The 113,010-nt window shown below is 71.7% G+C and carries 101 protein-coding genes, 4 tRNA genes and 3 pseudogenes (1 of these 108 only partly in view); 34 read left to right on the plus strand and 74 right to left on the minus strand.

Translation table 11 applies throughout. The features are described 5' to 3' along the window. Positions 1-192 precede the first annotated feature (192 nt). Together ACLJQE_RS40500 and ACLJQE_RS40505 are read right to left on the minus strand one after the other, a co-directional pair. Positions 193-513, minus strand: coding sequence for an AzlD domain-containing protein (locus ACLJQE_RS40500; protein WP_410644999.1), 321 nt, complete (start codon positions 511-513; stop codon positions 193-195). Next, a complete protein-coding gene (locus ACLJQE_RS40505) occupies positions 513-1,205 on the minus strand; it encodes an AzlC family ABC transporter permease (protein ID WP_410645000.1) in 693 nt (230 codons plus the stop codon). Before ACLJQE_RS40505 ends, ACLJQE_RS40500 begins: the two co-directional genes overlap by 1 nt. A gap of 68 nt (positions 1,206-1,273) precedes the next feature. Here ACLJQE_RS40505 and ACLJQE_RS40510 point away from each other — a divergent pair, with 68 nt between their 5' ends. Next, positions 1,274-1,837 (plus strand): helix-turn-helix domain-containing protein, encoded by a 564-nt coding sequence (locus ACLJQE_RS40510; protein ID WP_410645001.1) that lies wholly within the window; start codon positions 1,274-1,276, stop codon positions 1,835-1,837. Here ACLJQE_RS40510 and ACLJQE_RS40515 read toward each other — a convergent pair. From ACLJQE_RS40515 to ACLJQE_RS40530, 4 genes are all read right to left on the minus strand, one after another. Next, complete coding sequence (locus tag ACLJQE_RS40515) at positions 1,834-4,464, minus strand: RICIN domain-containing protein (RefSeq protein WP_410645002.1); 2,631 nt, start codon at positions 4,462-4,464, stop codon at positions 1,834-1,836. The two genes, ACLJQE_RS40510 and ACLJQE_RS40515, sit on opposite strands and share 4 nt — an antisense overlap. Positions 4,465-4,722: 258 nt before the next feature. Beyond that, the gene (gene pdxS / locus ACLJQE_RS40520) at positions 4,723-5,646 is read right to left on the minus strand and encodes a pyridoxal 5'-phosphate synthase lyase subunit PdxS (RefSeq protein WP_308674853.1); all 924 of its coding nucleotides are present in this window, start codon (positions 5,644-5,646) and stop codon (positions 4,723-4,725) included. Between the two features lie 88 nt (positions 5,647-5,734). After that, positions 5,735-6,718 carry a DUF5937 family protein gene (locus tag ACLJQE_RS40525; RefSeq protein ID WP_410645003.1) on the minus strand — a complete coding sequence of 328 codons (984 nt, stop codon included), beginning with the start codon at positions 6,716-6,718 and terminating at the stop codon, positions 5,735-5,737. Positions 6,719-6,750: 32 nt separating this feature from the next. Beyond that, positions 6,751-8,193, minus strand: a complete 1,443-nt coding sequence (locus ACLJQE_RS40530; RefSeq protein WP_410645004.1) for an FAD-binding oxidoreductase — start codon at positions 8,191-8,193, stop codon at positions 6,751-6,753. Between the two features lie 129 nt (positions 8,194-8,322). Here ACLJQE_RS40530 and ACLJQE_RS40535 point away from each other — a divergent pair, with 129 nt between their 5' ends. Then, on the plus strand, positions 8,323-10,431 hold the full coding sequence (locus ACLJQE_RS40535) for an elongation factor G-like protein EF-G2 (protein ID WP_410645005.1): 2,109 nt from the start codon (positions 8,323-8,325) through the stop codon (positions 10,429-10,431). A 160-nt stretch (positions 10,432-10,591) separates the two neighbouring features. On the opposite strand, the gene ACLJQE_RS40540 is transcribed toward ACLJQE_RS40535, so the two are convergent. The 12 genes from ACLJQE_RS40540 to ACLJQE_RS40595 form a co-directional block, all read right to left on the minus strand. Then, on the minus strand, positions 10,592-11,101 hold the full coding sequence (locus tag ACLJQE_RS40540; RefSeq protein WP_410645006.1) for an XdhC family protein: 510 nt from the start codon (positions 11,099-11,101) through the stop codon (positions 10,592-10,594). Between the two features lie 18 nt (positions 11,102-11,119). Next, positions 11,120-11,368, minus strand: a complete 249-nt coding sequence (locus tag ACLJQE_RS40545) for a hypothetical protein (RefSeq protein ID WP_410645007.1) — start codon at positions 11,366-11,368, stop codon at positions 11,120-11,122. A 1-nt stretch (position 11,369) separates the two neighbouring features. Then, positions 11,370-11,852, minus strand: a complete 483-nt coding sequence (locus ACLJQE_RS40550; protein ID WP_410645008.1) for an NUDIX hydrolase — start codon at positions 11,850-11,852, stop codon at positions 11,370-11,372. After that, positions 11,849-12,994: a glycosyltransferase family 4 protein gene (locus tag ACLJQE_RS40555; protein ID WP_410645122.1), complete on the minus strand. Its 1,146-nt coding sequence runs from the start codon at positions 12,992-12,994 to the stop codon at positions 11,849-11,851. The genes ACLJQE_RS40550 and ACLJQE_RS40555 overlap by 4 nt, the downstream gene beginning before the upstream one ends. Positions 12,995-13,012: 18 nt before the next feature. After that, complete coding sequence (locus ACLJQE_RS40560; protein WP_410645009.1) at positions 13,013-13,930, minus strand: phosphatidylinositol mannoside acyltransferase; 918 nt, start codon at positions 13,928-13,930, stop codon at positions 13,013-13,015. Further along, complete coding sequence (pgsA, locus tag ACLJQE_RS40565) at positions 13,927-14,553, minus strand: phosphatidylinositol phosphate synthase (RefSeq protein WP_410645010.1); 627 nt, start codon at positions 14,551-14,553, stop codon at positions 13,927-13,929. The genes ACLJQE_RS40560 and pgsA overlap by 4 nt, the downstream gene beginning before the upstream one ends. 87 nt (positions 14,554-14,640) lie before the next feature. Further along, positions 14,641-15,171 carry a MarR family winged helix-turn-helix transcriptional regulator gene (locus tag ACLJQE_RS40570; protein WP_410645011.1) on the minus strand — a complete coding sequence of 177 codons (531 nt, stop codon included), beginning with the start codon at positions 15,169-15,171 and terminating at the stop codon, positions 14,641-14,643. 86 nt (positions 15,172-15,257) lie between these two features. After that, positions 15,258-15,800, minus strand: a complete 543-nt coding sequence (locus tag ACLJQE_RS40575) for an HIT family protein (protein WP_410645012.1) — start codon at positions 15,798-15,800, stop codon at positions 15,258-15,260. Next, complete coding sequence (thrS, locus tag ACLJQE_RS40580; RefSeq protein WP_410645014.1) at positions 15,797-17,824, minus strand: threonine--tRNA ligase; 2,028 nt, start codon at positions 17,822-17,824, stop codon at positions 15,797-15,799. Before thrS ends, ACLJQE_RS40575 begins: the two co-directional genes overlap by 4 nt. A gap of 133 nt (positions 17,825-17,957) precedes the next feature. Beyond that, on the minus strand, positions 17,958-18,572 hold the full coding sequence (locus ACLJQE_RS40585) for a malonic semialdehyde reductase (RefSeq protein WP_410645015.1): 615 nt from the start codon (positions 18,570-18,572) through the stop codon (positions 17,958-17,960). Positions 18,573-19,096: 524 nt separating this feature from the next. Next, positions 19,097-20,617 carry a sugar transferase gene (locus ACLJQE_RS40590; protein WP_410645016.1) on the minus strand — a complete coding sequence of 507 codons (1,521 nt, stop codon included), beginning with the start codon at positions 20,615-20,617 and terminating at the stop codon, positions 19,097-19,099. An 826-nt stretch (positions 20,618-21,443) separates the two neighbouring features. Then, positions 21,444-21,515: transfer RNA gene (locus tag ACLJQE_RS40595), tRNA-Val, on the minus strand. Between the two features lie 391 nt (positions 21,516-21,906). Between ACLJQE_RS40595 and ACLJQE_RS40600 the strand changes: the two genes are divergently transcribed. The 4 genes from ACLJQE_RS40600 to ACLJQE_RS40615 all read left to right on the plus strand — a co-directional run bounded on the left by ACLJQE_RS40600 (position 21,907) and on the right by ACLJQE_RS40615 (position 22,702). Next, entirely contained in the window at positions 21,907-22,332 is a 426-nt protein-coding gene (locus ACLJQE_RS40600; RefSeq protein ID WP_013227152.1) for an SsgA family sporulation/cell division regulator, read from the plus strand. A gap of 127 nt (positions 22,333-22,459) precedes the next feature. After that, a tRNA-Gly gene (locus ACLJQE_RS40605) sits at positions 22,460-22,532 on the plus strand. A gap of 23 nt (positions 22,533-22,555) precedes the next feature. Then, positions 22,556-22,626 (plus strand) — tRNA-Cys (locus ACLJQE_RS40610). Position 22,627: 1 nt separating this feature from the next. After that, positions 22,628-22,702: transfer RNA gene (locus tag ACLJQE_RS40615), tRNA-Val, on the plus strand. A gap of 50 nt (positions 22,703-22,752) precedes the next feature. Here the strand turns inward: ACLJQE_RS40615 and ACLJQE_RS40620 are convergent. Both ACLJQE_RS40620 and ACLJQE_RS40625 read right to left on the minus strand, forming a co-directional pair. After that, positions 22,753-23,964, minus strand: a complete 1,212-nt coding sequence (locus ACLJQE_RS40620) for a tyrosine-type recombinase/integrase (protein WP_410645123.1) — start codon at positions 23,962-23,964, stop codon at positions 22,753-22,755. 157 nt (positions 23,965-24,121) lie between these two features. Then, positions 24,122-24,454, minus strand: a complete 333-nt coding sequence (locus tag ACLJQE_RS40625) for a helix-turn-helix domain-containing protein (RefSeq protein ID WP_410645017.1) — start codon at positions 24,452-24,454, stop codon at positions 24,122-24,124. 228 nt (positions 24,455-24,682) lie between these two features. On the opposite strand from ACLJQE_RS40625, the gene ACLJQE_RS40630 reads away from it, so the two are divergent. From ACLJQE_RS40630 to ACLJQE_RS40640, 3 genes are all read left to right on the plus strand, one after another. Beyond that, complete coding sequence (locus tag ACLJQE_RS40630; RefSeq protein ID WP_410645018.1) at positions 24,683-25,111, plus strand: histone-like nucleoid-structuring protein Lsr2; 429 nt, start codon at positions 24,683-24,685, stop codon at positions 25,109-25,111. A 177-nt stretch (positions 25,112-25,288) separates the two neighbouring features. Next, a complete protein-coding gene (locus ACLJQE_RS40635; protein ID WP_410645019.1) occupies positions 25,289-26,269 on the plus strand; it encodes a hypothetical protein in 981 nt (326 codons plus the stop codon). Positions 26,270-26,478: 209 nt separating this feature from the next. Further along, positions 26,479-27,939, plus strand: a complete 1,461-nt coding sequence (locus tag ACLJQE_RS40640) for an ATP-dependent nuclease (RefSeq protein ID WP_410645020.1) — start codon at positions 26,479-26,481, stop codon at positions 27,937-27,939. A 261-nt stretch (positions 27,940-28,200) separates the two neighbouring features. On the opposite strand, the gene ACLJQE_RS40645 is transcribed toward ACLJQE_RS40640, so the two are convergent. Continuing rightward, complete coding sequence (locus ACLJQE_RS40645; RefSeq protein ID WP_410645021.1) at positions 28,201-28,428, minus strand: hypothetical protein; 228 nt, start codon at positions 28,426-28,428, stop codon at positions 28,201-28,203. A gap of 227 nt (positions 28,429-28,655) precedes the next feature. After that, positions 28,656-30,404, minus strand: coding sequence for a TIGR04141 family sporadically distributed protein (locus ACLJQE_RS40650; RefSeq protein WP_410645022.1), 1,749 nt, complete (start codon positions 30,402-30,404; stop codon positions 28,656-28,658). Between the two features lie 514 nt (positions 30,405-30,918). Between ACLJQE_RS40650 and ACLJQE_RS40655 the strand changes: the two genes are divergently transcribed. After that, on the plus strand, positions 30,919-31,368 hold the full coding sequence (locus ACLJQE_RS40655; protein ID WP_410645023.1) for a hypothetical protein: 450 nt from the start codon (positions 30,919-30,921) through the stop codon (positions 31,366-31,368). A 379-nt stretch (positions 31,369-31,747) separates the two neighbouring features. On the opposite strand, the gene adhP is transcribed toward ACLJQE_RS40655, so the two are convergent. Further along, positions 31,748-32,758, minus strand: coding sequence for an alcohol dehydrogenase AdhP (adhP, locus tag ACLJQE_RS40660; RefSeq protein WP_410645024.1), 1,011 nt, complete (start codon positions 32,756-32,758; stop codon positions 31,748-31,750). Positions 32,759-32,827: 69 nt separating this feature from the next. Continuing rightward, positions 32,828-33,448: a hypothetical protein gene (locus tag ACLJQE_RS40665; RefSeq protein WP_410645025.1), complete on the minus strand. Its 621-nt coding sequence runs from the start codon at positions 33,446-33,448 to the stop codon at positions 32,828-32,830. Positions 33,449-33,641: 193 nt separating this feature from the next. Here ACLJQE_RS40665 and ACLJQE_RS40670 point away from each other — a divergent pair, with 193 nt between their 5' ends. Next, entirely contained in the window at positions 33,642-35,972 is a 2,331-nt protein-coding gene (locus ACLJQE_RS40670) for a glycosyltransferase (RefSeq protein ID WP_410645026.1), read from the plus strand. A gap of 297 nt (positions 35,973-36,269) precedes the next feature. Here the strand turns inward: ACLJQE_RS40670 and ACLJQE_RS40675 are convergent, their stop codons facing one another. The 5 genes from ACLJQE_RS40675 to ACLJQE_RS40695 all read right to left on the minus strand — a co-directional run bounded on the left by ACLJQE_RS40675 (position 36,270) and on the right by ACLJQE_RS40695 (position 39,931). Continuing rightward, positions 36,270-36,698, minus strand: coding sequence for a hypothetical protein (locus tag ACLJQE_RS40675; protein ID WP_410645027.1), 429 nt, complete (start codon positions 36,696-36,698; stop codon positions 36,270-36,272). Between the two features lie 146 nt (positions 36,699-36,844). After that, a complete protein-coding gene (locus ACLJQE_RS40680) occupies positions 36,845-37,858 on the minus strand; it encodes an Acg family FMN-binding oxidoreductase (RefSeq protein WP_410645028.1) in 1,014 nt (337 codons plus the stop codon). Positions 37,859-37,871: 13 nt separating this feature from the next. Next, positions 37,872-38,357, minus strand: coding sequence for a DUF6292 family protein (locus tag ACLJQE_RS40685; protein ID WP_410645029.1), 486 nt, complete (start codon positions 38,355-38,357; stop codon positions 37,872-37,874). Positions 38,358-38,474: 117 nt separating this feature from the next. Further along, positions 38,475-39,209: an ABC transporter permease gene (locus tag ACLJQE_RS40690; protein ID WP_410645030.1), complete on the minus strand. Its 735-nt coding sequence runs from the start codon at positions 39,207-39,209 to the stop codon at positions 38,475-38,477. Next, positions 39,206-39,931, minus strand: a complete 726-nt coding sequence (locus tag ACLJQE_RS40695; protein ID WP_410645031.1) for an ABC transporter ATP-binding protein — start codon at positions 39,929-39,931, stop codon at positions 39,206-39,208. Before ACLJQE_RS40695 ends, ACLJQE_RS40690 begins: the two co-directional genes overlap by 4 nt. A gap of 166 nt (positions 39,932-40,097) precedes the next feature. Here ACLJQE_RS40695 and ACLJQE_RS40700 point away from each other — a divergent pair, with 166 nt between their 5' ends. The 5 genes from ACLJQE_RS40700 to ACLJQE_RS40720 are packed head-to-tail and all read left to right on the plus strand — an operon-like array spanning position 40,098 to position 44,978. After that, entirely contained in the window at positions 40,098-41,648 is a 1,551-nt protein-coding gene (locus ACLJQE_RS40700) for an AAA family ATPase (protein WP_410645032.1), read from the plus strand. Beyond that, positions 41,648-42,658 (plus strand): Acg family FMN-binding oxidoreductase, encoded by a 1,011-nt coding sequence (locus ACLJQE_RS40705; RefSeq protein ID WP_410645124.1) that lies wholly within the window; start codon positions 41,648-41,650, stop codon positions 42,656-42,658. Before ACLJQE_RS40700 ends, ACLJQE_RS40705 begins: the two co-directional genes overlap by 1 nt. Before the next feature lie 14 nt (positions 42,659-42,672). After that, entirely contained in the window at positions 42,673-42,915 is a 243-nt protein-coding gene (locus ACLJQE_RS40710; RefSeq protein WP_285450480.1) for an SHOCT domain-containing protein, read from the plus strand. Between the two features lie 2 nt (positions 42,916-42,917). Beyond that, entirely contained in the window at positions 42,918-43,586 is a 669-nt protein-coding gene (locus ACLJQE_RS40715; protein ID WP_410645033.1) for a hypothetical protein, read from the plus strand. 9 nt (positions 43,587-43,595) lie between these two features. Beyond that, positions 43,596-44,978: a wax ester/triacylglycerol synthase family O-acyltransferase gene (locus ACLJQE_RS40720; RefSeq protein WP_410645035.1), complete on the plus strand. Its 1,383-nt coding sequence runs from the start codon at positions 43,596-43,598 to the stop codon at positions 44,976-44,978. Between the two features lie 9 nt (positions 44,979-44,987). On the opposite strand, the gene ACLJQE_RS40725 is transcribed toward ACLJQE_RS40720, so the two are convergent. After that, positions 44,988-46,505: a WS/DGAT domain-containing protein gene (locus tag ACLJQE_RS40725; protein ID WP_410645037.1), complete on the minus strand. Its 1,518-nt coding sequence runs from the start codon at positions 46,503-46,505 to the stop codon at positions 44,988-44,990. A gap of 150 nt (positions 46,506-46,655) precedes the next feature. On the opposite strand from ACLJQE_RS40725, the gene gap reads away from it, so the two are divergent. Beyond that, positions 46,656-47,669 (plus strand): type I glyceraldehyde-3-phosphate dehydrogenase, encoded by a 1,014-nt coding sequence (gap, locus tag ACLJQE_RS40730; protein WP_410645039.1) that lies wholly within the window; start codon positions 46,656-46,658, stop codon positions 47,667-47,669. A 46-nt stretch (positions 47,670-47,715) separates the two neighbouring features. Here the strand turns inward: gap and ACLJQE_RS40735 are convergent, their stop codons facing one another. After that, on the minus strand, positions 47,716-48,075 hold the full coding sequence (locus tag ACLJQE_RS40735) for a group I truncated hemoglobin (protein ID WP_410645041.1): 360 nt from the start codon (positions 48,073-48,075) through the stop codon (positions 47,716-47,718). A gap of 144 nt (positions 48,076-48,219) precedes the next feature. After that, positions 48,220-48,768 carry an HPP family protein gene (locus ACLJQE_RS40740; RefSeq protein WP_410645042.1) on the minus strand — a complete coding sequence of 183 codons (549 nt, stop codon included), beginning with the start codon at positions 48,766-48,768 and terminating at the stop codon, positions 48,220-48,222. Between the two features lie 150 nt (positions 48,769-48,918). Here ACLJQE_RS40740 and ACLJQE_RS40745 point away from each other — a divergent pair, with 150 nt between their 5' ends. Then, positions 48,919-49,155, plus strand: a complete 237-nt coding sequence (locus ACLJQE_RS40745; RefSeq protein ID WP_410645044.1) for a PLD nuclease N-terminal domain-containing protein — start codon at positions 48,919-48,921, stop codon at positions 49,153-49,155. Here ACLJQE_RS40745 and ACLJQE_RS40750 read toward each other — a convergent pair. Together ACLJQE_RS40750 and ACLJQE_RS40755 are read right to left on the minus strand one after the other, a co-directional pair. Next, entirely contained in the window at positions 49,110-49,640 is a 531-nt protein-coding gene (locus ACLJQE_RS40750; protein WP_410645045.1) for a universal stress protein, read from the minus strand. The genes ACLJQE_RS40745 and ACLJQE_RS40750 overlap by 46 nt on opposite strands. A gap of 85 nt (positions 49,641-49,725) precedes the next feature. Next, positions 49,726-49,947, minus strand: a pseudogene (locus ACLJQE_RS40755) (universal stress protein); the annotation flags it as partial. 210 nt (positions 49,948-50,157) lie between these two features. Here ACLJQE_RS40755 and ACLJQE_RS40760 point away from each other — a divergent pair. Further along, complete coding sequence (locus ACLJQE_RS40760; protein WP_285450458.1) at positions 50,158-50,754, plus strand: DoxX family membrane protein; 597 nt, start codon at positions 50,158-50,160, stop codon at positions 50,752-50,754. Positions 50,755-50,827: 73 nt separating this feature from the next. Beyond that, positions 50,828-51,865 carry a zinc-dependent alcohol dehydrogenase family protein gene (locus ACLJQE_RS40765; RefSeq protein ID WP_410645046.1) on the plus strand — a complete coding sequence of 346 codons (1,038 nt, stop codon included), beginning with the start codon at positions 50,828-50,830 and terminating at the stop codon, positions 51,863-51,865. 54 nt (positions 51,866-51,919) lie between these two features. On the opposite strand, the gene ACLJQE_RS40770 is transcribed toward ACLJQE_RS40765, so the two are convergent. Genes ACLJQE_RS40770 through ACLJQE_RS40780 form a run of 3 tightly spaced genes read right to left on the minus strand, consistent with a single transcriptional unit; the run spans position 51,920 to position 53,764 of the window. Then, the gene (locus tag ACLJQE_RS40770) at positions 51,920-52,588 is read right to left on the minus strand and encodes a CBS domain-containing protein (RefSeq protein WP_410645047.1); all 669 of its coding nucleotides are present in this window, start codon (positions 52,586-52,588) and stop codon (positions 51,920-51,922) included. A gap of 41 nt (positions 52,589-52,629) precedes the next feature. After that, complete coding sequence (locus ACLJQE_RS40775; RefSeq protein ID WP_410645048.1) at positions 52,630-53,142, minus strand: universal stress protein; 513 nt, start codon at positions 53,140-53,142, stop codon at positions 52,630-52,632. Positions 53,143-53,164: 22 nt separating this feature from the next. Then, positions 53,165-53,764, minus strand: a complete 600-nt coding sequence (locus tag ACLJQE_RS40780) for a hypothetical protein (RefSeq protein WP_410645049.1) — start codon at positions 53,762-53,764, stop codon at positions 53,165-53,167. Between the two features lie 207 nt (positions 53,765-53,971). On the opposite strand from ACLJQE_RS40780, the gene ACLJQE_RS40785 reads away from it, so the two are divergent. Then, positions 53,972-54,373: an HPP family protein gene (locus ACLJQE_RS40785; protein WP_410645050.1), complete on the plus strand. Its 402-nt coding sequence runs from the start codon at positions 53,972-53,974 to the stop codon at positions 54,371-54,373. Positions 54,374-54,376: 3 nt separating this feature from the next. Here ACLJQE_RS40785 and ACLJQE_RS40790 read toward each other — a convergent pair whose 3' ends face one another. Continuing rightward, on the minus strand, positions 54,377-55,363 hold the full coding sequence (locus tag ACLJQE_RS40790) for an Acg family FMN-binding oxidoreductase (RefSeq protein ID WP_410645051.1): 987 nt from the start codon (positions 55,361-55,363) through the stop codon (positions 54,377-54,379). 176 nt (positions 55,364-55,539) lie between these two features. Here ACLJQE_RS40790 and ACLJQE_RS40795 point away from each other — a divergent pair, with 176 nt between their 5' ends. After that, positions 55,540-56,052, plus strand: coding sequence for a DinB family protein (locus tag ACLJQE_RS40795; RefSeq protein WP_410645052.1), 513 nt, complete (start codon positions 55,540-55,542; stop codon positions 56,050-56,052). Between the two features lie 4 nt (positions 56,053-56,056). On the opposite strand, the gene ACLJQE_RS40800 is transcribed toward ACLJQE_RS40795, so the two are convergent. Genes ACLJQE_RS40800 through ACLJQE_RS40820 form a run of 5 tightly spaced genes read right to left on the minus strand, consistent with a single transcriptional unit; the run spans position 56,057 to position 63,224 of the window. Continuing rightward, positions 56,057-57,493: an MBL fold metallo-hydrolase gene (locus ACLJQE_RS40800; protein WP_410645053.1), complete on the minus strand. Its 1,437-nt coding sequence runs from the start codon at positions 57,491-57,493 to the stop codon at positions 56,057-56,059. 16 nt (positions 57,494-57,509) lie between these two features. After that, positions 57,510-59,102, minus strand: coding sequence for an ABC transporter permease (locus tag ACLJQE_RS40805; RefSeq protein WP_410645054.1), 1,593 nt, complete (start codon positions 59,100-59,102; stop codon positions 57,510-57,512). Beyond that, on the minus strand, positions 59,099-60,001 hold the full coding sequence (locus ACLJQE_RS40810) for an ATP-binding cassette domain-containing protein (RefSeq protein ID WP_410645055.1): 903 nt from the start codon (positions 59,999-60,001) through the stop codon (positions 59,099-59,101). Before ACLJQE_RS40810 ends, ACLJQE_RS40805 begins: the two co-directional genes overlap by 4 nt. Continuing rightward, the gene (gene ppsA / locus ACLJQE_RS40815) at positions 59,998-62,241 is read right to left on the minus strand and encodes a phosphoenolpyruvate synthase (RefSeq protein WP_410645056.1); all 2,244 of its coding nucleotides are present in this window, start codon (positions 62,239-62,241) and stop codon (positions 59,998-60,000) included. Before ppsA ends, ACLJQE_RS40810 begins: the two co-directional genes overlap by 4 nt. Next, positions 62,238-63,224: an Acg family FMN-binding oxidoreductase gene (locus ACLJQE_RS40820; RefSeq protein ID WP_410645057.1), complete on the minus strand. Its 987-nt coding sequence runs from the start codon at positions 63,222-63,224 to the stop codon at positions 62,238-62,240. Before ACLJQE_RS40820 ends, ppsA begins: the two co-directional genes overlap by 4 nt. A gap of 170 nt (positions 63,225-63,394) precedes the next feature. On the opposite strand from ACLJQE_RS40820, the gene ACLJQE_RS40825 reads away from it, so the two are divergent. Further along, positions 63,395-63,850, plus strand: coding sequence for a universal stress protein (locus ACLJQE_RS40825; protein ID WP_410645058.1), 456 nt, complete (start codon positions 63,395-63,397; stop codon positions 63,848-63,850). A gap of 78 nt (positions 63,851-63,928) precedes the next feature. Here the strand turns inward: ACLJQE_RS40825 and ACLJQE_RS40830 are convergent. The 6 genes and pseudogenes from ACLJQE_RS40830 to ACLJQE_RS40855 all read right to left on the minus strand — a co-directional run bounded on the left by ACLJQE_RS40830 (position 63,929) and on the right by ACLJQE_RS40855 (position 71,930). Next, positions 63,929-66,602: pseudogene (locus ACLJQE_RS40830) on the minus strand (cation-translocating P-type ATPase). Positions 66,603-66,604: 2 nt separating this feature from the next. After that, positions 66,605-67,339, minus strand: coding sequence for a hypothetical protein (locus ACLJQE_RS40835; RefSeq protein WP_410645059.1), 735 nt, complete (start codon positions 67,337-67,339; stop codon positions 66,605-66,607). Beyond that, entirely contained in the window at positions 67,336-67,719 is a 384-nt protein-coding gene (locus tag ACLJQE_RS40840; protein ID WP_410645061.1) for a hypothetical protein, read from the minus strand. The genes ACLJQE_RS40835 and ACLJQE_RS40840 overlap by 4 nt, the downstream gene beginning before the upstream one ends. A 4-nt stretch (positions 67,720-67,723) precedes the next feature. Then, complete coding sequence (locus ACLJQE_RS40845; protein ID WP_410645062.1) at positions 67,724-68,809, minus strand: acetate/propionate family kinase; 1,086 nt, start codon at positions 68,807-68,809, stop codon at positions 67,724-67,726. Between the two features lie 10 nt (positions 68,810-68,819). After that, positions 68,820-71,453, minus strand: coding sequence for a GNAT family N-acetyltransferase (locus ACLJQE_RS40850; protein WP_410645063.1), 2,634 nt, complete (start codon positions 71,451-71,453; stop codon positions 68,820-68,822). Positions 71,454-71,522: 69 nt separating this feature from the next. Next, a complete protein-coding gene (locus tag ACLJQE_RS40855; RefSeq protein WP_410645064.1) occupies positions 71,523-71,930 on the minus strand; it encodes an Hsp20/alpha crystallin family protein in 408 nt (135 codons plus the stop codon). Positions 71,931-72,120: 190 nt separating this feature from the next. On the opposite strand from ACLJQE_RS40855, the pseudogene ACLJQE_RS40860 reads away from it, so the two are divergent. After that, positions 72,121-72,351, plus strand: a pseudogene (locus tag ACLJQE_RS40860) (dsRBD fold-containing protein); the annotation flags it as partial. A 192-nt stretch (positions 72,352-72,543) separates the two neighbouring features. Here ACLJQE_RS40860 and ACLJQE_RS40865 read toward each other — a convergent pair. Beyond that, positions 72,544-74,238 carry a GAF domain-containing protein gene (locus ACLJQE_RS40865; protein ID WP_410645066.1) on the minus strand — a complete coding sequence of 565 codons (1,695 nt, stop codon included), beginning with the start codon at positions 74,236-74,238 and terminating at the stop codon, positions 72,544-72,546. Positions 74,239-74,425: 187 nt separating this feature from the next. Here ACLJQE_RS40865 and ACLJQE_RS40870 point away from each other — a divergent pair, with 187 nt between their 5' ends. Continuing rightward, the gene (locus tag ACLJQE_RS40870; RefSeq protein ID WP_410645067.1) at positions 74,426-75,415 is read left to right on the plus strand and encodes an Acg family FMN-binding oxidoreductase; all 990 of its coding nucleotides are present in this window, start codon (positions 74,426-74,428) and stop codon (positions 75,413-75,415) included. 52 nt (positions 75,416-75,467) lie between these two features. Here ACLJQE_RS40870 and ACLJQE_RS40875 read toward each other — a convergent pair whose 3' ends face one another. Both ACLJQE_RS40875 and ACLJQE_RS40880 read right to left on the minus strand, forming a co-directional pair. Then, on the minus strand, positions 75,468-76,610 hold the full coding sequence (locus ACLJQE_RS40875; protein ID WP_410645068.1) for a DUF3644 domain-containing protein: 1,143 nt from the start codon (positions 76,608-76,610) through the stop codon (positions 75,468-75,470). Positions 76,611-76,847: 237 nt separating this feature from the next. Further along, complete coding sequence (locus ACLJQE_RS40880) at positions 76,848-77,486, minus strand: response regulator transcription factor (protein ID WP_410645069.1); 639 nt, start codon at positions 77,484-77,486, stop codon at positions 76,848-76,850. A gap of 171 nt (positions 77,487-77,657) precedes the next feature. Between ACLJQE_RS40880 and ACLJQE_RS40885 the strand changes: the two genes are divergently transcribed. Genes ACLJQE_RS40885 through cydD form a run of 3 tightly spaced genes read left to right on the plus strand, consistent with a single transcriptional unit; the run spans position 77,658 to position 83,446 of the window. Then, the gene (locus ACLJQE_RS40885; protein ID WP_410645070.1) at positions 77,658-79,058 is read left to right on the plus strand and encodes a cytochrome ubiquinol oxidase subunit I; all 1,401 of its coding nucleotides are present in this window, start codon (positions 77,658-77,660) and stop codon (positions 79,056-79,058) included. A gap of 12 nt (positions 79,059-79,070) precedes the next feature. Beyond that, on the plus strand, positions 79,071-80,090 hold the full coding sequence (gene cydB / locus ACLJQE_RS40890; RefSeq protein WP_410645072.1) for a cytochrome d ubiquinol oxidase subunit II: 1,020 nt from the start codon (positions 79,071-79,073) through the stop codon (positions 80,088-80,090). Then, positions 80,087-83,446, plus strand: coding sequence for a thiol reductant ABC exporter subunit CydD (gene cydD, locus ACLJQE_RS40895; RefSeq protein WP_410645073.1), 3,360 nt, complete (start codon positions 80,087-80,089; stop codon positions 83,444-83,446). The genes cydB and cydD overlap by 4 nt, the downstream gene beginning before the upstream one ends. 531 nt (positions 83,447-83,977) lie before the next feature. Here cydD and ACLJQE_RS40900 read toward each other — a convergent pair. From ACLJQE_RS40900 to ACLJQE_RS40950, 11 genes are all read right to left on the minus strand, one after another. Further along, the gene (locus tag ACLJQE_RS40900) at positions 83,978-85,624 is read right to left on the minus strand and encodes a GAF domain-containing protein (protein ID WP_410645074.1); all 1,647 of its coding nucleotides are present in this window, start codon (positions 85,622-85,624) and stop codon (positions 83,978-83,980) included. Between the two features lie 304 nt (positions 85,625-85,928). Beyond that, a complete protein-coding gene (locus tag ACLJQE_RS40905; protein ID WP_410645075.1) occupies positions 85,929-88,289 on the minus strand; it encodes a phosphoketolase in 2,361 nt (786 codons plus the stop codon). After that, positions 88,286-89,191 (minus strand): universal stress protein, encoded by a 906-nt coding sequence (locus tag ACLJQE_RS40910; RefSeq protein ID WP_285450409.1) that lies wholly within the window; start codon positions 89,189-89,191, stop codon positions 88,286-88,288. Before ACLJQE_RS40910 ends, ACLJQE_RS40905 begins: the two co-directional genes overlap by 4 nt. After that, positions 89,188-89,799, minus strand: coding sequence for an HPP family protein (locus ACLJQE_RS40915; protein ID WP_410645076.1), 612 nt, complete (start codon positions 89,797-89,799; stop codon positions 89,188-89,190). The genes ACLJQE_RS40910 and ACLJQE_RS40915 overlap by 4 nt, the downstream gene beginning before the upstream one ends. A 149-nt stretch (positions 89,800-89,948) precedes the next feature. Beyond that, positions 89,949-90,356: a hypothetical protein gene (locus tag ACLJQE_RS40920; protein ID WP_410645077.1), complete on the minus strand. Its 408-nt coding sequence runs from the start codon at positions 90,354-90,356 to the stop codon at positions 89,949-89,951. Next, positions 90,353-91,264, minus strand: a complete 912-nt coding sequence (locus ACLJQE_RS40925; RefSeq protein WP_410645078.1) for a universal stress protein — start codon at positions 91,262-91,264, stop codon at positions 90,353-90,355. The genes ACLJQE_RS40920 and ACLJQE_RS40925 overlap by 4 nt, the downstream gene beginning before the upstream one ends. After that, positions 91,248-91,526, minus strand: coding sequence for a DUF1918 domain-containing protein (locus ACLJQE_RS40930; RefSeq protein ID WP_410645079.1), 279 nt, complete (start codon positions 91,524-91,526; stop codon positions 91,248-91,250). Before ACLJQE_RS40930 ends, ACLJQE_RS40925 begins: the two co-directional genes overlap by 17 nt. 14 nt (positions 91,527-91,540) lie before the next feature. Continuing rightward, positions 91,541-92,929, minus strand: coding sequence for a DUF4389 domain-containing protein (locus tag ACLJQE_RS40935; protein ID WP_410645080.1), 1,389 nt, complete (start codon positions 92,927-92,929; stop codon positions 91,541-91,543). Next, positions 92,926-93,450, minus strand: coding sequence for a flavodoxin domain-containing protein (locus tag ACLJQE_RS40940; RefSeq protein WP_410645081.1), 525 nt, complete (start codon positions 93,448-93,450; stop codon positions 92,926-92,928). The genes ACLJQE_RS40935 and ACLJQE_RS40940 overlap by 4 nt, the downstream gene beginning before the upstream one ends. Further along, entirely contained in the window at positions 93,447-94,031 is a 585-nt protein-coding gene (locus tag ACLJQE_RS40945) for a CBS domain-containing protein (protein ID WP_410645082.1), read from the minus strand. The genes ACLJQE_RS40940 and ACLJQE_RS40945 overlap by 4 nt, the downstream gene beginning before the upstream one ends. Positions 94,032-94,051: 20 nt before the next feature. Beyond that, on the minus strand, positions 94,052-94,888 hold the full coding sequence (locus ACLJQE_RS40950; protein ID WP_410645083.1) for a universal stress protein: 837 nt from the start codon (positions 94,886-94,888) through the stop codon (positions 94,052-94,054). Positions 94,889-94,996: 108 nt separating this feature from the next. Between ACLJQE_RS40950 and ACLJQE_RS40955 the strand changes: the two genes are divergently transcribed. Continuing rightward, on the plus strand, positions 94,997-95,614 hold the full coding sequence (locus tag ACLJQE_RS40955; RefSeq protein ID WP_410645085.1) for a hypothetical protein: 618 nt from the start codon (positions 94,997-94,999) through the stop codon (positions 95,612-95,614). Here ACLJQE_RS40955 and ACLJQE_RS40960 read toward each other — a convergent pair. The 3 genes from ACLJQE_RS40960 to ACLJQE_RS40970 all read right to left on the minus strand — a co-directional run bounded on the left by ACLJQE_RS40960 (position 95,605) and on the right by ACLJQE_RS40970 (position 99,055). Then, positions 95,605-95,796 (minus strand): hypothetical protein, encoded by a 192-nt coding sequence (locus ACLJQE_RS40960; RefSeq protein WP_410645086.1) that lies wholly within the window; start codon positions 95,794-95,796, stop codon positions 95,605-95,607. The two genes, ACLJQE_RS40955 and ACLJQE_RS40960, sit on opposite strands and share 10 nt — an antisense overlap. Positions 95,797-95,816: 20 nt before the next feature. After that, positions 95,817-96,629 (minus strand): polyphosphate kinase 2, encoded by an 813-nt coding sequence (gene ppk2 / locus ACLJQE_RS40965; protein ID WP_410645087.1) that lies wholly within the window; start codon positions 96,627-96,629, stop codon positions 95,817-95,819. Positions 96,630-96,775: 146 nt separating this feature from the next. Further along, the gene (locus ACLJQE_RS40970; RefSeq protein ID WP_410645088.1) at positions 96,776-99,055 is read right to left on the minus strand and encodes a heavy metal translocating P-type ATPase; all 2,280 of its coding nucleotides are present in this window, start codon (positions 99,053-99,055) and stop codon (positions 96,776-96,778) included. A 277-nt stretch (positions 99,056-99,332) separates the two neighbouring features. Between ACLJQE_RS40970 and ACLJQE_RS40975 the strand changes: the two genes are divergently transcribed. Beyond that, on the plus strand, positions 99,333-100,340 hold the full coding sequence (locus ACLJQE_RS40975; protein WP_410645089.1) for an Acg family FMN-binding oxidoreductase: 1,008 nt from the start codon (positions 99,333-99,335) through the stop codon (positions 100,338-100,340). Positions 100,341-100,452: 112 nt separating this feature from the next. Here ACLJQE_RS40975 and ACLJQE_RS40980 read toward each other — a convergent pair whose 3' ends face one another. The 4 genes from ACLJQE_RS40980 to ACLJQE_RS40995 all read right to left on the minus strand — a co-directional run bounded on the left by ACLJQE_RS40980 (position 100,453) and on the right by ACLJQE_RS40995 (position 105,027). Then, entirely contained in the window at positions 100,453-101,088 is a 636-nt protein-coding gene (locus ACLJQE_RS40980; RefSeq protein WP_410645090.1) for a CBS domain-containing protein, read from the minus strand. Between the two features lie 2 nt (positions 101,089-101,090). Continuing rightward, positions 101,091-101,975 (minus strand): universal stress protein, encoded by an 885-nt coding sequence (locus ACLJQE_RS40985; RefSeq protein WP_410645091.1) that lies wholly within the window; start codon positions 101,973-101,975, stop codon positions 101,091-101,093. Positions 101,976-102,252: 277 nt separating this feature from the next. Continuing rightward, complete coding sequence (locus ACLJQE_RS40990) at positions 102,253-103,254, minus strand: zinc-binding alcohol dehydrogenase family protein (protein WP_410645126.1); 1,002 nt, start codon at positions 103,252-103,254, stop codon at positions 102,253-102,255. Between the two features lie 105 nt (positions 103,255-103,359). After that, positions 103,360-105,027: a SulP family inorganic anion transporter gene (locus ACLJQE_RS40995; RefSeq protein WP_410645092.1), complete on the minus strand. Its 1,668-nt coding sequence runs from the start codon at positions 105,025-105,027 to the stop codon at positions 103,360-103,362. 131 nt (positions 105,028-105,158) lie between these two features. Here ACLJQE_RS40995 and ACLJQE_RS41000 point away from each other — a divergent pair, with 131 nt between their 5' ends. From ACLJQE_RS41000 to ACLJQE_RS41015, 4 genes are all read left to right on the plus strand, one after another. Next, positions 105,159-106,022: a universal stress protein gene (locus tag ACLJQE_RS41000; protein ID WP_410645093.1), complete on the plus strand. Its 864-nt coding sequence runs from the start codon at positions 105,159-105,161 to the stop codon at positions 106,020-106,022. Positions 106,023-106,161: 139 nt separating this feature from the next. Continuing rightward, positions 106,162-106,617 carry a hypothetical protein gene (locus tag ACLJQE_RS41005; protein ID WP_410645094.1) on the plus strand — a complete coding sequence of 152 codons (456 nt, stop codon included), beginning with the start codon at positions 106,162-106,164 and terminating at the stop codon, positions 106,615-106,617. Continuing rightward, a complete protein-coding gene (locus tag ACLJQE_RS41010) occupies positions 106,617-107,597 on the plus strand; it encodes a magnesium transporter CorA family protein (RefSeq protein WP_410645095.1) in 981 nt (326 codons plus the stop codon). The genes ACLJQE_RS41005 and ACLJQE_RS41010 overlap by 1 nt, the downstream gene beginning before the upstream one ends. Further along, positions 107,594-108,211 (plus strand): hypothetical protein, encoded by a 618-nt coding sequence (locus tag ACLJQE_RS41015; RefSeq protein WP_410645096.1) that lies wholly within the window; start codon positions 107,594-107,596, stop codon positions 108,209-108,211. The genes ACLJQE_RS41010 and ACLJQE_RS41015 overlap by 4 nt, the downstream gene beginning before the upstream one ends. Here ACLJQE_RS41015 and ACLJQE_RS41020 read toward each other — a convergent pair. From ACLJQE_RS41020 to ACLJQE_RS41035, 4 genes are all read right to left on the minus strand, one after another. After that, positions 108,198-110,774: a cation-translocating P-type ATPase gene (locus ACLJQE_RS41020; RefSeq protein WP_410645097.1), complete on the minus strand. Its 2,577-nt coding sequence runs from the start codon at positions 110,772-110,774 to the stop codon at positions 108,198-108,200. The genes ACLJQE_RS41015 and ACLJQE_RS41020 overlap by 14 nt on opposite strands. A gap of 138 nt (positions 110,775-110,912) precedes the next feature. Continuing rightward, entirely contained in the window at positions 110,913-111,422 is a 510-nt protein-coding gene (locus tag ACLJQE_RS41025) for a flavodoxin family protein (protein WP_410645098.1), read from the minus strand. Positions 111,423-111,424: 2 nt separating this feature from the next. After that, positions 111,425-111,691, minus strand: coding sequence for a DUF1876 domain-containing protein (locus ACLJQE_RS41030; RefSeq protein WP_410645100.1), 267 nt, complete (start codon positions 111,689-111,691; stop codon positions 111,425-111,427). 10 nt (positions 111,692-111,701) lie between these two features. After that, on the minus strand, positions 111,702-113,010 hold the 3' portion of the coding sequence (locus tag ACLJQE_RS41035) for an NAD(P)-binding protein (RefSeq protein ID WP_410645101.1). Its footprint extends 320 nt past the window's final position; only the last 1,309 of its 1,629 coding nucleotides appear in the window; the start codon falls outside the window, past its right edge — the gene reads right to left on this strand; the stop codon is at positions 111,702-111,704.

Raw genomic sequence — 113,010 nt, forward strand, 5'->3', positions numbered from 1 at the left:
GCCCGACCGGCCACCGCTTGACCGTTAACACACCGGGTCAACCCGGTCTGGCCTGCACAAACCAGGATGAAACAACCCCAATGTGGCCTTCGGTGCGTCCAACGCACCCAATGTGGCCTTCGGTGCGTTGAGCGCACCGAAGGCCACATTGGGGCGCTGGCAACCGGACAACAAGCGTCCGGCACCACCCGGTCAGGGCACTCCGGCCAGCCTGAGCAGGGCCGCCGTCGCCGCGGCGGCCACGACCACCACCACGAACGGGGCCTTCCGCCAGGCCAGCACCCCCGCCACCAGCACCCCGGCCGGCCGGGCGATGCCCGCGAACCCGTGGCCTTCCGTCAGCGCGCTGACCGCGACCAGCGCCGCCAGCAGGACCACCGCCGCCAAGGCCATCAGCCGCTCCGCCTTCGGGGTCGGCTTCACCCGGCTGCGCAGGGCCGGGCCCGCGAACCGGAACGCGAACGTCCCGAGCGCCAGCACCGCCGTGGCGATCAGCAGTTCCGTCTCGTCCATCAGCGCGCCTCCTGCGGCTCGGGTTCCTTCGCGGCCACCCCGGCCAGCACGCCGGCCAGCGCGAGCAGCACCGGCAGCCCGGCCGGCAGGAACGGCGTCGCCGCCAGGGCGACCAGTACCCCGACCAGCACCGGCAGCCGGGCCGTCCGGTCGCGCAGGGACGGCAGCACCAGGGCCAGCAGCACCGCCGGGAACGCCGCGTCCAGGCCGAAGGCGTCCGTGTCGCTGATCGCCGTCCCGGCGTACGCGCCGGCCAGTACGCCCGCGTTCCAGCAGACGAAGATCCCCAGCCCGCACGCCCAGTAGGCCGCGCGGCGGCGCGCGGCGTCGTCCTGGGCCATGGCGAACGCCACCGTCTCGTCGCTCATCAGATGACTGCCGAGTGTCCTGGTGAGCCGGCGCGTCCCCACGGCGTCGCCGATCGCGAAGCCGAACGGCAGGTGCCGGGCGTTGGCCAGCAGCCCCGCCAGCACCGCCGCGAACGGGTTGCCGCCCGCGGCCACGATGCCGAGGAACATGAACTGCGACGCCCCGGCGAAGACCAGCACGGACATCAGCATCGGCAGCCACAGCGGGAAGCCCGAGCTCACCGCGATGGCGCCGTAGGAAACCCCCACGAGACAATCGGCGAGACAGACCAGGCCGATGTCACGGGCGAGGCCCCGATCGAGTGTTCGCCATATCGAACGCATGTGTTCTAGAGTGAACGCAAGGCCCCGTGTTCGTCAAGGCGAACGAAAAGACCGATGGAGCGAACAGGATGTCTCAGGAAGCCACCGGGGCGCCGCTGGAGATCATCGCGGCCTCGCTGCGCCGCGAACGGACCCGCGCGGGGCTGTCGCTGACCGAGGTCGCGCGCCGGGCCGGCCTGGCGAAGTCGACGCTCTCCCAGCTCGAGTCGGGCGCCGGCAACCCGAGCGTCGAGACGCTGTGGGCGCTCGGCGTCGCCCTCGACGTGCCGTTCTCGCGGCTCGTCGAGCCGGACCGGCCGAAGGTCCGGGTGGTCCGCGCGGGCCGGGGGCCGACCGTGTTCGCCGAACACGCCGACTACGCGTGCACGCTCCTGTCGGCCTGCCCCTCCGGCGCCCGCCGCGACATCTACGTCGTCCGCGGCGAGCCGGGCACGCCGCGGCGCTCCGACCCGCACATGACCGGGGTGGTCGAGCACATCGTGCTCTGCGCGGGCCGGGCGCGCATCGGCGTCCTGGACGCCCCGGAGGAACTGCTGCCCGGGGACTACATCTCCTACCCCGGCGACGTCCCGCACATCTTCGAAGCCCTCGAGCCCGGCACGTACGGCGTCGAGATCTCCGAATACGTCTAGGGCGCCGGTGTCAGCTGCCACTGCTGGTTGGCGCCGTTGTTGGCCGCCCATTGCACGACCTGGGCGCCGTCGCCGGTCGACTGGCCGTACACGTCGGCGGCCAGGCTGCTGGCGCGGCTGACGATGGTGTAGTACCCGTCACCAGCGGGCCGGAGGTACCACTGCTGGTTCGTGCCGCCGTTGGCGGACCACTGCTGCAACTGCAGTCCGGCCGTGGTGGAGGAGCCGTTGACGTCGAGCATCTTGCCGCTCGCGGTGTAGCGCAGGGTGTAGGCGCCGTCCTGGGCGGAACCGATGGTCCAGGTCGCGTTCCCGGTCTGCTGGACGGCCTTGGCGCCGTCGGCCGTGGAGCCGCCGGCGATGGCGAGCGGCTTGCCGCTGTTGCGGTTGACGATGCGGTAGGTGCCCGGCGTGGGGCCGGTGCCCCCGCCGCCGCCCAGCGTGAAGTACTCGATCGCGTCGCTGAACGTTGCCGTGCCGGACTTTCCGGTCGACAGGACCAGGTACACCCGCGAGCCACTCGCCGGGGCCGTGAAGGTCACGGGCTGGTTCACCCGTGCACCCAGCGGGATCGTGAGGGTCGTGCTGCCGGACGCGATCACCGCGCCGGTGGGGCTGTCGAGCCGGGCGCTCCAGGCGAAGTCCACGGCGGTGCTGGTGAGGTCGTCGTTGAAGACGGTGATGGTTCGGTTCACCGTGGAGTTCACGGGATAGCTGGGCACGGCCTGCGGCAAGGGGAAGGTGCCGTTGTTGTCCGACACGCCGGAAGCCGACCAGTAGGGCAGGTCGATCGCGGCGACCGGGTTGAACGTGGCCTGGACCCGTTGGATCTGCGGGTTGCTCCAGGGGTCAGGCAGGTTGTCCGCGCCGTAGAGGGGGCGGCCGCCCTCCTCCGGGACGAGATCGGTGGTCCGCACCCCTGGCACGACACCGACCCAGGCCGACAGCAGGGTGTAGGGGCGCAGGTCGTTGGCGCCCTTGCCCCGCTTCGCGGCCGTTGCCGTGGCGAACCACGCGAAGCCCTGCTTGGTGTTGCACTTCGGCCAGATGTACTCGCCCTCGCCGTCAGGCCGGCCGGCCACCGTCTGCACCCGCTCGCCGTATTGGCCGGTGCCGTCCATGTAGTGAGCGAAGATGGCGAAGTTGGGGTAGTTCATGTTGGGGTAGCGGCTGGCCGCGTCGGCGCCGGGCGCGGCGTCGATGCTGATCGGCCGGGTGCCGTCGTTGCCGTTGATCGCCGCGTAGAGGTCCTGTTCGAACTGCTCGGAGTCGTTGCCGAAGCTCGGTTCGTTGATCTGGCTCCAGCGGACGACCGCGGGGTGGTTGCGGTCTCGCAGCGTCAGCGCGCGGTCGTGGTCCACCATGTTGTCGTGCCCACCGACGAGGTCTTGCGAACCACTGCGGATCGCGCTCTCATCGATGATCATCAGGCCCATCTCGTCAGCCACGTCCAGCATGTACGGGGAGGCGGGCTCCTGGTGGATCCGCACCACGTTGAAGTTCAGCCGCTGGTAGTTGTCGACGGCCTGGGGCCAGCCGGGGTTGCCCGGTGACGGCGGCAGGAACCCTGGCAGCGTGTCATAGGCGTCGCCCTTCCCGCCGTTGTTGACCCGGTCGTAGTCGGCGCCCTGGAGGCTGTCGCCGCGGTAGTTCACCCGCACGCCGTTGAGCTGGAAGTACTCGCCGTTCTGCGTGCTCTCGCGGAACCCGAACCGGTACGTGGCGTCGCTGGTGCGCCCGTCGTCGGTGTCGGCGTGCACCGACAGCCGGTGTAGCTGCGCCCGGTATCCCTGGCGATAGGGCACGTTCGGCCACCAGTACGAGGTCGTGCCCAGGTTCCACGCGATAGGGCCGACCGTCACCTTGGTCGTTGAACGGGCGGGCACGCTGACCGTACGGCCGGGCAGGGCCGGGTAGGTGAACGAGCCCCCGCTGTCCGAGGCGAGCGCCCCGGTCAGGGTCACCGACCGGGCACTGGCGGAGGTGTTCGTCACGGAGACGTCGTAGGTGAGGGTCTGGTTCGCGACCGACGTGCGGACGAACGTGTCACTGACGTACACCGCCGGGTACGCCCGCAGGAACGCCGAACGGTAGATGCCCTGCGGCACGGACTCCGACCAGTCGGCGGCGATGGGCACCAGGTACTTGCCCGCGCTGTTCTTCAACGCGCCACGGCCTTTCACCGCCACGCTGATCGTGTGCGTGGTGCCGGGGGCGGCGTACGCGGTGATGTCGAAGTTCGACGGGGTGTAGGCGGTGGTCCGGGTGGCGACCACCCGCCCGTCCACCGACAGCGTCGCCTGGTGGTTCACTGCCCCGAACTCGATCCACACCGACTGCGGCTGGCCCGTGTCCGGCACCGTGACGCTGCGCGAGTACACCGCCTCGTTGACGTCGGTGAAGCCCTGCTTATACCAGCCGCCACCGGGCACGGTGATCGACGTCGCCGGCCGGCCCGCCGGCGTGAAGTTCCACGTCCCGGCGAGATCGACCGAGCCGATCGCGGCGTTGCCCGCGGTGAACCCGTCAACGCTCGGCGCCGACGCGGCCGGAACGTCCACTGTGGACGCAGTGGCCGGATGCGTTGCCACTGCCGCGGTGAGCAGCACCGCGGTGGCCACAAGCATCGGCGTGAAGCGTCGACGACGCCCCGGCCGAATGTGGTGTCGCATGACGCGAGCCCCTTCGTCGACGGGTGGGAAGACTGCGCTGCGGTCGTTCTGCTCGCGAGGCGATCCGGCCGAGATCCACGATGTGCCGGTCGTTCTGGTCCTATGACAGCGTTCCGCCGTGCTCGGCGTCAAGGAACGCTGAAAGTTTCGGCGCCGAACCGCGAAGGCCCCGTGGACGACGTCCACGGGGCCTCTCGATCGACCGAAGCAGCTTTACCAGCCGCGCTCGGCCAAGCGGTGGGGCTCCGGCAGCTCCTCGACGTTGATGCCGACCATCGCCTCGCCCAGGCCGCGCGAGACCTTCGCCAGGACGTCCGGGTCGTCGTAGAACGTCGTCGCCTTGACGATCGCCTCGGCGCGCTGGGCCGGGTTGCCGGACTTGAAGATGCCCGAGCCGACGAACACGCCCTCGGCACCGAGCTGCATCATCATCGCCGCGTCGGCCGGGGTCGCGATGCCGCCCGCGGTGAACAGCACCACCGGCAGCTTCCCGGCCTGCGCCACCTCGCGCACGAGCTCGTACGGCGCCTGGAGCTCCTTGGCCGCGACGAACAGCTCGTCCTCGGGCAGGTTCTGCAGCCGGCGGATCTCCTGGCGGATCTTCCGCATGTGCGTGGTGGCGTTGGAGACGTCGCCGGTGCCCGCCTCGCCCTTGGACCGGATCATCGCCGCACCCTCGGTGATCCGCCGCAGGGCCTCGCCGAGGTTGGTCGCGCCGCAGACGAAGGGGACGGTGAACGCCCACTTGTCGATGTGGTTGGCGTAGTCGGCCGGGGTGAGCACCTCGGACTCGTCCACGTAGTCGACGCCGAGGGACTGCAGAACCTGGGCCTCGACGAAGTGGCCGATGCGGGCCTTGGCCATCACCGGGATCGAGACGGTCTCGATGATGCCGTCGATCAGGTCGGGGTCGCTCATCCGGGCGACGCCGCCCTGGGCCCGGATGTCGGCGGGCACGCGCTCGAGCGCCATCACCGCGACCGCGCCGGCGTCTTCGGCGATCTTGGCCTGCTCGGCGGTGACCACGTCCATGATCACGCCGCCCTTGAGCATCTCGGCCATGCCGCGCTTCACCTTGGCGGTGCCGGTGACGGACTGGACGGTGCCGCTGGAGGGGGTGGGCTGCTGCTCGGACACGACGGGGCCTTTCGACGCGGTGCGGGGGTGGACGAGTCCGAGGGTAGGTCGCGGGTGGACCCTTCAAGCAGGCCAGTGCGCGGGTATCTCAGCAGTCCACTTCGCCCGTGCCCGCGACCAGGGCTTCCGCGAGCGACGTGCGCACGTAGAGCACGTGACGTCCGGCACGATGCCGGCTGACCAGGGCCGCAGCCTTGAGCACGCCCAGGTGCTGCGACACCGCCCCGGCGCTCAGCCCGGTCCGGCGGGCCAGCTCGGCGGTGGACGCCGGCGCGGCCAGCTCGGCCAGCAGCATCGCGCGGCCGCGGCCCACCACGGCGGCCAGCGCGCCGGGCGCGGTGGCCGTGCCGGTCTCCCACAGCGTGGCGATCCCGCGCGGCGGGTAGCGCAGCACCGGCTGCCAGCGCGTGTCGGTCTTGGAGAACACCCGCGGCCAGACGAACGCCGAGGGCACCAGCACGAGACCGCGCCCGTCGAGCGGGACGGCGGCGTGCAGGTGCCGGTGCGCCACCGTGAGCGTGCCGCCCTGCCAGCGGACCAGCGGGGTGAGGTCGTTGAACAGCTCGGCGGCCCCGCCCTGGACCAGCAGCCGGGACCGGTACAGCACGTCGGCTTCGAGCAGCGCGCGGATCCGCGGCCAGTGCGGGGCCAGCACGAGGTGCCAGTACTGCTCCATCAGCGTCGCGAGCCGCTCCAGACCCGCCTCCGGCTCTCGGTGGAAGCGGTTCAGCGCGGGCGAGCGCGGCCCGGCCATCGCGTCCAGTTCGCGCCGGACGAGGCGGGCGGGCACGTCCCGCAGGTCGGCGAGCTCGTCGGCCAGTTCGGGCAGCGGCGTCGACGGCGTGCCGGCCAGGAAGCCGGGCAGGTGCCGCAGCGGGACGAGGTCGCGCAGCAGCCCGATGTCGAGGCCGGCTTCGGCCAGCGCCACGGTGGCGCGCTTGATCCACGGCAGGTGCAGGGCGTGCTGCCCCGGGGAGTTCAGGACGCGGACGCTCGCGACGATCTCCCAGGCCGGGGAGAACGCGAACCGGGTGTGCGCCAGGTCCTCTGTGGAGAATGCCAGGTCGAGCACGCGCCGCCTCCTGCCTGCCGGATCGGCGCAGTTTAGGACTCTCCCTTGTAGACAGTCGAGTGGGGCGCGGAAAGACCTTGCGGAAAGGCGAAGGTCCCGTGCGGGTCGTACTTCCGGGCGACAGCGCGCAGCCGCGGCAGGTTCACTCCGTAGTAGGCCTGCGCCCAGTCCGGCATGTCGGGGTCGAGGTAGTTGACGTACCCGGTGGTGCCGAACTCCGGCCCCAGCCCGTCGCGCACGGCGGCCAGCGCGCGCCGGGCCCCGGCTTCGCCGCCGTCCTCGGGTGCGGCGCCGTGGAGGAACTGGAAGCTCGCCAGTGCGGACCGGTGGGGAAAGGCCGTCTCGCGCGCGCCGACGCGGGCGATCGCGCCGCCCGCGGAGTCGATGAGCGTGCCGACGCGGGGCGCCCGGGTCAGCACCTCGACGACCGCGGCCGGGTCGGTGACGGGCCGCAGCAGCATCCGCGAAGTCCCGACGTAGGCCGCCCGGTCCGCGACGGCGCCGGGCCGGGACTCGTGGTCGTCGAACGTCCGCATCGCGCCGAGGTGGTCGGTCACCCGCGCTTCCCGGCCGGCGGGTGGCGTGCCGACGCGGCGGACGAGGTCGTCGAGCAGCTCCTTCAGCCGGGTTTCGGGGCCGAGGAACGTCCCGCCGGTGATCGCGTTCGCCGCGCCGATGTTCATCCCCGGCCACAGCTCGTCCGGCATCCCCGGCAGCCACTCCTGCCAGGCGGCCAGCAGCGCGGCCTGCGTGCCCGGCGGGAAGGTGAGCTCGTAGGTGACGACGTCGGCGCTGGGAACGGTCCGGAAGGTGAAGCCGGTGACGATCCCGAAGTTGCCGCCGCCCCCGCCGCGCAGCGCCCAGAACAGGTCGGGCTCGGCCGCCCTCGACACCGTGCGCACCCGGCCGTCGGCGGTGACGATCCGCGCCGCCTCCAGGTGGTCGCACGTCAGCCCGTGCTTCCGGTCGAGCACGCCGACGCCGCCGCCGAGGGCGAGCCCGGCGATGCCGACGGTGCCGCACGAACCGGCGGGCAGGACCCGGCCGTGTGCGGCCAGCGTGGTCGCGATCGGCCCCAGCCGCGCGCCCGCCCCGATCGCCGCACGGCCGTCCCGGCGCACGTCGACACCCGAAAACCGGCGCAGGTCCACCACGATGCCGCCGTCCACAGTGGAATAGCCGGGATAGCCGTGCCCGCCGCTGCGGGCGGCGACCGGCAGCCGGTGCCGGGCGGCGAACCCGACGGCGGCCTGGACGTCCTCGACGCGGGCCGCGCCGACGACCGCGGCCGGCATCCGGGCGTCGTACATCGTGAAGAAGCCCTGCTTGGCCTCCGGGTAGCCCGGGTCTCCCGGCCGGAACAGCGGCCCCGACAGCCGCGTCCGGAGCCGTTCCCAGTCGTCCGGCGGCGGCCACCCCGCCAGGCCCGCCACCGGCGCCGCCCCGGAGACCCGCAAAAACGCCCGCCTGTCCATGCCACTCCCGCGCGCCACGTGTCCCCGGGCATTCGGCTGGTCCCGGGAGCCCTGCCTTGCCGTGACCAGGGTAGCGGGTGTGTGATCGAGGACACATCCCGTACACCAGCCGTTCGCCGAGGAGTCGTCATGGCAGACAAACAAGCCAAGAACGCCGACACCGGGGCCGCCGTCGCTGTGGACGACCCCGCCAAGGTCCGCAACGTCGTGCTCGTCGGCCCGGCCGGATCCGGGAAGACCACGCTCGCCGAGGCCCTGCTCGCCGCGTCCGGCACGGTGCCGCGGGCGGGCTCGGTGGTCGACGGCACGACGGTGTGCGACCACGATCCGGCGGCGGTCCGCCAGCAGCGCTCGGTCGGCCTCTCGGTCGCGCCGGTGCTGCACCAGGGCCGCAAGATCAACCTGATCGACACGCCCGGGTACGCCGACTTCGTCGGGGAGCTGCGGGCCGGGCTGCGGGCGGCCGACGCGGCGCTGTTCGTCGTCTCCGCCGCCGAAGGCGTCGACGCGGCGACGGTCGCGGTGTGGGAGGAGTGCGCCGCGGTCGGGATGCCGCGCGCGGTCGTCGTCTCCCGGCTCGACCACCACCGGGCCGACGCGATGGCCGAGATCGCCGCCTGCCAGGCCGCGTTCGGCGCCGGGGTGCTCCCGCTGTACCTGCCGGCGGCCGACGGCCTGGTCGGGCTGATCACCCAGCGGTACTTCGACTACTCCGGCGGGCACCCGCCGAAGGTGGGCGAGCCCGCCGCGGCCGACCTGGAGCGGCTGGCCGAGGCACGCAACGAGCTGATCGAAGGGATCATCGCCGAGAGCGAGGACGAATCCCTGATGGACCGCTACCTCGCCGGCGAGGAGATCGCGGAGGCCACCCTCATCGCCGACCTGGAGACCGCGGTCGCGCGCGGGTCCTTCCACCCCGTCATCCCGGTGTGCTCGACCAGCGGGATCGGGCTGGCCGAGGTGCTCGACGGCATCGTCAGGGCGTTCCCCTCCCCGCTGGAGCACCGGCCACCCGACGTCACCACGCCGGACGGCGGCGAGCACGCCGCGATCACCGCCGACCCCGCGGGCCCCCTCGCCGCGGAGGTCGTCCGGACGGCCATCGACTCCTACGTCGGCCGGGTATCACTCGTCCGGGTGTTCTCCGGGACGCTGCGCCCCGAACGGCCGGTGCACGTGTCCGGGCACGGCCTCGCCGAACGCGGTCACGAGGACCACGACGCCGACGAGCGGGTCGCCCACCTGTATTCGCCCCTCGGCTCGGCCCTGCGGGAGGTGCCCTACTGCGTCGCGGGCGACCTCTGCGCGCTGACGAAGGTCGGCTCGGCGGAGACCGGCGACACCGTCTCCTCCCCCGACGACCCGCTGCTCATGGAGCCGTGGGCGATGCCGGAACCGCTGCTGCCGGTGGCGGTCGTCGCGAAGACCCGCAGCGACGAGGACACCCTGTCCCGCAACCTTTCCCGGCTGGTCGCCGGCGATCCGACGCTGCGGCTGGACCGCAACGCCGAGACCGGCCAGCTGGTGCTGTGGTGCATGGGCGAAGCCCACGCCGACGTCGTGCTCTCGCGGCTGCGCGCGGGCGGCGCGGACGTCGACACCGAACCGGTGAAGATCAGCCTGCGCTCGACGTTCGCCAAACCGGCCAAGGGTCACGGACGGCACGTGAAGCAGTCCGGCGGGCACGGCCAGTTCGCCGTCTGCGACATCGAGGTCGAGCCGCTGCCGCGGGGCAGCGGGTTCCAGTTCGTGGACAAGGTCGTCGGCGGCTCGGTGCCGCACCAGTTCATCCCGAGCGTGGAGAAGGGCGTGCGCGCCCAGCTGCAGCGCGGGCTGGCCGACGGCCACCCGGTGGTCGACGTCAAGGTCACCCTGGTCGACGGCAAGGCGCACAGCGTGGATTCGTCGGACGCGGCGTTCCAGACAGCGGGCGCGCTGGCCCTGCGCGAGGCCGCGGCGAACGGGCACATCACGATGCTGGAGCCGTTGGAGGAGGTGGCGATCCGGCTGCCGGACGAGCACCTGGGCACGGTGCTGGGCGACCTGTCCTCCCGGCGCGGCCGGGTGCTGGGCACCGAAGCCGGCGAAGGCGGCCGGACGGTGATCCGGGCCGAGGTCCCGGCCACGGAACTGGTCCGGTACCTCATCGACCTGCGCTCGATGACCTCCGGCACGGCGACGTTCACCCGCCGCCACGCGAGGTTCGAGCCCATGCCGGAAGGAATGGCCGTCCACTAGTCCGCCCCGAACGGTCGGTTCGCGTACCCGGACCGTCGGCTCGCGAACCCGGACCGTCGGCTCGCGTACCCGGACAGTCGGCTCGCGAACCGACCGGCTGGGTACGCGAGCCGACCCTCTGGGTACGCCGGCCGACCGCCTGGGTACGCGAGGTGACCGGTCAGGCCGTGAAGTCGAAGCCGCCGGGGCGGTTGTTGCGGTCGGCCAGCAGGCCGGCGAGGGTGGCCAGGGCGATTTCCGGCGGGGTGCGGGAGCCGATGTTCAGCCCGACCGGGCGGTGCACGCGGGCGATCTCGGCCTCCGGCACGCCGAGCCCCTGCAGGGCCGCCACGTGCGGGCCCGGGTGACGCGGGTTGCCGAGCACGCCCACCCAGCGCGGCCTGCCTTCGAGCGCGGCCTTCAGCACCGGCCCCAGCTCGGGCCGGTGGTGGTCGGTGACGACCACGTCCGCGGACGCGTCGAGCGGCGGCAGCGCGGTGTTCGCGTCGAAGCCCTCGGGGACGTCGGTGACGCGGGCCGGATCGGGCTCGAACAGCGCCACGCGGTACCCGAGGTCCTTCGCGAACTTCAGCAGGTACCGCGACACCGGCGACGCGAACACCGCCACCAGGGTTCGCAGCCCCGGATCGGCCGGAGCCGCGCCGTGTGCGACGTCGCAAGTCTCGCTCATGGGCTCAGTTTGGCAGCTTCAGAGCTCTTCGAACACGCTCAGCCGGAAGTGGAACGTCGACGTCCGGCCCTCGACGATCACCAGGTAGCCGCCCGGGCCGCGCAGCACCTTCCGCGACTTCGGCGACCACGGGTAGGCCGGCTGGTACTCGCGGGCCAGCCGCAGTGCCTCGGCCTCGGCGGTCTCCTGGTCGGCGAACGGGTACCGGTCCGACAGCGACCAGTTCCGCTCCGAGCCGCGCGGCTCTTCGACGACCACCCACCACATGTCAGACCTCCGGCTCGGCGAATTCGAAGTACTCCGGCAACGGCGCGGTGCCCGCCAGGCGGAAGTACCGCACCTTCCGCCGCCGCCGCAGCCGCAGCGTGTCGCGGACGGCGTCGTTGTGGACGCGGCGGGCGATCACCACCCGGTGCTCGGCGTCGGTCAGCTCCTCGGCCAGCTCGGCGGGCAGGCGCGCCCGGTCGACGCGGCCCAGCTGCAGCGTCAGCTCGTTTTCCGCGGCTTCGCGCTCGGCCCGCGACGCCGCTTCGGCCCGCTCGGCGCACGTGCGCAGCGCGGTGTCGCCCGAGATCGCCGCGACCGCGCGGGCCACCACCGCCCGGCGGGCCAAAGCCGCGTCGAGCGCGGCCCAGCCGGCGTCCGTGCGGATGTGCAGCCGGTCGAGCCGGTTCGCCGTCGCCACCAGGAAGAGCCCGCCCAGCACCAGAACCATGGCGAGCACGGGGAGCAGCCAGCCGAGCACGCTCACCGGGCGGGCTCCCGCTCCGGCGCCGCGACCCGCCGCGGGTCGGCGGCGACGGCCGTCTCGTAGACGCGCACCACCTGCGTGGCCACCACCGACCAGTCGTACATCGTGACGCGCTCCCCCGCCGCCGCGGCCAGCGACACCCGGCGCGCCGGGTCGCCGAGCAGCTCGCGCAGCCCGTCCGCGAGCGCCGCCGGATCACCGGTCTCGACGAGCTGCCCGGCGCGGCCGTCGTCGAGCACCCGCCGGAACGAGTCGAGGCCGCTGGCCAGCACGGGGGTGCCGGCCGCCATCGCCTCGGTGAGGATCATCCCGAAGCTCTCGCCGCCGGTGTTGGGCGCGCAGTAGACGTCGACGCTGCGCAGCGCCCGGGCCTTCACGTGGTCGTCGGCCTGGCCGAGCAGCTCCAGGTGCGGGGCCAGCTCGGGCCCGGCGTCGCGGCGCAGCTGGTCTTCGTCGCCGCGGCCGACCACGACCAGCCGCAGGTCCTCGAACTCCGGGAGGATCTGCCGCAGCGCCTCCAGCAGCACGCCCATGCCCTTGCGCGGCTCGGTGAACCGGCCGACGAACCCGACCGTGCCGCCGGCCCGCGGGTAGCCGGGCAGCGGCAGCGCGGTGGAGAAGAACTCGACGTCGACGCCGTTGGGGATCTCCACGGCGTCGCCGCCCGCGTGCTCGACCTGGACGCGCCGGGCCAGTGCGGACACCGCGATCCGCGCCGTGATCTTCTCCAGCAGCGGCCGCAGCACCGGCTGGAACGCCGACAGCGTGCGCGAGCGCGTGGTCGCGGTGTGGAACGTCGCCACGATCGGGCCGTCCGCGATGAGCAGCGCCAGCAGCGACAGGCTGGGCGCGGCCGGTTCGTGCAGGTGCAAGACGTCGAAGTCGCCTTCGCGGATCCAGCGCCGTACCCGTGCGTAGGAGACCGGGCCGAACTGCAGCCGCGCGACCGAGCCGTTGTACGGGATCCCGAGCGCCTTGCCCGCCGGGTGCACGAACTCCGGCAGCTCCGCGTCCTCGTCCGCCGGCGCCAGCACCGACACGTGGTGCCCGCGCGCGAGCAGCGCCCTCGTCAGGTCGATCACGTGCCCCTGGACCCCGCCGGGCACGTCGAAGGAGTAGGGGCACACGATCCCGACCCGCATCGGCCGCGTGGCCACCGCTCAGCTCGCTTCTTCGAGGCTGACCCGCTCGGCGGCCTCGAGATCGGCGGGCCAGAACTTCTGCACCATGTGCCAGTCGGCCGGGTGCGCGGCGATGTCGCCGGCGAAGATGTCCGCCAGTGCCTGGGTCGCGGCCGGGACCTCGGCCCGCGCGGTGACCCGGATGCGCGGGTGCAGCCGGATCTGCCAGCCGTCCTCGGTGAACCAGCAGCCGGCCGGGATCAGCGCCGCGCCGGTCGTCGCGGCCAGCCGCGCCGGGCCGCCGGGCAGCCGGGCCGGCTCGCCGAAGAACTTCACCGGGATGCCGCTGGTGGTGAGGTCGCGGTCGCCCACCAGGCAGACGGCCTTGTTCTCGCGCAGACGCTTCAGCAGCACGCGCATCGCCGAGCTGTCGCCGGTGAGCGGCACGATCTCGAAGCCGAGGGACTCGCGGTACTCGACGAACCGGCGGTAGAGCGACTCGGGCTTCAGCCGTTCCGCCACGGTCGTGAAGCCGCCGAGGTAGTCGGCCAGCCACACGCCGGCGATGTCCCAGTTGCCGCTGTGCGGCAGCGCCATCACCGCGCCGTTGCCCTCGGCCAGTGCCGCGTCGAGGTTCTCCACGCCGGTGATCGACGCGGCCACCTTGGCGCTGACCTCCTTGTGGTCCATCGACGGCAGCCGGAACGTCTCGTGCCAGTACCGGGCGTACGAACGCATGGCGCGCCGCGTCAGCTCGTCGAGCTCGACCGGGTCGGCCTGCGGCACCACGCGGGCGAGGTTCGCGCGCAGCTGCCGCACGCCCCCGCCGTCCCGGCGGACGGCGAGGTCCGCCCCGAGCGAGAAGACCGCGCCACCGAACCCGGCGGGCAGCCAGCCGGCCAGCCGCCACCCGGCCGCGTAGCCGAAGGCGCTCAGCCGCTCGCTCAGCCCGCTCATGCCCGCTGCTCCCCGGCGGCGGCCTCGCGGGCCGCCTTCGCCACGGCCGCGAAGCGCTGTGCCAGGGTGACGACCGATCCGGCGGCGAGCAGCCAGAGCGTCACGTCCACGGTGTACGGGATGCCGAAGCCGTGCAGGCCGGTGCCGACCAGCGCGATGATCAGCCGCTCGGCGCGTTCGACGAGCCCGCCGTCGACCGGCAGGCCGGAGGCGTCGGCACGGGCCTTGACGTAGGAGATGACCTGGGCGAGCACCAGGCACAGCAGGGCCGCGGCGGCCGCCGGGTGGTTGTCGTCGACGACGAAGCACCACCAGGCGATGGCGGCGAACAGGGCGCCGTCGACCAGCCTGTCGCAGGTCGCGTCGAGCACCGCGCCGAACGGGGTGCCGTAGCCGCGGGCGCGGGCCATGGCGCCGTCGAGGATGTCGAGCATGGCGAAGCCCCACACCGTGAAGGTGCCCCACAGGAGGTGGTCGTTCGGGAAGAAGACCAGTGCACAGACCACCGCGCCGGCGGTGCCGAACACGGTCATGGCGTTCGGGGTCAGCCCGGCGCGGACCAGCGCCTGGCCGATCGGATCGGTGACGCGGGAAACGGAGGCACGCGCGAAGATATTGAGCATCGGTTCGTCGAGGCACCTGGCTACGAGGGTCGGGTGGGCGATGGCAGCCTATCGACCCACGTACGCGGCCCCGACGCGCCGCCCCGGTCAGCCCGATTTCGTGAGCCGGACGACGTCGGCTTCGCGCTCCCTCGCCTCTTCGGCGGCCGCGGCGGCGGCGCACTTCGGCGAGAGCCGGCGGCGGATGGCGGCGCTGATTTCGCCGAGTGCCGTGACCTGCTCCGGCGTCAGCGGGTCGAACAGGCTTTCCCGGACCGCCTCGACGTGCCCCGGCGCGGCCGCTTCGAGCGCGGCGAAGCCGGCGTCGGTCAGCACCGCCCAGGCACCGCGCTTGTCGGTCGGGCACGCCTCGCGCCGCACCCACCCGTTCGCCTCCAGCCGCGCGACGGCGTGCGAAAGGCGGCTGCGGGACGCTTGGCGCGCGTCGGCGAGCTCGCTCATCCGCAGCCGGCGGCCGGGCGCTTCCGAGAGGGCGACGAGGACTTCGTAGTAGGTGTGCGGCATGCCCGAGTCGTGCTGCAGCTGCCCTTCGAGGTGCGCGCTGAGCATGCGGGTGGCCGCGTTGAACTCACGCCAGACGCGCTGTTCGTCGTCGCTGAGCCATCGGGTTCCGGACATAACCCCATCATACTCTCGGTTGAACACTCAATCAGGGGTTTTCCCCGGTCGGCGGCCCGTGGTCCAGACGACCGCCGTCCGGGGTGTCACCAGGCGTCGGCCAGCATGTCCCGCGTCTCCCCCAGCAGCTGCGGGAGCACCTTCGTCTGGCCGATGATCGGCATGAAGTTGGCGTCCCCGCCCCACCGCGGCACCAGGTGCTGGTGCAGGTGCGCCGCGATGCCCGCGCCCGCGATGTGGCCCTGGTTCAGGCCGATGTTGAACCCGTGGGCCCCGGACACCGCACGGATCACCCGCATCGCGTGCTGCGTGAACTCGGCGACCTCGCGCGTCTCCTCGACCGTCAGCTCGGTGTAGTCCGCGACGTGCCGGTACGGCACCACCATCAGGTGCCCCGGGTTGTAGGGGTACAGGTTCAGCACCGCGAAGACCACTTCGCCGCGGGCGACGATCAGGCCGGTTTTGTCGTCCAGCGAAGGGATCCGGCAGAACGGGCACCCGGTGTCCTCGTCGCCGTCCGGCTTGTCCTGGCCCTTGATGTAGGCCATCCGGTGCGGGGTCCAGAGGCGCTGGAACGCGTCCTGGACCCCGGTGCCCTGCTGCTCGACGAGCTCGGGACCCTCACTCACCGAACGACCGTCTCCAGCGCCTCGGCCGACGGCGACGCGTTTTCGCGGCGCCCGACCCACTCCGCGATCGCGTTCACCGCCGCGGCCACCGGCACGCCGTTGATCTGGCCGCCGTCGCGGAAGCGGAACGACACCGCACCCGCCTCGACGTCCTTGGCGCCGGCCAGCAGCATGAAGGGCACCTTCTGCGTCGTGTGCGTGCGGATCTTCTTCTGCATCCGGTCGTCGCTCGCGTCGACCTCGGCGCGGATCCCCTTGGCGCGCAACGCCTTCTCGACGTCCTGCAGGTACTCGACCTGGTCGGCGGTGATCGGGATGCCGACCACCTGCACCGGCGACAGCCACGCCGGGAACGCACCCGCGTAGTGCTCGGTCAGCACGCCGAAGAACCGCTCGATCGACCCGAACAGTGCGCGGTGGATCATCACCGGGCGCTGGCGCGAGCCGTCCGGCGCGGTGTACTCGAGCTCGAACCGCTTGTTCTGGTTGAAGTCCAGCTGGATGGTCGACATCTGCCAGGTGCGGCCGATGGCGTCCTTGGCCTGCACCGAGATCTTCGGGCCGTAGAAGGCCGCGCCACCCGGGTCCGGGACCAGCTCGAGCCCGGAGTCGACGGCGGCCTGCCGCAGCGTCTCGGTGGCCTCCTCCCACTCCCAGTCCTCGCCGATGAACTTGTCGGAGTCCCCGCGGGTGGACAGCTCGAGGTAGAAGTCGGCGAGGCCGTAGTCGGCGAGCAGGTCGAGGACGAACTTGAGCAGCGACCGCAGCTCGCCCGGCATCTGCTCCTTGGTGCAGTAGATGTGCGAGTCGTCCATGGTCAGCCCGCGCACGCGGGTGAGGCCGTGCACCACGCCCGACTTCTCGTAGCGGTAGACGGTGCCGAACTCGAACAGCCGCAGCGGCAGCTCGCGGTAGGACCGCCCGCGCGAGCGGAAGATCAGGTTGTGCATCGGGCAGTTCATGGCCTTGAGGTAGTAGTTCTCCTCGTCGAACTGCACCGGCGGGAACATGGTGTCCGCGTAGTAGGGCAGGTGGCCGGAGGTGTGGAACAGCTCGCCCTTGCTGATGTGCGGGGTGTTCACGAACTCGTAGCCGGCCTCCTCGTGGCGGCGGCGCGAGTAGTTCTCCAGCTCGCGGCGGATGATGCCGCCCTTCGGGTGGAACACCGGCAGGCCGGAGCCGATCTCCTCGGGGAAGGAGAACAGGTCCAGCTCGGCGCCGAGCTTGCGGTGGTCGCGGCGCTCGGCTTCGGCGATGCGCTCCAGGTAGGCGTCCTGCGCCTCCGCCGACTCCCACGCCGTGCCGTAGATCCGCTGCAGCTGCGGGTTCTTTTCACTACCCCGCCAGTACGCGGCGGCGACGCGGGTCAGCTTGAACGCCGGGATGAACTTCGTGGTCGGCACGTGCGGACCACGGCAGAGGTCACTCCAGACACGTTCCTTGGTCCGCGGGTCGAGATTGTCGTAGATGGTGAGTTCACCCTCACCGACCTCCATCACCTCGGAGGTGTCCACTTCGGACTTGAGGTCGACGAGTTCGAGTTTGAACGGCTCGTCCGCCAGTTCCTTCTTCGCCTCGTCGACGGAGTCGAAAACGCGCCGCGAGAACTGCTGGGCGCCCTTCACGATCTGCTTCATGCGCTTTTCGAGCGCCTGCAGGTCCTCGGGGGTGAACGGCTTGTCGACGGCGAAGTCGTAGTAGAAGCCGTCCTTGACCGGCGGGCCGATGCCCAGCTTGGCGTCCGGGAACTGCTGCTGCACGGCCTGGGCGAGCACGTGCGCCGCCGAATGGCGGATGACGCTGCGGCCGTCCTCGGTGTTCGCGGCGACCGGCTCGACCTCGGCGTCGGCTTCGGGCGCCCAGGCGAGGTCGCGCAGCTTGCCGTCGGCGTCGCGGACCACGACGACCGTGTCCGCGCCCTTGGTCGGCAGACCGGCTTCGCGGACCGCCGCGCCCGCCGTGGTGCCCGCCGGTACCACCACACGGGAGGCGGCCACGGGGGAAACGGGGGGCGACTGGGACACGATCGGCTCCTCAAGCTGGAGTGACAGAGATGACCCCGTCGATGCTAGTCGGCGGCCCTCGCGCGCCTCACGCGCGTGGCGCGAACGCCGGACGGGCCGCCCCCGGCTCCGGGGGCGGCCCGTCCGATCGTGCTCAGAGCGTCTCGACGACCTGGTCGAAGTCCAGCCGCGGCAGGCGGTCGAACCACGGGTTCTCCCCCGGCTTGCCGACGTTCACCACGACCAGCGAACGCCAGTTCTTGCCCGCGAAGAACTCGTCGTCGACGCCCTGGGCGTCGAAACCGGTCATCGGGCCGGCGGCGAGCCCGGCGGCGCGGACGCCGATGATGAAGTAGCCGATCTGCAGCAGCGAGTTCAGCTTCGAGAACTCGACGCGGCCCTGCTCGTCGGCGAAGTTGTCCTTGACCCCCGGGTTGTGCGGGAACACCTGGGGGATGTTTTCGTGGAAGTCGACGTCCGCGGCGAGCACGACGGTCAGCGGCGCGGCTTCGGTCTTGTCCCGGTTGCCCGGGGCCAGGTGCGGGAGCAGGCGGGCCTTCGCCTCGGCGGTCCGGAGCACCAGCGCGCGCAGCGGCTGGGTGTTCATCGACGTCGGGGCCCACTTGACGAGGTCGTAGATCGCGCGGACCTGCTCCTCGGTCACCGGCTCGGAGCTGAAACTGTTGGCCGTGCGGGCCTCGCGGAACAGCAGGTTCTGGACGTCCGCGGGGAGCTCGAGGGCCTTGGTCTGCTCGGCAAAGGTGGTCATGGGGCTGCGGTTCCTTCCGTTGGGTCGGTACCCGTACAACCAGGTTGAGCGTTGAACTATTTCGCGCTCAACTACTTTCTCGCGGTGAAGTGGACCACAAACCAGGCAACCGGCTGCGAGCGCCGGTCAGCCGATCGGGTCACAGGGGCCTCCTCGGGTGCCGGTAATCCGGGCAGACGGGGCATCCCGGATGGCCCGCCCGCCGCGCATCGCCGCGGCGAACAGGGGCATCGGGGCAGCCTGACGGCCCGGTGCGGGTGGATGCCCGTGGCGAGCGGGAGCAGCCGGTAGCGCGGTGCAGCCGGAACCGCGGCTCACGAGGGCGGGCCGGCACCGTCGCAACGGCCGGAAGCGGCCGATCGGCGCCGCTGCGGCGACGGGAAGGGGCCGATCGGCGCGCAGGTCCCGCCACGCGTCCCGTGCGCGCCCTCAGCCCGTTCGGCGGCGTCCCGGGAAACGAGCACGGTCGCCGGCTCCCCGCGGCGGGGAATCGGCGACCGTGTGCGCGGCGCGGCGAAGACGGGTCAGTAGGCGCCGTGCCCGCCCATCACCGCGCGGAACGTCTTCCAGAGAATCATCAGGTCCAGGGCGAGCGACCAGTCCTCGACGTAGCGCAGGTCCAGCCGGATGCTCTCCGCCCACGTGAGGTCGCTGCGCCCGCTGACCTGCCAGAGCCCGGTGAGGCCGGGCTTGACCAGCAGCCGTCGGCGGGCGTCGGGCGCGTACTGGGCGGTTTCCTCCGGCAGCGGCGGCCGCGGGCCGACGAGCGACATCCGCCCGGACAGAACGTTGAGCAGCTGCGGCACCTCGTCGAGCGAGTACCGGCGCAGGAAACCACCCACCCGGGTGATACGCGGGTCGCGCTTCATCTTGAACAGCGGGCCCGCGCCTTCGTTGCCGTCCGCCAAGGTCTGCTTGATGGCGTCGGCGTTGGTGACCATCGTCCGGAACTTGAGCATGGTGAACGTCGCGCCGTCACGGCCGACGCGGCGCTGGCGGTAGACGACCGGGCCGCGGTCGTCCACCTTGATCGCGACGGCGATCACCAGCAGCAGCGGCGACAGCAGGGTGAGCAGCAGCGCCGAGCCGCAGCGGTCGACGATCTCCTTCACCACGCGGCGGCCGCCGGTGAACATCGGCGCGGTGACCCGCAGCAGGGGCATGCCGAGCACGCCGGTGACGTTGAGCCGGGGCCCGGCGACCTCCATCAGCACGGGTGCCACGACCATCTCGGCGCCGGTGCCCTCCATGTCCCAGGCGAGCCGCTGCAGGCGCTTGGGCGTCCAGTACTGGTCCGCGGTGATCGCCACGACCCGGTAGCCGCCGCGCCGCACGTGCCGGGACAGCTCCTCGAGCCTGCCGACCACCGGGACGCCGTCGATTTCGCCGCTGTCGCGGTCCTCGCCGTGGCCGCTGAACGTGCAGGCGGCCTCGACGCGCCACCCGACGTGCACCTCCGAGCGGGTGCGGGCGATCAGGTCGGCGACGGTCTCCGGGCTGCCCGCGGCCATCACGGGCAGCAGGCAGAGTCCCTTGGCGCGCTTGCGGTGCAGCACCTGGCGCAGCAGGTACCGCTGTGGGAAGGCGACCAGCGCAATGGCCGGGACGACGACGAACACCCAGACCTGCACCTCGAGCGCACCGAACAGCAGGCCGCCGAGTGCGACCAGGACGGCGGCGGTGATGAAGCCGCGGCCGAGGGTGCGGTACTCCTCCGCGCCTTCGCCGAGCACGCGCGGGCTCCAGGCCCGGCTGGCGGGCAGCGAGACGAACACCGCGAGCATCGTGCCGAAGGCGTGCATGTCGTGCGGGGCAACGCGATCGATGACGAACGCGCTGATCGCGATCACCAGCAGCGTGATGAACACATCGCTGCCGATGACCCAGGCTCTGTATCGCGCTTCCCAGGCCGCCGGCCACGCCTTGGCGGAGGGGCCTCCGTCATCGGGGTGGCCGTCTCGCTTGACGGGACGCGGGATGGCCTGGAGGTCGATGTGCGGCGGTGGCTGGCTCACCGTGTACGAAGGCCGCACCGACTCTTCCATCTGACCTCCCGGGAACTGGATCGAGTTGAGCCGCAGGCACGCAGCGTCACCGGAGATGATTTCGGAGAGTTACGGCATCCCAGTGGTCGCGCAGCGCCGGCGGCGGCTTCACACGGCAAGTTATCGGCGACTCTCTCGCCAGTGTTACAAGGATTTCCAGCCACATGCCGCGTGCCATCCCCGGCGGAAAATCGCCGGAAGATAACAAGATGAAGACGATGCGTGATACCGCGTATCCCCGCGAAAATTACTTTCCGTAGCGAAAGAGGCGATGCCCGCACTCGGGTGGACCAAGCACCGCCAAACGGCCCACCGGGCCCTCTTGGGATCTACTGTGGACACTGCGGATCGACACCATCCACAGTGGACCAACCCGGACCGGCACCCAGCCTCACCGGACTGCGGCGGGCACCTACAGTGACATTCGTCGCCAAACCGTCACCCGCGGCGGTTCTGTCACACGTCCTCGCCGTGCGGCCACGTGACCGCGGACACCACGACGTGCCGAGGATCACACCCGACCTCCCCCGGCCCGCCATTCGACAAAAATCCGCCGCGACGGCCGGCTGCGAAGGCAGATCCGGCGGAGCCCCGGCGACAGAGGCGCGGACCGCCCTCACGAGCTGATACGGATGATCCGAACGGACCGTTCACTCCGCTTTCCCGGAGCACGGCCACCGCCCACCGGTTGCCGCCCCGAAAAGGCGACCCGACCTGGGGTCCGGGGGCTTGCCCCCGGCGGGGGCGTGGGGACTCGGCCCCCACAGGGCACAACGAAGAGAGCCCTGTTTGCGCAGTCCGCAAACAGGGCTCTCCCGCGATCGGGTGGGCGATACTGGGATCGAACCAGTGACCTCTTCGGTGTGAACGAAGCGCTCTCCCGCTGAGCTAATCGCCCGCTCGCGGTGTTGTCCGTAACTTTAGCGTACGACTTTCAGGCGCCTGCAAACGGGTGGTCCTGGCCGACCACACTCCGCTTACCGGCGAGTACGGAACGCACAACCCCGAGCTAGCCAGGGTTGTCCGGCCGGGGGGCCGCCTGGCGCCACGTTCGACATCCGTGCGACGGTGCTATCGCCCGGCGACTAAACCGCGCAGTATGGAGGCGTGGGCCCCGCGGGGCGCGCCGGTCAGTTGCGCGCCGTGGGTGGTCACGGGTGAGAGACGGGGGCCGAAGAGCCCGGACGGGTGATCTGCGGCGCACCCGCGACGGAATCGGCCTCCTGATGCGTCCCAGCAGTGACGCACTCGGCCGGGCCGGGCCGGGAAGGGAGACGAAGGGTAGGACGATGCGCAACGATCACGTGACGCTCCGCTCGACGGCGGTCTTCGACCTGCTGGCGCCGCGGACTCCCGCGGTTCCGGTGAAGGTGGAACTGCGCTACGACACACGCGACCCGTACGCGGTCGTCGCCGCCTTCCGCACCGGCCGGGCCGGCTGGGTCGAGTGGGTGTACGCACGCGACCTCCTCGCGGACGGCCTCCTGGCCGACGCGGGCGACGGGGACGTCCGCATCCGCCCGTCCGTCGAGGACCCCGAAGCGGTCCTGATCGAGCTGAACTCGCCGTCGGGGCACGCCATGTTCGAGGCGTCCGCCCAGGAGCTGGCCGACTTCCTCGACCGGACCTACGACGTGGTGCTCCCGGGCAACGAGCACCTGTGGGTCGACGTCGACGACGCCCTCACCCACCTCATCCCCCACGATCTGGCCTGATGAAGACCCCGCAACGGCGGAGTGACACCCCGGTGTCAGCCCCGTTTCCGGGGTCCGATATGGTTTTCCCACACCACGGCGACGGGGGAACGAACTTCCGGAGCTAACCCTCGCCGAGTGGTGTAGTGCGGATGTAGCGCAGCTGGTAGCGCATCACCTTGCCAAGGTGAGGGTCGCGGGTTCGAATCCCGTCATCCGCTCGGTAGGCTCTCGGGCCTGTCACGGTGGAGTGGCCGAGAGGCGAGGCAACGGCCTGCAAAGCCGTGTACACGGGTTCGAATCCCGTCTCCACCTCGCGCGATTAGCTCAGCGGGAGAGCGCTTCCCTGACACGGAAGAGGTCACTGGTTCAATCCCAGTATCGCGCACCACATGTTTTCGCAGGTCAGAAGCCCTGTCCCTCCCCGGAGGGGCAGGGCTTCTAGCTGTCAGTCGGCGACGATCCGGCGACGGCGCCCGGACCCGGCCCGATCGCCCGGCGGGACCGCAGGTGCGGGAACCACGACACCAGCTTCGCCCGCTCCCCCGGATACAGAGACGCCAGCGACCGCAGCCAGCGCTCCTCCAGGGCGTCCAAGATCTGGTTCACCATCGCCGGCGTCACGTGGTCGTAGACCCGGGCGATGCCCTTCATCTTCTGCCCCAGCCGGGCCCGGCGGGCGACCTCGGGGATGCCGTCTTCGGTCAGCCAAGTGCTGTGGGTGTGGCGGCCTTCGTGGAAGGTGAAGGTCGGCAGGATCGGCGGGCGCCGCTCCCCCGCCCCGGACTCGTCGAGCTCGACCCCGTCCCATGCCGGCCGCCAGAACCGGATCCGGAAGTTCGACCGCCGCCACGAATGCCCCTCCGGCGTACACAGCACGAAGGGATCCCGGTGGCTGTCCATCAGCTCCTCGTAGAGCACCGCGATCCCCGGCGGCAGCGCCACGAACCTCGTTCCTGCTGGCGTCTTGGTGCGGCCCTTCTTCGGCCGGGAGTTCCCCCGCCGTGTCGGCGGCCGCTGGCGGCCCTCGGAGTGGTGATCATCACTCTTCCGGCCTCCTTTGTAGACCTTCCCGGCCACCTCCTTCAGCGGCGTCCGGATCTCGATCCCCCGCCGCTCCGAGTCGTACTCGTGCCGCTGCTGCCCAACAAGTTCACCCCAACGGGCACCGGTATAGAAATCCATCAGGCACAACACGAACCCCGACATCCCCAAACCCAGCTCGTAGAGCCGCATCGCAGCCCTCAACGCCTGAGCCGGCGTCGCCACCAACCGCTCCGCGTCGAACTCACCCTTGGACACCCGGACACCACTGCACGGGTTCGCCGGGATCATCCGGGCCCGCACCGCGGCGTTGAGGATGGTGGAGAACAACGCGAAGTACGATGAGACGGACGACTCGGCGTAGTCCTCATGCAGCTCCGAGAGCCACCGCTCGATCTCGACGTACCCGTTGAAGATCGCGATCAACGGCCACGCCTTCCACTGCGGAAGCAGCTGGGTGTCGAGGAACGAGCGGTACTTCGCGACCGTGTTCAGCTCCAGCCGCGGGGCCACGGCAGCGAGCCACTCCTCGGCGAAGTCGTCGAACCTGGTCTCGCCATCACGCGGGTCCAGCCACAGGTTCCGCCGGATCAACGCTTCCTGCTCCAGCCCCCACTCCTCGGCAGCCTTCTTGGTCGGGAACCCAGACCTGCTTCCCCACGTCCCGTCGGGACGCTTGTACCGGGCACGCCACTCACCCGTGCCGGGCTCTTCCTGGCCGTGGGCCATCCTTCAACTCCTCATCTTCTCTGTTACTCCGCCCGCCTCACGCGGCACGGAAATCCTGGGCAACGTCCGCAACGGACACCCGCCGCCGCGGCGGCGTCACCGGCGCAGCGCTCAGCCGTACGATCTCGGCGACGTCGCCGCGGGTGAACCGGTAGTGCTTGCCGAACCGGTGGTGCGGCACAGCACCCGCAGCGGCCTGGTCCTTCAAGGTCCTCGGCGACAGCTGCAGCAGCTTCCCCACCTGCTCGGCGGTAAGCAATGTGTCCGGGTCAGCCGGCGGCTCCGGCGCGGCCACCCGTACTGCCTCGGCAAGTTCGCGGATCGCTGCCGCGACGCCATCAAAGTGCTCCGGACCTGTCTCGCTTTTCATCACGTTTCTCCTTTCCTCTTTCGACTGCCGCATGACTCGAATTCAAGGGAAGTGTTCGCCATCGCATACAGCCATCCATGCCGACACGGGTACGAGCAGTCAACGGTCTCTCGCAAGAAATAAGAAGAGCCTCGTCAAAGGACATACCCGCCGACCACGCGCGACCGCACGACGCTACTATTCGACCGATCCAGCAGGAACACCAACCACTCAGGAAAGACGACGACAATGGCCAAACGAATCTCCATCGAGATATCCGACGACACAGATGGCAGCCGAGCCGACCAGACCGTCCCGTTCGGACTCGACGGCGTGTCCTACGAGATTGACCTGTCCAACGCGAACGCCGGCGCGCTGCGCGCAGCGATGGAGCCATACGTGACAGCCGCTCGCCGCACGGGCGGCCGCCGCATCAAGGTTGCCGTCGGCCAGCCGACCGACCGCACGACGCGAACACCAAAGTCGAGCACGGCCTACGCAGCGGCTCATGACATACGCGAATGGGCCCAGCAGAACGGGCATGAGGTCGCCGACCACGGACGGATTTCGAAGGCAGTAGTCGAGGCCTACCACTCATCTCGCCAAGACGACGAACCGAGGGCAGCTCGGAAAGCTCGGACTGAAACGCCCAAACGACGATCTAAGACCCGAAAGTAAATCGCCGATAATTCGTCGCCGCCTCCACAAGTTGCGATTTGAGTACCCGACGCTGCAGCACTGACGCCTCTAACTCCGCCATGGAGCCCTGTTGGAGACAAGCGGCAACCCGGATTCCGTGGCAGACGGGCTGCGCGCCTCCAGTCCCCTTGGCACTATCCAGCTTATGCTCAGTACATGCCGAAGCGGTCAACGCCCTTCCAGGCGATCGTGCACCTCGTACGCCAGCAGCTTGCCAGCCCGGGAGTTACCGTTACAGAGTCCAAGCTCCTCGTTGACAAGGTGCTGGGCATCAAGCGCGAGGTCGACGTCGTCGTCGAAGGCCAGCTCGACGGGGAACCCATCGTCATCAGCATCGAGGTGATCGAACGCAGCCGACCTGCCGACGTTACATGGGTACAGGGGATGCTCCAGAAGCATCTCAACCTTCCGACCAGCCGACTGCTGCTCGTCTCGAAGTCGGGTTTCAGCCGGTCAGCCGCCATCGCCGTCGACCTCGCCGGCGACCGGGTCCAAGCGTTGACACCCAAGGTGCTCGAAGCTGACGGCGAATCCGTAGTCAAGACCTTCTATGTGGACTACGTGACCTACAACGCCAGCGGTTGCCGGGCCCACGTCCTCGACGGCGGCGGCTTGATCCCCGTTGAGGGACGGCCCGACTTAGACGTCTTCTCCGACGATCGCGACCTGCTTGGCTGCCTAGGCGTCCTAACTCACGAACTGATCCATCTGCAGCCGGTAGCGGATCACCTCAATAAGTCAGCCCACAGCCACCCGGAACGCGAAGACATCAACGGCTTCTCACTCGGTGTCGTCGTAGACACGCTCGGCTACCAGCTCCTGAACACCGAGTCGGGCACCTTCCACCTGATCAAGGCCATCGAGGTGTGGGGTTCCTTCAGTTGGAGACAAACAGAGATACCGCTGGTGCTGACAGACCTGGGCGGGCGGGTCTTCGGCGCCGCCGAGGCACCGTTCGCCGATCGTCCAGCCATCTGGGTCGGCACCACGGACCTGCACAATCAGACGACGACGCTCACGTGGCGGGTAACAGACTCAACCGGGCCGATCCGACCACCTGAACCATTCCGACCGACTTGCTTCACGAAACTGACCGAACTCCTCCCGACACTCGTCTTCCTCGAGGAATCGGCGTGAACGGACTCGCATGCGCCCCGTAGTGGCCTGCCTCAGAGCCAGTGCGGGCTGAACGCCACGTGTCCGCGCCCCGGGTCATCCTTGAAGCGCACGCTGAGGCACAGTTAAGGGCTGCCACATGGTGCGTAACGGACTCCATCCGAGTTACGACTGTCCTTAAGGACGCCGGCACCGCTGGCAACGAGAACCGTCGGCGGAGGTGGCGCCAATTGGGACACGGCGATGACATTCGGCGACTAGCAGCCAAGTTCGTCCCACGCAATCGATATGCCAACTTTGGCCCGGCATTGCACGCGATGGACGTACAAGGATTCCGCGGGATCGACAACCTGCGACTGGTCTTTGAATCACCCATCACTGCACTCTGCGGCCTGAACGGGACAGGAAAGAGCACGCTGGCCCAGCTAGCGTCGTGCGCTTACAAGCGACCTACCACTGGAACCCTGCGCAGATATTACGTCAAGGACTTCTTCCCCGTCTCCGCCGCCGACCCAAATCCGTTCACCGCAAACGCGAAAGTCATCTACGCCTACAGCATGCAAGACGCCGGCGACCCACAACAGGTGACCGTAGCGCGAGCATGCAAGGAGTGGTCCGGGTACAAGCGTCAACCGGGACGTGCTTGCTACTACATTGGCTTCACCCAGTTCATACCGAAAGTTGAAAGGCGTGACTTCTCGATATACGGCGGCCATCTCATACAGCTGGGTGCGACTCGCGATCTCACTGCCGATGTCGCAAGAAAGATTGCAGCAGTCTTGGGTTTATCATACCAGAACCTCGGTTTCACCGAAGTGATTCATCGAGCGAGGACGGCCGAACTCGCGATGGCCACACGTGCCGGACGCCGTTATTCAGAGAACAACATGGGATTCGGCGAAGGTCGAGTCGTCTACATGATCAACACAATGGAGACCGCGCCCGCCCAAAGCTTGTTCATTCTGGAGGAGCCGGAAACCTCCCTGCACGGCGAAGCACAGGAGAGGTTGGCGCGATACTTCGTAGACGTAGCCGCTCGCCGTGGCCATCAGATCGTCCTGACCACGCATAGTGCGGCAATCCTCGGGCAACTCGGCCCGGACTCCGTCGCGTACCTACGACGAAGCGCTAGCGACGGTCAGATTCAAGTCACGCCCGGCCTTGCGACATACCAAGTCGACGCCTACCTCAGGGGAGACCGAGCCCCTGGGAGCCGCGTGATCTGCACGGAAGACACCCTATCGCACCAGTTCGCCGCGGCCATCATGCGACGTTGCGATCGAGATATGTTGACGGGCTGCAGGTTCGTCGAAGCAGGCGGCGCCGACCAAGTTCGGCAGGCTGTTCGAATACTGCGAGAAGGCGGCTTGAAATCAGTCGGCCTTACCGACGGCGACATGGCCGATGCTGGCAAGAACGGCGTTCTGGCGCTTCCCGGCGGCGACGCACCCGAGCGGGTGATCTTCAATGATCCCGCCGTCATCAAGTTCTTCGCAGACGACCACGACCTGGCATTGCCAGAGCTTATGGTGACCGTAGCCGACCATCACGATATAGCGGCCGCCGTCGGGAAGCGCTTAGGCCTCGAAACTGCAGTCATTCATGCCCTAGCTTGCAACGCCTACGTCGCTGACCGGCCTATCGAGGAGTTTCGCCCTTGTATGACCTTCCTGGAGTCTGAACTGCGCTGAGTCGCGAAGGCAATCCAGCGACGACGCCATCCGCGGGCATAGGGATGCGTGCGCGCGACAAGCCAACGAGCCGCGAACCGAAGGCAGCCGGATGAAGTAGTCCACTGCGACACCGAACGATCGATGAGCGCATAGCGCAGAGCGCGGGCCCAAGGCGCCCGCAGTTCGGGCGACCACGACGAGCTTCCCCGGCACTGCCGTGTTACATGAAGCGGTGGGCCCCGTCGATCTCGTCGAGCCTGACGACGCCATCCACGCTCTCTACGCGCGCAACCGGACGTGGATGCAGACCCCGCCGCTGTGGCCGACGAGACGGTCATCGAGGAGTGCAATCGCGCCCTGGACCGTCACCGCGCCGTGCTCAAAGCCGGGGCCGACGCCCAGCTCGTTATCGGCCGGATCGCCGAGACCAGGCGTGCCGTAAGTGTCCGAGGGGGGGGGGGACTCGAACACATGTTCGTGGCATCCCTGCGCGGGATGCGTGTTCATGCGACCGACCATAGCGCTGCACCGCGGCCGGACGCCAGCCGGTTCACGTGAACGTGCGCCATCAGAACGCCCCTTCTCCATGAACCTGCGGCCGCATTCGCCGTTCAAGCCCGTGGCAGACACCGTCGGAGGCACGGCTACACAGAGCCGCTGCCGGCCCCTGGGACAACGTTCCGCGTAGGGAGTGCCGGTCGCGAAACCGGCCCTCCCCTACGTAGCACTCAACCTTAAGCCGCGTTTTCACGCATCTGCTTGGCCGTCTTCTTGTCCAGGAACGGGATCTCAGCGAACTCCAGCTTGGTGTCGAGGAAACGTGCTTCGGCGTTCAGGCGCAGCAGGCCGATCTGGGACAGCGTGAACAGCTTTTCGACCGTCCACGGTCGACCTGCCACGGCCAGCACCACCGAGGACGGTGCCTTCAACTCGCGTTCCGGGTCCGCCGCACGCACCTTGGCCCGCAGCTGTTCGAGGGCTTCCGGCTCCGCGCGAAGCGACCAGGAAGCGCTGCCGGCCTGAACGAACAGGTGGCTGGCCGCGGTGGCCTGGGAGAGCCACTTGACGTGGATCAGCTGGTCGCCAGGGCCGAGCAAGTCCCCGAGTTCCAACCTCCGGTTGAACGGGGTATTGGCCAGGTCCCGGTCGAGGCACACGAATCCGGCCTGCTCGGCGACCAATTCGCAATAGCGGTGCTCATCGTCCTGCTTGCCCGTCGGGACCCAGGTCGGGAGGTCGAGGTCGGCGCGGTGGGTCAGGAGCTCGGCGACCTGGCTGCGGATCTGATCGACGAACTGCTCGCCGATTCGGTACCACTCGCCCTGGTGGTAGCAGTAGGTGCTGTGGTCGATCTCGGTTTCGAACGAGATCCACTTACGCAGGGCGATCTGGTTGCGGAGCTGGTACTGCCCTTCGACGTCCTCGCACGGCGTCACCGAGGCATCGCGCAGCAGCCTGATCCGCTCCCGCGGGTTCAGCAGCGAGAGCCGGCCGACGATCGCCTCGAGCCCGTCCTCGCGCGTGAAGACGACCGGACTTCTACCGGCCCGGCGCAGTTTGAAGGAGTCGGCCGATTCGGCCTCTCGGATCGCGTTGTGCGGCCAGGCGAATCCCAGCGGCCCGGCGTCCGCGTCGCCGCCGAGTGCCTTCGCCAGCCGGCGCTCGAGGTCGGGCAGCAACGGGTGGCGCTTCCCGAGGGGACGCGTCTGCGCCCAGAACCTCAGCGCGGAGTGCTCGTCCGGCTCGTCGACGATTGTTGTGAGGGTCTCCAGGTCGCGGGTGAAGGCAGCGGGGCTGCTCGACATCGGCAGGTTGAGCGACCGAGCGGCCCGGATCTGGTGCTTGCGCTGGGTTTCCCGGCCGTAAGTCAGGTCGCTCAGGTCCGCGGAACCGGCGACCCGCGTGACCATCTCGCCGTAGGGCTCCAGCCCGAAAGCTCCGAGGTCGCCGCCGCCGGGGAACGACGTCTGGATCTGGCGCGCCGTTGCGTCCAGGGCGGCCCGGGCGACAGTGCCCAGGCGGTCGGCGTCGAGCCGCCGGATCGCGTACGACAGCCCGAAGGACTGGTCGACCAGTTCGTCGTTGAGCAGGTGGTGAGCGCCACCGAACGTGAGGGCGAATGTCCACTCACCGACCGGGAGGAGGACGACCGTCCACGGCTGGCGTCCCGCCAGCTCGGGGAGGGCAAGGCCGGTCAGCGACTCGACCTGATCCGCCCATGCCGGACGGTCGGTCTCCCGCGTACCGAGGACCTGACGGCCTTCAATGCCATTGATGATGACGGGGCCGTCGAAGAGGACGTCGTCCTCCACGGGGCCGAGGTAGTCGGCCAATTCACGGCCGCCTTCGAGGCGGTAGACGCTGACTGGTTTGCAGGTGGTGCTCACGGGCATCGGCGATCCTTTGTGGACATGGCCAGTGAACACCGCAAGAACTGGGGCTGGCGCATTCCGCGCTGCAGCCCTAAGCTCGCGGTGTTCCATGGTTGAGCGACTTGGACGTGGTTCGGCTATTCAGTTGGAACACTCACGCGGCCCTCTGTTCCCGCAGAGGGCCGCGTTCCGTTACCTGGGTAACACGTGGTCGAGCCAGCATGCGGCACGACACGGCGCGTACTCGCTGGTAGTTCAACCAGAGCGGCCAGCGGTCCACCCAAAGCGGTGAACGGCCCGCCTCGGATAGTTCCGCCGATCGGCGGTGCACACGGCAAGCATGTGACCGACAGTACGAGGCGACCGGGTCAGCTTCACTCGTTGTAGCGAAGTTGTCCCGTTATTGACCAGACTGCGTCGAGCGGACTTGCGACCGGGCCCGGAAGGGGCCGCACCGGAGATATCCTTTGCCCTTTCGACCCGAACGGCGCTCCGGCCGCGGCGATGGACCTCGGACACCACAGCTGATGACTTTCTTCTCTCCCTGTTCGCGCAATGCCGGACGACGATGAGCGGATACGGACGCGACAGAGGGAGGGGTATGTCCCGCCATTCAGGAGCTATCGTGCTGACGTCGACCGCGCTGCTGCTCGGCCTCGCCCCGGCGGCGACCGCCGGCTTCGACGGCAGGCTTGCCGTGCGACCGGCCAGAGGCTCCGCCGGCAGCCAGGTCGAAGTCCGGATCGAGTGCCCGGCGGAAGAGCCGTTCTTCTTCCGGCCGCTGCCGCCCGTCGAGTCGGCGGCGCTGGCCGTCTCGGGAGCCGTGGACCCTCTCCGCTCGACCGCCGACCTGCCCGCGACCGTGCGGGCCGTGCCACCGGGCCGGTATTCGGTGTCGGTGCGCTGCGAAGGCCGGGGCGGCAACGGCCTGATCGCGTACCGCACGCTCACCGCGACCTTCACCGTCGTCCCGAAAGCCGCCCCGCCGTCGACGCCGCCGCCGAAGAAGTCCCAGGTTCCGCGGGTGCCCCGAGGGGGCGTCGCGACCGGCGACGGATCGTTCCGCGACCGGTAGGCCCCCGTCTACCCGGTGAGAGGTGACTCGCCGGGTCACCCCGGCCCGTCCCGCACCGCGCGGACGATCTCGGGGCGGCCGGCTCGGTCGCGGCCTGATCCTGATGGGACTGTCCACGCCGGACACAGCGGAGCGGCGGACGGCAGCTCGGCCGTTCGGGGCAACGCGGCGGGCGGACTGGTCGGTGCCGGCACTGGGGCCGGCCGGGATCACGTCGTCGTTCCCGGGCCCGGGCCCGGCGTCACCTGGGACGCCGAGCGCATCGACGCCACCCGCCGGGCGATGGCGTCCTTGACCGTGCCCACCCCGTGAGCCGGACCTGCGGCAGGTGGGATGACCACCCGGCAGATCCGGCTCGGTGGAGCACTCTGTCACCGAGTCAGAACTCGATCACCAGACGCGCGGGGACGCGGTTGGCCAGGACCTCTTCGAACGCTTCGTTGATGTCCTCGAGCTTCCGGGTCTCGGCCGTCACGGTCGTCCGGCCCGCAGCGTGCAAGGCAAAGACCTCCGCCAGGTCCTTGCGGGTGCCGACGATCGAGCCGATCACCGAAATCCCCTTGATCACCGCCTCGAAGATCGGCACCGGAAGGACCCCGCCCGCCGGGATGCCGACGCACACCAGCCGACCGCCCCGGCGCAGGGAGCGCAGAGCCTGCTCGAACGCGCTCGGCGCGGCGGCCAGCACGATCGCCACGTCGGCGCCGCCTTCGGCCTGGATGGCTTCGGCCGGGTCGCCGGCGCTCGCGTCGACCACGCGATCGGCGCCGAGTTCGCGGGCGAGATCCAGCTTTCCGGGCTCGATGTCGACCGCCGTGACGAAGCCGCCCGCGATGCGCGCGTACTGGATCGCCAGGTGGCCGAGGCCGCCGACGCCGAAGATCGCCACCCGGTCCGCCGGGCGGACGTTGCCGACCTTGACCGCCTTGTAGGTCGTCACGCCGGCACAGGTCAGCGGAGACGCTTCGAGCGGCGCGACGCCGTCCGGCACCGGGACCGCGTAGCGCGCATCCGCCACGGCGTACTCGGCGTAGCCGCCGTCGATCGAGTAGCCGGTGTTCTGCTGTGCCTCGCACAGCGTTTCCCAGCCGGAGACGCAGAAGCCGCACTCGCCGCAGGCCGAGCCGAGCCACGGCAGCGCGACTCGCTGCCCGATCCGGGTCTCTGGCACGCCGGCACCGACACGTTCGACGATGCCGACGCCTTCGTGGCCCGGGATCAGCGGCAGCGCCGGCTTGACCGGCCAGTCCCCGTGAGCGGCGTGGATGTCGGTGTGGCAGATCCCGCAGGTCTCCAGCCGGACCAGGATCTGCTGGGGACCAGGCTCCGGGATCGGTACCTCGCGCAGCTCGAGCGGGGACGAGAAATCCGTGACGACGGCGGCCTTCATGTTCGCTCCTCTTCGGACGGTGAGAGTCCACGATCGCCGATCCACCCGCGGGCGGGCCGTGGCCGACGGTCACGAGCCGGCGGGACTTTGGTCATCCCGCCGGGTCCGGTCGGGCTGCTGGGCGAACCACTCCTGCTGCCATTGGGCGAGGCGGCGCCGGTTCAGCAGGATGACCACTCCGCCGTAGGCCAGCGCGAGCAGGAACACCACACCCACCCAAAGCCCGGTCGCGATGACCGTCGCGTCCACGGCCGCCGCGATCGGGGTGAGCGGGTGGCCGACCGGCGTGCCGGTGCTGTCGAGCCAGATCGGGACCTCGTTGCCGGCGACCGTTCCGGCCGGGGCGTCCACCTCGCCGGTGTGCCGCTGGCCGTCACGTGTCACCCAGAACGCCTTGGCCGGCCCGGATTCGCCCGGTGTGGCGGTGCGCCCGGCCGCGCCGGGGGCCGGGCCGTCGGCCAGGAGCACCGCAGTCGTCTGGTAGCGCGACGCGGTCTCTTCGCGTGACTTGGCCGCTTCTCCCGCCTGGATGCCGATCCCGAGCAGGACCGCGCCCGCCCCTGCGACGAGGGACGTCAGGACCACGAGGAGGAGCACGGCCGCCTGGACCCGGTCCGACGGGCGGGCCACGGTGTTGCGCCCGGGCGAGAGGCTGTGCCGCAACCGGGTGAACCACATCGACGTGTACATCTCGTCCTGCCTTCCGCAATAGGGGTGGGCCAAGCATCACGGCCGAGCACGGCCACGGTGCAGGGCACACGGTCCCCCGCCCGCGGGCCATGCGTCCGTTTCCGCCGCCGCGATTCCGGTGACTTTGGGCCCTGGCGGCACCGGTCTCCCGGACCGACGCTGGAAACCCGGCCGCCGAGCGAGAGGGCCTCAGATGCAGACTGTCGACGTCGGTGAACTCGCCGTTTCGGCCTATCGGAAGGTCGTCCCGGACTGGATCGTGGAACCGCTGCTGGCGATGGCGGACCGGCTCCGCGGTGCCCGGGTCATCCACCTGAGCGCCACGCCCTACGGCGGCGGCGTCTCCGAGCTGCTGCGATCCGCCGTGCCGCTCTACAACGACCTCGGTGTTCGCGCGACCTGGAAGATCATCAGCGGCGAGCCGGCCTTCTTCGCGGTGACGAAGAAGCTCCACAACGCGCTCCAAGGCGGCACCGAACCGATCACGGACGCCGAGATCCGGCTCTACGAGGAGACTTCGCGCCGCAATGCCGAACAGCTGTCGGCCGACCCGGACTTCGCGGACTGCGACTTCGTGTTCGTCCACGACCCGCAGCCGGCCGCCGTGCTGTCCTTTTCGGACACCACGGGGGCCCCGTCGGTGTGGCGGTGCCACGTCGACACCTCCCAGCCCGCCCCCGGCGCCTGGGACTACCTCGGCAAATTCGTCGAAGGCTACGACGCGACGGTGTTCACCCTGCCAGACTTCGTGCCCCCGACGCTCCCGCGCGACCGCGCCGACATCATCTGCCCGGCGATCGACCCGCTCAGCCCCAAGAACATGTCCCTGGACGACCGGACCGCGCACGCGGTGCTCAACTGGATCGGCATCGAACCCGACCGCCCGCTCGTCACGCAGGTATCCCGGTTCGACCCGTGGAAGGACCCGCTGGGCGTGATCGAGGCCTTCCGCCTGGTGCGGCCCGAGGTGCCCGGCCTGCAACTGGCGCTGGTCGGGTCCATGGCGCTCGACGACCCGGAAGGGTGGGAGGTCTACCGCAGCATCAGCGACGCAAGCCGGGACGACCCGGACATCCACGTCTTCACGAACTTGACCGGCGTCGGCAACGTCGAGGTCAACGCGTTCCAGAAGTTCTCGTCGGTGATGATCCAGAAGTCGATCCGCGAAGGGTTCGGGCTCGTCGTCTCCGAAGCGCTGTGGAAGGGCACTCCGATCGTCGCGGGACGGGCCGGCGGGATCCCGTTGCAGGTCGCCGACGACACAGGCGGCGTACTGGTCGACTCCACCGAAGACTGCGCGCGGGAACTGCTCGACCTGCTCCAGGACCCGGGCCGCGCGGCCGCGCTGGGCGCGTCCGGCCGCGAACGCGTCCGGCGGCACTTCCTGCTCCCCCGGCTCCTGCTCGACGAGCTGACGTTGCTCGACGGCCTCGCCCACGGCGACCCGCCCGGCGCGCTGATGACCCGTCCGACCACCGCGATCCCGTCTGCGGGCTGGCCGTCCCACCCGGCGGCGCGACGCCCACCGTCGTCGACGACGGCCGTACCTACTCCTTCTGCTCCGAGCGGTGCCGCACCGCGTTCCGGCCAGGGCAGGCGTCGTGACGGCCCGGCCGTGGCACGGCGGCGAGCTGCGCTGGAACGCCGAAACCGAGGACTGGACCGTGCTCGCGCCGGGCCGCCGGACGCGCCCGCACAGCGCGGCCGGGGCCGCGTGCCCGTTCTGCCCGGGCACCGAGGACACCCCGCCCGAGACCTGGCGGCTGCCCGGGGACGGATCGCCTTGGCGCGTCCGCGCGGTCCCGAACCGGTACGCGCTGTCCGACAGGCACGAGATCGTCATCGAGTCGCCACGGCACGACTGGGACCTCGCGACGGGCACCGAAGCGGAGGTCGCGGACGTGCTCAGCGCCTGGCAGCACCGGCACCGCGCGCTGCGGCCGCCCAGGTCGTCGTGTTCCGCAACCACGGCCTCGCGGCCGGCATTTCGCTGGCGCACCCGCATTCGCAGGTGGCCGGATTGCCGGTGTTGTCCGCGGGAACGCGGCGCGAGCTGGAGTCGGCGCGCGTCCACCACCGCGACCACGGCCGCCGGCTGGCCGAGGAACAGCTCGAAGCGGCGTTGAGCGAGGGCAAACGGGTCGTCTTCGCGGACGACCACGTCGTCGCCTACACGCCGTTCGCGCCGATCGCCGCCTATGAGGTCCGGATCTTCCCACACCGGGCACGACCGGACTTCGCCACCGCGAACGCCGAAGAGATCCACGCGACGGCCCGGTGCCTGCGAGCGGCCCTCGCTGCCTTGCGTGCCGAACTGGGTGATCCGGCCTACAACATCGTCGTGCGGACCGCGCCCGGTGGCTACGAGACCGCGCCGTTCCTCGCTTGGTCGCTGCAGCTCGTGCCGCGCCTCGAGATTCCCGCCGGGCTGGAGCTGGCGACGGGTGTCCCGGTGACGACCGTGGCCCCCGAACACGCCGCCGCGCGCCTGCGCACCGCGGTCGGGCCGGCCGAGGTGCGGTGACGCGCTCGGCGGTCAACCGCGACCGAAGCCATTGCCCACCACCGGACGACCCCGGGCACGGCGCGCTGGCGCCCGAATCCCAAGCCCAGGTCCGCGGCCTCGACCGCATACACCACGATTTCGCCCGGCACCCGGCCGCGTGAGAACTCGCGGTGCCGCCACCGGGCCGCATTCCGTCCACTGTGGACCACCAGAGCCGGACCGGCGTACTCGGCTCGCTCAGCACCGCGTCGATGACGACGGCGAGTCCGGCACCTGGCGGCCATGCGGAACCGCCCGGCGGGCGCGACGGTCCGGTCACCGGGCTTTCCGGGCCAGGGTCAGCAGCTGGACCAGCAGCCCGATCGCGGTCCCGGCCAGGCCGACGACCAGCACGACCCGGGCCACCCACGCCCAGTCGACCGACGCCCCCGCGAAATCGAGGGGGAAGACCTGCCAGATCCGGACCAGGGCGACCAGGCCGGCGCACGATGTCACGACGCCGTCGAGCGCGACGAGCCACTCGGGGTCGTGCCACACCTGGACGAGACCGCTGACCAGGCCGGCCACCAGGGCGAGATCGACCACACCCACCACCGAGGAGAAGCGGTCGGTCAAGAACGGCACGGCCGTCCACCCCGGGGTGCCGTTGACCAGGATCAGCAGGATGCCGTTGAGCACCACCCCGACGAGGTACCCGGTGCGCCGGGACCGGATGGGCGGGCGGGTCTTCACCGTGGTTGTCATCGTGGCCTCCGTTCTCGCCTCCAGCATCGGCCCGCGGCCCCGCCCGGGGCAGGGTCCCGAGTCCACGAGCGGAGAGCCGAAAGTCCGTCGGCGCCCGGATCCCGGCCGTCCCGCGTCGGTGCGCCGGTGGTGCCCTGATCCGCGGGTTACCGTCCCGACGGGCGCACAGTGGTCTCCGGGCTTTCGTGCAGCACCTCCTGCATCGCCCGGCGCGGCGACAGCGGGTCGGCTTCCGCGGCGTACCCGATGCGCAGGAGTGCCTGCGGGAAGCCGGTGAGCCCGAGGTCCTCGCACAGCGCGGAGCGCACCGGCTCCAGGTGCAGCGGCTGCGTCAGCACCGCGGCCGCCAAGCCGAGGTCGACCGCGGCGAGCCAGGCCCGCTCCATCGCGTACCCGGCGCGGACGTGGTCGAGCCGGGCGTCGTCCGTGGTGACGAAGACCAGCAGCGTCTCGCCCGCGAGACGCTCTTCCAGCTCGGCGGTGTCCGGCAGTTCGGTGGAACGGCGGACCAGGCCGGCCCACGGCACCGAGCCGGCCGGAACCCGGCTGGCCGGGAGGCCGGCACCGTGCCGGTGGGAACCTTCCTCCCGGATAGTCCAGAGGGACAGCTCTCGCTGGTAGCCGCTGTCGGATCGGAAGCGCTCCGCGGCGTAGTGCAGCAGCCGGGCCACCACGGCGACCTCCCGGCCGGGCCGGACGAGACGTGCTTCCACACCCGGCGCCCCGCCCGCGTCGACGAGCTTGCGCACCACCGGTGCCGGCACGGCCACCCCTTCGAACGGCTCCCGGTGGCTCGCCCGGCGGGTGATCGCCCCGTAGCGGCGGAGTTCCGCGTGGGTGGCTGCGGCCTCGGCGCCGACGTCGATCCGCGCCACCAGGTCCGGCTCCCGTTCGTCGGGCAGGAACCCGATCTCCGCGGCCCGGCCGAGGGTACGGGTCGCGAGCTCGAGGTTGGCCACGGCGGCACCACAGGACGCCGCGCGGTCGCGGCCGTGCGGCGTCCTGTGGTGCGGGAGTGCCGGTTCAGCGCGTTCGCGCACCCGCAGCTCGCCCGGCGCGACCTCCAGCAGCCACGGCTGGGTGTTGTGCACCGACGGCGCGCGCATCATCGACCGGACCAGCACCTCGGTCTCGGCGGACGTCCAGGGCTTTCCCTCCATGGCGGACATGGGATCAACCCACCCGGGACAGGAACGGGACGGTCGCGGACCACGTGCCGCGCCGGTAGCGCAGCAGGCTGTCCAGCAGTTCGCCCCGGTCGCCGCGCAGCTCCGGGGGAACCGGCGCGGTGACCGGCACCCCGCCGGCCCGGATGCCGGCCACGAAGCGGCCGACACGCAGGGGCGCGGGCACGAGCTCACCGCCGAGGTAGGCGAGCACCAGCAGATCCTCACCGGAATGGGTTTCCATGGCGAACGCCCAGCCGTGCCGCTCGTTCCACAGCAGGGCCATGTCCCGGCCCGGGTGGCGCGGCAGCCGCAGGTCCAGCGCGACGTACGCCGACGCGGGGTCGTCGAGATCCACGGTGCAGGACTCCTCGCCGACACCGACCGCGGCGCTCACCGCGGCCAGGTAGCCGGCCAGTCCGCACCGCAGGCCGTGGTCACGGTCGATACCGGTCAGCAGGGGAATCACCTTCCATCGCTTCGGGACGTCCACCGGCCACATCGGACCGGCGTCCCCCAGGCCCGACGGTACGAGTTCGCCGCCGGGACGCGATGGCGTCGTTCGGCCTCCATGGGAGGGACTTTCGTCACCAGCGCCCGCTTCGCGGCGTCACGGAGTACGGCGTCGCAGGGTGGCCGCACCGAGGAACAGCGCGAGGACCGCGCAGCCGGCGATGATCGCGATGTTGCGGACCAGCGTGCCGTCGATCGTCGCTGAGCGGGTCACGTGCGTGAGCGCGTCCACCGCGTACGACAACGGCAAGACGTCCGAGAGCGCGCTGAGCACCCACCCCATCTCGTCGCGCGGGACGAACAGCCCGCACAGCAGGAACTGGGGCAGCACGAACACCGGCAGGAACTGGATCGCCTGGAACTCGGTGCGGGCGAACGCGCTGACGAACAGCCCGAGCGCGGTCCCCAGCAGCGCGTCCAGCACGACGATGAGCAGCAGCGACCAGACCGACCCGGCGATGTCGAGGCCCAGCCACGTCAAGCTGATCCCCGCGGCCACCACCACCTGCAAGGTGGCGAGCAGGCCGAACGCCAGCGTGTAGCCGAAGAGCAGATCGAGCTTGCCGATCGGCATCGTCATCAGGCGTTCCAGCGTCCCGGTAGTGCGCTCGCGGAGGGTGGTGATCGAGGTCAGCAGGAACATGATCGTGAACGGGAAGATGCCCAGCAGCGCCGGGGCGATCGCGCTGAACCGCTGCTCCGAGTTCAGGACGTACCGCAGGAGGATCATCAGCAGGCTCGGCACGCCGATGATGAGCGCGACCGTACGCGGGTCGTGCCGCAGCTGGGTGAGGATGCGGCGGGTGGTGGCGAACGTGATCGGAGCACTCATCGCGCCGCTCCTTCCCGGCCCTTGATCAGCCGCAGGAATGCCTGTTCGAGATCGGGCGCGCCGGTGCGCTCGCGGAGCACCTCGGGGGCGGCCTGGGCCAGCAGTTTTCCCTGGTGCAGCAGGAGCAGCTCGTCGCATCGGGCGGCCTCGTCCATGACGTGACTGGAGATCAGCAGCGTCACCCCGGTCTCCGCGAGGTGGTGGAACAGCTGCCAGAGCTCGTCGCGCAGTTCGGGGTCGGAGCCGACCGTCGGCTCGTCGAACACCAGCAGTTCGGGCGTGCCCAGCAGCGCGACGGCCAGGTTGGCCCGACCGCGCTGGCCGCCGGAGAGGCGGCCGATCACTTTTCGGGCTGAGCCGGTCAGCCCGGTCTGCGCGATCACCCTGTCCACATCAGACGACGGGGCACCGAGCACGGCGGCGAAGTACCGCAGCGCCTCGGTCACGGTCAGGTCCGCGTAGATCGCCGGATCCTGGGTCGCGTACCCGATCCGCCGGCGCAGCTCCGAGCTGCCTGCCGGACGCCGGAGCACGGTCACCCGGCCCGCTTCGACGATCTGCACGCCGACGATCGAGCGCATGAGCGTGCTCTTGCCACTGCCGTTGGGGCCGAGCAGGCCCGTCACCGTGCCGCGCCGGACGGTGAGCCCGACGTCGCGCAGCACTTCCTGCCCACCGCGGCGGACCCGCAGGCCCTCGACCACGATCGCCGGTTCGTCCACGGCGTGCTCCTTCCGTCCGCGTCCATGGTGTGCGCGTCCGGTCGCGGGGGCAGGTGCCCGCGGTCCTCGCCGCCGGTGACTTTGGTCCCCGGCCCGGGACTTCCGGCGGTCGGCCGGTGACCTAACGCCCTTCGGCGGCGACGCCGGGACGCCGGATCCTCGGGGTATGAACGCGCCCTGGGCCGACGTCCACGAAACCCACATCGGCGCGGTCTTCCTCGTCGGAGACCTCGCGTACAAGCTGAAGAAGCCGGTCGATCTCGGCTTCCTCGACTTCTCCACCCGCGAAGCCAGGGAACGGGTGTGCCACCGGGAGGTGGAGCTGAACCGGCGGCTGGCTCCCGACGTCTACCTCGGCGTCGCCGACGTCACCGGGCCGGACGGCGCGGTCTGCGACCACCTGGTCGTCATGCGCCGCATGCCCGAGGACCGCCGGCTGTCCACCCTGGTCCGGCGCGGTGTGCCGCTGCACGTGACGATCCGCCGGCTGGCCCGGCAGCTCGCCGCCTTCCACGCACGCGCCGATCGCGGCCCCGGGATCGACGCCGACGAGACCCGCGACGCGGTCCGGGACCGGTGGCGCGCGAGCTTCGACCAGGTCCGGCCGTTCCACGGGGACGTGCTCGACCCGGCCACGGCGCTGGAGATCGAAGCACTCGCCGAAGACTTCCTCGCCGGCCGGACGGCGCTGTTCGACCACCGGATCGCCGAAGGCCACGTCGTCGACGGCCACGGCGACCTGCTCGCCGACGACGTCTTCTGCCTCGACGACGGCCCGCGCGTGCTGGACTGCCTCGAGTTCGACGACCACCTCCGGCACGTCGACGTGCTCGACGACGTCGCCTTCCTCGCGATGGACCTCGAACGGCTCGACGCCCCCGAACTGGGCGGGCAGCTGATCGCGGACTACCGCGAGTTCGCCGGCGACCCCGCTCCCCCGGCGCTGCTGCACCACTACCTCGCCTACCGCGCGTTCGTCCGGGCCAAGGTCGCCTGCCTGCGGCACGCCCAAGGCGATCCCGAAGCCGCTGCGCTCGCGCGCGAGTACGCCGATCTCACGCTGCGGCACCTGCGGCTGGGGCAGGTGCGGCTGATCCTCGTCGGGGGCGAACCGGGCACCGGCAAGTCGACGATCGCCGGCGGGCTGGCCGACTGGCTCGGCGCGACGCTCCTGCAGTCGGACCGGCTGCGCAAGGAGCTGGCCGGGCTCGAACCCGTGCGGCGGCCCGCCGAGGGGTACCGGGAGGGCCTCTACGACAGCCGCCACACCGACGCGACGTACGCCGAACTCGCGCGCCGCGCCGGGGAGCTGCTCGCTCTCGGCGAGACCGTCGTGCTGGACGCGTCCTGGACCGCCGCGCGGCACCGCAAACTCGCCGTCGCGGCCGCCGAGCGGACGAGCAGCCCGCTGACCGCCGTGCAGTGCCGGGCACCGGAAGAGACGGCGGCGCAGCGGATCACCGCCCGGACCGGCACCCTGTCCGACGCCACACCGGAAATCGCCCACCGGATGGCCGCGGACGCCGACCCGTGGCCCGAGGCCCACCCGCTCACCACCAGCAGCACGCCGGCCGAGTCGCTCGTCCACGCGCTGGCGTGCCTGGCGCCGGAGCACCCAAAGTCCCCCGCCCAGAGGCATTCCGACCCTGCTGCCGGCCGGCTGAGCGGTGCGAGGCTCGAATCAACAGAACACCCCGACCACGAGGAAGGCCGATGATGGAGCGAGCATTTCCGGACGACTTCACCGTCAAGACCGCGGTGGCCATGGCCGTCCGCGCGCCGTCGGTGCACAACTCCCAGCCGTGGAACTGGCGGATCGGGCACAGCTCGCTGCACCTCTACGCCGATCAGGACCGCCGGCTGCGGGAAACCGACCCGGACGGCCGCGACCTCATCCTCAGCTGCGGCGCGGCCCTGCACCACCTCCGCATCGCCTTCGCCGCCCTCGGCTGGACCGCCGAAGTGCACCGGCTGCCCAACCCCGACGAGCCCGACCACCTCGCGGCCGTCACGCTGCGCCAGCACGAGCCGACGCAGGACGAGGTCGCGATGGCCGCGGCGATCCCCCGCCGCCGCACCGACCGGCGCCGCCACAGCTCCTGGGTCGTCCCCCGCGGGCACGTCGAAGCCATGGCCAAGGCCGCGGCGGTGGAAGGCACCGTGCTACAGGCCGCCGACAACTCGGCGCGCTACTACCTGGCGACGGCGATCGAAGAGGCGTCGGAGCGGCACGCCGGCGATCCGGCCTACCGCACCGAGCTGGCGGCCTGGAGCGGCCGGCACGTCTCTCCCGACGGTGTCCCGGCCCGCAACACCCCGGCGCCGGACGACACCCCGGGTGCGCTGCGCGCCCGGCCGTTCGCCGACCCTCAGCTCACCCAGCCGCCCGACGCCAAAGCCGAGGACGACGAGACCGTTCTGCTGGTGCTGAGCACCGCCTCCGACGACCGGATGTCGCGGCTGCGGGCCGGGGAAGCGACGAGCGCCGTGCTGCTCACGGCCAACGCCTTCGGCCTGTCATCGTGCCCGCTGACCGAACCGCTGGAGCTGCCCGACGTCCGCGACACCGTGACCGAACGGGTGACCGGCGGCTCATTCCCCCAGATGGTGCTGCGCATCGGCTGGGCGCCCGCCAACGCCGAGCCGCTGCCCGCGACCCCACGCCGGGACCTCGCCGACGTGCTGCAACCGCTCGAAGCTCCCCCGAAACACTTCCAGGCTCACTAGGAAAGGAGCCGGTCATGCCGTACTGGCACTACCCCACCACGACCATGGGCTGGGCGGGCGGCATCGGCATGCTCGTGCTGATGGCGCTCGTGCTGGCCGCGCTGGTCGCCCTCGTCGTCGTCCTCGCTCGCCGGGGACCACAGCCACCGCGGCCCGGCGACACCGCCCGGCGGATCCTCGACGAGCGGTTCGCCCGCGGCGAGATCGACCAGGAGGAGTACGAACGCCGCCGTGACGCGCTGACGCGGACGAGCTGACCGTGCGCCCGGCGACCATCCTCGCGGCCCTGGTGTGCGGGCTGGCCCTCGCCGGCTGCGGGGGCGACCAGGGCGCGGCACCGGCCACGAGCAGCACCGCCCTCCCTTCGACGACGCCGAGCACCACGACGACGGCCACCCCGGGCACCACCGCGGCTCCCCCGCGCCCGACGTCGCAGCCACCGGCCGTGCCGTCCTGCCCGGCGACCTCGGGCTGGAGCACCGAGCCGCGCGGCTCCGACACCATGAGCCGGGACGCGCTCCACCTCGTCCGGGCCGGTCGGCACGGCTGCTTCGACCGGATCGTCTTCGACGTCAACGGCCCGGCAGACGCCGGGTATGCGGTCCGCTACGTCCCGGTCGTGACCTCCGATCCGAAGGGCGACCCGCTACCGGTGCCCGGCGGAGCGGCACTGGAGGTCGTCGTGCGGGCACCCGCGCTCGGCGCCGACGACGCCGGGCACCAGCCCGGCCGGGTGCTCGCCTCGACCGGGGACACCCTGGTGACCACGCCGGGCTGGCCGTCGCTGCGGGCCGTGCGCTTCGCCGGATCTTTCGAAGGCCTGAGCACGTTCGCCGTCGGCGTGCGCGCGAGGCTGCCCTTCCGCGTGTTCACCCAGGCCGGGCCGCGGGACCAGGTCCGCAGGGTGGTCGTCGACATCGCCCACTGAGAGGACGTCATGGACCGGCTCAGCCCGCTCGACGCGGCCTTCCTCGAAATCGAGGACGAAGACCCCGGCTCGTCGCTGGCCATCGCCTCGATCGCGATCGCCGAAGGCCCCGCACCGGGCCAGGACGAGTTCACCGCCGCCGTGCTGGCCCGGCTGTCCGGTGTTCCGCGCTACCACCAAAAGGTCCGCACGGTGCCGTTCGACCTCGGGCCACCGGCCTGGGTCGACGACCCCGCGTTCGACGGGAGCGCGCACTTCGGCCGGGTGGCGTTGCCCGCGCCGCACGACGAGTCCGCGCTCTGCGAGCTGGTGGCCCTGCTGATGAGCGAACGGCTCGAGCGCGACCGGCCGCTGTGGGAGTTCTGGGTGATCGAAGGGCTGCCCGCCGGCCGGTGGGCGATCCTGGCCAAGCTGCACCACGCGCTGGCCGACGGCCTCGCCGCCACCCATCTGCAGACGATCCTCTTCGGCGACACCCCGGCCGGCGCGCCGGCCCGCGTCGAAGCGGCGCCCGATCCCGGCGGGACGCAGCTGCTGCTCGAGGCGGTCGGCACCCTGCTGCGCAACCCGTGGGACCAGACCCGCCTGCTGGCTCGGGAAGTGCTGCACCCGAACCGGCTGGCCCGCCGCGTCAGTGATGCCGCGCGCGGCCTCGCCGCGCTGACGTCGGCGCTGCTCCCCGCATCGCCGACCCGGTTGACCGGGCCGCTCGGACGGGACCGGCGGTACTCGACCGCCTCGGTCGCGCTGGCCGACGTCAAGGCCGTGGCCCGGGCGTTCGACGTCACGGTGAACGACGTCCTGCTGGCCGCGGTCTCCGGCGGCTTCCGCGAGTTGCTGCAGCACCGCGGTGAGACGCCCGCCGCCGACAGCGTGCGGTCCCTGGTCCCTGTCTCGGTGCGCACCGGAACCGCCTTGGACAACGAGGTTTCTCTCCTGCTGCCGCTGCTGCCGGTCGATCTGACCGACCCGGTACAGCGCCTGATCCGGGTGCATCACCGCCTGCGCGCGCTCAAGGCGGGCAAGGAGGCCGACGCCGGCGCGCTGGTGACCGCGACCGCCACGCACGAGCCGTTCGCGCCGATCGCCTGGGCGATCCGGGCGGCCGCGCACCTGCCACAGCGCAACATCGTCACCGTGACGACCAACGTGCCCGGCCCGGCCGAACCGCTGTCCGCACTCGGCCGCCGGATCGTCGAGATCTACCCGTACGTCCCGATCGCGCTGCGGGTGCGCACCGGTGTGGCGATGCTGAGCTACGCCGGAAGGATGACGTTCGGGATCACTTCCGACGCCGACACCGTCCCCGAGACCGGCGTGCTGGCCAAGGCGATCGAGCGGGAGATCTTGGCCCTGCGCGACGCGGCTCGCCGGGCGCCCGCCCAGCGCTGAAGGCGTGGGTCAGGAGGCCGCCGCGAACTCCGCGGCCAGCGCCGCGACCAGTGCTTCCGGGTCCGGGATCAGCTTGCGGTCCGTGCCGAACCCGAACCGCACCTGCCCGGCGTAGCTGAAGACGCAGATCGTGATCGCCTGCCGCCCGCTGCACGGCGCCCAGCCGACGATCCCCTCGACCTCCGCGCCGGCCAACGTCATCGGCACTCGGGGGCCGGGCACGTTCGTCAGGACCCCGACGGCCTTGCCGGCGAAGAACCGGCTCAGGGCCAGTCCCAGCGGCGCCGGGCTTTGCGCGATGGCGTACTGCACCCCGAAGGTCAGCACGGGCTCGACCGAGTCGCGGATGCGGGCGACCCGGCGGTGCACCTCGGCGAGGCGCTCGGCGAACGTCCGGAGGCCGAGCGGGAGCTGGGCCAGCACCAGCGAAAAGTGGTTGCCCAGGGTGGCCGGCAGCTCGTCGTCGAACGAGGAGAGGCTCACCGGGATCATCCAGCCGAGGTCGGACGGACCAGGCCGGGCGGTGCCGTGCGCGGTGAAGTACCGGTCGAGCGCGCCGGCGACGAGCGCCGTGCAGACGTCGTTGATCGTCGTGCCGGTCTCGTGCCCGATCCGGGCGAGCGTGATGAGCGGAACCGGATCGCCCCAGGCGGCAGTCTTTTCGACCTCCGGTTCGCCCTCCCACAACCCGGTGGTCGTGGACGGACCGAGCAGGTCGGCCACCCCGGCGGCGCTGTGCCAGGCCGTCGTCACCGCGCCGGCGGCCGCGTCGACCGCGTGCCGGGGCCCGCCGTCCAGTGCCGAAGCCAGGACCCCGGCGACGGCTCCCGTGGCGCCCACGGCCACCGTCGCGCCGCACACCGGCAACGCCACCGCGGTCTCCAGCACCGGGTGCACGCGGGCCGCCCGCTGCTGCACCTTCGCGCCGGTGTCCCCGATCGCGCGCAGCACGGCCGCACCGAGGCGGACCACCGGCTGCGCGACGGGTTCCCGGTGCGGTCCGGCGCTGCCGACCTTCGCGTGCGGCGCGGTTTCGCCGCCGGCCGGATCCAGCAGGCTGAACAGCACCTGCGTCAGCCGGATCCCGTCGGCCATCGCGTGGTGGGTGCAGGAGACCAGCGCGCTGCCCCCGCGGTAGCCCTGCAGCAGATCGATGGTCCACAAAGGATGCTTCGGGTCGAGCGGCCGGCTCCGCCGGGCGGCGACGAACTCCTCCAGCGCCGCCTGGTCGGCGGGTGCCGGCAGGTCCTGCACCAGGACGTGGTCGCCGAGGTCGAAGCCGGTGTCGGTCTCCCAGGCGAGGGCGCGACCGTGGCGCACGGCCCGCTGCGAGTACACCGGATAGCGCGCGATCAGCCGGTCGGACACGAGCGACCGCAGCCGCGCCGGATCCACCAGGGTCTTCGTCCACAGCACGGACGTGACGAGCATCAGGTTCTCCGGCCGGTCGAGGTGCAGCCACAGGCTGTCCTGCGCGGGCATCCGCCGATGCGGCCCGGCCGGTTTCCGCGTGTTCCGCACGGTCATCGTCAATCTCCTCTTTCTTTACCAGATAACCCTTTCCGCTCGTACACCGAAGCTGCCGTTCTGCCCGACCCTCGGGGACCAAGGGCCCTACGAGGAGCGTCCATGCACCGCCGACCATCGACGATAAGCAGACGAAGACAGGAGAAGCAGATGACGGTGCGGCTCGGAATCAACGGCTTCGGCAGGATCGGGCGCGACATTTTGCGCTGTGTGCTGGAGACGCCGGACAGTCCGGTCGAAGTGGTCGCGGTCAACGACATCACCTCGCCGGAGATGCTGGCGCACCTGCTGGTCCATGATTCCACTTATGGCAGGCTGCGCACTCCGGTCGAGGTCGTCGAAGGCGAGGCGCTGCGTGTCGGCGACCACCTGATTCAGGTGAGCGCGCAGGCCGACCCCACGAAGCTGCCGTGGGGTGAGTACGGCGTGGACGTCGTCGTCGAGTCGACCGGCAAGTTCCGCACTCGCGAAGCCGCCGGTGTGCACCTGGCTGCGGGCGCGAAGAAGGTCGTGATCTCCGCACCGGGCAAGGACGTCGACGCGACGATCGTGCTCGGGGTCAACGAGGGCGATTACGATCCCGCTGCGCACCACGTGATTTCGAATGCCTCCTGCACGACGAACTGCGTTGCGCCGATGGTGAAGGTGCTGCACTCGGCGTTCGGCATCCGGCGCGGCCTGCTCACCACCATCCACAGCTACACCGGCGACCAGGCGCTGCTCGACCGCCCGCACAAGGACCCGCGCCGCGCCCGCTCGGCCGCGGTCAACGTGGTGCCCACCAGCACGGGCGCCGCCAAGGCAATCGGCCTGGTGCTGCCGGAGCTGGCCGGCAAGCTCGACGGCGTCGCCGTGCGGGTGCCGGTCGAGGACGGCTCGCTGACCGACCTGACGGTGGAACTCGAGCGTCCGGTGACCGCGGAGCAGGTCAACCACGCGTTCGCCGAGGCCGCCGACGGCGACCTCAAGGGCATCCTGCGCTACACCGAAGCACCCATCGTTTCCCGCGACATCATCGGCGACCCGGCCTCCTGCGTGTTCGACGCTCAGCTGACGAAGGCCGACTCGCACCTGGCGAAGGTGTTCGGCTGGTACGACAACGAATGGGGCTACGCGACGCGCACGGTCGAACTGGTGGAGCTGATCGGGCGATCGCTGGGCTAGGTACTCCGGGTGCCCGCCGGTGATGCGGCCCGGCGGGCACTCGCCCTCACGCGGGAGAAACGATGTCGGCCGACAAGGGCGCGACGGCACCGATGATGGTCTGCGTAGTCTCCTCGGGTACCCCGGCGGCGAGCAGGGAGTCAGCGAGGTACTTCGCCACGAGGTCGAAGTGGTGCTGGGCGATACCCCGGCCCCGGTGCACGTCCTTCATGGACCGGCCGCGGTACTCGTCGGGCCCGCCGAGGGCAGCGGTGAAGAATTCGACCTGCATCCCCTTCAGCCGCGGCAGGTTCGTCCCCTTGAAGAACCCGGCCAGTTCCGCATCGGCCAGGACGCGTTCGTAGAAGTCGTCGACCACGGCCACCAGCGCTTCCTGGCCGCCGATCCCCTCGTAGATGCTCGTCACTTCGCCTCCCGGTCGTGGTGGTCACCGTGGTGACCAGGGAACCGCCGGGAGGTTTCTCGCGCGTAAGATCACGATCAACCACGCGTTAGGTGATTCTCACCGCGGGACGCAGGCCATTCCGATCTTCGTGCGAGGAAAGGGTCGTCAGCGCACTCCCGCGGCCGTGCCGTCGTCCTGGGTGTACTTCAAGCGGTTGCGCACCGCGATCACGCCTGGCACCGCCTCGGTGAGCCACTCCGCGCGCTCCACGGCCTCCTTGATCTCCTCGTCCGGCCGCAGGAACGCGCGCAGCACGTCGCGCCGGGCGAGGACGCCCACCAGGTGGCCCGCGCTGTTCACGACGTAGAGGCAGCGCAGGTTCGCCTCCACCAGCCGCCGGGCCGCGCTCGCCACGGGCTCGTCCTTGGCCACGGTGGGTACGCGCCGGGTCATCAGCTCGCGCGCGGTCAGCCCCTGGGCCTTGGTCCACACGCGCAGCCGCCGGAGCCCGCGCTCGCGCCGGGCGTCCCGGCCGTGGCGGGCCAGCAGGTCGGCCTCGCCGACCACCCCGATCGGCCGCCGGTGCTCGTCGACGACCGGGATCGCCGCGATGGCGCGCACGGCCAGCAGACTGACCAGCTCCTTGAACGACGTGCCGGGGCCGGCGGTCACGACCGGCCGGCTCATCAGGTCGGACACCAGCGGACCGCGCATCACGCCACCTCCGTCGAGAACGCTTCTCCACTCAAGTTAGGAGCCGGCAGGGTTTCGCGCGGCGGTCGGCGGTCCCCGGGCAAAGGGCCTTTCGCCCCTTTGCCCGGGGTCGGCGATGCTCTTGCCTGGACCGGACGGAAGGAGAACGGCATGGGAGACCACAAGCGGTGGCGCGACCTGACGGGCCCGCAGCGCACGGCGATCGGTACCGCGGCGAGCGTGCAGCTGCTGCTCGCCGCGGCCGCGTGGTGGGACCTCGCGCACCGGCCTGTCACGCAGGTCCGGGGCCCGAAGTGGATGTGGGCCCTCGTGATCGGGGTGAACTTCGTCGGCCCGGTGCTCTACTTCGCGCGCGGACGTGCCACCACCACCGGGCAGAGGGCGTAGGACATCAGCGCCTGGCTCGTCGACCCGAGAGCCAGGCCGCTGAATCCACCCCGGCCTCGGCTGCCGACGACCAGCAGCTGTGCCCGGTCGGCGAAGTCCAGCAGCCGCTCGGGCGCCCGGCCGGCCACGACCTCGCGGTCCACCGCCACGTCCGGGTACTTCTCCTGCCAGCCGGCCAGGCGCTGGGCGAGCAGTTCCCGCCCGTATTCGTCCGCAGCCCACCAACCGTCGTGGCGGCAGTGCACCGCGATCAGCCGGGCACCGCGCCAGGACGCCTCCTCGAACGCGGTCGCGATGGCCTCCTCGCTCGCCGGGCTTCCGTCGACGCCGACCACCACCGGTCCCTCGGCGGGCGCTTCATCTTCCCCCACGTGCGGACGGATCAAGGCCACCGGGCAGTGCGCGTGCGCGGTCAGGGCCACCGTGACCGACCCGAGCAGGATCCGGCCCAGCGGCCGAAGTCCCGGTGTGCCGAGCACGAGCATCGCCGCGTCGGCGGACTCGGCGACCCAAGGCGTCCGCGGGCCGTTCAGGCCGCAGCACCGTCTTCGCCTCGACCTCCGAAGCCGCGGCACGAGCCTCGGCGAGCATGGTCCGGCCCTGCCCCGCGGCCGCCTCCAGCAGCTGCTCGTACGTTGGGTCGGCCCTCGGGTAGGGCGCGGGCAGTTCCGGGAGCGCGTGGACCAGGCGCAGGCCACGCCTGCGCTCCCGCGCCACGTGGGCAGCCCACCGGACCGCCGCGAGTGCTCCGGCCGAACCGTCCACGCCGACCACCAGTTCCGAGCCGCTCATCCGAATCTCCTTTCACCACGGGGAAGTCAAGCGGCCGAAGCCGCTCCCGGCACGAGGCTTCCGGCCCGGTTCGGAGGGACTTCGGTCCATTCCGCGCGGTCCTCGGGAACCGGCGGCCAAGGGCCTCCCGGCCGGGGACCTTCGACCCCAGAAACTCCCGCGGTGCGGGCCGAAACTGAGCGCAGCACCGAAAAGAACGGAGGTTTCCCCATGTCCATCCGACCGGAAGAGAAGAAGACCACCTCGGGCCACCGGGCCACCGAACCGGCGCCGGTCGCCGACTTCGTCGCCGAGCCCACGACCGCCGGGAAGTCCCTGGCCGTCCTGCGGATCGCGACCGGGTTCGTGTTCCTGTGGGCGTTCCTGGACAAGCTGTTCGGCCTGGGCTACGCGACCCCGTCGAAGGGCGCCTGGCTCAACGGCGGTTCGCCGACCAAGGGCTTCCTGAGCGGCGTGCACGTCGGCCCGTTCGAGTCGATGTTCCACACCTGGGCGGGCACCTGGTGGGCCGACTGGCTGTTCATGCTCGGCCTGGGCGCCATCGGCATCGCCGTGATCGCCGGGATCGGGCTGCGGCTGAGCGCCGTCGCCGGCTCGCTGATGATGCTCATGATGTGGGCCGCCGAGTGGCCGTTCGCGCAGAGCATGAGCACCGGTGAGGCAACGCACTCCACCAACCCGGTCATCGACTACCACATCATCTACGCGCTCGTCCTCATCGCGCTCGCCGCCGCCTCGGCCGGGCACACCTGGGGACTCGGCCGCCGCTGGGCCGACGCCGTCGGCGAGCGCACGTGGCTGCGCTGACGCGATCCGTTCCACGGGCGCCCGCCGACCGGCGGGCGCCCGTTCCCGCTGCCCGAGGAAAGAAGGAGAAGAAATGAAGGCACTCGTCTACGACGGTCCCGGCCGGCGCAGCTGGACCGACCACGCCGACCCCGAGCTCACCGCGCCCACCGACGCGATCGTCCGGGTCGACGCGGTCACCATCTGCGGCACCGACCTGCACATCCTCAAGGGCGACGTGCCCGAGGTCGAGCGCGGCCGGATCCTGGGGCACGAAGCGGTCGGCACGATCGTCGAGACCGGCTCCGCCGTCACCACCGGCAAAGCCGGCGACAAGGTCCTGGTGTCCTGCATCTCCGCGTGCGGCCGGTGCGAGTACTGCCGGCAGGCGGCCTACGGCCAGTGTCTCGGCGGTGGGGGCTGGATCCTCGGCCACACGACCGACGGCGTCCAGGCCGAGTACGCGCGCGTCCCGTTCGCCGACACCTCGACCTACGTGCTGCCGTCCGGGGTGAGCGACGAGTCCGCGCTGATGCTGGCCGACATCGTCCCGACGTCCTACGAGGTCGGCGTCCGCAACGGCGGCGTCAAACCGGGCGACACCGTCGTGATCGTCGGGGCGGGGCCGATCGGACTGGCCGCCATCACGAACGCCCAGCTGTTCGCGCCCAGCACGATCATCGTGGTCGACCGGGAACCGGCCCGGTTGGACGCGGCGAAGTCGTTCGGCGCCGACCTGATGGTGCAGCCCGCCGACGCGGCCGCCGCGGTGGCCGAAGCCAGTGGCGGGCTCGGGGCGGATGTCGCCATCGAAGCGGTCGGCATTCCGGAGACGTTCGAGCTGTGCACGAAGCTGGTCCGCCCGGGCGGCCATGTGGCGAACGTCGGCGTGCACGGCGCCCCGGCGACGCTGCACCTCGAGGAGCTGTGGATCAAGAACGTCACCATCACCACCGGGCTGGTCGACACCTCCAGCACGCCGATGCTGCTGCGGATGCTCGCGGCGGGCCGGCTGGACACGAGCCGGTTCATCACGCACCGGTTCGGGCTCGATGAGATGGACGAGGCCTACGACGTCTTCGCCCACCCGCAGGACAGCAACGCGCTGAAGGTAGCCCTCTTCCGCGGCTGATCACACACCGACGCGGCCACCGTCCATTCCGGACGGGGGCCGCGTCGGTGTGCCTCAGTTGTGCGGCTTGTGCGAGCTCAGGATCCCGACCGACCCCGGCGGCACCGGGGACACGCCCCGGTCGTCGAACTGGCCCTTCAGGGTGTGCCGCACCTCCACGACCCCGTCGACCCGGCGGATCAGCGCCACGATCACCGGGATCATGCTCTCCCGCTCGACCGTGCCGTTGAGCGTCACGATGCCGTTGTGCACGGAAACGTACAGAGAAGCCGGGTCCATGGTCATCTCCCGCAGCAGCACCTCTTCACGGACCTCGTCCCGGATCTCGCGGTCGGTCCGCAGGAAGACCCGGAGCAAGTCCGAGCGGGAGACCACACCGACGAGCTTGCCCTCGTCGTCCACCACCGGCAGGCGGTGGAAGTGGTGCTCCTCCAGCAGTTTCGCGGCCACTGTGACGTCGTCGTCCGCCCGGACGGTGATCGCCGGCTTCGTCATCAGGTCGGCGACGAACGCCGCTCCCGCCTTCCGCTTCGCTTGCCGGGAGCCGGGCTTGAGCAGACCGTGCGGTGCCTCGCGTTCGAGCAGATCGCCTTGGGAGACGACGCCGAGGACGAGCCTGTCGTCGTCGACCACGGGAGCGCCGCTGATGTTCCAGGTGGCCAGCAGTATGGCGACGGCCTTGAACGGGGTGTCCGGCCCGACGGTGGTGACTTCGGTCGTCATGACGGAACCCACTTTGCGGCGGCTGGGCATCTTGACCTCCTTCACAGCAACGGGCCCGGGTAGTAGGTGCCCACAGGTTCCTGCTCCGGCGCCGCATCCTTCTCCGGTTCCGGGACGGTCCGTGCCGGGATGACCACCACCGGGCAGCTCGCCTCGCGCAGGCAGTGCTCGGCGACCGAACCGACGAGCAGCTTCAGGAGCCGGCCCCGGCCGTGGCTGCCGAGCACGAGCATCGCCGCGGTCTTCGACGCCTCCTCCAGCGCCACCGTGGCCGAGTGCTCGACCAGCTCGGCCCGGACGGCGACCCCCGGATGTTCGGTCCGTACCTGGTCGACGACCTCGTCGAGCTGGCGCCGCTCCCGGTCCGCGACCGTCTCCGGCGATCCGGCGACCGCCGCGCCGAGGTCGGCGACCGGCTCGAACGACCACGCGCGCAGGGCGACGACCTGGCGGCCGCTCACCGCCGCTGCGGACACCGCCCAGCGCATGGCGGCCACGCTGACCGCCGAATGGTCCACGCCGACGACGATGTCGCCCTGGTTTGCCGTTGTCATGGGAAATCACCTTCTCCTGTTCTCAAGAATGGGTTTTCCGGTCCTGTTCGTGGAACCACTCCTGCTGCCACTGGGCGAACCGGAAGCGGTCGAGGGAAAACACGGCCAGCCGGTAGCCGAGGGCGAGCAGTGCCAGTGCGCCCAGCCAGAGGCCCAGCCCGAGGACCACGGCGTCGATGACGACACCCGCGCTGCTGAGCGGGGGATCCACCGGGCTGCCGGCGCGATCCACCCAGACGGTCAGCGTTTCGCCCTTGAGCTTGCCCTGGTCGGCGACGACCTGGCCGACGCGGCGGGTTCCGTCCGGAAGCAGCCAGGTCGCGTCGGTGGGCCGGCCGTTGCCGACGACGCCGGCGCGGGAGTTCACCGTGATGTCCGGCCCGTCGGCGAGCAGGGTGGCGGTCACCTGCGTGCGCTCGCTGAGCTGCTGGGCCGACTCTCCTTGCTGTCGCGCGTAGGTTTCCGAGCCGATGGAGGCGGCGACCGGCAGCGCGGCGAGCGCGAGCAGCACCGCGAAGACCAGCAGCCCGGCCTGGAACCGGTCCGAGCCCCGCGCCACCGACCCGCGGCGGGGCAGGACGGTGCGCCACATCCGCGCGATCGGGTTCGACGAAGTGCTCATGGGTCCTGCCCTCTCCGGTCGGAAGTCCTTGGTACGAACAGGATCATCGATTTCCGGAGCCGCCCGAAGAGGCCTTGGACCCCGGCGTGCGGGGACCGACCCACCCTCCTCGAGAGGCCCTCCGACGGTGCGCCGGGGACTTAGGACCCTGTGCCGTGGCGGATCGGCCGGGGATGGTCGGGAAAACCGACGGAACGGAGCACAACCATGCGCGCCCGCGAGATCATGACCAGCCCGGCGTTCGCGTTGACACCGGCCGCGACGCTCGAAGAAGCCGCCGAGATGATGACCGGCCACGGTTTCACCACGATGCCGGTGGTCGACGCGCACGGGAGGCTGCTCGGGCTGCTGTCCGAGGCCGACATCCTGCGGACGCCGGCCCCGCCCGGGGACCCGGACACCGGCGTCATGCTCGACGGCGGGCCGCGGACAGCGGGCTCGGTGATGCACACGCAAGGACTGGCCGTGCCGGCCGACACCGAGGTGCACGAACTCGCGCGGCTGATGACCGACGCCGGCGTGCGCTCGGCGCCGGTCGTCGAAGGCGGCCACGTCGTCGGCATGGTGACCTTCCGGGACGTGCTGCGAGCCACGGCCGGGCGCACCTGAGCGTCAGCTCGCCGGGACGTCCGGGCCGGTGCGGTGGCTCAGGACGTCCTCGACCGGGCGGCGGTCCGTGAGCCGGGTCGGGGAGCCGTACCCGATGCGCAGCAACGTGTGCGGCTGGCCGAGCCCGGTGAAGATCCGGTCGAGCGACTCCCGGGTCCGCACGGTTTCGAACGGCTGCGACAGGAACGACGTCGCCAGGCCTTCGGCGGTCGCGGTCAGCAGCACCCGCTGCATCACCATCCCGGCCCGGACCTCGGCGTGCGGTCCCCGGTCCCGGGTCAGCAGCACCCCGAGCAGGGGCTCCTGCTCGTATTCGCGCGGCGGCAGGTTCTCGTTCTCGTGCGACGCGCGCAGCGTCACGACTCCCGGCCCGTACGGGGGCGGGCCGGACGCGGCCTTCGGCACGCCGTCGGGACTGCCGGGTTCGCGGTGGGTCCAGTACTGCGCTTCCGCCCGGAAGACCGGGTCGTCCGCCTGCAGGGCCTCGGCCTGCCGCACCAGCGACGCCACCGTGCTGTACCGGCCGGAGACGTTGAGGTACTCGATCTGCCCGCCCTCCTGCAGGGCCGCGGACTTCAGCGCGGTGCGGGCCGCGGGCGGCACCTCCTTGTCCAGGAACGGACGGCGGTTGGTGTGCCGGCGGAACACGGCTTCGGCGAGCTTGCGCTCGCCCGCGGTGGCCTTCTGGTTGCCGTCGAGCCGGATGACCGCGACGAGGTCCGGCTCCGCCGGGTCCGGCAGCATCCGCACGACCGCGGCGAGCCCGTTGGCCCGCAGACAGATGACCAGGTTGAACGCGGCCGCACCGCACGCGAGCCGCGCCTCCCGCCCGTGCGGGTCCGCGACGGTGAGGACACGCTCGCGGTCCAACCACACCTCGATCACGTCGTGCTCGACGACGAACCGCCAGGGCTGGGTGTTGTGCGGCGACGGCGCGCGCACCGCCGAGGCGAGGGCCTGGTCGAACACGGTGGGCAGCGGTCGGGTCATCACGGGCTCCGGGTTACTGGGGGACGAACACACCCAGCATCACCGGCGGCTCCGCACCGCGGCGACGGTCGCGCGTCACCACCCGGAGGGACCAAAGACCCCCGGGGCCCCGTTGCTGAGGCCGGCTTCAGCCGGCCGGTGGGATGCTCGACCGGCGCGAGCGGAAGGGCCGAACCATGGACCGGCGAGCAGTGCACGAGCAGTGGGAGCGCGACCGCGCCACCCTCCACGAACTGGTGGCCGCCGCGACGCCCGCCGACCTCCGCCGCCGGTCGGCCGGCACCCGGTGGACCAACGGGCAGCTGGTGTTCCACCTCGTGTTCGGCTACCAGATCGTGCGTGCCCTGCTGCTGCTGGTCCGCCTCTTCGGCCGGCTGCCCGACTCCGTCAGCCGCCGGTTCGCCGCAGCGCTGAACGCGGCCACTCCCCCCTTCCACGTGATCAACTACCTCGGGTCCTGCGGAGGCGGCCTGCTCGGCCCCCGGCGCGCGGCCGCGTGGCTGGACCGCATCATCGCGTCGCTGCACCGCAGCCTGGACCGGGCCACCGAAGCCGACCTCGCCCGCGGGATGCACTACCCGACCCGCTGGGATCCTTTCTTCCAGCCGTACATGACGCTGGCCGACGTCTACCGCTATCCGAGCCGCCACTTCGCGTTCCACCAGCAGCAGCTCACGCTCGACCGGTAGAGGCTCAGCACAGCACGCGCTCCCCGTCCTCCGGGACCACCGCGCACCAGCCGGCTTCGGCGTGCAAGGCCTTCGCGAAAGCGTGCGAAGCCGCCGCCTCACCTTCGACGACGAAAGCCGTCTCGGGTGGCGGTGTCGCCGTCGCCCAAGCGAGCACCTCCGCCGGTCCCGCGAATTCGCCGGTGCTCCCCAGCACGGTCACCTCGGCCCGGACCGGCACGTACCGGCCGTGGACCTTGAGCTGGCGGGTCCCGCTCGCCAGCTGTGCCGCGCGGGTTCCCGGCACCGGCGTGCCCAGCAGGACCACCCCGTTGCGCGGGTCCGGCAGCAGCTCGGCCAGGTGCCGCAGCACGCGGCCGGAGTCCGCCGTCGCCAGGCCGGCCACGACGATCGATGGCCGGTCGGGCACCTGCTCGACCAGCCCGGCGGGAACGCCGACACGCCCGCCACGGTGCAGCTCGTGCCGGTGTTCCCACTCGGCGCGCTGGTGTGCTTCGACGGCCGAGAGACCGGCGGGGCTGTCCAGCACCACCGGCAGCTTCGGGATCTTCCCCGCGGCCATCAACTCTTCCAGCATCGTCAGCAGCCGTTCGCCACCGACCGCGGACGCCGGGACGAGGATGCTGCCGCTCCGGTTCACCGCGCGGTGCACGGCCGCGGCGAACCGGCCGGCCAGGTGGCCGTCGCCGGGCGGTGACGGCGCGGCCAGCACCAAGGCGTCCGACCGGGGCCGCGGATCCGGCGGGCGCAGCAAGCCGTGCTCCGCCGCGCCGAGCGGCCCGGCGAACACGACCGAACGGCCACCGGCCCGGATCCGCACCCAGGCCGCCCCGAGCCGCCCGCCGGCCCGGCCGAACTCGAACTCCGCGCCGTCGAGCTTCTGCAGCGTGCCGTACTCGACCGGCCGGACCAGGGCGACCGCCCGGGCGACGTCTTCCGCGCGGAACGGCGGCACGGCCGGGCCCGGTCCGGCCCAGCCCCCGGCTTCGGCAGCGAGCGCGTCTTCGGTGAACTGCTTCGCGGCGTCGGACAACGCGACCGGGAGCAACGTGGCGGTTCCCGGCATCGCGAACACCGGCCCCTGCCAGCCTTCAGCGACGAGCTGCGGCAGGAACCCCGCGTGCCCGAGGTCGGCGCTCGGCAGGATCACCGCGCCGACCGCGTGCAGTTCGTCCGGTACGGGCGAGAAGTTGCGCCGCCACAACGCGTCCGGGCCGGCGAGCAGACCGCAGCCGACCAGGATGCGGGTGCCGGGCAGCTCGAGGAGGTGGCGGGCACCGGTGGCCCCGCCGAGGAAGGTCAGCGCGGGGTCGAGGTGCGACGACGGCCGGTGACCGGTCACGTGCAGCCGCCCCGGCCACGGGCTGGTGCGGTAGCGCACGGACGCCCGGCGAGCGGCGCTGAGCGCGGCGGCGCGGGATCCTTGCTGAGCATCCGACATCGTTCTTCCCTTCACCTCAGCCGGTGACGTCACGCCGCCGGAAAGCCGCCACGCCCGCCGCGAGAAGCACCACGCCCAGCGTGGTGAGCCAGAGCAGCGGGGCGGCCTGGACGGCCGGGCCCGGCAGCTTCGGCGAGTGGGTGAACGGCGACAGGTCCAGCACCCACCGGTCCAGCTTCAGCAACGTGCCGAACTCGCCGAGCAGCAGGAACGTCGTCAGCGCGACCCAGGCGAACGCGACCGCCCGCGCCAGCAAGCCGAACAGCGCCGCCGCGAGCCCGGCGAGCACCCAGACCGCGGGCAGCTGGGCCAGCCCGGCGCCGGCCAATCGGGCGACCTCGGTGCCGGGCGTGCCGAGGCGGACCCCGTACGCCAGCCCGGCCGTGACGCCCAAGGACGTCAGCAGCACGACCGGCGCGCCCGCGGCGAGCAGCAGGTACCCCGTCAGCAGGCGGCGGCGGTCGAGCGCGGTGGCCAGCAGCGGTTCGACCCGCAGCGCCCGCTCCTCGCTCCGGAAGCGGACCAGGACGGTGATCGCGTACGCCGAGGTGATGACGGCTGCCATCGAGAACTCGGCCGCGAGGAAGGCGTCCTCCATCGCCTGTTCCCCGCCGAGGGCGGCGATCAGCGCCCGGGCGCCCGCGCTGTCGAGCATCTTCCCGACGTTGCCCGCGAGGCCGCCGAGGATCAGTCCCAGCAGGACGTACCCGGCCAGCCAGGCGGCCAGGTTCGCCCGGTTGAGGCGCCACACCAGGCCCCACGCGCCGGTCAGGGAGCGACCGGCGTGGGCCGGGCCCGGCCGGTCCGGCAGCAGCCCGGCGTCGAGGTCGCGGGCCCTGGCCGCCGCGACGGCCACCACGACGAGCGCGGCCGCGACGAGCAGTGGGAGGGCCAGGATCCACCAGACGTCGCCTGCGAAGGGCCGGACCTGCTGGGTCCACCCGATCGGCGAGGCCCAGGACAACCAGCGCGGTCCGGCGGAGTCGCCCACCGCGCGCAGGAAGTACGCGACGAATAGGGCGACGACGGCGAGTCCCGACGCCGCCCGGGCGCTCTTGGTCAGCTGGGCGGTCAGCGCGGCGAGCCCGCCGAAGACGAGCCCGGAGCCCGCCCAGCCGAGGCCGAACGCCAGCGAACCCGCCACCGGCAGCCCCGCCACCGCGAGCCCCGCGCCGCTGAAGAGGCCGATGACCACGCTCGACACGGACGTCACGACAACGGCCGCCGCCAACCCGGCGAAGCGGCCGACCACGGCGGAACCAAGCAGCTCCCGCCGCCCGGCTTCCTCCTCGGCCCGGGTGTGCCGGACGGCGGTGAAGATCATCAGCAGCGCGATCAGAGCCGCGCCGAACGCGGTCAGCTTGAAGACCGACGTCGCGCCCAGCGTCGGTTCGTACACCGGGCCGTAGAGCGCCACCAGGGCCGGGACCGAGTTGATGCTGTCGGTCGCGCTCTGCTGGTCCCCGGCGGCCGGGTAGATCGCCGCCGTCGCCGCGGCCGAAGACGCCGCCACGGCGGTGAACACCGCGGTCCACATCGGCAGCCGGACCCGGTCCCGGCGCAAGGCCAGCCGGACCAGCGCGCCGGTGCCGGTGAGCGTGCCGCTCATACCGGCACCACCTCCGGTTCGCTCCGGTAGTGCCGGAGGAACAGCTCTTCCAGGGTCGGCGGGTTGCTGGTCAGGCTCCGGACCCCGCGGTGGCTCAGCAGGCCGAGCACCGACGCCAGCTCGGTGTTGTCGACGGTCAGCCGCACGTGGTCGCCCTCGGCGGTGAAGTCGTGCACGCCCGGCAGGTGCGCCAGACCGTCCGCGGTATCGGAAATGCGCGCGGTGATGGTGGTCCGGCTGAGGTGCCGCAGCTCGTCGAGGCTGCCGGAGTCGACCAGGCGGCCGGCGCGGATGATGCTGACCCGGTCGCACAGGGCCTCCGCCTCGGACAGGATGTGGCTGGAGAGCAGGATCGTCCGGCCCCGCTCGCGCTCCTCACGGACGCACTCGCGGAAGGTCGCCTCCATCAGCGGGTCGAGCCCGGAGGTCGGCTCGTCGAGCAGGAGCAGTTCGACGTCCGACGCGAGCGCCGCGACGACCGCCACCTTCTGCCGGTTGCCCTTCGAGTAGGCCCGGCCCTTGATACGCGGGTCCAGTTCGAACAGCTCGAGGTAGCGCTTGCGGCGCTTCGGGTCCAGCCCGCCGCGCAGGCGGCCGAGCAGGTCGATGACCTCGCCGCCGGTGAGGTTCGGCCACAGCGACACCTCCCCCGGCACATAGGCCAGCCGCCGGTGCAGGGGCACGGCGTCCCACCACGGGTCGCCGCCGAGCAGCCGCATCTCACCGGAGTCGGCGCGCAGCAGCCCCAGCAGCACCCGCAGCGTGGTGGTCTTCCCGGCGCCGTTCGGCCCGAGGAAGCCGTGCACCTCACCGGTTTCGACGGTGAGGTCGAGCCCGTCGAGCGCTTGGGTGTGCCCGAAGGACTTCCGGAGGTCCCGGATCTCGATCGCGGCGCTCATCGCGTGCTCTCCAAGAGGATCCTGCGCTCGGCCGAGGCAATGGCCGCGCGGGCCGGGCCGAGGACGTCGGGGTTGACCGAGATCGACGTGATGCCGAAGCGCACCAGGTGCTCGGCGAAGCCGGGCTTGGTCGAGGGCGCCTGGCCGCACAGCGACGACGTGATGTTGTGGTGCCGGGCGATGCGGACGATCTTCTCGATCGCGTCGAGCACCGCCGGGTCGGCTTCGTCGAACAGCTCCGCGCACACGGCCGAGTCGCGGTCGACGCCCAGTACCAGCTGGGTGAGGTCGTTGCTGCCGATGGACACGCCGTCGATGCCCATGCCCGCGTATTCGGGCAGCCAGTGCACGACCGAGGGCACCTCGGCCATCACCCAGCGGTGCAGGCCGCGCTGGCGACCGAGCGGGCTGGCGTCGACCAGTTCGAGGCACTCCTCCAGTTCCCACTTGGTGCGGACGAACGGGATCATCAGGTGCAGGTTCGGTGTCTGCTCGCGCACGCGGGCCAGCGTCTCGAGCTCCAGGGCGAACAGGTCGCGTTCACGGACGTACCGGTAGCAGCCGCGGTAGCCGATCATCGGGTTGCTCTCGACCGGCTCGAACGCCTCGCCGCCGGCCAGACCGCGGAACTCGTTGGTCCGCAGGTCGGTCGCGCGGTAGACGACCGGGCGGGTGCCGAACGGCCGCGTGATCTTGAGCAGCGACTCCGTCATCTTGTCCACGAAGGACCGTTCCTCGCCCTTGGCGAGCAGGTCGCGCGGGTGGCGGCCGTCGAGGGCTTCGGTCAGCAGGAACTCCGCGCGCAGCAGGCCGACGCCGTCGACCGCCTGGGCGGCGACCTCTTCGGCGTGGTCCGGCATGGCGAGATTGACGTACAGCTTGGTGCCGATGGCTTCCGGCGCCACCGGAGCGACGACCCGCTCGGTGTGCGCCGGCGTCTTCTTGACCGCACCGGCACGGACCTCGCCCTTGGTGCCGTCCACGGTGACCAGCGTGCGGTCGGCCAGGACCCGGGTCGCGTCGCCGGTGCCGACGACGCACGGCACGCCCAGCTCACGGGCGACCACCGCGGCGTGGCAGGTCATCCCGCCGCCGTCGGTGACCACCGCGGCGGCCCGGCGCATCGCCGGCACCCAGTCCGGGTTGGTCATCGGCGCCACCAGGACCTCGCCGTCCCGCAGGTGCTTCGCCTCGACCGGGTCGTGCAGCACGCGCACCGCGCCGCTGCCGTCGCCCGGCGAGGCCGCGAGCCCGGTGACGAGGGCCTCGGTCGTCACCGCCGTCAGCGGCGGCAGCGTGGTGATCGGCCGGGACTGGACCAGGGAGATCTCGTCGGCGGCGATGGCGAACTCGATGTCCTGCGGGACTCGGTAGTGCTCCTCGACCCGCGAGGCCATCCGCGCCAGCTCGAGCACCACGGTGTCGCTCAGCACCCGCCGGCCGCCCGCGGGCTCGGGCAGGTCGATCGTGACGTCGCCGGCCCCGTCGCCGGCGATGATCTTGTGGGTCTGCCTGCCGACCCGGACCGAGTGGATGAGCAGCTCCTGCTTGCCGACGACGTAGGTGTCCGGTTCGACGGCCCCGCTGACGATCGCTTCGCCCTGGCCGAACACAGCTTCGATGACGACACGGTCGCGGTCGCCGGTGCGCGGGTCGGCGGTGAAGATCACGCCCGACCGCTCGGACTGGATCATGCGCTGGACGACGACGGCGATCGCCGGTTCGCCGGTGAACTCGCGGCTGGCGCGGTAGCTGACCACCCGCGGGCTGAACAGCGACGTCCAGCAGTCGATGACGTGCTCGGCGACCGCGTGGTCGCCCCAGATGTTGGTGTAGGTGGCGTTCATCCCGGCGAAGGAGGCTTCGGCACCGTCTTCCCCGGTGGCGGACGACCGGATCGCGACCGGCGTCGACGCGCCGAGGGCCCGGTAGGCCTCGGCGATCTCGGTGTGCAGTTCGCCGGTGAGCCCGGCCTGCCGGACGAGGTCGCGCATCCGGTCGCACTGCTCGGCCAGCGCCGTGCCGTCGTCCACGTTGGCCAGTGCCTTGGCGTGCAGGTCGGCCAGTTCGGTGCGGACGCCCGCGTGCTCCAGGGCGGCCCAGTAGCCGTCGCGGGAGATCACGAAGCCGCCCGGGACGGGGAACCCGGCCGAGATCAGTTCGCCCAGGTTGGCGCCCTTGCCGCCGACGGTCTCGTCGTCGGAGAGCCGGATTTCGGCCAGGTCGCGTACGTAGGTCATCGGAGTCCTCCTGTGGGTCCGTCGGGGAACAGTTCGCCGAGAGGCAGCCGCGGCGACGGTGCGGCCGGGACGGCGGGGTAGCCAAACCGGAAGATCGCCTGCGGCACCCCTGGCAAGGCCAGCTCCGACACCAGTCGGGCGCGGAATCCGGTCAGGTGCAGAGGCTGGGTGAGCACCGAGCCGACCAGCGCCTTCGCCGTCGCGGTCAGCCAGACGCGCTGCAGGGCCGCGCCGGCGGCGAGGTGGTCGGCGCGCGCGTCACCGTCGGTGCAGAGGACCAGAAGGTTCTCCGCGGCGAGCCGGGCGGCGAGCACGGCGTCGTCCGGGATCGGCGTGCCGGCGCGCACGAGCCCCGCCACCGGCAGGGCTTCGGGGCTGAGCGCGTCCTCGGGAACGCCGTCACCGACGGCGTCCCACCCGTGGGTGTGCGCGGTCCACGTCTCGAGTTCGCGCTGGTAGCCGCGGTCTTCCCGCAGGACCCGCGTGGCGAAGCCGAGGAGTTCGGCCAGCTTGTCCAGGCGGGCGGGCACGACGAGGTGCACCCCGGTCGTCTCGCCGACGGCGACCACCGCGGTGTGGACGTCCTTCGGCACGCGGTTGTGGAAGAACCGGTGCCGGTGACTGCGGCGGCGGCCGATCGCCTGGTACAGCGAGTAGACCCGGGCGGAAGCCGCACGCCCTCGGCCGATCGTCACCGTGGCCACGACGTCGTCGTCGCGGTACTCGACGTGGCAGTCGCGGCCGAGCGCGCGGACCGCGAGTTCGAGGTTGGTGAGCGCGGCGCCGCAGGACAGCAAGCGGTCGCGGCCGACCGGGTCGTGCCGGCGCAGCTCGACGTCCCGGCGCTCCAGCAGATCCACCTCGGTGCCGCGGACGAGCAGCTGCCACGGCTGGCTGTTGTGCACCGAGGGTGCGCGGCTCACCGCACGGGCGAGCACGCCGATCTGCTCGTGGGTCAGGGCTGCCGGTGCTGCGGCGGTCATCGCGGTCACTCCCGAACGCGGAGTCGGACGCTCCGCCGAAGTCATGGTGGGCCCGCGGCCGGTGCGGGCACCGGAGCACAAAGTCCTCCGGTCCGGCGGAATTCGGCCCCTACCCGCGCCCTCGGCCGGGGCGCACGATCGCGGTAACACCCGAGGAAGGAAGGCAGATCATGAACTCAGCTACTGGCCGAGTGATCGTCGTCGGCACGGACGGCTCGGAACGCGGCGACGCGGCTTTGCGGTGGGCTCTCGAGGTGGGCGCGCACGCTGGTGACTCGGTCCGCGCGATCCTCGTCCGGCCCCGGGACACCCTGCTGCCGGGCACGTCGTTCACCATCCAGCCGCACGGCCGGGTGCCGGAACAGGCCTACTCGCTCGAAGAGCACATCGCCGGTCTGCGCATCGACACGGCGGCCACCCTCGAAACGAGCACGGTCCACGGCGACCCGGCCACCGAGCTGGTGACGGCTTCGGCCGACGCGGACCTGCTGGTGCTGGGCACCCACCGCGGCGGCGCGCTGGCCGACCTGGTGCTGGGCAGCGTGGGGCGGGAGTGCGTGCGCTTCTCGCGGTGCCCGGTCGTGGTCATCACCCCGGAGGCCGCGAATCGGCTGGCTTCGGTCTAAACCGCGGTTGCCCTGTTCTGCAGGGAAAGCCTCCGGCGGCCACCACGAAGCTGGTGACCGCCGGAGGCTTTCGTGCGTTCAGTGCCGTCGGGTGGCCCAGCGGAACAGCTCGTCCGCTCCCCACACCAGGACCGGCATCGGCAGCATCAGCGCGATCACCCACGCCGGCAGAGCGGCCGTCCCGAACAGCGCTTGCAACGGCGGCAGGTAGATCAGCGCCGCGGCGAAGACCAGTTCGAACACGATCCCGCCCAGCAGCAGCCGGTTCGTCGTGAGGCCCACCTCGCGCAGGGAAACCCGCTCGGTGCGGGACGCGAAAGCCGTGCCGATCTGGCAGAACACGATCGCCGCGAAGCTCGCGGTCGTCGCCTGGAGGTACGCGTGGTGCAGCGGGGCTCCCGCCGAGACGTCCGCGCCCGGGTGCCAGCCCGCCGCGTACAGCACCGCGAAGTACGCGCCCAGCACCAGGACTCCGGAGAGCAGGCCCATGATCCCCCACGCGCGCAACAGCATCCGGCCGGTGACCACGCCCTCCGAGCGGCGGCGCGGGCGGCGGGCCATCAGGCCCGGCTCGGCGGGTTCGCGGCCGAGGGCCAGCGCGGGCAGCGTCTCGGTGCCGAGGTCGATCGCCAGGATCTGCAACACCGTCAGGGGCAGCGGTATCGCCCCGCCGGACACCGCGAAGAGCAGGAACGGCAGGACTTCCGGCACCGCGTGCGCGAAGATGTAGAGCACGAACTTGCGGACGTTGTCGAAGACCCGGCGCCCCTCCCGCACCCCGGCGACGATGGTCGCGAAGTTGTCGTCGGTGAGCACCACCGTCGCCGCTTCCTTCGCGACGTCCGTTCCGCCGACGCCCATCGCCACACCGATGTCGGCCCGGCGCAACGCCGGCGCGTCGTTGACGCCGTCGCCGGTCATCGCCACGACTTCGCCGCAGTCGCGCAGCGCGTCGGCGATCCGCAGCTTGTCTTCCGGCGCCGCGCGGGAGAACACGATCTCGCCGCCCGCCGTCAAAGCTTCGTCGAGCGCCGGTTCCGGCAGCTCGGCGAGCTCGTCACCACTGATCACGCGGTCCGCGCCGATCCCGACGCGGCGCGCGATCTCCGCCGCGGTCCGGCCGTTGTCGCCGGTCACGACGTGGACGGTGATGCCCGCCGAATGGCAGTCCGCGACCGCGGCGGCGACCTCGGGCCGCGGCGGGTCGACGAGCCCGACCAGCCCCAGCAGGCACAGGTCCGACTCGGCTTCGTCGCGGCTCCCCGGCACGGCGGCCGCCTCGCGGCGGGCGACGGCCAGCACTCGCAGGGCGCGGCCCGCCATCTCGTCGACGCGCTCGATGATCCGCTCCCGTAGCTCGGTCGTGAGCGGGACTTCGGTGCCGGAAGCGTCGCGGACCGACGCGCACCGCGGCACCACCTGTTCCGGCGCACCCCTTGGTGGCCACGAACAACACACCGTCCACGGAGTCCACAGTAGACATCCGCTTGAGCCGGGGGTCGAACGAGTACAGGGTCTCCCGCGCGGTTTCCCGGGCCGCCGGGTCGAGCGCGGTCCCGTGGTCGGCCGCGTAGCCCAGCAGCGCCAGCTCCGTCGGGTCACCACTGGCCGAGGCGAGGTCGGCGGTGCTGCAGCGCGCGAGGGACGCGGCCAGCACACCCACGTCCGAGAGAGGTTCGCCCAGGCCGTCCCGGACCTCTTCGACGTGCATCGAGTTGCGGGTCAGGGTTCCGGTCTTGTCGGTGCAGATCACCGTCGTGGAGCCCAGGGTCTCCACCGCCGACAGCCGTTTGACCAGTGCGCCTTCCTTGGCCATGGACCGGACCCCGGCGGCCAGCGCGAGGGTGATCGTCGGCAGCAGCCCCTCGGGGACGTTCGCGACCAGCAGGCCGATCGCGAACACGAACGCCGCCGACCACGAAAGCCCGGCCAGCCAGCCCAGCGGCAGGAAGCCGATGCCGACCACGACCGCGACCCCGGCGATCAGCCACGCCACGCGGCGGACCTGCCGCTCCAGCGGGCTCTCCTCACGCCCCACCCGGGCCGAGAGCGACGCGATCCGGCCGATCTCGGTGTGCCGCCCGGTGGCGTGCACGACCGCGTGCGCGGCGCCGGCGACGCAGACCGTGCCGCTGAAGACGAGCACGGGAGACTCCAGCGGCCGGGACGCGTCGTCGTGGACGTCGGCCATCCGCGTCACCGCCGCCGACTCCCCGGTCAGCATCGAAGCGTCGACGTCGAGGGTGCCCTCCACCAGCCTTGCGTCGGCCGGGACGCGGTCCCCCTCGGCGAGCACCAGCACGTCCCCGGGCACGATCTCCGTCGCGGGCACGTGCCGGACACTGCCGTCGCGCAGCACCGACGCGCGGTCGGGGAGGTAGCGGCCGAGCGCCTCGACGGCCTTTTCCGCCTGCTGCTCCTGGACGAACGCCAGCAGGCCGTTGAGCAGGATCACCCCGACGATGGCGATCGCGAGGTTGGTCGTCCCGGCCAGCCAGGCGAGCCCGGCCGCGACCCACAGCAGCAGCGCGAGCGGGTGGATCAGCTGCCGCAGCAGGGCCAGCGGCCACGTCGCGCCGTGGTGGGACGGCAGCACGTTGGGGCCGCTCACCTGGAGCCGGCGAGCGGCTTCGCGGGCGGTCAGGCCCGTGACGCCGGTGCGCAGATCCCGCAGCAGGCGGGCGACGGGTTCGCGCGCGTCCACCTCCGGGGCTTCCCCGGCGTCCGGCTTCGTCCTCAGGTGCGTGGTCATCGTCAGGGCTTCTTTCGCTTAGGGGTGGCGAGACCGACCAGGAGCAGGGCTTGGGGTAGTCCGGGCAGCAGCCCGTCCTCGACGTACTTGGCCCGCTCGGCGGGCGCCAGGGCCGGCGTCGGCAGCACCCGCGAGGCGAAGCCGCGGACCGCGGTGGCGAGCCGGGTCGAGTGCAGGGCCGCACCGGCTAGGGCGTGGTGGCGGCGGCTGTCGCCGGGCGTGGTGATCAGCAGCGACGAGTGCCCGGTGACGTCGGCGCCGAGCTGCTTGAGTGTCAGTGCCCAGTCCGGGCGGACGATCCGGACGTCCGTTTCCGGCCAGAAGTCGTCGCCGCCCACCGCGCCCAGCACGGCGAGGCTGACCGGGCGCAGCGCCGTGCCCTGTCGCGGTTCTCCCAGCTTCCGCAGCGCCACGTAGCGCGCCCATTCACCGCTCGACGGGCCGCGCGCGCCGCCGACGCGCACGACGGCCACCACGTCGGGGCGGTCCGGGTCGTGCGGGAAGGCGACCACCGGTTCACGGCCGAGAACCCGCACGACGGTCCAGATGGTCGACAGCGCGGCGCCGCATTCGAGGAGGGCGGCGGTGTCGGCCCGCTCGCGCCGGACGGGCGGCTCGGTCAGCACGATTTCGTCCGGCCGGACCTCCGCGACGCACCGGTTCGGGCCGAGCCGCACCAGCGCGTCGCCGAGGACCGACCGTGACGACCGGTCCCACCGGAACGCCTGCGCGGTCATCCGCCGAGGTGTCTCGACGCGGCCCGGCAGGTGGCCAGCAGGCCGTCGACGTCGATCACGGTGACGCGGTTCTCCAGGCCGGGCGGGATCTCGGCCCGGACGTCCGGGTCCGGGGAGACCAGCGCGACCGGCACGTGGTCGCGGACCGCGCAGACGACGCCGAACTCGCGGGCCGTCAGCTCGGCCTCCTGACCCCGGACGTCGACGACCAGGTCGGGCTGGGCGAACGGCTCGTCGAGCGGGCAGCGGCCACCGACCGCGAGGGCGCGGCAGAGCCCGGCGCGGCTGTGGCACCGGCTGACCAGGCAGCCGGCGTCGCGCAAGGGCTGGACGAGGAAGTCGGCGTCCCCGAAGGACGCTTCGGTCAGCAGGACGTGCATGGCTTCACCTCACGATCACTCGGGCGAGCGCCTCTTCGGCGCCGCGGGCCAGCTCCAGGTCTTCCCGGGGCAGGACGATCAAGGCGGGCACCGGCGAGTCCGCCGCGGTGACGACCCGGTCGACGTCGGTGTGCGGGACGTTGCCGGCGCGCAGGCCGAGCACACCGAGCCCGTCGATGACGGACTTGATCAGCTCCGGCTGGTGCTCGGCGACGCCGCCGGTGAACACCACCGCGTCCAGGCGCGACAGGCTCGTCGCGGCCGCGCCGATCTCGCGGCGGAGCCGGTGCCGGTAGACGTCGAGCGCGACCTCGGCGTCCCGTTCGCCGCGATCGGCCGCGGCCAGCACCCGGCGCAGGTCGCCGTTCGTGCCGCTCATCCCGGCCAGCCCGGAACGGTGGAACAGCGCGTCGGCCATCTCGGCCGGGGTCATCGGCGCCGTCTGCATCACGTGCAGCAGCAGCCCCGGGTCGACCGAACCCGACCGCGTGGCCATCATGGCGCCTTCGAGCGGAGTGAAGCCCATGCTGGTGTCGACGCCGTGACCGTCGCGGATCGCGGTCACCGACACCCCGGCCCCGACGTGGGCGCAGACCACCTGCAGCTCGTCGGGCGCCCGGCCGAGCAGCTCCCCGGTGCGCCGCAACGCGTACTGGCACGACAGGCCATGGAAACCGTAGCGGCGCAAGCGGTTCTGCGCGGTCCACGACCGCGGCAGCGGGTACCGCGCCGCGGCCTCGGGCATCTGCGCGTGGAAGGCGGTGTCGAAGCAAGCCACCACCGGAACATCGGGCAGCAGCCGCCGGACCTCCCGCGTCACCTCCAACGACAACGGCTGGTGGTTCGGCGCGAGCGAGGTGAGCCGTTCGAGGTTCGCGAGCAGCGCGTCGTCGACTCGCGCCGGGGCCTTCTGCAGCCCGCCGTGGACGAAGCGGACGGCGATCGCGTCCACCTCGGACCAGCGGCGGATCGCCTGGGCGACGGCGCCGGGATCGGCCAGGTCCCACGCTGTCCAGCCGACCGCGGTGCCGTCGGCGACCAGCGACACCTTCATGCTCGACGAGCCCGGGTTCAGGGTCAGCACACGCATGGTCGCTCCTTCAGTCCCGTAGGTGGCGCAGGAACGGGTCGGCGGACGCGGACCGTTCGAACCGGGCGCGGACGTCGAGCGCCACACAGCCTTCGGAACGCACGCGCACCGGGTTGAGGTCCAGCTCGGCCAGCTCGGGGACGAGCTCGGCGAGCCGGCTGACCTTCAGCAGCAGCTCCCGCACGGCGGCCCGGTCGAGCTGCCCGGACGCCCACAGCGCCTTCGACGATCGCAACCCATCCAGGAGCAGGTCGGCGTCTGCTGCGGTGAGCGGGGCGAGCCGGGCGGCGCGGTCGGCGATCAGGTCGGTGTCAACGCCGCCGAGGCCGAACACGACCAACGGCCCGAACACCGGGTCCGAGCGCACACCGACCAGCAGCTCCCGCCCGGGTTCGGCCATCGGCTGCACGGTGACCCCGCGCAGGGCCGAGCCGAACCGGGATCGCAGGGTGCGGAACGCCTCCATGATCCGGTCGGCGCCGTGCACGTTCAGCAGCACGCCGCCGCCCGCGGTCTTGTGCAGCAGCCCTTCGGCGTCGGCCTTCAGCACGACCGGCGAGTCCAGGTCGGCGGCCGCGGCGGCCATCGAGTCGTCGGCTTCGACGTACCGGGTCTCCACCATCGGGATGTCGGCCAAGCGCAGCAGCTCGACGGCCTCGGCGGGTGGGAGCCAGCCCTCGCGTCCGGTGGCGAACGCCCTCAGCGCATCGGGATCCGCCAGCGGCGCAAGGGATTCCTCTGTCTCGGGGCGGTTCAGCCACTGCTCGTAGCGGACGAGCCGGGCCAGGACCGCGGCGGCCGCGGCCGGGTCGTCGTAGCAGGCGGTCACCCCGCGGCCGGGCACCAGCGGGGCGACGCGGGCGCGCTGCCCGGGCCGGACCGCGAAGACGGTCTTGTACTCCGGCGGCAGCACCGCGGCGATCGCGGTCCCGGGGTCGCCGACAGCGGTGGGCACGGTCGCGGCGATCACCGCGTCGACCCCGTCGTCGGCGAGGACGGCCCGCAGCGCGTCGGCGAAGAGCTCCGGTGGGACGGCCGCGGTCGTGTCGACCGGGTTGCGCACCGCGGCTTCGGCCGGGAGCAGCTTGGCGAGCCGGTCCCGGGTGTCGTCGGAGAGTTCGGCCATGACCAGGCCTTCGCGCTCGCAGGCGTCGGCGGCCAGCACCCCTGCCCCGCCGGCGTTGCTGACGACGGCCACGCGCGGGCCGCCCGGCAGCAGCTGCCACGACAGCCCGGCGATGACGTCGACCAGCTCGGCGACGGTGTCGACGGCGATGACCCCGGCCTGCTCGAACAGCGCGTCGCGGGTGACCGCGGGGGTCGCGGCGGCCGCGGTGTGCGAAGCGGCGGCGCGCTGGGCGGTCCCGCCGCTGCCCGACCGGACGGCGAGCACCGGACGCGTGCGGGCCAGCTGCCGCGCCAGGCGGCTGAACTTGCGGGGGTTGCCGAACGATTCGAGGTAGAGCACCGCCAGCTCGGTCCGGCGGTCGGCGGTCCACCACATCAGCAGGTCGTTGCCGCTGACGTCGTACTTGTCGCCGGTGGAGACCAGCGTCGACATGCCGAGGCCGAGGTCGCCGAGGGACTCCGCGAGCGCGATGCCCACTCCGCCGGATTGGGTGACCACGCCGATGTTGCCCGGACGGACCGGAGAAGCGAGGAAGGTGAGGTCGTAGGGGCAGGCCGGGTCGGTGGAGACCACACCGAGGCAGTTCGGGCCGACCAGCCGCATGCCGTACTCGCGCACCGCGGCGTGGACCCGTTCGCCCGCCTCGGAGCCGGTGAGGCCCGAGGAGATGATCACGACCGCACGGACACCCCGTTTCCCGCATTCTTCGACCGCTTCGGCGGCGGCCGGCGCGGGCAGGCAGACCACCGCGAGTTCGGGGGTGCGGCTCAGCGCCGCCACGGACCGGACGCTCGGCACGCCGAGAATCTCACGGGCGTGCGGGTTCACCACCTCGACCGGTCCCCGGTAGCCGGAGGCGACGAGATTGGCCAGGATCGCGTGCCCCACCGAACCCGGGCGCCGTCCCGAGCCGATGACGGCGATCGACGACGGCTTGAACAAGTGGGTCAGGCTGGCCGCGTCGGCGACCGAGTCGCGCTTCAGCACGGCGTCCAGGTAGGCGGCGTCTTCGTCGAGGATCATCACGACGTCCCGTTCGGGGCCGCCGACGCTGGCCTCGAACCGCAGGCCGAGGTCGGCGAAGACGTGGAGCACCTTGGCGTTCTCGGCGAGCACCTCGGCGACGAACCGCTTCAGGCCCGCCTTCCGGGCGTGGGAGACGAGGTGCTCCATCAGCAGGGTCGCGACGCCCTGCGTGCGCACGGTCGCGTCGACGACCAAGGCGACTTCGGCGTCACGGGAGTCCTTCAGGACCTCGTAGTTCGCGACGCCGACGAGCTCGCCGCGGCGGTAGCAGCCCACGGCGTAGTGGCCGGGGCCGGGATCGGCGGTCATCTCCGCCGCCAGTCTGTCCAATCCGGACGGTCGCGCGCCGAAGAACCGGAAGTAGGTGTCCTGCTGGGTGAGCCGGGTGTGCAGGGTGAGCACCTCGGCGGTGTCGGCCGGGTGCAACGGGCGCACAAGCACCACGTCACCGTCCGCGAGCAGGGCCCGGGAGCCCGCCTCCACGCTCATCGCTTCTCCTCACGGCACGAAGGCGGGCGCGGCCGACCAAGTGGCCGCGCCCACCTGAGTGGAGGTCACCTAGTCCTTGGTGACCTGGATCTTGACGTGCTTGTCGCGCGGGTGCTCCGAGACCGGCATCGAGATCTCGAGGATGCCGTCGGAGTACGTCGCCTTGACCTTCGCCGGGTCGGCCCCGGCCGGCAGGCTGACGGTGCGGCTGAAGGTGCCGTAGTAGAACTCGCTGCGGCCCTCCGTGTGCTCCTTCGCCTCCCGCTCGGCCGTGATGGTGAGCAGACCGTTGTGTGTGGTCACGGAGACGTGCTTCTCCGGGTCGAAGCCGGGCAGTTCGGCCCGCACGAGGTACCGTCCGTCCTCAGTGGACTCCTCGATCCGGACCGGGTTGTGCTCGGCGAACGGCCACGGGTTCTCCAGCCACGCCGCGATGCTCGGCAACGCCAGGCGTGAGCCCGGCACCAAGGCAGTCATCGTTTCGCTCCTCTCCGCGGCGACGGGCGCCGCACCACAAGGAGACCTCGGGGACCCGGTGCCGCGAAGCGGCCGGACTGCCCGAACCGCGAGGACCTTCGTCACCGAAGACCCGGCCGGGGACCAACGGCCCTGTACTCCGTCCGGCCCCGGTGTCACCGTCAGCGCACGGGGAGAACGGGAGCAAGAAATGAACCAGCCAGCGGAAACCTGGAGCTTCGACGTCGCCGTCGAGCACGGCCCGCACCGGACCCGGGCACAGATCGTGCTGCACACGCCGGACAGGCACGAGTTCTCCGGCGTGGGCCTCGCCCATCGGGCCGGCCCGGCCCGGATCGCCGGTTACCTGGCGCTGGGCCGGGCGATGTCCGACCTCACGGAAGAACTGGTGGAAGCCGCAACCGCGGAACTGGAAGCGGAAGCCGGTCGCACCTGGCCCTTTAATCGCGGGACGCGGGCCGACGGGCCGAGGGGGAGGGAGCGCGCCGGCCCGCGGGCCAGACGCTACCTACGTAGAGGCGAGCTTGCGCGGTGGACGCGCCGGGCGGAGTCTTCCCCACTCCGCCCGGCACCACACCACCGTAGAACATACGTTCGAATGAAGCAACCCGGGTCAGCCGACCGGCGCGGACCACTCCAGCTTCAGGCCACCGGCGGGGACGGCTTCGATCGTGAAGTGCCCGCCGACGGCTTCGGCGCGGTCACCGAGGTTGCCCAGCCCGCTCGGCGAGACTTCGGCGGGCAGCCCCTTGCCGTCGTCGGCCACGACGATCCGCAGGACGTCGTCCTTCACCACGACCGAGACCGACAACGCCGAGGCCTCCGCGTGCCGGACGGCGTTGCTGACCCCTTCGCGCACCACCGCCTCGGCGTGCTCGGCCAGCTGCGTGGGCAGGGCGTCGAGCGGGCCGGACATGCTGACCGTCGGGTGCAGCGGAGCGTCGTCGGTCAGCTCGGCGATCGCGTCGTGCAGGCGGTGCCGCAGCCGCAGCCCCGTCTCCCCCGCCGCGCCGCCGTGCAGGTCGAAGATGGCGGTGCGGATCTCCTGGACGATCTCGTGCATCTGCTCGATGCTGTCCCCGAGCCGCTTCTGCAGCTCCGGCGACTTGGTCCGCCGCTGCGTGCTCTGCATCGACAGGCCCACCGCGAACAGCCGCTGGATGACGTGGTCGTGCAGGTCGCGGGCAATCCGGTCACGATCGCCGAGCACGTCCAGCTCGCGGGCGGTCCGCTGCTGCGCGGCCATCTGCAGCGCCAGCGCGGCCTGGTCGGCGAAAGAGGCCACAACCGATAGCTGGGCCGACTCGAACGACGCCGCTCCCGGCTCCCGGACGGCGATGAGCACGCCGGTCGTGCGGTCACCCGCGCGCAGCGGCACCACCAGCGCCGGCCCGAAGGCGTAGTCCCCCAGTTCCAGCTCCGGAACGCTCCGCGGCGTCCGGTCCCGGTACACCGCGCCGGGCAGACTGCCTTCGACGTCGATGTGCAGACCCGACAGCTCGGTAGCCCGGACCCCCGCGCAGACGGTCACCGTCAGGTCGTCGACGTCGTCGCCCCAGTCCTCGTCGACGTCGAGCCGCCCGGAGTTGGGCAAGGCGAGCATGGTGACGTCCGATCCGGTCAGTTCCAGCGCCCGGCTGGCGATGATGTCGAGCGCCTCCGCCGGGTCGGTACCGCCCAGCAGTTCGGTCGTCACCTCACTGGTCGCGGCCAGCCACTGCTGCCGCACCCGCGCCTGCTCGTAGAGGTGCGCGTTCTCGATCGCGATCCCGGCCGCGGCGGCCAGGGCCTGCACGACGACCTCGTCGTCGTCGGTGAACTGCTCGCCGTTCTTCTTCTCCGTCAGGTACAGCCGGCCGAACACCTCATCCCGCACCCGCACCGGCACCCCGAGAAAGGAGTGCATCGGCGGGTGGTGGGCGGGGAAGCCCACCGACGCCGGATGGGCGGAAATCTCTTCCAGCCGCAGCGGCTTCGCCTCCTCGATGACCACGCCGAGGACGCCGTGGCCTTCGGGCAGGTCGCCGATCAGCGTGCGGGTCTCGTCGTCGATCCCGAGGTAGATGAACTCGGACAGGGAGCCGTCTTCGGCGAGTACCCCGAGTGCGCCGTACTTCGCCTCGCCGAGCTCGATGGCGGCCTGCACGATGCGCCGCAGCGTGGTGTCCAGTTCCAGTCCGGACGCGACGGCCAGGACCGCGTCGAGCAGGCCGTCCATCTTGTCGCGGGTCCCGATCAGCAGCTCGATCCGGTCCTGGAGGTCACGGAGGACCTCGCGCAGCCGCAGCCCGGAGAGCGTCCCCGCCATCCGCCGGGGCCTGTCCTCCGGGTGCTGCCCTGGTTCGTTCACCGACACCGCGCCCACGACCTCCGCACCGTCCGTTCCGACCTCGCCCTGGTGACTTTCTCCCCTTTCCGCAGCCTCGCCACGCGAGAGACCGTCGGAGGAAGCTTTCGGAACCACAGTGTGCCGCGCGGCGGCACGAGGGGAAACCATGACACTACCCATCACCGCGATCGGCCTGCTGGACCCCGATCAGGTGAAGTCGGTGATCGGCGCCGCGATGCTCGCGCCGTCGACGCACAACACGCAGCCGTGGCGGTTCCGCTGCACACCCGCGGGCCTCGAACTGCACGCCGATCCGGACCGCGCCCTGCCCGTGGCCGACGCCGACCAGCGGGAACTGCTGCTCTCGTGCGGCGCAGCGCTGTTCAACCTGCGCACCGCCATCAACGCCCTCGGCGCACACCCGGCCACCACGCTGCTGCCGCGCCGCGATGACCCCACGCTGCTGGCCCTCGTCCGGCCGTTCGCGGCCCGGCGTCCCGACCCCCGGTTGGTCCACCTGGCCGACGCGATCCCTCGCCGGCACACGAACCGGACACCGTTCGGCACGGACACCATCCCCGCACCGATGGTCGCCGAACTACGGCACGCCGCCGAAGTCGAGCAGGCGTGGCTGCCGCGGCTGGACGCTCACCAGCTGGAAGGCCTGCGAGAGCTGGTGCACAAGAGCCACCAGGTGCAGGTTTCCGACCCGGCGTTCGTCGCCGAGTGGCGATACTGGACGGCGCGCGCCCCAGGCAGCCGGGACGGCGTCCCCGAGTACGCGGCCGGCGCGATGCCCTCCGACAACGGCGGCTGGGTGCTGCGGGACTTCGGTGCGCGGCGGCGCGGCCGACCCGACGAGTCGGAGCCGCTGGTCGTGGTCATCGGCTCCTTCGACGACACCCGGATCGACCGGATCCGGGCCGGTCAGGCCATGCAGCGGGTGCTGCTGACGGCCACGGCCGCCGGGCTCGACGCGTCGTTCATCTCCCAGCCGGTCGAGGTTCCCGCGGTGCGGAGGGAGCTGCGCGCCCTGCTCGGCGGGGGGCTGTGGCCGCAGATCGTGCTGCGCCTCGGCCGCGGCGCACCGGTGCCGTGGACCCCGCGCCGGTCCCTGGCCGACGTCCTGCTGGAGCCGGAGCGGACGAGCGCTTAGTGTCCCTGCTTGCGCAGTTCGGTGGCGAGGACGTCGATCTGGAAGCGGCCGCTCAGGCGCTCGCGCCTTCGAGCGTTTCCGCCGGGAACGGTCCTGCTCGTTTCCACGGCGGACTCGCACCTGGGGGCGGCGTGCCCACCCACTCGCCCGTGACTTTGTCCTTGGGCGCCGTCCCGAGCAACGTGCGGAATCCAGCTTCGGTTGCGCACTCGCGGACGAGCCTGGCGACGTAGGCCGGGGTGTAACCGTAATCGTTGTGTCGTTCGTCGTACAGGCAGTACTTCTCGTCCGTCTTTTCCGGATGCGCGTCGCCCGTCGGCGGACGGACTTCGAGCTTCTTCCAAGACTTGGCGAACAGGTTCGCGTTGAAGCAGAAGGGGATCTGTTCTTGCACCGCTTTGGCAGCTTCAGTCGGTCTCAGCAGTCCATGTCCGACGACAGGTCGCTTGCGCTCCCGGACTACGACGTACCCCTTTCTCCCGATCGCCTCGATAGTGGCGCGCTGTTCGTCCGTCAGGTCGTCGTAGCGGGTGAATTGGACAGCGAGGGCGTCGGGGTCCTTCGGAGCAAGTTCCTGAAGGACGCGTAATCGGAAGTCGTACCGCGGGTCCCGGGCGGTCGACTCGTCGAGGCCGGCGTCGTATTCGGCGATGAAGGTGCGCAGCGCGGCGGGAAGCCGAGAACGCATCCGGCGTAGCGTTCGCTCTCCCTCATCGGTGAAGCTGCCGACGAAGACCGGGAAACGCAGGCGGGTAGCCAGCGAGGAGCCGACTCCGAACTGGCCGGTGAGTTCCTCCTCGTAGTTCAGCAGAAGCGCCTGACTGTGGCCGCCGACGGCTGCCGTGAGAGCTTCCTGTTGCCGGGCGTACCGATGCTCGATCTTGTTGCGCAATCCGATGAAGAACGTGAGATTGGCTCGGACCGGGTCCTTCTCATCGGACCACCGATGCCGCACACAGCGGGCCAAGTCCCAGCGCTTTGGTTCACCGTCGATCCGCTCGACACGCCGAGCACGCCCCTGGAGGTGCCAATATCGGAAGTCGACGCCGTTCCGGGTGAGTTCGCCGTGCAGGAGATAAAGCCAGGCCAGGTGCATGTGGACGACGAACCCCTCGAACGACCTGGTCTCCGCCGGGTCGTTGTACAGCCGCACAGCCAACTGGGCTTCGTCCCGGGATGCGTCGACCATGTGCATGAATCGAGGTCGCGGTGCCACGTGCTCCACCTCGCGAAGGTTCGCTGATCGTGCAGATAAGGCCATTCTTTTCGAGCAAGGCGGCCGTATCGACAGTCTCGCGGGTTCCACCGGGCGACAATCGGTCAGGTCTCGCCGAACGGCAATCCCGACGGCTTGCCACCCATGCACTCAAGATCGGACTTCCAGGCCCCGGTGTTACGGACCGTCAGGTCCGTAACACCGGTTCCAAGCGTCTTAACCGTTCTGGTTTCGCAGTTCGGTGGCGAGCACCGCGGCCTGAGTTCGCCGCTCCATCCCCAGCTTGGTGAGCAGCCGGGAGACGTAGTTCTTGACCGTCTTCTCGGCCAGGAACATCCGCTCGGAGATCTGCCGGTTGGTCAGGCCCTCGCCGATCAGCTCCAGCAGCTTCTTCTCCTGGTCCGAGAGGTCCGCCAGCGGGCCCTTCTTGGTCTGGCTGTCGCGCAGCTTCGCCATCAGGGCGGCCGCGGCGTGCGCGTCGAGCAGGGACTTGCCCGCCCCGACGTCCCGCACCGCAGAGACCAGGTCCATGCCCTTGATGTCCTTGATGACGAACCCGCTCGCCCCGGCCATCACGGCGTCCAGCATCGCCTGCTCATCGGTGTACGACGTGAGCATCAGGCACTTCAGCTCCGGCAGCTTCGAGCGCAGCTCACGGGCCAGTTCGATGCCGTTACCGTCGGGCAGCCGCACGTCCAGCACCGCCACGTCGGGGTTGAGCGCCGGGATCCGGGCCAACGCCTGAGACACGCTGCCGGCCTGCCCGATCACAGTCAGTTCCTCGTCCTCGTCCAGCAGGTCGGCGACGCCACGACGAACGACCTCGTGGTCATCGACGAGAAAAACCCGGAGCATCTCCGACCTCCTGTGCGCGGAAAAGTTCGACGGAGATCAGAGTACGACCACAGGGCCCCCGATGGCAGGGACCGGGGACCGTCCGGGAAGTGACCAAGGACCCTCTCGCCGAAGCTGCCCCGGGCCCGATGCTTCCGTGGTCAACATCGTCCGTGCGAGCAGGAGAACCGGATGAGCAACCTCGACCTGGCGCGATGGCAGTTCGGGATCACCACCGTCTACCACTTCATCTTCGTCCCGCTGACCATCGGGCTGTCCTTCCTGGTCGCCGGGATGCAGACCGCCTGGGTGCGCACCGGGAACGACCGCTACCGCCGGATGACGAAGTTCTGGGGGAAGCTGTTCCTCATCAACTTCGCCATGGGCGTGGCGACCGGCATCGTGCAGGAATTCCAGTTCGGCATGAACTGGTCCGACTACAGCACCTTCGTCGGCGACATCTTCGGCGCGCCCCTGGCCATCGAAGGGCTGCTGGCGTTCTTCCTCGAATCGACGTTCCTCGGCCTGTGGATCTTCGGCTGGGACAAGCTGCCGAAGAAGCTGCACCTGGCCACGATCTGGATCGCCTCGATCGGCACCGTGCTCTCGGCGTACTTCATCCTCGCCGCCAACTCCTGGATGCAGCACCCGGTCGGCTCGATCGTGAACCCGGCGACCGGCCGCGCGGAGCTCAAGGACTTCGGCGCCGTGCTGACCAACTCCACCGCCGTCGGCGCCTTCGCCCACACGATCACCGCGTGCTTCCTCACCGCCGGAATGTTCGTCGTCGGGATCAGCGCCTGGCAGCTCCGCAAAGGCCACGCGACGGACGTCTACCGGCCGTCGATGAAGCTCGCGCTGGTCACCGTGCTGATCGCGAGCCTGGGCGTCATCGTCACCGGTGACCTGCAGGCCCGGCTGATGACCGAGCAGCAGCCGATGAAGATGGCCGCCGCCGAAGCGCTCTACGACACCGTCGCGCCCGCCTCGTTCTCGCTGTTCACCATCGGCTCGCTCGACGGCTCCCAGGAGAAGTTCTCCATCCGCGTCCCCGGCGTGCTCTCCTTCATGGCCACCGGGAAGTTCGACGGCCGGGTGGAGGGCATCAACGACCTGCAGGCCGCCGAACAGCAGCAGTACGGTCCGGGCGAGTACCGGCCGAACATCCCCGTCAGCTACTGGACGTTCCGCCTGATGATCGGCTTCGGCTTTCTGTGCCTGCTGATCTCCCTGGTCGGGCTGTGGCTGTTCCGCCGCGGCCGCACCCCGCGCGCCCGCTGGTTCTTCCCCGCCGCGACCGCCGGGCTCGCGCTGCCGTTCCTGGCCAACAGCGTCGGCTGGATCTTCACCGAAATGGGCCGCCAGCCCGGGTCGGTGTTCGGCGTGCTCAAGACCGCCGACTCCGTCTCCCCCACCGTTTCCGCCGGGACCGTGCTGACCTCGCTGATCGTGTTCACCGTGCTCTACGGCGTGCTCGCGGTCGTCGACGGCGTCCTGATGGTCCGCTACGCCAAGGCCGGTCCCCCACCACCCGAAGCCCCGAGCGAAGAAACCGATTCCGACGAGCCGCGCCCCGCGGCCTTCGCCTACTGACGGAGCACCGCCATGGCCCTCACCGACATCTGGTTCCTGCTCATCGCGGTCCTCTGGACCGGCTACTTCGTCCTCGAAGGCTTCGACTTCGGCGTCGGCACCCTGCTGCGTGTCCTCGGCGGCGACGACACCGACCGCCGCGTGCTGATCAACACGATCGGCCCGGTCTGGGACGGCAACGAGGTCTGGCTGCTCGTCGCCGGCGGCGCCACCTTCGCCGCCTTCCCGCTCTGGTACGCCAGCCTGTTCTCCGGCTTCTACCTGGCGCTGCTGCTCGTGCTCGTCGCGCTCATCCTGCGGGGTGTCGCGTTCGAGTTCCGCGGCAAGATCGACAGCCCACGCTGGCGCAACGCCTGGGACTGGATCATCGTCTTCGGCTCCGCCGCCCCGGCCCTGCTGTGGGGTGTCGCCTTCGGCAACATCGTCCACGGCGTCCCGCTCGACGCCCAGCACCACTTCACCGGCACGTTCTTCACCCTGCTCAACCCGTACGCGCTGCTCGGGGGCCTGGCCACGCTCAGCCTGTTCACCTTCCACGGCGCGGTGTTCCTCACCTTGAAGACGACTGACGCCATCCGCGACCGCGCCCGGACATTGAGCCGCGCGCTCGGCGGCGCGGCGATCGTGTTCGGCGGCGTCTTCCTCGCCTACACCGCCGTCGAGCACGGCGGCTGGACGTGGCTGACGTCGCTGGTGGCGGCCCTGCTGCTCGCCGCCGGAGTGCTGTTCGCCGCCGGGGAACGCGACGGGTACGCCTTCGCGAGCACCGCCGGCGCGATCATCGCAGTCACCTTCACGCTGTTCTGGTCGCTCTACCCGAACGTGCTGCCCTCGACCACCGACCCGGCCTTCGGCCTGACCACGACGAACGCGTCGTCGACGCCGTACACGCTGCAGATCATGACCTGGGTCGCGGTCGCCTTCACCCCGATCGTGCTCGCCTACCAGACCTGGACGTACTGGGTGTTCCGCAAGCGGATCAGCCGTACCTCGATCCCCGCCGGCGGCGGCCTGCCCGCAGCCCGCCGATGAGGCCCCTCGACCCGCGGCTGCTCCGCCACGCGAGCGCGGTCCGGCCGTTCATCGTGGCCTGCGCGGGCCTCGGCGTGCTCACCGCGATGCTGGTCCTCGCCCAGGCCGAACTGCTGGCCAAGACGATCACCTGGGCGTTCCTCGACGGCGCGACGCTGCGCGCGCTTCTGGCCCCGGTCGGGCTGCTGGCCCTGGTGGTGCTGGCCCGGTCCGGCCTCGCGTGGCTGTCGGAGACGACCGCGCACCGCGCCGCGGCCCGCGCGCTTTCGCAGCTGCGGGAGACCGTGATCGGCGCCGCGCTGCGGATCGGGCCCCGGCAGGCGGACCGATCTCCCGCCGAGGTCGCATCCCTGGCCACGCACGGCGTCGACCGGCTCGAAGGCTACTTCGCCCGGTACCTGCCGCAGCTGCTCATCGCCGCGGTCGTGCCGCTGGTGGTCGGCGTGCGGATCCTGGCCGCGGACTGGGTCGCCGCGGTGATCGTGGGTCTCACGGTGCCGCTCATCCCGATCTTCATGATCCTCATCGGGCTCTACACCCAGCGCGACGTCCAGCGGCAGTGGAAGACACTGTCCGTGCTGGGCAACCACTTCCTCGACCTCGTCGCCGGGCTCGCCGAGCTGACCGCGTTCGGCCGGGCCCGCGCCCAGCTGCGCTCGCTACGGGAAATCACCGAGAAGTACCGCACGCACACCATGCGGACCCTGCGCGTCGCATTCCTCTCCGCACTCGCCCTCGAACTGCTGGCCACGCTGTCGGTCGCGGTCGTCGCCGTGTCGATCGGCCTGCGCCTGCTCGCCAGTGAACTCGACCTGCAGACCGCCCTCGTCGTGCTGATCCTCGCCCCGGAGGTCTACCTGCCGCTGCGGGCGGTCGGCGCGCGGTTCCACGACAGTGCCGAAGGCCTCGCCGCCGCCGAAGAGATCATCGCGCTCGCCGACACCCCCACCGGCGACGCTGGCACCCGCACGGTTCCCGACCTCGGCCAGGTGGCGTTGCGCTGCGAAGACGTGACGGTCGAAGGCCGGTCGGGACCGATCCTGGACGGGTTCACGCTGCGCATTCCCGCCGGCGAAGTCGTCGGGATCACCGGTCCGAGCGGCGCGGGGAAGTCGACGCTGCTGGACGTCCTGCTCGGCTGGCGGCGGCCCGGCTCCGGCCGGGTCGTGCTCGGCGACACCGACCTGGCCGAGATCGGCCGCGCCACCTGGCACCGGCACCTCGCCTGGGTGCCGCAACAACCCCACCTCGTCGCCGGGACAGTGGCGGAGAACATCCGGCTGGGCTCCCCCGACGCGACCGACGACGCCGTGCTCGCCGCCGCGGACACCGCGGCACTCGACGTCCCGCTGTCCACCGTGGTCGGCGAGCTCGGCGCCGGGCTGTCCACCGGACAGCGCCGCCGCGTCGCACTGGCCCGCGCGGTGCTGCTCGACCGGCCGCTGATCCTGCTCGACGAACCCACCGAAGGCGTCGACGCGGAAACCGAGGCGATCATCCTGGAGCGGCTGCCGGCGGTGCTCGCCGGCCGGACCGCGGTAATCGTCAGCCACCACCCCGCGGTGCTGGCCCGGTGTGACCGCGTCGTCCAGCTCGGCGGGGCGGCCGTTCTTCCCGCGGTGGCCCCAGACCCCGCCGCGGGGTCTGTCGCGGCTCGCCCGCCCGCCGCCGTCCCGGCACCCGCTCCCTCCACGGTGGACGGCTCGACCTCGAAGTGGCGGCCGCTGTTGGCGGCCGTGCGCCCGCACCGGTGGCGGCTCGCCCTGGCCTGTCTCGCCGCCACCGCCGCGCTGGGCTGCGGGGTCGCGCTCACCGCGACGTCGTCCTGGCTGATCGCGAGCGCCGCGCTGCACCCGCCCGTGCTGAGCCTCATGGTGGCGATCGTCGCCGTGCGAACCTTCGGCCTGGCCAAGGGCATCCTGCGCTACCTCGAGCGGCTGCTGTCCCACGACGTCGCCCTGCGAGCGTTGACCGAACTGCGCGTCCGGGTGTGGGACCGGCTGGTCCGCCTCGGCCCGGCCCGCACCGCCCGGCTGCGCCGCGGCGACCTGCTCCACTGTCTGGTGTCCGATGTGGACAGCCAGCAGGACGTCCTGGTCCGCGGCCTGGTGCCGGGGATTTCGACGTTCGCGGTGCTCCTCGGGACGTCGGTCACGCTGGGGGTGATCCTGCCGGGAGCCGGACTGGCGGCGGCCGTGGGGTTCTTCACCGCCGGGGTGCTCGCCCCGCTCGTCGCCGCGCTGACGGCCCGGCGGGCCCAGCGCGACACCGCCCGGCTGCGCACAGACCTGACCGCGGGCACCGTGGAGCTGCTGCAGGCCTCGGCCGACCTGATCGTCCACGACGCCGCGGCGCGCCGGCACTCCCGCCTGCGTGAGCTCGACGCCGGCCTGACCGCCCTCGCCCGGCGGTCGGCGGTCCAGCGCGGCCTCGGCACCGGGATCGCCACTCTCGGCGTCGGCCTCACGTCTCTGGTCTGTCTCGCCCTGGGCATCCTGGCCATGCACGCGGGCACCATTCCCGGGCCCGCGCTGGCCGTGCTGGCGCTGACCCCGCTCGCGACGGCCGAGCTGGTGGCGGGCCTGCCCGAGGCGGCGCAGCGGCTCCTCGGCGCCGGGCACTCCGCGCGCCGGCTCGCCGAGCTGGACGCCGTCCCGATTGCGCAGCCCGAACCCACCGCCACCGCGCCCGCCGCGGCCCACCTGGCCGCCGAACGTCTCGCCGTCCGCTGGCCCGGCGCCGAACGCAACGCCGTCGAAGGGGTCGACCTGCACATCGGCCCCGGTCACCGGCTCGCGCTGACCGGCCGGTCCGGCGCGGGCAAGAGCACGGTGATCGCGGCGCTGATGCGCTACCTGGTCCCGTCGTCCGGCCGCGTCCTGCTCGACGACGAGGACACCCTCGCGTTCGACGGCGACTCGGTGCGGGAGCAGATCGCCTGGTGCGGGCCGGATACCCACCTGTTCGACAGCACGCTTCGCGAGAACCTCCGCCTGGCCCGGCCGTCCGCTCCCGACACCGCGCTGATCGCCGCACTCGACCTGGCGCAGCTGGGCGGGTGGCTCTCGCACTTGCCCGACGGCCTCGACACGGCGCTGGGTGCGCACGGCGCCCCGGTGTCGGGTGGCGAGCGCCAGCGCATCGGCGTGGCCCGGGCGCTGCTGTCGGACCGCCCGATCCTGCTTCTCGACGAGCCGACGTCCCATCTGGACGCGCCCACGGCCGCGGCTTTGGCGGCGGATGTGCTGACGGCGACGGAGGGCCGCTCGGCACTGGTGGTGACGCACCGCCCGGCCGAGTTCGTCACGCTGCCCACGATCGACCTCACGGCGGCACGCTCGTTGGGCGCCGCCTAGCAATCGCCAACATTCAAATTCGCAACCGGTTGGACGTGCCGCGCTTGTGAGGGATACTGGGAGAATGACGAGCAGCCGCGGCGAGGTCGTGAAAGCCTGGAAGACTCTTACGTTTCACCCTTCTCCCCCTGGCTGGCGTGTTCTCGCGATATACGGAGAAACCAGGTCGACGACTCCGGTAGCAGGGTGGCTCGTCCAGGAGGCCTATTGGTACGACGAAAAATCGGAAACACTTGTGGAAGCTAGGCCGAATCAGCTCCCCCTTCGGCGGGTGATACCAGGCATCTGTATCGACGGCTGGAATTGGGAGGTCGATGCGATCGACTTCGAGCCAGGATCGGACACCTGGCGCGTGCTGGGACCGGAAGAACCGGACCCCAGCGATGCGGAATGGGCCGACGAAATCGCTCGGCGCGCCGACGCGAAAGCCAAACGTCACAGTGGTAGATCAGCAGACGCTTGACCAAGACAGTGTCCAGGCCCAGCCACAATCGCCGAAGCGGCGCACTGATGGGACCAAGCTTCAGAAGCTCATGGTTTCGACAGCGGTACCCACCAAATCAGCTCGCGCTCGCGCACCTCGGCCAGTCCGCCACGGCGACCGGCCAGCTCGGCGAGCCTGGCCAAGTCCGCCTCCGGCGTCCCGTCGAGCGGGTTGCCTCCGTCGTGGGCGAGGACCACGCTCAGCCGCTCCGCGCCCGAGCGCACCGCCACCTGGACCGCGCCCGCGCCGGTGTGCCGGGCGATCACCCGCAAACCCTCGCGTAACGCCGTGACCAGCGCGTCGGCGAGCTCCTCCGAGGCGATCGCGTCGAGCTTGCCCGAGAATTCCGTCGAAGCGGCGAGCCCGAACTCCTCGCCGGCCACCGACAGCACCTCCAGAACCCGGTCGCGCACGGTCGCCGTGGTGCGGGGCAGTACGTCGTCCAGCTGGAACACCGTTTCGCGGATCTGGGTGATCACGTCGTCGAGGTCGGCGATCGACGTCCGCACCCGGCGCGCGACCACCTCCGAGCGGGCCGCTCCGGCGGTCGTCTGCAGCGACAGGCCGATCGCGTACAGCCGCTGCACCACCTGGCTGTGCAGCTCGGCCGCGATCCGGTCGCGCTCGTCGTAGAGCTCGCTGCGCTGCTGTTCCGCGCGGGCGTCGGCCAGCTCGATCGCCACCGACGCCTGACCGGCGAACCCGGCCGCCATCTCGAGGTCGTCGGCGGTGAACCCGCGGCGGCCGATCTTCCTGGCCGCGGTCAGCACGCCGGTCACCTGCCCGGCGCCGGTCAGCGGGACGACCAGCACGGCGTCGAGATCCGTCCGCAACGGCGCGGACACCTCCTGCCGGGACTGCCGGTCGATCCACGACCCCACCACCGGCGCACCGCTGGCGAACACCTGCCCCGACATCGTGCCCTCGACGTCGACGACGGCTCCCTCCAGCTCGGCCGCGCCGCTGCCGACGGCGACCTCGATCCGGAGCCCGTCGCCGGCCGGGCGCAGCACGGTGACCAGGTCGGCGTCGGCGAGGTCGTGGGTGTGCGTGGCGATCAGCTCCAGCGGACGGCCGGACCCGGTCGAGAGGAGTTCGCGCATGATCGCCGTCGACGCCGCCAGCCACTCCTGCTGCTTGCGCGCGGTTTCGTAGAGCCTCGCGTTGTCGATGGCCTGCCCGGCGGTCGCGGCCAGGGCCAGCGCGAGCTGCTCGTCCTCCGCGGTGAATTCGCCGTGCCGGCACTCGGTGAGGTAGAGGTTGCCGAACACGACCCCGCGCACGCGGATCGGCACGCCCAGGAAGCTGCCCATCGGCGGGTGCTCGTCGGGAAACCCGGACGAGCGCGGATCGTGGGCGATGTTCACCAGCCGGATCGGACGAGGGTCCTCCACGACGGCCCCGAGCAGCCCCTTGCCTTCCGGCAACCGCCCGACCCTGGCCACCGTTTCGGCGTCCATGCCGACGTGGATGAACTCGACGAGCTGCCCGTCCGGCCCGATCACGCCGAGCGCCGCGTACCGGGCGCCCAGCAGGTCCCGCGCCGCCTCGACGATCCGGCGCAGCAGCGTCGGCAGCGCGAGGTCGCCGGTCACCATCTGGCTCGCGTGCAGCAGCCCGCGAAGCCGGCCCTGGGTGCCCATCACCTCCTGGGCGCGGTCGACGAGTTGGGCCAGCAGCTGGTCCAGTTCCATCCGCGGCAGATCTGGGAAGGTCAGCCGCTCCGGGTCCGTCTGGTTCCTCGGGTCTTCGCCTGGCCAGCTCACATTGACCGCTTCCGGTTCGCCCGCCGGCTGCCCGCGCGACGGTGCCGGACCAGTCTCCCGCTCCCGCCCGGGGGGCGGTCAAGCCGTCACGCGGGTCGATTCCGCAAATTGTTCACCGGATCCGGCTGCGATGGCCGACAGTCGGCGTAGGCAGACTGGTCCAAAGAGGACAACTCCGCGGGCCCGCCGCGCCGGTGACCGCCGCGGCCGGTGGGACCGCGGTGGTCACCCCTCACCCCTCCCAGGTCCAGTCGCGGATCTCGGGCAGGTCCTCACCGTGGGTCCGGATCCAGCGGCGGTGCTTGCCCTGGGCCTCGGTCATCTTCTGCCGCAGCACGCCGGCCGTCGCGACCAGGCCCGGCACCCGGTCGATCACGTCGATCACCAGCTGGAACCGGTCCATGTGGTTGAGCACCAGCATGTCGAACGGCGTGGTCGTGGTGCCATGCTCGGTGTAGCCGCGCACGTGCATGTCGTGGTGGTTCGTGCGGCGGTAGGCCAGGCGGTGGATCAGCCACGGGTAACCGTGGTAGGCGAAGATCACCGGCCGGTCCGGGGTGAACAACGCGTCGAACTCGCGGTCGCCGAGCCCGTGCGGGTGCTCGGCCTCGGGTTGCAGGCGCATCAGGTCGACAACGTTCACCACCCGCACCGCCAGGTCCGGGAGCTCTTCCCGGAGAATCTTCGCCGCGGCGAGGACTTCCAGCGTCGGGGCGTCACCCGCGCAGCCGAGGACGACGTCCGGTTCGCGGTCGGTGTGCGTGCTCGCCCACTCCCAGATGCTCACGCCCCGGGCGCAGTGCAGCGCGGCCTGCTCGGCATCCAGCCAGTTCGGCGAGTCGTTCTTGCCCGCCACGACGACGTTCACGTAGTCCCGGCTGCGCAGGCAGTGCGCCGACACCTCCAGCAGCGTGTTGGTGTCCGGCGGGAAATAGATCCGCACGACCTCGGAGCTCTTGTTCGCGATGTGGTCGACGAACCCGGGGTCCTGGTGGGAGAAGCCGTTGTGGTCCTGCCGCCACACGTGCGAGGTGAGCAGGTAGTTCAGCGACGCCACCGGGCGCCGCCACGGGATCTGGCGGTGCACCCGCAGCCACTTGATGTGCTGGTTCACCATCGAGTCCACGATGTGCACGAACGCCTCGTAGCAGTTGAACAGCCCGTGGCGGCCCGTCAGCAGGTAGCCCTCGAGCCAGCCCTGGCACAGGTGCTCCGAGAGCACCTCCAGCACCCGGCCGTCGGGCGACAGGTGCTCGTCCACCGGCTCGACCGCCGCCTGCCACTCCTTGTCCGTGACGTCGTAGACCGCGTCGAGCCGGTTGGACGCCGTCTCGTCGGGGCCGAAGAGGCGGAAGTTCGCCCGGTCGGCGTTGAGCATGAAGACGTCGCGCAGGAACCGGCCCAGCGCGCGGGTCGGTTCGGCCACCGTCGCCCCCGGTGACGGGACGGCGACGGCGTGGGCCGCGGTGTCGGGCAGCGTGAGCGGGCGCAGGAGGATGCCGCCGTTGGCGTTCGGGTTCGCGCCCATCCGGCGCTCCCCCGCCGGGATCATCGCCGTGACGTCCGCGACCGGGCGGCCGTGGTCGTCGAACAGCTCCTCCGGGCGGTAGGAACGCATCCACTCTTCCAGCTGGCGCAGGTGCTCCGGGTTGCGCCGGACCTCGGCCAGCGGCACCTGGTGCGCCCGCCAGGTGCCTTCCACCGGCTTGCCGTCCACAACGGACGGTCCGGTCCAGCCCTTGGGGCTGCGCAGCACGATCATCGGCCACGCCGGCCGCTCGTGGCGGCGGCGGATCACCGCGAGATCGGCGATCGCCGAATCCAACGCGGCGGCCATCGCCTGGTGCATCGTCTCGGGGTCGCTGCCTTCGACGTAGATCGGCTCGTAGCCGTACCCGCGCAGCAACGCGTCGAGTTCGGCCGGGGCGATGCGGGACAGCACGGTCGGGTTGGCGATCTTGTAGCCGTTGAGGTGCAGGATCGGCAGCACCGCACCGTCGCGGACCGGGTCGAGGAACTTGTTGGCGTGCCACGACGTCGCGAGTGGGCCGGTCTCGGCCTCGCCGTCGCCGATCACGCACGCGACCACGAGGCCCGGGTTGTCGAACGCCGCGCCGTACGCGTGGGCGAGCGAGTAACCGAGCTCGCCACCTTCGTGGATCGAGCCCGGAACCTGCGGCGCCACGTGACTGGGCACGCCGCCGGGGAACGAGAACTGCTTGAACAGTTCCCGCATGCCGGCCGCGTCCTGCGTGACCTCGGGCCACGCCTCGGTGTAGCTGCCTTCGAGCCAGGTGTTGGCCAGCAACGCCGGACCGCCGTGGCCCGGGCCGGTGACGAACATGGCGTCCAGGTCGTGGGTCAGGATGGCCCGGTTGAGGTGGGCGTAGACGAAGTTGAGGCCGGGTGAGGTCCCCCAGTGCCCGAGCAGTCTCGGCTTGACGTGCTCGGGCCGCAGCTCCTCGCGCAGCAGCGGGTTCGCCATCAGGTAGATCTGGCCGGCCGAGAGGTAGTTCGCAGCCCGCCAGAGGGCGTCCACCTGCGCGAGCTCGGTGCGGCCCAGCACCGCCGGGCGAGCGTCGACGGCGGTCACTTCTTCCGCTCCGGGCGGACGACGAGCACCGGGCACTGGGCGTGCTGGACCAGCGCCTGGCTGGTCGAGCCGAGGAGCATCCCGGTGAAGCCGCCGCGACCGCGGCTGCCGACGACGACCAGCTGCGCGGTCTCGCTCGCCTCGAGCAGAGCGTGCCGTGGCCGGTCGCGGACCAGGAGGCGGCGGACCTCGACATCGGGGTACTTCTCCGGCCAGCCCGCCAGCCGCTCGGTCAGCAGCCGCTCCTCGCCCTCTTCCAGGGTCTCCGGCTGGGTGAGGATGCGGGCCGTGCCGCGCGTGTCCTCGTAGGTGATGTCGTTCCAGGCGTGCACCGCGACCAGCGGCACACCGCGCAGCGACGCCTCCTCGAACGCGACGGCGATCGCCTGCTCGCTGTTCGGGCTGCCGTCGACACCGACCACGACCGGTCCCGAATCCGGGAGCGTCGTGGTGCCCCGCCGACCGCGGATGACGGCGACCGGCCCGTGCGCGTGGCTCGCGACCGTGGCCGCGGTGCCACCGACCAGCATCTCGGCGAACCCGCCGGTCCCCGTCCGGCCGACCACGAGCATCCGGGCGTGCCGGGACTCCTCGATCAGCATCGGCACCGGCGGGTCGTTGGGCAGCTCGGTGGTGATCACCAGATCCTTGTCGATCGACGCGGCCAGGGTGCGGGCGTCGGCGATGGCGCGTTCGCCGTCGGCCTGGACCGCCTCGAACAGCGTGGCCGCGCCGATCCCGGTCATGCCCCCGCCGTAGTAGAGGCCGGCGACCTGCAGGCCGTGCACGATCCGGAGTTCGAGGTGACGCAGGGAGGCGATCTTCGCCGCCCACGCGACGGCGGCGGTCGAACCCGCCGAGCCGTCCACGCCGACGGTGATCCTCGGGTCGGTGGTGCTCATCGGTGCTGCTCCTCACCCGCGTAGGCGGTGTCGGCGGCGACGACGCCGGGCACGGCGAGCGCCAGCAGCTGCGCGACGTGCCGGTCGGTGTCGTCGTCGAACTGGTCGGTGATGTGGACGTAGCCGTCGCGGACGTCGATCTTCCAGCGGCCGCTGCCGCCGTAGATCTCCAGCCGGTGCTTGACGTCCCGGGCGATGTCGGTGTCTTCCCGTGCGAGCACGCGGACGATGTCGCCGCGGGTGACGATGCCGACGACGGCCGAGCCGTCGACGATCGGCATCGCGCGGATCCGGGCGTCCACCAGCGCCTGGCACAGGTCGGCGACGTCGGTGCCGGAGTCCATCGCGGTGGCGGGGCTGGTCATCACGTCCCCGACCGTCTTGCCCGCGACGGCGGCTTCGCGGTGTTCGTGGGCGTGCCGGGGGTCGGCGGGGATCCGGCCGCGGATCAGGTCGGCCTCGGTGACGATGCCGATCAGGCGCTCGTCGTCGTCGACCACCGGGAGCGCGGTGAAGCCGTGCATGGACAGCAGCTCGGCCGCCTCCTTGGCGGTCGTCCACGGCTGCACGGCGATCACCGGCGCGGTCATCAGGTCGCGTGCTCGCATCGGGGGGTTCCTGCCTTTCGTGTCACTTCCCAACCTAGGAAGGCGGGACCCGGGGCACCGCTGGCGTCGGTCACCGGTCGGGAGGACTTACGTCCCTTCGCCGGGCAACGTCCACAAAGGACGAAAGTCCTGCCGGGCGGGGTCGTTCCTCACGGCTTCGCCAAGCGGTGCCGGGCGAGCAGCGCGAGCCCGAGCAGCACGACCACCAGTGCCACGGTCACCCACTGGACCGGGGCCCGCACCCCGATCACCCCGAACTGGATCGCGAGCCAGCCGGTGAGCACCGCACACGCCGCCAGCGCCGCGATCGGCGCGCGGAAGTCGATCCGCCACGCGAACACCGAAGCCCAGGCCAGGGACCCGCCGATGACGAGCGCCAGCGCGAGCCCCGGCAGCACCCAGCTGGTCAACCCGAGCGGCGCCAGCCAGGCGACGGGCATCGTGAAGCCCGGCGCGCCGGCCATCAGGGAGATCCCGCCGTACACCGCGCTCGCGGCCAGCACCGTCTCGAAGGTGGCCAGCAGCCGCATCGTCGCACGCGTTCGCAGGGTGGTCACGGTTCTCCCCCGACCTTCTGGGGCCGTACGACCGCCACCGGGCACGGCGAGTGCGCGATCAGCGCCTGGCTCGTCGAGCCGAGCAACATGCCGGTGAACCCGCCGCGGCCGCGGCAGCCGACCACGATCAGCTGCGCCTGCTCGCCGAGTTCCAGCAGGGTCCGCACCGGGCGTCCGCGCATGACCCGGAGCTCGATCGACAGGTCCGGGTACTTCTGCTGCCAGCCCACGACCTGCTCGGCGAGCTTGGCGCGCTCCGCCGTCGCGATCTCCGCCGAATCCTCCTGCAGCGGGTGCGGCCGGAGCATGCCGTCGGCGAGGACGTCGCTCCAGGTGTGCACCGCGACGAGCCCGGTGCCGCGCAGCCGCGCCTCTTCACAGGCGAACGCGAGCGCGGCCTCGCTGTCAGGCGAGCCGTCGGCGCCGACGAGCACCGGCCCGCTGACCGGCGGCGGGTCCTGCGGCATCCGGCCGCGGACGACGACGATCGGGCAGTGCGCGTGCGCTGCCACCGCGACGGCGGTCGAGCCGACGAGCAGGCCGGTGAACCCGCCCAGCCCACGCGAACCCAAAACCACCAGTTCGGCGTGCTGCGACTCCTGCACCAGGGCGGTGACCGGGCTCCACTCCCGGGCGGCCGTGGTGACGTCAAGGCCGGGATGCTCGGCGAGCACCGCGGCCCGGGCGTCGGCGAGCCAGCCTTCGGCCCGCTCGGCCAGGCCCGCCCGGACCTGCTCGTGGGTCCCGAACGCGACCGGGGCCTTCACGGGCGGCAGGGCGTAAATCTGCACGAGGCGCAACGGCCGGCCGCGGCGGACGGCCTCGGCCCCGGCCCAGACGGCGGCACGCAGCGCCGAACTCGACCCGTCGATCCCGGCGACGACGGCGCCGTCAGTGAAGCCGTGCATGGCTGTTCTCCTCGTGGATGAGCTGTTGGACCCGGTCATAACGGTGGCGGGCGCGTTCCTCGGCGGCTTGTTCCTCTTCGGCGGTCAGCACGACTGCGTCAGGGCCGGGGAAGACCGTCGACACGTGGTCGTCGGCGGTCCAGCGGACGACGTACGGGGGCGTGCCGTCGGCCGAGTGGACCTCGAGGATCCGGCCCCGCTGTTCGGGTGCGTCGACCCGGGGGCCCTTGATGACGAGCCAGTCGCCCGGCTTCGCGTGCATGGCCTTTCCCTCTCTCAGACGTCCACAGTGGATGGTTCGGGCGTGGTGGGCGTTCCGGGGTGCCGCGACGCGCGGTGCGCGGCGACCCCGATCAGGACGGCGCCGCCGGCCAGCACCACGGCCCCGGAGAGCAGCAGGCCGAAGGCGATCCAGCCGAGGGCGGGTGCGGTGGCTCCGGCCTCGGCGCGCACGGAGATCCCGCGCGAGGCGTCGGCGTTCATCACGACCGCGGTCCACTGCCCGTCGCGCACCGGCCAGCCGATGCTCTGCGTACCCGCGCCGGACGCGCTCACGACCCAGATCCCGGCGTCGCCGGGCGGAACGGCCGGAGCGCCGCCCGGATGGGTCCGGTCGCCGGGAGCCGTGTACTCGGTGGCGGCCAGGTACCGCTCGACGGCGTCGGTCCGGCCGATGCCCACGAAGACCGGGCGGCTGTCCGTGCCGGTGGCGCGGATCCGGACGTCACCGACGATCGCGGCCACCTTCGGCGTGGACACGCCCTGCAGCCGCACGGGGTCGCTCGCGACGGCGTAACCGCTCGCGACGACCGTGGTGGACGCCGTCAGGTAGCCGTCGGCGTCCCGCTGGGTGCGGTCGGCCCAGAGCAGGGTCGCGCCGCCGGTCAGCAGGCCCATCGAGCCCAGCACCAGCACCGCGCCCGAGATCGCGGCGACGATCCGCCCACCGGTCCAGCCGGACGGCCCGGCCGGGTGCGCCTGCGGGTGCGGCGGCTCGTGGCCGGCTTCGGCGCCGCCCATGTCGAGCCGGAACGGCGGGTACTCGTCGGTCATCAGCGACACGTAGGCCGCCACCCGCAGCACCCAGCGGTCCATGCCGAGGACGAAGTCGAAGATCGGCCGCGGGTAGCGGCCGGTGAACAGCAGCACCACCCCCGCCACCAGGACGAGCACGCCCACCAGACCGCCGGCCGCCCAGGTGAAGTCATCGCTCCCGTCGCGGGCCGCCAGCCAGCTGCCACCGCCCACGAACACGCCGACGACGATGAAGTGCGGGATGGCCAGCAGCCACCACTTCACCAGTACCAGGCCGCGGGAAAGCCGTTCGGGGTAGGCGATCTCGAGCCGGGCCGGGTAGTCCGGGACGTCGGCCAAGGTGAACGGCGGGTACCGGTCGGTGCCGAGTGCGGCGTAGGAGTAGTACTGCACCCGCCAGCTCCAGCGCAGCACGCCGGAGGTGAAGTCGAACAGCGGCCGCGGGTACCGGCCGGTCACCAGGATCGCGAAGAACGCGGCGATCGTGACGAACGGGTAGGCGAACCACAGGAACGCCAAAACGACGTAGTGCGGCACGGCCAAGAGCCACTTGACCAGCCACAGCCAGCGGGAAAGGGGTTCGTCCAGGCTCGCTTCGACCCGGACGGGATAGGTCTTCGGGATGGTCATGACGTGCTCCTCACGACTTGGGCCAGTGCGGAGCCGATGTCCCGGCCCCACCCGCGGATCGACGGCCAGTCCCGGTTGTCGCCGTCCGCGACCCGCAGGGCGGCCACGACGGCGCGCTCGGGAAAGTGCAGCGAATGGCGGTCGATCTTCCCGCCGAACAGCCGGTGCCCGCGGGCTCCGAGCCGCTCGACCAGGTCCTCGACCGCGACCGGCTCTTCGGCAGGCTCGCGCTGTTCACCGACGGGACCGCTGGAGAAGAGCCAGACCGGCACGCGGCGGAGTTCGTCCGAAAAGGACTCGACGAGCTTCCTCGCCGGCTCCAGCCAATGTCCCATGTAGACGGCGCTGCCGAGGACCACGGCATCGAAGCCCTCGACCGAGTGCACCAGGCCCGCGTCGCGGACCTCGACCAGCGGCTCGACCCCAGCATCGGTCAGCGCGGCGCCGACCGCGGTGGCAACGTTCTCGGCGATCTCCCTGGTGGCGCCATGCCGGGTGGCCACCGCGACGAGGATCTTCATGTCCTCACCGTCGCTTCTTCCCAGAGCTCGACGCCGACGACGCCGTAGACGGTCTTCGCCAGTGCGGTCACGACGCGCCGTTCGGCCTCGTCGGTGAAGGCGCCGCGGATCGTCACCATGCCGCCCGTGACGGAGATCGTCCAGCGGTCGCGGTGACCGGAGTAGTCGGACAGCAGCGCGTTGAGGTGCGAAGCGATGGAGTCGTCCTGGCGCACCAGCGGGCTGAGCATGTCGCGGCGGCTGACGATGCCGACGAGCACGCCGTCGTCGACCACCGGGATGCTGCGCAGCCGGTCGCCCAGCATCCGCCGGGCGATCTCGGTGACGTCGGTGTCGAGGCCGACGGTCTCGGCCGGCGTGGTCATCATCGAGCCCACCAGGAGGTGCGGCGCCGGGCCTTCGCCGGTGACGCCGCTGCGGAGCGCGTCGGCCTCGGTGAACATGCCGAGCACGGCGTCCTCGGCGCCCACCACCGGCAGGGCCGCGACGCAGTGCTCGGTGAGCAGCACGATGGCTTCGCGGACCGGCGTTCCCGGGCCGACCCGCACGACCGGCCTGGTCATGATGTCCCGTGCCTTCATGGCGGTTCCCTCGTTTCCGTTCAGTGCACGACCGCGACCGGGCAGGTCGCGTGCGCGAGCAGGGCGTTGCCAGTCGAACCCAGCACCCCGCCGGCGACCGGGCCGCGGCCACGGGTGCCCACGACGATCAACCGGGCTTCGGGGGCGGCGTCCAGCAGGGCGCGGGCCGGGCTGCGGTCCCGCAGCGCCTGGGCCGTGATCTCCAGCGCCGGGTACTTGCGGGCCCAGTCCGCGAGGTGCGCTTCCAGCTCCCGCTGCTCGGCGCGGCCGTCACCGGTGTGCCAGGCGTGCACGACGTGCACCCGGGCTCGCACCGCGGCGGCTTCCTCGAGGGCGAACCGGAGGGCGTGCTCGCTCGAACCCGACGGGTCGAACCCGACGAGCACCGGCCCGGTCCGGGTGGACCGGTGCTCGGGCACGACGACGACGGGGCACGAGGCTCCGGCCGCGACCCGCAGGGCGACCGAGCCGATCAGCGCGCCGCGCAAGCCACCGAGGCCGTGCGAGCCGAGGACGACCAGCGCCGCGTCGGCGGACTCCGCGAGCAGCAGGTCGACGGCGAGCCCGAGCCGGACCTGGGTCTCGACCCGCACGCCCGGAGCGTGCTCGCGAGCGATCTCCGCGGCGCGGCGGAGGAATCGGTAGACGTGCTCCAGCAGCAGCTCGGAGTCGTCGTGGGCCCGCGGTCGTCCGTCTTCGAAGACGCAGGCGTGCAGCAGCCGCAGCGTCGTGTCCCGGCGCACCGCTTCCGCGGCGGCCCAGCGGACCGCGGCGAGCGCGGCCGCCGAGGCGTCCACCCCGGCGACCACCGGGCGGGTCGCGGTTGCCGTCATCACGTCCTCCTCGGGTTCGGTCACCCCGGCAGCATGGGCGTCCGGCGTACTCACGGGTCAGAGCACGAAGTCCTTTTCGCCGGGGACCAAATCCGCCTGTCCCGCGACCGCGGGACGCCGACCCTGGTTGCCATGACCGAAACCGATCTGCTCATCGACCACTTCCTGCCGCACCCGCATTTCGAGCTGGTGCGCACCGCCGTCGTGGACGCGCCGGTGAAGGACACCTACGCCGCCGCGCGCGAACTCGACTTCACGGACGTCCGCGGCGGCGTCGTCACGGCCGCCGGCTGGGTGCGCGCGCTGCCCGAGCGCTGGCGCAACCGGCGGCACGGCCCACCGCGGAAACCGACCCGGCTCACCCCCGACGACCTCGACACCGGCTCGGAGTGGGCCCTGCTCGGCGAGCGGCCGGGCAGCGAGTTCGCGCTCGGCGTCGCGGGCAAGTTCTGGAAACCGGTGATCCCGTGGCGCCGCGTCGAGGCCGACGAGTTCGCCGGCTTCGAAGAGCCCGGCTACGGGAAGATCGTCATGGCCGTGTCGACCCTCCCGTACGGCCCGCACCGCACGCTGCTGACGGTGCACACGCGGGTCGCGATGACCGACCCGGAGAGCTGGCTGAAGTTCCGCCGGTATTGGCGGCTCTCCCGGCCCGCCATCGGATCCGTGCACACCGCCCTGGTCCGCACGATCGCCGTGAGCGCCCGGAAACAAGCGCTCACGGCCTACGCGCGCACTGATCAGACCTGACGTTCACCGGCTGGCTGCCGAGGCTCGTCCTCGGCGGCCGGGACGACGTCCTCCTCGTTCTCCTTGATCGCGTGGTGCTCGACCGCGTACAGGTAGCGGCCCAGCGCCGGGCCGCGGCGGCCGCGCTCGGCGACGTCCCGGCGAGCCTCGGCTTCGATGACGGCCTTTTCCTTGTCGTCCATGGTTCTCTCCTCCTGTCGGTTCAGCGCGGCAGCAGGGTCGCCGCGTGGTCGGGAACGTAGGTCTGCAGCCGCCGGTCGGGCCGGAAGTAGCCGGTCGGCTCGGGGCGCGGCGGCAGCGAAACCGCCGGGCGGGACACCTCGTGGTAGGGCACGCTGGAGAGCAGGTGCGCGATCATGTTCAGCCGCCCGCGCCGCTTCTCCTCGCTTTCCACCACGTGCCAAGGGGATTCCGCGGTGTCGGTGTGCACGAACATGTCGTCCTTCGCCCGCGAGTAGTCCTCCCAGTGGGTCACGGACTGCAGGTCGACGGGCGAGAGCTTCCAGCGGCGCATCGGATCGTCGATCCGCGCGGCGAACCGCCGTTCCTGCTCGTCGAGGCTGACGGAGAACCAGTACTTACGCAGCAGGATGCCGTCGTCGACGAGCAGCCGTTCAAAGATCGGGGTTTGCTGGAGGAACCGGCGGTGCTCTTCGGGGGTGCAGAACCCCATCACGCGCTCGACGCCGGCGCGGTTGTACCAGCTGCGGTCGAACAGCACGATCTCGCCCGCGGCGGGCAGGTGCTCGATGTAGCGCTGGAAGTACCACTGCGTGCGCTCGCGCTCGGTCGGGCTCGGCAGTGCCGCGATCCGCACCACGCGCGGGTTCAGGTGCTCGGTGACGCGCTTTATGGTGCTGCCCTTCCCGGCGGCGTCGCGTCCTTCGAACACCACGACCAGGCGGACGCCTTCGTGGCGCACCCACTCCTGGAGCTTGACCAGCTCGGCCTGCAGCCGCAGGAGCTCCCGTTCGTAGACCGGGCGCGGGATCCCCGACTTCTTCCTGTCCGCCATGCTTCGACGGTACGAAGCGGACACCCGCGCGGGCTGCGGCCGGACGTCGGCGCCACGAAGGTCTTTGGTCCCTCCCCCGAGGGGCGGTGCGGCCCTCCCCCGGCGGTCACCTGCCCCAGGTGCGGCCCGTACCCGACGAGGCCGGACTACGCCGACGGGAGCGTGAAATACGCTTCCTCCTCCTGCGCGAAGTGCAGCGTCAGCACCGCGTCCAGGCCGTAGAGCGTGGCACGGAGGTCGTCGACCTGGTCGGGCTGGATGCCGTCCGGCGCCTCCGCGAGGTGCCGCTGCAGCCGCCGGGCGAGCCGGCCGATCTCGGCGTGGGCGCGGCTCATCGTGACCGTGGCCTCCGGGCCGCCCAGCGCGGGGGCCAGCGCCGGGTACAGCTCGGTTTCCTCGGCCTGCTCGTGCGGTAGCAGCTGCTCGGTCAGCAACCGGGCAGCCATGCGGACGGCACTGTCCGCGGCCGGAGTCGCACCCCCGGTCAGTGCGTCGGCCGCTTGCCGGACCGCGACCCGAGCGGGCAGCAGGCGTTCGTGCTCGGACTCGAACCGCCGCACCAGCTCGGCGGGCGCCGGGCCGCCGAGCTTCGCGCCGCCCAGCGCACGCAGCGCGTTCAAGATCACTACGACGTCGATGGCTTCCTGGACGAGGGCACCGGCGACCGGCACCAGGAAACCTCCCGCCGCAGCGAGCATGGCCAGCAGCGACAGCAGCGTCCCGGCCACGGCGCTCTGCACGGCGAGCCGGCGCGAGCGGCGGGCGATTTCCGCGGCGTCGGCGAGGCGGTCGAGCCGGTCGTCGAGGATCACCGCGTCCGCGGCCTGCGCCGCCGCGGTGGCACCCCGTGAGCCGAGCGCGACGCCGACGTCCGCCGCGGCCAGCGCGGGCGCGTCGTTGACGCCGTCCCCGGTCATCACCGTCACCCCGCGCGCGCTCGCGGCTTCGACCGCGCGGACCTTCTCCGCGGGCGTCACCTCGGCCTGCACGTCGTCGAGGCCGAGCATCGCCGCGACTTCGCGCGCGTTGTCGACCCGGTCGCCGGTGAGCAGCCGGATCTCGCCGATCCCGGCCGCGCGCAGCCGCCGCATCGTGCGCGCGGCGTCCGGCCGGATGGGGTCCTTCGCGAGCAACGCGGCCACGGGCTCACCGCCGACCTCCACCCACAGCACGGACGCGAGATCGAGCCGTCCCCGCCGGGCCGCGCCGCGCGCCCAGGCGGGCAGTTCCGTCCCGGCGGAAAGCCGGCCGACGCGGACCTCGTGGTCACGGACCCGGCCAGCGACGCCGGACCCCAGCTGTTCCTCGACCTCCTCGGCTGACGCGGGCGCCACCCCGGCCGACGCCGCGGCCCGCACCACGGCTGAGGCCAGCACGTGCGGCGAGTACTGCTCCACCCCGGCGGCGAAAGCGAGCACTTCGGCCGCGTCGTGGCCCGGCGCACAGACGACGTCGGTGATCTCGGGCCGGCCACGGGTCACGGTGCCGGTCTTGTCCATCAGCAGCACCGCGACCCGGCCGAGGGCTTCGAGCGCGGCGCCGTCCTTGACGACCACGCCCGCCTTCGACGCCCGGGACATGCCCCCGGTGATCGCGATCGGGACAGCCAGCAGCAACGGGCACGGCGTGGCGGTCACCAGCACGGCCGCCGCGCGTCCGGCTTCGCCGGTCAGCGCCCAGGCGAGCGCGGCGATCAGCAGGGAGGCGGGCAGGAACCAGACCGCGACGCGGTCGGCGACCCTGGCGACCCGCGCGGTGCGGGCCGCGGCCTGTTCGGCGAGCCGCACGACCCCGGCGTAGGCACTGTCGGCGGCGGCCGCGCTGGCCCGCACGTCGACCGCGGCGCCGGCGTTCACCACTCCGCTGTGGACGGTGTCGTCCACGGGCCGGGCCACCGGGAGGGGTTCGCCCGTCAGCGCCGACTCGTCGAAGGTCCCGCCGTCCGGCAGGACGCCGTCCACCGGCACGACCTCGCCCGGCAGCACGACGATCAGCTGCCCGGCACGCACGTCGTCGACGGGCACGGTTTCGTGCCCGGTCTCCGTGCGCAAGTGCGCCACGCGCGGCGCCCGGTCGAGCAGCGCGGTCAGGTTCCGGCTCGCCCGCCGCCGCGCGCCGGCTTCGAGCACCCGCCCGGTGGCGACCATGGCCGCGACGATCGCGCCGGCCAGGTACTCCCCAACCGCCACAGTGGCCACCAGGGCGAGGACAGCCAGCAGGTCGGCACCCCACCGCCGGGCCCCCAGATCGGCCGCGACCCACACGACCGCAGGCACCAGGGTGACCACGTCCGCGGTCGCCCACACGACGTTCGCGGCGATCGGCGCACCCGTCCACCACGCGACCCCGCCGGCGGCTACGAGGACCAGGACACCCGCGAGCAGCCCGAACTCCCGCAGCCTCGACCCGCTTTCTTCAGCACGCACAGCAGGCTTCGTCATCGGCGGTCGATCGCGCACAGCGGACGGCCGGGTGTGCGCGGGTTCTTCCTTGTGGGCGAACGGATCGATCGGCTGCGGCACGGCTTCCTCCCGGCGGTCGGAGATCCAGGTTCGGCCGGTTCTTCGTGCGGGGAAAGAGTCCAAGGGCCTCAACCGTCGGGCGCGGACGGGCCCGACGTCCCCGCGGTCGAAGCACTTCGGCCCTGGGAGCCCATGTCCGCCGCGGCGAACATGGGGACAGCCCCGCTCCGAGGAGGAAGCGATGAACCAGAACCTGCCCGACGCGTACACGGTGAGGGCGGCCGTCGCGCTCGCTGTGCGGGCTCCTTCCGTGCACAACACCCAGCCGTGGAGCTGGCGGTTCAGCGGCCGGACGGTCGAGCTGCGCGCCGACGAAAGCCGCCTGCTGCGGCACACCGACCCCGAGGGCCGCGACCTGCTCGTCAGCTGCGGGTGCGTGCTGCACCACTTCACGGTCGCCGCGGCGGCCTTGGGCTGGGCCGCACAGATCCACCGGCTGCCGGAACCCGGCGTGCTGGCGCGGATCGTGCTGGTTCCCCACGACACCCGCGACGCCGACATCGCCCTGGCCACGGCCATTCCCCGGCGCCGGTCGGACCGCCGCCGGTTCGCCGCGCGTCCCCTGCTCGTGCGGGACGAGGTCTTCCTGGCCAAAAGCGCCACCGATCAGGGCGCGGTACTCCGTTTCCTCGATGAGGCACCGCAGCGATCGGCGTTGACGGCCGCCGCGGTGGAGGCGCAAGGACTGCACCGGGCCGATCCCGGCTACGGCACCGAGCTGGCGGCCTGGAGCGGGCGGCGCTACGCCCCCGACGGCGTGCCCGCGCAGAACGCGATCCGCGCGACCGCTGCCCCGCGGGTGCGCGACTTCGCCGACGCCATGCTCCCCGACACCGGCGGCCCCGACGGCGCGGCGCTGACCGTGCTGGCCACGGCCGGCGACGACCCGATCGACCGCCTCCGCGCGGGCGAAGCGGCCAGTGCGGTGCTGCTGACCGCGACCCGGCTGAACCTGGCCTCCTGCCTGGTCACCGAACCGCTGGAGCCGGTCAGCACCCGCGGCGTGATCCGCGACTGCGTCCTCGGCGGCGGGCTCGAGCCCCATGCGGTCGTCCGCGTCGGCTACCTCCCCGAGGGGGCGGCCCCGCTCCCGGCGACCCCGCGCCGCCCGATCGGCGAGGTCCTGCGGCCGGCGGCCCATCCCTACGGCGTGGGGCTTCCGGTCCCGGCCGAGCTGCGCGGCCGCTGAGAACCGGCCGAGGCCCTTCGGTGCAGCTCCGCGCCGAAGGGCCTTTCCCACAATGCTTTCCCGCGCACGAAGAAGGCCTCCGTCCGGAATGGACGAAGGCCTTCCACTGCGCTCAGGACACGTCGTTCCAGACGTAGTCCAGGCGGTTGCGCACCTCGACCACCCCGGACAGCTCCTGGATCAGCCGCGTCACCGGATCGATGTCGCTGCGGCGCTCGACCCGCCCGACGACCGTGACGATCCCGGCCCGCACTTCCACCCGGACCCGATTCGGCCCCAGGTTGAGCCGCTCCCGCAGCACACCCTCGCTGACCTCGCGCTCGAGGTCGGCATCGCAGCGAGTGAAGACCGCCACCAGGTCGCGGCGGGCCAGCACGCCCGCCACCTTCCCGTTGCGCAGCACGAACAACCGGCGGACACCGCTACGCGCGAACTGCGCTGCGGCGGAGGCGAGCGTCGCATCGGCGTCGATGGTGACGGCCGGGCTGGTCATCAAGTTCTTCGCGACGCACGCCGTCGCCTTCCGGGCCAGCCGGCGGTCGCGCCACCGGGGCTTGCGGGCCTCCCACAGGTGCGGGAGCAGGTCCGCCTCCGAGACGACGCCCACCAGCGCGCCGGTCTTGTCGAGGACGCCGACCGCGCTGATCCCGTTGCCGGTGAGCAGTTCGGCGATGTCCTTGAACGGCGTCTGCGTCGAAACGGTGATCGGATCGGCGGTCATCACCGCGGACACCTTGCCGGTGTTCATCTTCAGGCCTCTTTCTCGGTACGGACGACCATGACCGGGCAGGCCGCGTGGTGCAGCAGGGCCTGGCTCGTCGAACCGAGCACCAGCCCGGTGAAGCCACCGCGGCCCCGGCTCCCGACGACGACCAGCTGCGCGTCGCGGCTCATCTCGAGGAGCCGGGCCCGGGGCTTGTCGTGTTCGACACGACGCTCGACGTGGACGTCGGGGTACTTCTCCTGCCAGCCCGCGAGCCGCTGCGCGAGCAGCCGGCGCCCCGAGTCCTGCAGGCCTTCGCCCTGGAAGGCGACGTTGCCGTCGCTGAACAGGCCGGCGGTGTCGCCGTCGTGCCAGGTGTACAGCGCGACGAGCGGGGCGTTGCGGATCGAGGCCTCCTCGAAGGCCCAGGCGATCGCGGCTTCGCTCAGCGGGCTTCCGTCGACGCCCACGACGACCGGGCCGCCGGCCTTCTCCGAGCCGCGCACGGTCACGACCGGGCAGTGCGCCCGCGCGGCGAGGTCGACGTCGGGCGAGCCGCTGAACAGGCCCGCGATCGCGCCGACCGGCTCGCCGGTGACGAGGATCCGGGCCCGCGCCGAGACCTCGAGCAGCCCCGGCACCGGTCCGTGGTCGCTGGCCTCGGTCGAGATCTCCAGGCCGGGCACGGCGGCTTCGAGCGTGGCCCGGGTCTGCCGAAGCAGCCGGTCCGCCTCCGCCTCCTTCACCGCCAGCCAGTCCGACGGCGGGTACATCTTGCCGCCGAAAGCGGCGTCTTCGTAGCCGTAAGCGGTGTAGACGAGCAGGGACGCATGCCGGCGGGCTGCTTCCCCGGCCGCCCACAACGCGGCCGCCGCGGCGGTCTCCGAACCGTCCACGGCGACGACGATCGGCGGGTTTCCGGTTGCGCTCATGACGTTTTCCTCCGGTTCCGGGGCTTCCGAGCCGACGGTATGACGCACCGGTGGCCGGCTGCTGTGGTCGTCGGCCACCGGCACGAAGGACTTTCGGCACCCGAGCGGGGAGCCCTTGGCCGTTCCCGGCGGTCCGGCTCGCCGGGCATCGTGACCGCAGGAGGTGTGCGGTGAGGCAACGCGAATGGCGGGACGCGGTGGCAGCCTGTCCGGTCCTGCCTCGGACAGGCAGGCGGACCCCGGCCGGGCAGCCGTGACCGTCCGGCTGGTCTTCGGGTCAGGTCGCCCGCAGCACGGCCGCGCCGTTCACCCGGTCCGCGGCCAGGTCGGCGAGCGCCTGGTCCGCCTGGTCCAGGGCGTAGGGAACCGTGCTGACGCTCAAGTGGTGTTCGCCGGCGAAGGCCAGGAACTCCCGCGCGTCGGCCCGGGTGTTCGCCGTGACACTGCGCAGCTGACGTTCCTGGAACAGGTGCTGCTGGTAGTTCAGCGGCGGGACGTCCGACAGGTGGATGCCCGCGATGGCCAGCGTCCCGCCCCGGTCCAGTGCTTCCAGCGCGGGCAGCACCAGTTCGCCGGCCGGCGCGAAGAGGATCGCCGAGTCCAGGGGCTCGGGCGGTGGGTCGGCGGCTTGCCCGGCTGACGTCGCGCCCAGCTCGAGCGCGAGCTTGCGGGCCTCGGCGCTGCGGGTCATCACGTGGACGGTGACGCCGCGGGCGATGGCCACCTGGGCCGTGAGGTGGGCGCTGCCGCCGAAGCCGTAGATCCCCAGCCGCCCGCCCTCCGGCACCTCCGCCCGCGCCAGCGCGTGGTACCCGATCAGCCCGGCGCACAGCAGCGGCGCCAGCTCGTCGTCGGAGTAGCCGCCGGGCAGCGGCAGCGCGTACGCCGCCGGGACCACGGCGAACTCCGCGTAGCCGCCGTCGGCGTCCCAGCCCGTGTAGCGCGACTCCGGGCAGAGGTTCTCCCGGCCCCGGAGGCAGTACCGGCAGCGACCACAGGTCCCCCGCAGCCAAGCGATGCCGACGCGGTCGCCGGTCGCGAACTCCGTGACCCCGTCGCCGAGGGCGACGACCTCACCGACGACCTCGTGCCCCGGCGTGACGCCCGGCCGGTGCACCGGCAGATCGCCTTCGGCGACGTGCAGGTCCGTCCGGCACACACCGCACACGAGCACCCGCACCAGCAGCTCACCGGCCGCAGGCTGCGGCACCGGCACCGTCGAGGAGTCCAGGGGGCCCGAAGCCATCGGCCCGGGCCGGGTGACCCGCCACGCGGTCATCGTCGTCGGCAGCTCCGGCACGGTCGGCCTCCTCTGGTCACGGCGTTCCCCGCCAGGATGGCCGCTCCGCGCGCGGCCCGCGAGTCCCCGTGGGCCGGAAATCGATCACCCAAGACTCGCCAGCCAGTCCCGGTAGCTGCGCACCGCGGTCGGCAGCGTCGGGAAGATGCGCTCCTCCCCCACCTTCGCCACCAGTCCCGCGGCGACGAGGTCGTCGCGCAGGTCCTGCTTCACCCTTGCCATGGCGAACACGACACCCCGCCGGCCGAGCTCGTCCCGCAGCCGGTCGAGCGCGTCGGCGGCGGTCACGTCCAGCTCGACGTTCGCCTCGGCGTTGAGCACGAACCACCGAGACGTCGCGTCCACCGCGGCGAGGGCACGACGGCGGAAGTCCTCCGCGTTGGCGAAGCACAACGGCGCGTCGTAGCGGTAGACGACGAGACCGGGTTCGGTGGTCGCCTCCGGGTAGTCGTCGACGTCGTGCATGCCGGCCAGGCCTGGCACCGTGCCCAGGATCCCGTCGTGCGGCCGGGCGATCCGGCGCAGCAGGTCCAGAATGGACAGTCCGACGGCGGCCAGGACGCCGTACAGCACACCGAGGCCGAGCACCCCGGCGGTGGTCAGCAGGGCGAGCACCAGCTCGCTGGGCCGGAAGCGAGCGAACCGCCGCAGCTCACGGACGTCGACGAGGTGCAGCGCCGCGAAGACCACCAGCGCACCGAGCGCCGCCTTCGGGAATTGCGCGAGCAGCGGCCGGGCGAACAGCACCGTGAGGACCACGGTGGCCAGCACGACGAGCGAGTGCAGCTGCGTCCGGCTGCCCACGGCCGCGCCCAGCGCCGTGCGGCTGCCGCTGCTGCTGACCGGGAAGCCGTGCAGCAGCCCGGCCGCCACGTTGGCCGCCGCGAGCGCCCGCAGCTCCTGGCCGGCGTCGATTTCCTCGCCGCGGCGGGCCGCGAACGCCCGTGCCGTCAGCACGTTGTCGGAGAAGGCGACGATCGCGATGCCCACGGCGGGCAGGACCAGCTGACCCACGTCGGCGGCGGAGACCCCGGACACCGCGGGCGGCAGCCCGGCGGGCAGCGCCCCGACGACATCGAAGCCGGCCGGGGCGAGCACGGCGACCGCCACCGTGGCCAGCACCATCGCGGCCAGCGGCCCCGGCAGCCACGGCACGAACCGCTCGAGTACGTAAAGCACGGCCAGCACCGCCGCCGCCAGCGCCACCGTCGGCCAGCGCACCAGGTCGAGCTGGGTGAAGAACGAGCCGAGGTCGTCGAGGAACTCCCCGCCGTGCACCGGGACCCCGGTGACCTTCCCGAGCTGACTGGCGACCATGAGCGCCGCGATGCCCGCCATGTACCCGGTGAGCACCGGCTTCGACAGGAGTTCGGCGAGGACGCCCAGCCGGGCCAGGCCGGCGGCGAGGCACAGGCAGCCGACCACGACCGCGAGCACGGCGGCGAGCGCGGCGTAGTGGCCGGGGTCGCCTGCGGCGAGCGGAGCCAGGACCGCCGCGGTCATCAGCGCGGTCGTCGACTCGGGCCCGACCGACAGCTGGCGCGACGAGCCGAGCAGCGCGTAGACGGCCAGCGGGCCGATCGCCGCCCACAGGCCGGCCACCGGCGGCAGCCCCGCCACTTCGGCGTAGGCCATCACCTGCGGCACGAGGTAGGCGGCGACGGTGACGCCCGCGACGACGTCCCCGCGCAGCCAGGCCCGGCGGTACCGCCGCAGGCGCGCAAGCCCGGGGAGAGCCGCGGAGAGGTTCACGGTTCCGAGGATGCGGGCCGGGCGGGCGCACCGGCTGCGGCCGGAAGTCCTTCCGTCCGGTGACTTCCGGCCGCGGCGGACGGCCCGGCGCCGAGCCTACGGTCGGGACACGTCTGCCTCGGGAGCTGCCGATGACCACCGCACCCAGTCCACCGATCGTCACCGGAGTGGACGGATCCGTCGAGTCGCTCGACGCCGTCCGCTGGGCCGCGCGCGCCGCTCACCTGCGTGGCGCGCCGCTGGAGATCGTGTACGCCGTCGACTTCTCCGCCCTACTCGCCGGCGGCGTCGTACCGCCGCCCGAGGAGATGAAGGAAGTGCTGCGCGTCCGCGGCCGCCAGTACCTGCGGGCGGCGGCGGAGCTCGCCGCGGCGCAAGGCGTGCCGGACGCGGCCACCCGGCTGGATCCCGACCGCGCCGCCCAAGCCCTCATCGACGCGTCCCTGACGGCGTCGCTGCTCGTGGTCGGTTCGGCCGGACACGGCAAGCTGGCGAGCCTCCTGGCCGGCTCGGTCGCCTCGGCCGTGGGCGCGCACGCCTCGTGCGACACCGTCGTGGTCCGCGGCGACACCTGGGACGAACCGGGAGCGGCGGACCGGCCGGTCGTCGCCGGCGTCGACGGCGGCGAAACGAGCACGCGGATCCTCGAGACCGCACTCGCCGAGTCCCGCACGCGCCACGCCCCGCTGATCGTGGTCCACGCGGCCGCGGACGAACCCCAGAGCCGTGAACCGGACCGCGCGGCCCTCGCCGACGCCGGGCACCAGCTGCTCGCCGAGCGGCTGAGCGCCCACGACACCGAAGGCGTCGCGGTCGAGGAGGTCGTGGTCCAGTCGCACCCACGCCGCGAGCTGATCGAGCGCAGCACGACCGCGCAGCTGGTCGTGCTCGGCACCCGGGGCCGCGGCGGGTTCCCCGGGCTGCTGCTGGGGTCCACCGGCCAGGCGCTGCTGCACAACGCGGCCTGCCCGGTCTACCTGGTCCGCGGCGCCTGAGGCGGCCGAAAGTCCTCACCTCGACGGGCCTTGGCCCCTCCGGATCCGGGGTCCCCGGGCCCCGGGAACCGGGGCGGTCCGGCCCTCGTCGCCTGGTCTCCCACGGCGGAGTCTGGATCAGACGAAAGTGAGGCACATCATGGACAGCCAGCACTCCCCCCGCGGATTCGCCCCGGCGACGACTGCCGAGCCGACGTCCGAGAGCACCCGCCGCAACCGCCGTGACCGGCTCGCGCTGCGGCCGGCCGACTTCGTGGACCCGCGCTACGCCGACGTCTCCGACCGCCGCCTGGCACTGGCGCTGACGGCGGAGGACCGGTCCGAAGAGGACGGTCTGGACCCGCTGGAGCGCGTCACGTGCCGGACGCACCGGCGCTGGCTGCACGACTGCGTGTCGTCGCCGCTGCACGTCGTCATCGTCACCGGCACGCGCTGGTGCCGGCAGTGCGAGTGCGCGCTGAACGTCGCGATCGACCAGCTCGCCGGCGACGTCGCGGTGCGCTGCCCGTCCTGCGGCGAGACCCCGGCCACCCGCGCGACCCGCCAGCTCGTCCGCGCGTGCCGGGCCAGCCTGGCCACCGCGGCCGACCGCTGATGTCCGCGAGCCGGAGCCGTCTGTACCGCAGTGGCGTCCTGGAGCAGGAGAACCTCTCCTTCGCCGAAGCCACGCGGCAGCTCACCGACCCGGCCGTGACGCTCTGGCTGGACCTCGACGCCCCCACCGCCGCGGACCTGGCCGCGCTCACCACCGAACTCGGGCTGCACCCGCTCGCGGTCGCGGCCGTCCTCGACGAAGACCACCAGCGGCCGAAGCTGGTCCACTACGACCACCACTCGTTCCTCACCGCCTACGCCGTCCGGCTGGACCCCGGCGATGGCGTGCTCACGGCGTCGGAGCTCGACGCGTTCGTGACCGACCGCGTGCTGGTCACCTTGCACCGCGACGGCACCGCGGACATCGACGCCCTCACCGACCGCTGGGACAGCACCCCCGAGCTGGCCAAGAGCGGCACCGGGTTCCTGCTGCACGGCCTGCTCGACCTGCTCGTCGACGGGCACTTCGACGCTCTCCAGTCCCTCGACGACCAGGTCGAGGAGCTGGAGGACCTGGTCTTCGCCGACCAGACCGACGTCACGGACCTGCAGCGCCGCGCCCTGCGGCTGCGCAAGAGCCTGAGCCGGCTGCGCCACCTCGCCCTGCCGATGCGCGAGATCGTCGGTTCCTTGATGCGCCGGGAAGTCCGTACGGTCGACGACGCGCTGCTGCCGTACTTCCAGGACGTGTACGACCACGTCCTGCGCGTGACGGAGTGGACGGAGTCGCTGCGCGACCTGCTCGCGACTATCCGCGAGACGCAGCTGAGCATCCAGGGCAACCGGCTCAACACGATCATGAAGAAGGTGACCAGCTGGGCCGCGATCATCGCGGTGCCCACCGCCATCACCGGCTTCTACGGCCAGAACATCCCCTATCCCGGATTCGCGCAGGCGTCCGGGGTGTGGGTCTCGACGCTCGCCATCCTGGTCATCTCGGGGACCCTGTACGTCCTCTTCAAACGACGGGACTGGCTGTGAGCCGGACGCTCCGGGGCGGACGGCTCGCCGTGGCCTGGTTCGTGACCGTCACATCGGCCGAATTCCTCGGCTTCATCGTCCCTGCGGTGGCCGGCGCGCTCACCGTGGACTCCGCGGTCGCCCTCCCCGTGCTGCTGCTCGCCGGAGCGGTCGAAGGAGCCGTGCTGGGCGCGGGCCAGGCACTCGTCCTCCGGCGCGCCGTTCCCACGGTGAGCGCCCGCCACTGGGTCACGGCCACGGCGGCAGCGGCATCGTTCGCCTACCTCATCGGGCTCGCGCCGAGCATGTGGGCCACGCAGCTGAGCAGCCGGCCGCCGTGGGTCCTTTGGCCAGCCGCGGCAATCCTCGGCCTGGCTCTGCTGTGCTCGATCGGTTTCGCCCAGTGGCTGGTCCTGCGCCGCCACTTCTCCCGTTCGGCGTTCTGGATCGCCACCACGGCCGGCGCGTGGCTGCTCGGCCTCGCGGTCTTCCTGGGCGTCACCATGCCGCTGTGGCAGCCCGGTCAACGCCTGCCCACCACGATCACGATCGGCGTCCTCGGCGGCTTCCTGATGGCGGCCACCACGTCGGCGGTCACCGCTCTCGCCGTTCGCCGCCTTCCTAGCCTGGGCTGACTTGCCGCCGCGCCGCCACCCGGTGCCAGATCAGCTTGTCCGCCTCCACCACGAGGAACGCCACGACGGCAGCACCCAGGACCCACAACCAGGAGCCGACGCCGACAGGTGCGGTGTGGAACCACGTGTTCATGATCGGGACGTAGGTCAACAGCAGCTGGAGCCCCACCGTGAGCCCGAGGCCGAGCGCGAACATCCGGCTGCGGCCGGGCCAGGCCAGCAGCACCGGGCGGTCCAGTGACCGGCAGCTGAGCAGGTACGCGGCCTGCACCCCCACGAACACGTTGATCGCGCTCGTGCGGGCCTCCGCGAGCGACACCCCCGCGGCCAGTTCGACCCCATAGGCTGCGAAAGCCGCCACCACGAGCAGGAGCGACACGAGCACGACCCGGCGCAGTAGCGCGGCGGTGAAAAGCGGACGCTTCGGCGGGCGCGGAGTCCGCCCCATGATCCCGGACTCGGTCGGCTCGAACGCCATCGTGAGACCCAGGAACACCGCGGTCGTCATGTTGATCCACAGGATCTGCACCGGCACGATCGGCAGTGTCGCGCCGAGCAGGATGGCGACCAGCACGACCATGCCCTCGCCGATGTTGGCCGGCAGCGTCCACGCGATGAACTTGCGCAGGTTGTCGAAGACGCTCCGGCCTTCCCGCACCGCTGCTTCGATCGAGGCGAAGTCGTCGTCGGTCAGCACCATGTCCGCGGCCTGGCGGGCGGCGTCGGTGCCGTTGCGGCCCATCGCGACACCGATGTCCGCGCGGCGCAATGCCGGCGCGTCGTTGACGCCGTCACCGGTCATCGCGACCACGTGCCCGCGCCGCTGCAACGCCTGCACCAGCTGGAGCTTCTGCCCCGGCGACACCCGCGCGAACACCTGGGTGGCCGCCACCGTCTCGTCGAAGCCCACCTCGGGCAGCTCCGCCAGCTCGGCTCCGGTGAGGACCCGCGCGGACGCCGCCTCGTCCACCAAGCCCACTTCGGCGGCGATCGCGCGCGCGGTCCCGGCGTGGTCGCCGGTGATCATCTTCACGTCGATGCCCGCGCTCCGGCACGCCGCGACGGCAGTGATCGCCTCCGGCCGGGGCGGGTCGTGCATCGCCTGCAAGCCCACCAAGGTCGGCGCGGAGCCCGGGGCGAACCGGGCGAACGCGAGCACCCGCAGTCCCTGCCCGGTCAGCTCCTGCTGCAGCCGGTCCACGGCAGCGGCATCGAGGGGACGGACGCCGCCGGGGCCGAGCTCGTCCCCGCATCGCGCCACCACCTCCTCGACCGCACCCTTGAGGTAGCCGACGTCGCCGTGCACCGTGGTCATCATGCGGGTCTCGGACTCGAACGGCACGGTTTCCGTGCGCGGCGCGGCGGCACGGATCGCCTCGGGGTCCAGCCCGGCCGCGAGCGCCGATTCGAGCAGCGCGATCTCCGTCGGGTCGCCCTCCCCGAGCTGCGCGTCGTTGCAGAGGACGCCCGCGACGAGGCATTCTCGGGCCTCCTCGGGGGAAACCACCCGGCCGGCGACAGCGAGGGTGGTCACGTTCATCCGGTTCTGGGTGAGGGTGCCCGTCTTGTCGGTGCAGATCACCGTCGTGCCGCCGAGGGTCTCGACCGCGGGCAGGTTCCGCACGATCGCGCCGCGCCGCGACATCCGGACCACCCCGATCGCCAGCACGATCGCCACCGCCGCCGGCAGTCCTTCGGGGATCGCCCCGACGGCCAGCGCGACCACCGCCGTGAACATCTCGGGCACCGGCGTACCGCGGAGAACCCCGAGCGTGAACGCCCCGACCGCGACCGCGACGATCGCGACGCTCAGCTGCCGGGAAAACCGGGCGAGCTTGCGGGTCAGCGGGGTCGCGACCACCTCCGCGGTGGCCACCAGGTGCTGGATGTCGCCCAGCTCGGTGGCGCCGCCGGTCGCCGTGACCACGGCCCGGGCCCAGCCGCGCGTCACCAGCGTCCCGGAGTAGGCACAGCCGACCCGGTCGGCGACCACGGCTTCCCCGGCCACCACGTCGGCGGACTTGCGCACCGGCACCGACTCCCCGGTCAGCGCCGACTCGTCGACCTCGGCCAGGCGGACCTCGGTGAGCCGCACGTCGGCCGGGACGCGGTCCCCCGCGGCCAGCTCCACGACGTCGCCCGGGACCAGCTCGGCGGCCGGTATCCGCCGGGTCACCCCGTCCCGGAGCACGGTCGCGTCCGACGGCACCATCCGCGACAGCGCGTCGAGGGCTCGCTGCGCCCGCGATTCCTGCACGAACCCGACGAGGGCGTTGAGCAGCACCACGCCCCCGATCACCCCGGCGTCGACGTAACCGCCGAAGAGCCCGGTCACCACGCCCGCGAGCAGCAGGACGTAGATGAGGGGGTCGTGGAACTGCCGCAGCACCCGGAGCACCAGCCCCGGTCCGGCCGGCGCGGTGACCGTGTTGGGGCCGAAGCGATCCAGCCGCGCTCCGGCTTCCTCGGCACTGAGCCCTCGAACAGGGTCGACCCCGAGTTGCTCGGCGACGGCGGTCGCAGGCCGGGCGTGGAACGCCTCGGGGTGGGCTGTGGTCTTCACTGCGCTGCCTTCCGTTCCGTTTCTACTCCGCGGATTGCGTCGGTCGGCTGCGCGACGATTCCGTCGGCGAGCCCTGCACCACGCGGCCGCCGGACACCGGTCGGCGTCCGGCGCAGCCCGTGGCCCATGACCGGGCGGTCAGGGCACGGTCCGCCGCGCGGCCGCGCCGAGCGCCGCGCCCCAGGCCTCGGCCCGGGCCGGCTCACCGGGAGCGGGGCCGGTGTCGGCCGGGTCCGTGCCGACGAAGAAGCTCTCGGCGGGCGCGGCCAGGCGGCACCCGAGCCGGCGCAGCCGCTTCGCGATGCCGAGCGAAGCGGCACCGGTGAGCAAGCGGGACTTGTCGATCCGGGTGTCGAAGGCCGCGACCGGGAGCCCCGGCGGGACCGGTCCGAGGGAATCCAGCCACTCGCGCACCCCGGTCTCCGACCGGGTGGGGTGCTCCCCCTGCTGCGCGGCCGACTTCCGCGTCGAGGCACGGCTCATGCCGTGCACGTGGGTGGGCCCGCCGACGACGAGCAGGTCGACGCCGGTGAGGTCGGCCGGCGCGTCGTCGACGTTGACCACCTCGGCGACCAGCCCCGTGCCGACGGCGCGGGCGATCTGCTCGGTGGCACCGAACATCGACTCGAACACGACGAGGGTGCGCATCGTCAGCTCCTCAGCTCGACCGGTTTGTGGGTGAGCTCTTCGATGTCGCCGGCGGCGCACTCGAGCAGGTTGTGCGCGAGGTCGCTCAGCGCCCGCGATGCGGCGAGCTCGTCGCCGATCTCGGGCACGTTCCGGTCGGCCGGGTTCAGCCGGGCGGTCCCGGTCCCGGAGATCCGGGTGTCGTCGGCCGTGCGCAACCGGGCCGTGGCCCGGGTCCGGCCCTCGTCCTCGTCGATGGTCAGTTCGACGTGCCAGCGTTTCTCCTGCATGGCTACCTCCTCAGCATTCTTCGGGGACCATTTCGATGGCCCCGCACGGACATTCGGCGACGCAGATCCCGCAGCCCTTGCAGTAGTCGAGATCGATCGCGTACCTGTCGCCCGGTTCGAGCTTGATGACCGCGTTGTCCGGGCAGACGCCGTAGCAGTTGTCGCATTCGAAGCAGTTGCCGCAGGACAGGCAGCGGCGAGCTTCGAGCAAGGCCGTGGACTCGTCCAAGCCGCTCTTGATCTCGTCGAACGTCGACACCCGCCGGGACAGGTCGAGGTGCGGCCGGACGGTCCGGTCGGCGTCGCTGTAGTACCAGGTGTTCAGGTTTTCGAAGGTCGCCGGGCGCGGAGCGGGCGGCTCGGCGGTGCCCGCGCCGCGCAGCCAGGCGTCGATCTCCCTGGCCGCCTTCGCGCCGTGGCCCACCGCGACGGTCGCGGTCCGGCCCGACGGCACCATGTCGCCGCCGGCGAAGATGCCCGGGTGCCCGGTCATGAGGCCCGGGCCGACCCGCACGACCCCGCCGGCGCGCTCGACGTCCGGCAGTCCGTCCACAAGGGACAGGTCGGTGTCCTGGCCGAGGGCCAGCACCACGCTGTCGGCGGCCAGCCGCTCGAACTCGCCGGTCGGCTGGGGGAACCCGGACTCGTCGAGGCGCATCTTCTCTACCGTGATGCCGTCGCCGTCGATCTCGCTGATCGTCGACAACCACCGCATCGCGACGCCTTCCTCGACGGCCTCGGCCACCTCGGACTCGTGCGCGGGCATCCGGTCGCGGGTACGGCGGTAGACGACCACGGCGTCGGTCGCGCCGAGCCGCTTCGCGGCGCGGGCGGCGTCCATCGCGGTGTTGCCGCCGCCGTAGACCGCGACGCGGCGGCCGAGCAGCGGCGGCTCCCCGGTTTCCATGTCGTGCAACAGCGAGACCGCGTCGAGCACGCGCGCGGAGTCACCGGCGGGGATGTAGGCGCGCTTGCCGACCTGGGCGCCGACGGCGAGGAAGACCGCGTCGAACCCGCCGTCGGCCATGGCCTGTGCGGCGTCGGTGACGCGGCTGTTCTGCTCGAAGACGACGCCCATGTCCCGGATCCGGCCGATCTCCGCGTCGAGGACTTCGCGCGGCAGCCGGTAGCGCGGGATGCCGTAGCGCATCATCCCGCCGGGGGCAGCTTCTGCGTCCCGGACGGTGACCGCGTGCCCGAGGCCGGCCAGATGGTAAGCGGCGGACAGGCCCGCGGGCCCGGCACCGACGACCAGCACCCGCTTCCCGGAAGGCGCGGAGACCGGCATCGACCAGCCCTGCTTGATTCCTTCGTCGCCG

It is taken from the genome of Amycolatopsis sp. lyj-346, from assembly GCF_046548975.1.
Lineage (GTDB): Bacteria > Actinomycetota > Actinomycetes > Mycobacteriales > Pseudonocardiaceae > Amycolatopsis.

Coding starts and splice junctions, on each gene's coding strand:
- ACLJQE_RS40665 (WP_410645025.1), bottom strand. CDS start 33,448: ATGTACACGTCGATGTGGTTCACCCGGTTGCGGCACAGCCTCTCGCCC.
- ACLJQE_RS40855 (WP_410645064.1), bottom strand. CDS start 71,930: ATGACTGCCTTGGTGCCGGGCTCACGCCTGGCGTTGCCGAGCATCGCG.
- ACLJQE_RS40750 (WP_410645045.1), bottom strand. CDS start 49,640: ATGCTCGTGCTCGGCACACCGGGACTTCGGCCGCTGGGCCGGATCCTG.
- ACLJQE_RS40710 (WP_285450480.1), top strand. CDS start 42,673: ATGCCGTACTGGCACTACCCCACCACGACCATGGGCTGGGCGGGCGGC.
- ACLJQE_RS40910 (WP_285450409.1), bottom strand. CDS start 89,191: ATGAGCACCACCGACCCGAGGATCACCGTCGGCGTGGACGGCTCGGCG.
- ACLJQE_RS40935 (WP_410645080.1), bottom strand. CDS start 92,929: ATGACCATCCCGAAGACCTATCCCGTCCGGGTCGAAGCGAGCCTGGAC.
- ACLJQE_RS41000 (WP_410645093.1), top strand. CDS start 105,159: ATGACCACCGCACCCAGTCCACCGATCGTCACCGGAGTGGACGGATCC.
- ACLJQE_RS40770 (WP_410645047.1), bottom strand. CDS start 52,588: ATGACGACCGAAGTCACCACCGTCGGGCCGGACACCCCGTTCAAGGCC.
- ACLJQE_RS40650 (WP_410645022.1), bottom strand. CDS start 30,404: ATGGAACACCGCGAGCTTAGGGCTGCAGCGCGGAATGCGCCAGCCCCA.
- ACLJQE_RS40810 (WP_410645055.1), bottom strand. CDS start 60,001: ATGAGCGCCGCGATCGAGATCCGGGACCTCCGGAAGTCCTTCGGGCAC.
- ACLJQE_RS40835 (WP_410645059.1), bottom strand. CDS start 67,339: ATGACCGCGCAGGCGTTCCGGTGGGACCGGTCGTCACGGTCGGTCCTC.
- ACLJQE_RS41005 (WP_410645094.1), top strand. CDS start 106,162: ATGGACAGCCAGCACTCCCCCCGCGGATTCGCCCCGGCGACGACTGCC.
- ACLJQE_RS40850 (WP_410645063.1), bottom strand. CDS start 71,453: ATGAGCGTGGAGGCGGGCTCCCGGGCCCTGCTCGCGGACGGTGACGTG.
- ACLJQE_RS40875 (WP_410645068.1), bottom strand. CDS start 76,610: ATGCACATGGTCGACGCATCCCGGGACGAAGCCCAGTTGGCTGTGCGG.
- ACLJQE_RS40840 (WP_410645061.1), bottom strand. CDS start 67,719: ATGCACGTCCTGCTGACCGAAGCGTCCTTCGGGGACGCCGACTTCCTC.
- ACLJQE_RS40760 (WP_285450458.1), top strand. CDS start 50,158: ATGTCCATCCGACCGGAAGAGAAGAAGACCACCTCGGGCCACCGGGCC.
- ACLJQE_RS40800 (WP_410645053.1), bottom strand. CDS start 57,493: ATGTCGGATGCTCAGCAAGGATCCCGCGCCGCCGCGCTCAGCGCCGCT.
- ACLJQE_RS40600 (WP_013227152.1), top strand. CDS start 21,907: ATGCGCAACGATCACGTGACGCTCCGCTCGACGGCGGTCTTCGACCTG.
- ACLJQE_RS40510 (WP_410645001.1), top strand. CDS start 1,274: ATGTCTCAGGAAGCCACCGGGGCGCCGCTGGAGATCATCGCGGCCTCG.
- ACLJQE_RS40570 (WP_410645011.1), bottom strand. CDS start 15,171: ATGTCCGGAACCCGATGGCTCAGCGACGACGAACAGCGCGTCTGGCGT.
- ACLJQE_RS40630 (WP_410645018.1), top strand. CDS start 24,683: ATGGCCAAACGAATCTCCATCGAGATATCCGACGACACAGATGGCAGC.
- ACLJQE_RS40985 (WP_410645091.1), bottom strand. CDS start 101,975: ATGAGCGCAACCGGAAACCCGCCGATCGTCGTCGCCGTGGACGGTTCG.
- ACLJQE_RS40740 (WP_410645042.1), bottom strand. CDS start 48,768: ATGCGCGGTCCGCTGGTGTCCGACCTGATGAGCCGGCCGGTCGTGACC.
- ACLJQE_RS40700 (WP_410645032.1), top strand. CDS start 40,098: ATGAACGCGCCCTGGGCCGACGTCCACGAAACCCACATCGGCGCGGTC.
- ACLJQE_RS40530 (WP_410645004.1), bottom strand. CDS start 8,193: ATGGACAGGCGGGCGTTTTTGCGGGTCTCCGGGGCGGCGCCGGTGGCG.
- ACLJQE_RS40785 (WP_410645050.1), top strand. CDS start 53,972: ATGCGCGCCCGCGAGATCATGACCAGCCCGGCGTTCGCGTTGACACCG.
- ACLJQE_RS40560 (WP_410645009.1), bottom strand. CDS start 13,930: ATGAGCGGGCTGAGCGAGCGGCTGAGCGCCTTCGGCTACGCGGCCGGG.
- ACLJQE_RS40745 (WP_410645044.1), top strand. CDS start 48,919: ATGGGAGACCACAAGCGGTGGCGCGACCTGACGGGCCCGCAGCGCACG.
- ACLJQE_RS40670 (WP_410645026.1), top strand. CDS start 33,642: ATGCAGACTGTCGACGTCGGTGAACTCGCCGTTTCGGCCTATCGGAAG.
- ACLJQE_RS40775 (WP_410645048.1), bottom strand. CDS start 53,142: ATGACAACGGCAAACCAGGGCGACATCGTCGTCGGCGTGGACCATTCG.
- ACLJQE_RS40795 (WP_410645052.1), top strand. CDS start 55,540: ATGGACCGGCGAGCAGTGCACGAGCAGTGGGAGCGCGACCGCGCCACC.
- ppk2 (WP_410645087.1), bottom strand. CDS start 96,629: ATGGCGGACAGGAAGAAGTCGGGGATCCCGCGCCCGGTCTACGAACGG.
- ACLJQE_RS40915 (WP_410645076.1), bottom strand. CDS start 89,799: ATGCGAGCACGCGACCTGATGACCGCGCCGGTGATCGCCGTGCAGCCG.
- ACLJQE_RS40820 (WP_410645057.1), bottom strand. CDS start 63,224: ATGACCGCCGCAGCACCGGCAGCCCTGACCCACGAGCAGATCGGCGTG.
- ACLJQE_RS40635 (WP_410645019.1), top strand. CDS start 25,289: ATGCCGAAGCGGTCAACGCCCTTCCAGGCGATCGTGCACCTCGTACGC.
- ACLJQE_RS40500 (WP_410644999.1), bottom strand. CDS start 513: ATGGACGAGACGGAACTGCTGATCGCCACGGCGGTGCTGGCGCTCGGG.
- ACLJQE_RS40625 (WP_410645017.1), bottom strand. CDS start 24,454: ATGAAAAGCGAGACAGGTCCGGAGCACTTTGATGGCGTCGCGGCAGCG.
- ACLJQE_RS40825 (WP_410645058.1), top strand. CDS start 63,395: ATGAACTCAGCTACTGGCCGAGTGATCGTCGTCGGCACGGACGGCTCG.
- ACLJQE_RS40980 (WP_410645090.1), bottom strand. CDS start 101,088: ATGAACACCGGCAAGGTGTCCGCGGTGATGACCGCCGATCCGATCACC.
- ACLJQE_RS40940 (WP_410645081.1), bottom strand. CDS start 93,450: ATGAAGATCCTCGTCGCGGTGGCCACCCGGCATGGCGCCACCAGGGAG.
- cydD (WP_410645073.1), top strand. CDS start 80,087: ATGAGGCCCCTCGACCCGCGGCTGCTCCGCCACGCGAGCGCGGTCCGG.
- adhP (WP_410645024.1), bottom strand. CDS start 32,758: ATGAAGGCCGCCGTCGTCACGGATTTCTCGTCCCCGCTCGAGCTGCGC.
- ACLJQE_RS40885 (WP_410645070.1), top strand. CDS start 77,658: ATGAGCAACCTCGACCTGGCGCGATGGCAGTTCGGGATCACCACCGTC.
- ACLJQE_RS40955 (WP_410645085.1), top strand. CDS start 94,997: ATGACCGAAACCGATCTGCTCATCGACCACTTCCTGCCGCACCCGCAT.
- ppsA (WP_410645056.1), bottom strand. CDS start 62,241: ATGACCTACGTACGCGACCTGGCCGAAATCCGGCTCTCCGACGACGAG.
- ACLJQE_RS40870 (WP_410645067.1), top strand. CDS start 74,426: ATGACACTACCCATCACCGCGATCGGCCTGCTGGACCCCGATCAGGTG.
- pgsA (WP_410645010.1), bottom strand. CDS start 14,553: ATGCTCAATATCTTCGCGCGTGCCTCCGTTTCCCGCGTCACCGATCCG.
- ACLJQE_RS40765 (WP_410645046.1), top strand. CDS start 50,828: ATGAAGGCACTCGTCTACGACGGTCCCGGCCGGCGCAGCTGGACCGAC.
- ACLJQE_RS40540 (WP_410645006.1), bottom strand. CDS start 11,101: ATGAGCGAGACTTGCGACGTCGCACACGGCGCGGCTCCGGCCGATCCG.
- ACLJQE_RS40505 (WP_410645000.1), bottom strand. CDS start 1,205: ATGCGTTCGATATGGCGAACACTCGATCGGGGCCTCGCCCGTGACATC.
- ACLJQE_RS40720 (WP_410645035.1), top strand. CDS start 43,596: ATGGACCGGCTCAGCCCGCTCGACGCGGCCTTCCTCGAAATCGAGGAC.
- ACLJQE_RS40945 (WP_410645082.1), bottom strand. CDS start 94,031: ATGAAGGCACGGGACATCATGACCAGGCCGGTCGTGCGGGTCGGCCCG.
- ACLJQE_RS40780 (WP_410645049.1), bottom strand. CDS start 53,764: ATGAGCACTTCGTCGAACCCGATCGCGCGGATGTGGCGCACCGTCCTG.
- ACLJQE_RS40680 (WP_410645028.1), bottom strand. CDS start 37,858: ATGGAGGGAAAGCCCTGGACGTCCGCCGAGACCGAGGTGCTGGTCCGG.
- ACLJQE_RS40705 (WP_410645124.1), top strand. CDS start 41,648: ATGGAGCGAGCATTTCCGGACGACTTCACCGTCAAGACCGCGGTGGCC.
- ACLJQE_RS40865 (WP_410645066.1), bottom strand. CDS start 74,238: ATGGCGGGGACGCTCTCCGGGCTGCGGCTGCGCGAGGTCCTCCGTGAC.
- ACLJQE_RS40690 (WP_410645030.1), bottom strand. CDS start 39,209: ATGAGTGCTCCGATCACGTTCGCCACCACCCGCCGCATCCTCACCCAG.
- ACLJQE_RS40880 (WP_410645069.1), bottom strand. CDS start 77,486: ATGCTCCGGGTTTTTCTCGTCGATGACCACGAGGTCGTTCGTCGTGGC.
- ACLJQE_RS40555 (WP_410645122.1), bottom strand. CDS start 12,994: ATGCGGGTCGGGATCGTGTGCCCCTACTCCTTCGACGTGCCCGGCGGG.
- ACLJQE_RS40960 (WP_410645086.1), bottom strand. CDS start 95,796: ATGGACGACAAGGAAAAGGCCGTCATCGAAGCCGAGGCTCGCCGGGAC.
- ACLJQE_RS40930 (WP_410645079.1), bottom strand. CDS start 91,526: ATGCACGCGAAGCCGGGCGACTGGCTCGTCATCAAGGGCCCCCGGGTC.
- gap (WP_410645039.1), top strand. CDS start 46,656: ATGACGGTGCGGCTCGGAATCAACGGCTTCGGCAGGATCGGGCGCGAC.
- ACLJQE_RS40925 (WP_410645078.1), bottom strand. CDS start 91,264: ATGCACGGCTTCACTGACGGCGCCGTCGTCGCCGGGATCGACGGGTCG.
- ACLJQE_RS40990 (WP_410645126.1), bottom strand. CDS start 103,254: ATGACCGCGTGGCGGGTCACCCGGCCCGGGCCGATGGCTTCGGGCCCC.
- ACLJQE_RS40845 (WP_410645062.1), bottom strand. CDS start 68,809: ATGCGTGTGCTGACCCTGAACCCGGGCTCGTCGAGCATGAAGGTGTCG.
- ACLJQE_RS40535 (WP_410645005.1), top strand. CDS start 8,323: ATGGCAGACAAACAAGCCAAGAACGCCGACACCGGGGCCGCCGTCGCT.
- ACLJQE_RS40790 (WP_410645051.1), bottom strand. CDS start 55,363: ATGACCCGACCGCTGCCCACCGTGTTCGACCAGGCCCTCGCCTCGGCG.
- ACLJQE_RS41010 (WP_410645095.1), top strand. CDS start 106,617: ATGTCCGCGAGCCGGAGCCGTCTGTACCGCAGTGGCGTCCTGGAGCAG.
- cydB (WP_410645072.1), top strand. CDS start 79,071: ATGGCCCTCACCGACATCTGGTTCCTGCTCATCGCGGTCCTCTGGACC.
- ACLJQE_RS40645 (WP_410645021.1), bottom strand. CDS start 28,428: ATGAACACGCATCCCGCGCAGGGATGCCACGAACATGTGTTCGAGTCC.
- ACLJQE_RS41030 (WP_410645100.1), bottom strand. CDS start 111,691: ATGCAGGAGAAACGCTGGCACGTCGAACTGACCATCGACGAGGACGAG.
- ACLJQE_RS40805 (WP_410645054.1), bottom strand. CDS start 59,102: ATGAGCGGCACGCTCACCGGCACCGGCGCGCTGGTCCGGCTGGCCTTG.
- ACLJQE_RS40725 (WP_410645037.1), bottom strand. CDS start 46,505: ATGACCGTGCGGAACACGCGGAAACCGGCCGGGCCGCATCGGCGGATG.
- ACLJQE_RS40675 (WP_410645027.1), bottom strand. CDS start 36,698: ATGACAACCACGGTGAAGACCCGCCCGCCCATCCGGTCCCGGCGCACC.
- ACLJQE_RS40900 (WP_410645074.1), bottom strand. CDS start 85,624: ATGGAACTGGACCAGCTGCTGGCCCAACTCGTCGACCGCGCCCAGGAG.
- ACLJQE_RS40515 (WP_410645002.1), bottom strand. CDS start 4,464: ATGCTTGTGGCCACCGCGGTGCTGCTCACCGCGGCAGTGGCAACGCAT.
- ACLJQE_RS40585 (WP_410645015.1), bottom strand. CDS start 18,572: ATGACCACCTTTGCCGAGCAGACCAAGGCCCTCGAGCTCCCCGCGGAC.
- ACLJQE_RS40545 (WP_410645007.1), bottom strand. CDS start 11,368: ATGTGGTGGGTGGTCGTCGAAGAGCCGCGCGGCTCGGAGCGGAACTGG.
- ACLJQE_RS40590 (WP_410645016.1), bottom strand. CDS start 20,617: ATGGAAGAGTCGGTGCGGCCTTCGTACACGGTGAGCCAGCCACCGCCG.
- ACLJQE_RS40975 (WP_410645089.1), top strand. CDS start 99,333: ATGAACCAGAACCTGCCCGACGCGTACACGGTGAGGGCGGCCGTCGCG.
- ACLJQE_RS41025 (WP_410645098.1), bottom strand. CDS start 111,422: ATGCGCACCCTCGTCGTGTTCGAGTCGATGTTCGGTGCCACCGAGCAG.